The 115,343-nt window shown below is 38.4% G+C and carries 117 protein-coding genes, 1 pseudogene and 1 riboswitch (2 of these 119 only partly in view); of the genes and pseudogenes, 104 read left to right on the forward strand and 14 right to left on the reverse strand.

Features of this window, described 5'->3' with window-relative positions; translation table 11 throughout:
* Positions 1-1,244: the 5' portion of a MutS-related protein gene (locus tag I5677_RS02660; protein ID WP_197660023.1), read on the reverse strand. Its footprint begins 307 nt before the window's first position; 1,244 of the gene's 1,551 nt are visible here — the first part of the coding sequence; the start codon lies at positions 1,242-1,244; its stop codon lies off the left edge, out of view.
* Positions 1,235-2,770, reverse strand: coding sequence for a MutS-related protein (locus tag I5677_RS02665; protein ID WP_197660024.1), 1,536 nt, complete (start codon positions 2,768-2,770; stop codon positions 1,235-1,237). The genes I5677_RS02660 and I5677_RS02665 overlap by 10 nt, the downstream gene beginning before the upstream one ends.
* Before the next feature lie 180 nt (positions 2,771-2,950).
* On the opposite strand from I5677_RS02665, the gene I5677_RS02670 reads away from it, so the two are divergent.
* The gene (locus I5677_RS02670) at positions 2,951-3,946 is read left to right on the forward strand and encodes an ABC transporter substrate-binding protein (protein ID WP_197660025.1); all 996 of its coding nucleotides are present in this window, start codon (positions 2,951-2,953) and stop codon (positions 3,944-3,946) included.
* A gap of 228 nt (positions 3,947-4,174) precedes the next feature.
* Here I5677_RS02670 and I5677_RS02675 read toward each other — a convergent pair whose 3' ends face one another.
* Together I5677_RS02675 and pcrA are read right to left on the reverse strand one after the other, a co-directional pair.
* Positions 4,175-4,474: a DUF4366 domain-containing protein gene (locus I5677_RS02675; protein WP_197660026.1), complete on the reverse strand. Its 300-nt coding sequence runs from the start codon at positions 4,472-4,474 to the stop codon at positions 4,175-4,177.
* A 326-nt stretch (positions 4,475-4,800) separates the two neighbouring features.
* Positions 4,801-7,113 (reverse strand): DNA helicase PcrA, encoded by a 2,313-nt coding sequence (gene pcrA, locus I5677_RS02680; RefSeq protein ID WP_197660027.1) that lies wholly within the window; start codon positions 7,111-7,113, stop codon positions 4,801-4,803.
* 272 nt (positions 7,114-7,385) lie between these two features.
* On the opposite strand from pcrA, the gene I5677_RS02685 reads away from it, so the two are divergent.
* Positions 7,386-8,186 (forward strand): DUF1836 domain-containing protein, encoded by an 801-nt coding sequence (locus I5677_RS02685; RefSeq protein WP_197660189.1) that lies wholly within the window; start codon positions 7,386-7,388, stop codon positions 8,184-8,186.
* A gap of 288 nt (positions 8,187-8,474) precedes the next feature.
* Here I5677_RS02685 and I5677_RS02690 read toward each other — a convergent pair whose 3' ends face one another.
* Both I5677_RS02690 and I5677_RS02695 read right to left on the reverse strand, forming a co-directional pair.
* Positions 8,475-8,774, reverse strand: coding sequence for a YerC/YecD family TrpR-related protein (locus I5677_RS02690; protein ID WP_197660028.1), 300 nt, complete (start codon positions 8,772-8,774; stop codon positions 8,475-8,477).
* Positions 8,775-9,287: 513 nt separating this feature from the next.
* A complete protein-coding gene (locus I5677_RS02695) occupies positions 9,288-10,007 on the reverse strand; it encodes a DUF421 domain-containing protein (protein WP_197660029.1) in 720 nt (239 codons plus the stop codon).
* 134 nt (positions 10,008-10,141) lie between these two features.
* Between I5677_RS02695 and I5677_RS02700 the strand changes: the two genes are divergently transcribed.
* The 10 genes from I5677_RS02700 to I5677_RS02745 all read left to right on the forward strand — a co-directional run bounded on the left by I5677_RS02700 (position 10,142) and on the right by I5677_RS02745 (position 22,162).
* Positions 10,142-12,691, forward strand: coding sequence for a PEP/pyruvate-binding domain-containing protein (locus tag I5677_RS02700; protein WP_197660030.1), 2,550 nt, complete (start codon positions 10,142-10,144; stop codon positions 12,689-12,691).
* Between the two features lie 97 nt (positions 12,692-12,788).
* Positions 12,789-13,475, forward strand: coding sequence for a manganese catalase family protein (locus I5677_RS02705; RefSeq protein WP_197660031.1), 687 nt, complete (start codon positions 12,789-12,791; stop codon positions 13,473-13,475).
* Between the two features lie 305 nt (positions 13,476-13,780).
* On the forward strand, positions 13,781-15,424 hold the full coding sequence (locus I5677_RS02710; RefSeq protein WP_197660032.1) for a transglutaminase domain-containing protein: 1,644 nt from the start codon (positions 13,781-13,783) through the stop codon (positions 15,422-15,424).
* Between the two features lie 98 nt (positions 15,425-15,522).
* Positions 15,523-16,263, forward strand: a complete 741-nt coding sequence (cuyB, locus tag I5677_RS02715; RefSeq protein ID WP_197660033.1) for a cysteate racemase — start codon at positions 15,523-15,525, stop codon at positions 16,261-16,263.
* A 32-nt stretch (positions 16,264-16,295) separates the two neighbouring features.
* Positions 16,296-17,807 (forward strand): amino acid adenylation domain-containing protein, encoded by a 1,512-nt coding sequence (locus I5677_RS02720; RefSeq protein ID WP_197660034.1) that lies wholly within the window; start codon positions 16,296-16,298, stop codon positions 17,805-17,807.
* A 130-nt stretch (positions 17,808-17,937) separates the two neighbouring features.
* Positions 17,938-18,168 (forward strand): acyl carrier protein, encoded by a 231-nt coding sequence (locus tag I5677_RS02725; protein ID WP_197660035.1) that lies wholly within the window; start codon positions 17,938-17,940, stop codon positions 18,166-18,168.
* An 11-nt stretch (positions 18,169-18,179) separates the two neighbouring features.
* Complete coding sequence (locus I5677_RS02730; RefSeq protein ID WP_197660036.1) at positions 18,180-19,772, forward strand: MBOAT family O-acyltransferase; 1,593 nt, start codon at positions 18,180-18,182, stop codon at positions 19,770-19,772.
* 36 nt (positions 19,773-19,808) lie between these two features.
* The gene (locus I5677_RS02735; RefSeq protein ID WP_197660037.1) at positions 19,809-20,894 is read left to right on the forward strand and encodes an SGNH/GDSL hydrolase family protein; all 1,086 of its coding nucleotides are present in this window, start codon (positions 19,809-19,811) and stop codon (positions 20,892-20,894) included.
* Positions 20,895-20,911: 17 nt separating this feature from the next.
* A complete protein-coding gene (locus I5677_RS02740; protein WP_197660038.1) occupies positions 20,912-21,538 on the forward strand; it encodes a hypothetical protein in 627 nt (208 codons plus the stop codon).
* Between the two features lie 276 nt (positions 21,539-21,814).
* Positions 21,815-22,162 (forward strand): four-helix bundle copper-binding protein, encoded by a 348-nt coding sequence (locus I5677_RS02745; RefSeq protein ID WP_197660039.1) that lies wholly within the window; start codon positions 21,815-21,817, stop codon positions 22,160-22,162.
* A 227-nt stretch (positions 22,163-22,389) separates the two neighbouring features.
* Here I5677_RS02745 and I5677_RS02750 read toward each other — a convergent pair whose 3' ends face one another.
* On the reverse strand, positions 22,390-23,787 hold the full coding sequence (locus tag I5677_RS02750; protein ID WP_197660040.1) for a sensor histidine kinase: 1,398 nt from the start codon (positions 23,785-23,787) through the stop codon (positions 22,390-22,392).
* Entirely contained in the window at positions 23,784-24,473 is a 690-nt protein-coding gene (locus tag I5677_RS02755; RefSeq protein WP_197660041.1) for a response regulator transcription factor, read from the reverse strand. Before I5677_RS02755 ends, I5677_RS02750 begins: the two co-directional genes overlap by 4 nt.
* A 206-nt stretch (positions 24,474-24,679) precedes the next feature.
* Between I5677_RS02755 and I5677_RS02760 the strand changes: the two genes are divergently transcribed.
* From I5677_RS02760 to I5677_RS02830, 15 genes are all read left to right on the forward strand, one after another.
* Complete coding sequence (locus I5677_RS02760) at positions 24,680-25,276, forward strand: hypothetical protein (protein WP_197660042.1); 597 nt, start codon at positions 24,680-24,682, stop codon at positions 25,274-25,276.
* A gap of 48 nt (positions 25,277-25,324) precedes the next feature.
* The gene (locus I5677_RS02765; RefSeq protein ID WP_197660043.1) at positions 25,325-26,260 is read left to right on the forward strand and encodes an alpha/beta hydrolase; all 936 of its coding nucleotides are present in this window, start codon (positions 25,325-25,327) and stop codon (positions 26,258-26,260) included.
* A gap of 251 nt (positions 26,261-26,511) precedes the next feature.
* The gene (locus I5677_RS02770) at positions 26,512-27,642 is read left to right on the forward strand and encodes a zinc-dependent alcohol dehydrogenase (RefSeq protein WP_197660044.1); all 1,131 of its coding nucleotides are present in this window, start codon (positions 26,512-26,514) and stop codon (positions 27,640-27,642) included.
* A gap of 170 nt (positions 27,643-27,812) precedes the next feature.
* Entirely contained in the window at positions 27,813-28,625 is an 813-nt protein-coding gene (locus I5677_RS02775) for an MBL fold metallo-hydrolase (RefSeq protein ID WP_197660045.1), read from the forward strand.
* 52 nt (positions 28,626-28,677) lie between these two features.
* The gene (locus tag I5677_RS02780) at positions 28,678-29,283 is read left to right on the forward strand and encodes a DUF421 domain-containing protein (RefSeq protein ID WP_197660046.1); all 606 of its coding nucleotides are present in this window, start codon (positions 28,678-28,680) and stop codon (positions 29,281-29,283) included.
* Positions 29,284-29,513: 230 nt separating this feature from the next.
* Positions 29,514-29,615, forward strand: a riboswitch (TPP riboswitch).
* Between the two features lie 240 nt (positions 29,616-29,855).
* Entirely contained in the window at positions 29,856-30,362 is a 507-nt protein-coding gene (gene thiW / locus I5677_RS02785; RefSeq protein ID WP_197660047.1) for an energy coupling factor transporter S component ThiW, read from the forward strand.
* A gap of 64 nt (positions 30,363-30,426) precedes the next feature.
* On the forward strand, positions 30,427-31,728 hold the full coding sequence (gene thiC / locus I5677_RS02790; protein WP_197660048.1) for a phosphomethylpyrimidine synthase ThiC: 1,302 nt from the start codon (positions 30,427-30,429) through the stop codon (positions 31,726-31,728).
* Between the two features lie 208 nt (positions 31,729-31,936).
* Positions 31,937-32,770, forward strand: a complete 834-nt coding sequence (gene thiM, locus I5677_RS02795) for a hydroxyethylthiazole kinase (RefSeq protein ID WP_197660049.1) — start codon at positions 31,937-31,939, stop codon at positions 32,768-32,770.
* Between the two features lie 112 nt (positions 32,771-32,882).
* Positions 32,883-33,539: a thiamine phosphate synthase gene (gene thiE, locus I5677_RS02800; protein ID WP_197660050.1), complete on the forward strand. Its 657-nt coding sequence runs from the start codon at positions 32,883-32,885 to the stop codon at positions 33,537-33,539.
* A 289-nt stretch (positions 33,540-33,828) separates the two neighbouring features.
* Positions 33,829-34,617 (forward strand): bifunctional hydroxymethylpyrimidine kinase/phosphomethylpyrimidine kinase, encoded by a 789-nt coding sequence (thiD, locus tag I5677_RS02805; protein ID WP_197660051.1) that lies wholly within the window; start codon positions 33,829-33,831, stop codon positions 34,615-34,617.
* Between the two features lie 397 nt (positions 34,618-35,014).
* Positions 35,015-35,524 carry a lamin tail domain-containing protein gene (locus I5677_RS02810; protein WP_197660052.1) on the forward strand — a complete coding sequence of 170 codons (510 nt, stop codon included), beginning with the start codon at positions 35,015-35,017 and terminating at the stop codon, positions 35,522-35,524.
* Between the two features lie 33 nt (positions 35,525-35,557).
* Positions 35,558-37,291 (forward strand): phospholipase C/P1 nuclease family protein, encoded by a 1,734-nt coding sequence (locus I5677_RS02815; protein WP_197660053.1) that lies wholly within the window; start codon positions 35,558-35,560, stop codon positions 37,289-37,291.
* A 393-nt stretch (positions 37,292-37,684) separates the two neighbouring features.
* Complete coding sequence (locus tag I5677_RS02820) at positions 37,685-39,037, forward strand: amidase family protein (RefSeq protein ID WP_197660054.1); 1,353 nt, start codon at positions 37,685-37,687, stop codon at positions 39,035-39,037.
* A 353-nt stretch (positions 39,038-39,390) separates the two neighbouring features.
* Positions 39,391-40,431, forward strand: coding sequence for a GGDEF domain-containing protein (locus I5677_RS02825; RefSeq protein WP_197660055.1), 1,041 nt, complete (start codon positions 39,391-39,393; stop codon positions 40,429-40,431).
* 278 nt (positions 40,432-40,709) lie between these two features.
* Positions 40,710-41,393, forward strand: coding sequence for a DinB family protein (locus I5677_RS02830; protein WP_197660056.1), 684 nt, complete (start codon positions 40,710-40,712; stop codon positions 41,391-41,393).
* An 80-nt stretch (positions 41,394-41,473) separates the two neighbouring features.
* On the opposite strand, the gene I5677_RS02835 is transcribed toward I5677_RS02830, so the two are convergent.
* Positions 41,474-41,638: a CPC_1213 family protein gene (locus I5677_RS02835; RefSeq protein WP_197660057.1), complete on the reverse strand. Its 165-nt coding sequence runs from the start codon at positions 41,636-41,638 to the stop codon at positions 41,474-41,476.
* 430 nt (positions 41,639-42,068) lie between these two features.
* Here I5677_RS02835 and I5677_RS02840 point away from each other — a divergent pair, with 430 nt between their 5' ends.
* From I5677_RS02840 to I5677_RS02920, 17 genes are all read left to right on the forward strand, one after another.
* Positions 42,069-42,797 carry a PadR family transcriptional regulator gene (locus tag I5677_RS02840; RefSeq protein WP_197660058.1) on the forward strand — a complete coding sequence of 243 codons (729 nt, stop codon included), beginning with the start codon at positions 42,069-42,071 and terminating at the stop codon, positions 42,795-42,797.
* Positions 42,798-43,102: 305 nt separating this feature from the next.
* Positions 43,103-43,858 carry an ABC transporter ATP-binding protein gene (locus tag I5677_RS02845; protein ID WP_197660059.1) on the forward strand — a complete coding sequence of 252 codons (756 nt, stop codon included), beginning with the start codon at positions 43,103-43,105 and terminating at the stop codon, positions 43,856-43,858.
* 4 nt (positions 43,859-43,862) lie between these two features.
* Positions 43,863-44,630: an ABC transporter permease gene (locus tag I5677_RS02850; RefSeq protein WP_197660060.1), complete on the forward strand. Its 768-nt coding sequence runs from the start codon at positions 43,863-43,865 to the stop codon at positions 44,628-44,630.
* Positions 44,602-45,519 (forward strand): ABC transporter permease, encoded by a 918-nt coding sequence (locus I5677_RS02855; protein ID WP_197660061.1) that lies wholly within the window; start codon positions 44,602-44,604, stop codon positions 45,517-45,519. The genes I5677_RS02850 and I5677_RS02855 overlap by 29 nt, the downstream gene beginning before the upstream one ends.
* A gap of 241 nt (positions 45,520-45,760) precedes the next feature.
* A complete protein-coding gene (locus I5677_RS02860; protein ID WP_197660062.1) occupies positions 45,761-46,120 on the forward strand; it encodes a hypothetical protein in 360 nt (119 codons plus the stop codon).
* A 34-nt stretch (positions 46,121-46,154) separates the two neighbouring features.
* Positions 46,155-46,334 (forward strand): SHOCT domain-containing protein, encoded by a 180-nt coding sequence (locus I5677_RS02865; protein ID WP_197660063.1) that lies wholly within the window; start codon positions 46,155-46,157, stop codon positions 46,332-46,334.
* Between the two features lie 15 nt (positions 46,335-46,349).
* Positions 46,350-46,604: an SHOCT domain-containing protein gene (locus I5677_RS02870; RefSeq protein ID WP_197660064.1), complete on the forward strand. Its 255-nt coding sequence runs from the start codon at positions 46,350-46,352 to the stop codon at positions 46,602-46,604.
* 67 nt (positions 46,605-46,671) lie between these two features.
* Complete coding sequence (locus I5677_RS02875) at positions 46,672-47,358, forward strand: response regulator transcription factor (RefSeq protein ID WP_197660065.1); 687 nt, start codon at positions 46,672-46,674, stop codon at positions 47,356-47,358.
* Positions 47,355-48,734, forward strand: coding sequence for a sensor histidine kinase (locus I5677_RS17385; RefSeq protein WP_197660066.1), 1,380 nt, complete (start codon positions 47,355-47,357; stop codon positions 48,732-48,734). Before I5677_RS02875 ends, I5677_RS17385 begins: the two co-directional genes overlap by 4 nt.
* Positions 48,735-48,860: 126 nt before the next feature.
* Positions 48,861-49,181 (forward strand): hypothetical protein, encoded by a 321-nt coding sequence (locus tag I5677_RS02885; RefSeq protein ID WP_243456473.1) that lies wholly within the window; start codon positions 48,861-48,863, stop codon positions 49,179-49,181.
* Between the two features lie 247 nt (positions 49,182-49,428).
* Entirely contained in the window at positions 49,429-51,738 is a 2,310-nt protein-coding gene (locus I5677_RS17390; protein WP_197660067.1) for a spermidine synthase, read from the forward strand.
* 172 nt (positions 51,739-51,910) lie between these two features.
* Complete coding sequence (locus I5677_RS02895) at positions 51,911-53,140, forward strand: hypothetical protein (RefSeq protein ID WP_197660068.1); 1,230 nt, start codon at positions 51,911-51,913, stop codon at positions 53,138-53,140.
* 621 nt (positions 53,141-53,761) lie between these two features.
* Positions 53,762-55,141 (forward strand): 23S rRNA (uracil(1939)-C(5))-methyltransferase RlmD, encoded by a 1,380-nt coding sequence (rlmD, locus tag I5677_RS02900; RefSeq protein ID WP_197660069.1) that lies wholly within the window; start codon positions 53,762-53,764, stop codon positions 55,139-55,141.
* Between the two features lie 387 nt (positions 55,142-55,528).
* Complete coding sequence (locus tag I5677_RS02905) at positions 55,529-56,923, forward strand: DNA cytosine methyltransferase (RefSeq protein WP_197660070.1); 1,395 nt, start codon at positions 55,529-55,531, stop codon at positions 56,921-56,923.
* 9 nt (positions 56,924-56,932) lie between these two features.
* Positions 56,933-58,072 carry a DNA cytosine methyltransferase gene (locus tag I5677_RS02910; protein ID WP_197660071.1) on the forward strand — a complete coding sequence of 380 codons (1,140 nt, stop codon included), beginning with the start codon at positions 56,933-56,935 and terminating at the stop codon, positions 58,070-58,072.
* A 14-nt stretch (positions 58,073-58,086) separates the two neighbouring features.
* Positions 58,087-59,919, forward strand: a complete 1,833-nt coding sequence (locus I5677_RS02915) for an AAA family ATPase (protein WP_197660072.1) — start codon at positions 58,087-58,089, stop codon at positions 59,917-59,919.
* 38 nt (positions 59,920-59,957) lie between these two features.
* The gene (locus tag I5677_RS02920; RefSeq protein ID WP_197660073.1) at positions 59,958-61,211 is read left to right on the forward strand and encodes an LlaJI family restriction endonuclease; all 1,254 of its coding nucleotides are present in this window, start codon (positions 59,958-59,960) and stop codon (positions 61,209-61,211) included.
* 48 nt (positions 61,212-61,259) lie between these two features.
* Here I5677_RS02920 and I5677_RS02925 read toward each other — a convergent pair whose 3' ends face one another.
* The gene (locus tag I5677_RS02925; protein WP_197660074.1) at positions 61,260-62,444 is read right to left on the reverse strand and encodes a hypothetical protein; all 1,185 of its coding nucleotides are present in this window, start codon (positions 62,442-62,444) and stop codon (positions 61,260-61,262) included.
* A gap of 454 nt (positions 62,445-62,898) precedes the next feature.
* Here I5677_RS02925 and I5677_RS02930 point away from each other — a divergent pair, with 454 nt between their 5' ends.
* The 8 genes and pseudogenes from I5677_RS02930 to I5677_RS02965 all read left to right on the forward strand — a co-directional run bounded on the left by I5677_RS02930 (position 62,899) and on the right by I5677_RS02965 (position 69,577).
* A complete protein-coding gene (locus I5677_RS02930; RefSeq protein ID WP_197660075.1) occupies positions 62,899-63,447 on the forward strand; it encodes a sigma-70 family RNA polymerase sigma factor in 549 nt (182 codons plus the stop codon).
* A gap of 64 nt (positions 63,448-63,511) precedes the next feature.
* Positions 63,512-64,291: a phage antirepressor KilAC domain-containing protein gene (locus tag I5677_RS02935; RefSeq protein ID WP_197660076.1), complete on the forward strand. Its 780-nt coding sequence runs from the start codon at positions 63,512-63,514 to the stop codon at positions 64,289-64,291.
* Position 64,292: 1 nt separating this feature from the next.
* On the forward strand, positions 64,293-64,724 hold the full coding sequence (locus I5677_RS02940) for a DUF7768 domain-containing protein (RefSeq protein WP_197660077.1): 432 nt from the start codon (positions 64,293-64,295) through the stop codon (positions 64,722-64,724).
* Positions 64,721-67,078, forward strand: coding sequence for a virulence-associated E family protein (locus I5677_RS02945; protein ID WP_197660078.1), 2,358 nt, complete (start codon positions 64,721-64,723; stop codon positions 67,076-67,078). Before I5677_RS02940 ends, I5677_RS02945 begins: the two co-directional genes overlap by 4 nt.
* Before the next feature lie 214 nt (positions 67,079-67,292).
* Positions 67,293-67,580 (forward strand): VRR-NUC domain-containing protein, encoded by a 288-nt coding sequence (locus tag I5677_RS02950; protein ID WP_197660079.1) that lies wholly within the window; start codon positions 67,293-67,295, stop codon positions 67,578-67,580.
* Positions 67,577-68,934: pseudogene (locus I5677_RS02955) on the forward strand (SNF2-related protein). Before I5677_RS02950 ends, I5677_RS02955 begins: the two are co-directional and overlap by 4 nt.
* On the forward strand, positions 68,931-69,155 hold the full coding sequence (locus I5677_RS02960; protein WP_197660080.1) for a hypothetical protein: 225 nt from the start codon (positions 68,931-68,933) through the stop codon (positions 69,153-69,155). Before I5677_RS02955 ends, I5677_RS02960 begins: the two are co-directional and overlap by 4 nt.
* Positions 69,152-69,577 carry a DUF1492 domain-containing protein gene (locus I5677_RS02965; protein ID WP_197660081.1) on the forward strand — a complete coding sequence of 142 codons (426 nt, stop codon included), beginning with the start codon at positions 69,152-69,154 and terminating at the stop codon, positions 69,575-69,577. The genes I5677_RS02960 and I5677_RS02965 overlap by 4 nt, the downstream gene beginning before the upstream one ends.
* 45 nt (positions 69,578-69,622) lie before the next feature.
* Here the strand turns inward: I5677_RS02965 and I5677_RS17560 are convergent, their stop codons facing one another.
* Positions 69,623-69,958: a hypothetical protein gene (locus tag I5677_RS17560; protein WP_330617807.1), complete on the reverse strand. Its 336-nt coding sequence runs from the start codon at positions 69,956-69,958 to the stop codon at positions 69,623-69,625.
* Between the two features lie 3 nt (positions 69,959-69,961).
* Here I5677_RS17560 and I5677_RS17565 point away from each other — a divergent pair, with 3 nt between their 5' ends.
* The 27 genes from I5677_RS17565 to I5677_RS03100 all read left to right on the forward strand — a co-directional run bounded on the left by I5677_RS17565 (position 69,962) and on the right by I5677_RS03100 (position 91,874).
* Complete coding sequence (locus I5677_RS17565) at positions 69,962-70,072, forward strand: HNH endonuclease signature motif containing protein (protein ID WP_330617805.1); 111 nt, start codon at positions 69,962-69,964, stop codon at positions 70,070-70,072.
* Positions 70,073-70,176: 104 nt separating this feature from the next.
* Positions 70,177-70,728 carry a P27 family phage terminase small subunit gene (locus tag I5677_RS02975; protein WP_197660083.1) on the forward strand — a complete coding sequence of 184 codons (552 nt, stop codon included), beginning with the start codon at positions 70,177-70,179 and terminating at the stop codon, positions 70,726-70,728.
* Between the two features lie 18 nt (positions 70,729-70,746).
* Positions 70,747-71,925: a methionine adenosyltransferase gene (metK, locus tag I5677_RS02980; RefSeq protein ID WP_197660084.1), complete on the forward strand. Its 1,179-nt coding sequence runs from the start codon at positions 70,747-70,749 to the stop codon at positions 71,923-71,925.
* Positions 71,900-73,144 (forward strand): site-specific DNA-methyltransferase, encoded by a 1,245-nt coding sequence (locus I5677_RS02985; protein ID WP_197660085.1) that lies wholly within the window; start codon positions 71,900-71,902, stop codon positions 73,142-73,144. The genes metK and I5677_RS02985 overlap by 26 nt, the downstream gene beginning before the upstream one ends.
* Positions 73,134-74,999, forward strand: coding sequence for a DNA cytosine methyltransferase (locus I5677_RS02990; RefSeq protein ID WP_197660086.1), 1,866 nt, complete (start codon positions 73,134-73,136; stop codon positions 74,997-74,999). The genes I5677_RS02985 and I5677_RS02990 overlap by 11 nt, the downstream gene beginning before the upstream one ends.
* A gap of 99 nt (positions 75,000-75,098) precedes the next feature.
* Complete coding sequence (locus I5677_RS02995; RefSeq protein WP_197660087.1) at positions 75,099-75,902, forward strand: virulence protein; 804 nt, start codon at positions 75,099-75,101, stop codon at positions 75,900-75,902.
* Positions 75,895-76,122, forward strand: coding sequence for a DUF4314 domain-containing protein (locus I5677_RS03000; protein WP_197660088.1), 228 nt, complete (start codon positions 75,895-75,897; stop codon positions 76,120-76,122). The genes I5677_RS02995 and I5677_RS03000 overlap by 8 nt, the downstream gene beginning before the upstream one ends.
* A 147-nt stretch (positions 76,123-76,269) precedes the next feature.
* On the forward strand, positions 76,270-77,169 hold the full coding sequence (locus tag I5677_RS03005) for an amidoligase family protein (RefSeq protein ID WP_197660089.1): 900 nt from the start codon (positions 76,270-76,272) through the stop codon (positions 77,167-77,169).
* 35 nt (positions 77,170-77,204) lie between these two features.
* The gene (locus I5677_RS03010; protein WP_197660090.1) at positions 77,205-77,654 is read left to right on the forward strand and encodes a gamma-glutamylcyclotransferase family protein; all 450 of its coding nucleotides are present in this window, start codon (positions 77,205-77,207) and stop codon (positions 77,652-77,654) included.
* Positions 77,647-77,826 (forward strand): DUF5049 domain-containing protein, encoded by a 180-nt coding sequence (locus tag I5677_RS03015; RefSeq protein ID WP_197660091.1) that lies wholly within the window; start codon positions 77,647-77,649, stop codon positions 77,824-77,826. Before I5677_RS03010 ends, I5677_RS03015 begins: the two co-directional genes overlap by 8 nt.
* 75 nt (positions 77,827-77,901) lie before the next feature.
* Positions 77,902-79,542, forward strand: a complete 1,641-nt coding sequence (locus I5677_RS03020) for a terminase TerL endonuclease subunit (RefSeq protein ID WP_206762669.1) — start codon at positions 77,902-77,904, stop codon at positions 79,540-79,542.
* A gap of 85 nt (positions 79,543-79,627) precedes the next feature.
* Positions 79,628-79,993, forward strand: coding sequence for a hypothetical protein (locus I5677_RS03025; RefSeq protein WP_197660092.1), 366 nt, complete (start codon positions 79,628-79,630; stop codon positions 79,991-79,993).
* A 71-nt stretch (positions 79,994-80,064) separates the two neighbouring features.
* Positions 80,065-81,321 carry a phage portal protein gene (locus I5677_RS03030; RefSeq protein ID WP_197660093.1) on the forward strand — a complete coding sequence of 419 codons (1,257 nt, stop codon included), beginning with the start codon at positions 80,065-80,067 and terminating at the stop codon, positions 81,319-81,321.
* The gene (locus I5677_RS03035) at positions 81,318-82,016 is read left to right on the forward strand and encodes a head maturation protease, ClpP-related (RefSeq protein WP_197660094.1); all 699 of its coding nucleotides are present in this window, start codon (positions 81,318-81,320) and stop codon (positions 82,014-82,016) included. The genes I5677_RS03030 and I5677_RS03035 overlap by 4 nt, the downstream gene beginning before the upstream one ends.
* Before the next feature lie 15 nt (positions 82,017-82,031).
* On the forward strand, positions 82,032-83,240 hold the full coding sequence (locus I5677_RS03040) for a phage major capsid protein (protein ID WP_197660095.1): 1,209 nt from the start codon (positions 82,032-82,034) through the stop codon (positions 83,238-83,240).
* A 12-nt stretch (positions 83,241-83,252) separates the two neighbouring features.
* Positions 83,253-83,468 (forward strand): head fiber protein, encoded by a 216-nt coding sequence (locus I5677_RS03045; RefSeq protein WP_014315067.1) that lies wholly within the window; start codon positions 83,253-83,255, stop codon positions 83,466-83,468.
* 22 nt (positions 83,469-83,490) lie between these two features.
* Positions 83,491-83,808, forward strand: a complete 318-nt coding sequence (locus I5677_RS03050; RefSeq protein ID WP_014315066.1) for a head-tail connector protein — start codon at positions 83,491-83,493, stop codon at positions 83,806-83,808.
* A gap of 1 nt (position 83,809) precedes the next feature.
* Complete coding sequence (locus I5677_RS03055) at positions 83,810-84,148, forward strand: head-tail adaptor protein (RefSeq protein WP_197660096.1); 339 nt, start codon at positions 83,810-83,812, stop codon at positions 84,146-84,148.
* A complete protein-coding gene (locus tag I5677_RS03060) occupies positions 84,148-84,585 on the forward strand; it encodes an HK97 gp10 family phage protein (RefSeq protein ID WP_206762665.1) in 438 nt (145 codons plus the stop codon). The genes I5677_RS03055 and I5677_RS03060 overlap by 1 nt, the downstream gene beginning before the upstream one ends.
* A 47-nt stretch (positions 84,586-84,632) precedes the next feature.
* The gene (locus tag I5677_RS03065) at positions 84,633-84,923 is read left to right on the forward strand and encodes a hypothetical protein (protein WP_456299356.1); all 291 of its coding nucleotides are present in this window, start codon (positions 84,633-84,635) and stop codon (positions 84,921-84,923) included.
* A gap of 3 nt (positions 84,924-84,926) precedes the next feature.
* Positions 84,927-85,517, forward strand: a complete 591-nt coding sequence (locus tag I5677_RS03070) for a major tail protein (protein WP_014315062.1) — start codon at positions 84,927-84,929, stop codon at positions 85,515-85,517.
* Between the two features lie 11 nt (positions 85,518-85,528).
* Positions 85,529-85,915, forward strand: coding sequence for a hypothetical protein (locus I5677_RS03075; RefSeq protein ID WP_014315061.1), 387 nt, complete (start codon positions 85,529-85,531; stop codon positions 85,913-85,915).
* A gap of 47 nt (positions 85,916-85,962) precedes the next feature.
* The gene (locus tag I5677_RS03080; protein WP_014315060.1) at positions 85,963-86,103 is read left to right on the forward strand and encodes a hypothetical protein; all 141 of its coding nucleotides are present in this window, start codon (positions 85,963-85,965) and stop codon (positions 86,101-86,103) included.
* A gap of 14 nt (positions 86,104-86,117) precedes the next feature.
* A complete protein-coding gene (locus I5677_RS03085) occupies positions 86,118-88,538 on the forward strand; it encodes a phage tail protein (RefSeq protein ID WP_197660099.1) in 2,421 nt (806 codons plus the stop codon).
* Complete coding sequence (locus tag I5677_RS03090; RefSeq protein WP_243456474.1) at positions 88,528-89,403, forward strand: phage tail family protein; 876 nt, start codon at positions 88,528-88,530, stop codon at positions 89,401-89,403. Before I5677_RS03085 ends, I5677_RS03090 begins: the two co-directional genes overlap by 11 nt.
* A 2-nt stretch (positions 89,404-89,405) precedes the next feature.
* Positions 89,406-91,355: a siphovirus ReqiPepy6 Gp37-like family protein gene (locus I5677_RS03095; RefSeq protein ID WP_197660100.1), complete on the forward strand. Its 1,950-nt coding sequence runs from the start codon at positions 89,406-89,408 to the stop codon at positions 91,353-91,355.
* 15 nt (positions 91,356-91,370) lie between these two features.
* Entirely contained in the window at positions 91,371-91,874 is a 504-nt protein-coding gene (locus I5677_RS03100; RefSeq protein WP_197660101.1) for a hypothetical protein, read from the forward strand.
* Between the two features lie 171 nt (positions 91,875-92,045).
* Here I5677_RS03100 and I5677_RS03105 read toward each other — a convergent pair whose 3' ends face one another.
* Together I5677_RS03105 and I5677_RS17130 are read right to left on the reverse strand one after the other, a co-directional pair.
* Positions 92,046-92,255 (reverse strand): hypothetical protein, encoded by a 210-nt coding sequence (locus I5677_RS03105; protein ID WP_197660202.1) that lies wholly within the window; start codon positions 92,253-92,255, stop codon positions 92,046-92,048.
* Positions 92,256-92,576: 321 nt separating this feature from the next.
* Positions 92,577-92,768: a hypothetical protein gene (locus tag I5677_RS17130; RefSeq protein ID WP_243456475.1), complete on the reverse strand. Its 192-nt coding sequence runs from the start codon at positions 92,766-92,768 to the stop codon at positions 92,577-92,579.
* Between the two features lie 16 nt (positions 92,769-92,784).
* Between I5677_RS17130 and I5677_RS03110 the strand changes: the two genes are divergently transcribed.
* The 21 genes from I5677_RS03110 to dmpI all read left to right on the forward strand — a co-directional run bounded on the left by I5677_RS03110 (position 92,785) and on the right by dmpI (position 110,887).
* Positions 92,785-94,242, forward strand: coding sequence for a hypothetical protein (locus I5677_RS03110; protein ID WP_243456476.1), 1,458 nt, complete (start codon positions 92,785-92,787; stop codon positions 94,240-94,242).
* A gap of 86 nt (positions 94,243-94,328) precedes the next feature.
* Entirely contained in the window at positions 94,329-94,769 is a 441-nt protein-coding gene (locus tag I5677_RS03115; RefSeq protein ID WP_197660102.1) for a phage holin family protein, read from the forward strand.
* Positions 94,766-96,262, forward strand: a complete 1,497-nt coding sequence (locus I5677_RS03120; RefSeq protein WP_197660103.1) for a hypothetical protein — start codon at positions 94,766-94,768, stop codon at positions 96,260-96,262. The genes I5677_RS03115 and I5677_RS03120 overlap by 4 nt, the downstream gene beginning before the upstream one ends.
* 15 nt (positions 96,263-96,277) lie before the next feature.
* The gene (locus I5677_RS03125) at positions 96,278-97,000 is read left to right on the forward strand and encodes an N-acetylmuramoyl-L-alanine amidase (RefSeq protein WP_197660104.1); all 723 of its coding nucleotides are present in this window, start codon (positions 96,278-96,280) and stop codon (positions 96,998-97,000) included.
* A gap of 133 nt (positions 97,001-97,133) precedes the next feature.
* On the forward strand, positions 97,134-97,352 hold the full coding sequence (locus I5677_RS03130) for a hypothetical protein (protein WP_197660105.1): 219 nt from the start codon (positions 97,134-97,136) through the stop codon (positions 97,350-97,352).
* Positions 97,321-97,644 carry an rRNA biogenesis protein rrp5 gene (locus I5677_RS03135; protein ID WP_456299357.1) on the forward strand — a complete coding sequence of 108 codons (324 nt, stop codon included), beginning with the start codon at positions 97,321-97,323 and terminating at the stop codon, positions 97,642-97,644. Before I5677_RS03130 ends, I5677_RS03135 begins: the two co-directional genes overlap by 32 nt.
* Positions 97,637-98,773 (forward strand): DUF2800 domain-containing protein, encoded by a 1,137-nt coding sequence (locus I5677_RS03140; protein ID WP_197660107.1) that lies wholly within the window; start codon positions 97,637-97,639, stop codon positions 98,771-98,773. The genes I5677_RS03135 and I5677_RS03140 overlap by 8 nt, the downstream gene beginning before the upstream one ends.
* A 5-nt stretch (positions 98,774-98,778) precedes the next feature.
* A complete protein-coding gene (locus I5677_RS03145; RefSeq protein ID WP_197660108.1) occupies positions 98,779-99,330 on the forward strand; it encodes a DUF2815 family protein in 552 nt (183 codons plus the stop codon).
* 72 nt (positions 99,331-99,402) lie between these two features.
* Positions 99,403-101,343 (forward strand): DNA polymerase, encoded by a 1,941-nt coding sequence (locus I5677_RS03150; protein WP_197660109.1) that lies wholly within the window; start codon positions 99,403-99,405, stop codon positions 101,341-101,343.
* A gap of 55 nt (positions 101,344-101,398) precedes the next feature.
* On the forward strand, positions 101,399-101,614 hold the full coding sequence (locus tag I5677_RS03155; protein WP_197660110.1) for an SHOCT domain-containing protein: 216 nt from the start codon (positions 101,399-101,401) through the stop codon (positions 101,612-101,614).
* 61 nt (positions 101,615-101,675) lie between these two features.
* Positions 101,676-103,241 carry a recombinase family protein gene (locus I5677_RS03160; RefSeq protein ID WP_197660111.1) on the forward strand — a complete coding sequence of 522 codons (1,566 nt, stop codon included), beginning with the start codon at positions 101,676-101,678 and terminating at the stop codon, positions 103,239-103,241.
* Entirely contained in the window at positions 103,242-103,655 is a 414-nt protein-coding gene (locus tag I5677_RS03165; RefSeq protein ID WP_197660112.1) for a recombinase, read from the forward strand.
* Between the two features lie 4 nt (positions 103,656-103,659).
* Positions 103,660-105,222: a recombinase family protein gene (locus tag I5677_RS03170; protein WP_197660113.1), complete on the forward strand. Its 1,563-nt coding sequence runs from the start codon at positions 103,660-103,662 to the stop codon at positions 105,220-105,222.
* Positions 105,223-105,366: 144 nt separating this feature from the next.
* The gene (locus I5677_RS03175) at positions 105,367-105,591 is read left to right on the forward strand and encodes a helix-turn-helix domain-containing protein (RefSeq protein ID WP_197660114.1); all 225 of its coding nucleotides are present in this window, start codon (positions 105,367-105,369) and stop codon (positions 105,589-105,591) included.
* Between the two features lie 15 nt (positions 105,592-105,606).
* Positions 105,607-106,287, forward strand: a complete 681-nt coding sequence (locus tag I5677_RS03180) for a hypothetical protein (RefSeq protein WP_197660115.1) — start codon at positions 105,607-105,609, stop codon at positions 106,285-106,287.
* Positions 106,280-106,690, forward strand: a complete 411-nt coding sequence (locus I5677_RS03185; protein ID WP_197660116.1) for a DUF6508 domain-containing protein — start codon at positions 106,280-106,282, stop codon at positions 106,688-106,690. The genes I5677_RS03180 and I5677_RS03185 overlap by 8 nt, the downstream gene beginning before the upstream one ends.
* A gap of 13 nt (positions 106,691-106,703) precedes the next feature.
* On the forward strand, positions 106,704-108,311 hold the full coding sequence (locus tag I5677_RS03190; protein ID WP_243456477.1) for a PD-(D/E)XK nuclease family protein: 1,608 nt from the start codon (positions 106,704-106,706) through the stop codon (positions 108,309-108,311).
* 145 nt (positions 108,312-108,456) lie between these two features.
* Entirely contained in the window at positions 108,457-108,600 is a 144-nt protein-coding gene (locus I5677_RS03195; RefSeq protein WP_197660117.1) for a hypothetical protein, read from the forward strand.
* Positions 108,601-108,698: 98 nt separating this feature from the next.
* Positions 108,699-109,076, forward strand: coding sequence for a VOC family protein (locus I5677_RS03200; RefSeq protein WP_087678965.1), 378 nt, complete (start codon positions 108,699-108,701; stop codon positions 109,074-109,076).
* A 559-nt stretch (positions 109,077-109,635) separates the two neighbouring features.
* Positions 109,636-110,439, forward strand: coding sequence for a sulfite exporter TauE/SafE family protein (locus tag I5677_RS03205; RefSeq protein ID WP_197660118.1), 804 nt, complete (start codon positions 109,636-109,638; stop codon positions 110,437-110,439).
* Between the two features lie 259 nt (positions 110,440-110,698).
* Complete coding sequence (gene dmpI / locus I5677_RS03210) at positions 110,699-110,887, forward strand: 4-oxalocrotonate tautomerase DmpI (protein WP_197660119.1); 189 nt, start codon at positions 110,699-110,701, stop codon at positions 110,885-110,887.
* Between the two features lie 466 nt (positions 110,888-111,353).
* Here dmpI and I5677_RS03215 read toward each other — a convergent pair whose 3' ends face one another.
* The gene (locus I5677_RS03215; RefSeq protein ID WP_197660120.1) at positions 111,354-111,803 is read right to left on the reverse strand and encodes an Hsp20/alpha crystallin family protein; all 450 of its coding nucleotides are present in this window, start codon (positions 111,801-111,803) and stop codon (positions 111,354-111,356) included.
* Positions 111,804-112,437: 634 nt separating this feature from the next.
* Here I5677_RS03215 and I5677_RS03220 point away from each other — a divergent pair.
* From I5677_RS03220 to I5677_RS03235, 4 genes are all read left to right on the forward strand, one after another.
* Complete coding sequence (locus I5677_RS03220) at positions 112,438-112,704, forward strand: CD3324 family protein (RefSeq protein WP_197660121.1); 267 nt, start codon at positions 112,438-112,440, stop codon at positions 112,702-112,704.
* Between the two features lie 175 nt (positions 112,705-112,879).
* Entirely contained in the window at positions 112,880-113,764 is an 885-nt protein-coding gene (locus I5677_RS03225) for a GNAT family N-acetyltransferase (protein ID WP_197660122.1), read from the forward strand.
* Between the two features lie 486 nt (positions 113,765-114,250).
* On the forward strand, positions 114,251-114,841 hold the full coding sequence (locus tag I5677_RS03230) for an HD-GYP domain-containing protein (protein WP_197660123.1): 591 nt from the start codon (positions 114,251-114,253) through the stop codon (positions 114,839-114,841).
* Between the two features lie 11 nt (positions 114,842-114,852).
* Positions 114,853-115,343 carry the 5' end (the start) of a phosphotransferase family protein gene (locus I5677_RS03235; RefSeq protein WP_197660124.1) on the forward strand. The gene runs 493 nt beyond the window's last position, so only the first 491 of its 984 coding nucleotides appear in the window; its start codon is at positions 114,853-114,855; its stop codon lies off the right edge, out of view.

The raw sequence follows: 115,343 nt of genomic DNA on the forward strand, positions 1-115,343 counted from the left end.
GAATTCGGCGTAATATTGTCCAGTATACGACTAATTCGATTAAGCTCCTCATCCAGCTTACCGCTATTCATTGCAGTATCCTCTCTTCTGGTGAAGTGGGTGAATATACCGTCATAGATACAATTACAATAATACTCAGCCGGGACAAACATTCCGCTTTGCATTAAAATCTGTGCGATGCCGATACTGCGAAGATAAGTAGATTTTCCTCCCTGGTTTGCTCCGGTTATGATAAATAGATGTAAATCCTGCGTATCCAGATCATTACTTACCGGTCTGTGCCTTTGATAGATTGCCATACTAAGATCATAAAGTCCTCGGAAACGAAAGATTCCCATCTCTCTTTTTACAACTTTTGGCATACTGGTAGGAATATTCATCTGGGTGAGGCGGTTTTGAAGATTCGCTGCACCAACATAAAATGACAGTTGGTAATGCAAATTTTCAAAAAAGGTGGTTAATTCTTTAATAAAGTTTTGATACATTTTTAAGATATGGGATAGCCCGGCTGCTTCCATTTCCCGCACATCGTTGGAGATTCTGGAATCATCCAAAAGCACTACACTGCGCTTAAAAAGCTTATAATACATTATGGAAGCAACACTTAAGGGTTTTCTTCTTCTAAACTCAAGTTTTTTCAAGTGGTTAACGATAATATCTTTGGCTTTAAGTCCCTGACCGATGGTACCGCTGAAGGTGATTTCGCCACCCTCGATTAAAAAATTCATCTCTCCAAGAGAGGACTTGATTTTTTCAACAAATTCATAATTGTAATCACTGATTAGGCGGTCATAGAAGGCTCTCATTCCCGGTGAGGTCAAATTTGTCTCAATAGAATCGACATACATCTTAAATTTTTCAAGATTTCTAACTAAGATCCCTAGAATTTCAAGTGAAAAAAGTACATTTTGGGAGTTGGTCAGTTTAAGCACTGAAACTTTTTTAACCGATTCTTTGTATAGTTCGATTTCTTCAAAAGCTTTTGAGGTCATCTCATACATTTCTGAAAAACAATTATAGTTTTTTATACAATCTGTAAGAATAGCCTGTCGATAAAGTACAGTATTTATGTCCGTGGCACAGTTAGTTATAACAGAACGGACTGTATTATAGATGAATTTATCATTTCTCGCCATGAATTTAAATATTATATCCAGATTTAAATCCTGAATTATCTCGCTTCTATTCAACAAGGCATTTCTTGGTAGGTTCTCACAATCTTCATATAGTAATCTTACATGCATCTTTTTATCCGCTCCTTTATCTCCCGATATGTCATATGATGTTTTTCAACAATTGTATTGGCATAGCTTTTTCCGTCCGCAGGCCTACGTGCAATTTTAAAAGTGCGGATATTGCTGTCTTTTGAAAGAAGTGATGCCACCAGACTGACAATTCGTTCATCGTTTTTCGTAAGCTCATAGATATGGGTTACATAGATTCCAAAACAGTTCCTATCCATAAAATAATTCAGTGCTTTTCTTCCCATGATATGGGCATCGTAGGAGGTGGCAGAGGTAAAGATTTCGTTAATTATGATAAAGCTGTTATTTGATGCACTACCCATTAACTCTCTTAAGCGAAGCAGCTCTTCTTTTAGCTTACCGGCACCGGTATCCATATTCTCTTCAACTGCAAAATGTGTATAGATTCCATCAAAAAACGGTAGAGTAGCAGATCGGCTCGGTACCATAAGACCTAGGGACGTGAAAAATACAATTTGTCCCAAAGCTCTGGCAAAGGTTGTCTTCCCCCCTTGGTTAGGACCGGTTATTACATAAAATTGCTCTCCGGGGTTAAAATAGCAGTCGTTAAAAATTACCTCTTTCTTTAACAATGCATTTTTCTTAGCTAATGCCAGATCGTATCCTTCTGTTATATTAAGATATCCATCTTTATGAAGCTGCGGGTAACAAAAATGAAAGTTCATCTCCAACATTTTATTTCGGTACGAACAAAAGGCTATATAGAATTGAACCTCTAATTCAAAGGTTTCAAGAATAGGATGGATGAAATCATGGTGAGTCTTGTCGTAAAAATCTAGGGCCTCAAAGGTATGTTTATAGTTCTTTTTAAGAACATCCAATATAGCTGTTTCTAAGGCTGACAACATGACACTGCTGAAGGGGTTATTCTGATAAAAATGCTTTTGTTCGGATTCTTCCCGAAAGGTATCCTGTAACTGCTTGCAATAATCATCCTCCAGATACCCCTCATTAATAATAATTTTGTCTCTCTTTATCTGAATATGGAATTTCATCTCTTCAAATTGATTTATAAGCTGGCGGGTTTCTTTTTGTAATAACAGAAATTCCTCACTATTTATGTAGGATGTAAGCCATTGATGAAACAATTGAAAGCCCTCGGAGATAAACTTAATCTGTTCCAGTTCCTTATGAAGCGTTACGACATTGTTGATATAAGCGAAGGCTGCATCCAAATTCCACTTTTGCTTCTGAATATCATGATCTGTATGATTTATGTTATTCAGATATTCCTTGGATTTCCTCATGATAATACAGAAATTATTTACACTTTTAAATATCGTTTCATTGTCCATATCTTTTAGGACACTTAAGCGATAATTGATATCATTTTCCCGCTCTGCTCCAAAAAAGTAAAATCTGCGTAGATCATAAACCTTCTGTTCATCCAATATATCCTGTACGATCTGGTCCAGATTAAGATCATAAAAGTATTTTGGCATTCTTACTTTATCCGGTTCAATCTCAGACAGTTTATGATACCCAAGTATACTTTGAAATACCATGTAATTTACCTCCGTTGTACAATATTATGAATAGTTTACTCTATTTTGTAAATATTGGCAATCATTGAATGTTAATTATTAGTAAATCAAGAAAATGTCTGTATTTTCATACAGGCACGAATCCTTCCTGTCTATGAATATATTAATAGAAGAAAAACCATTTTATCTGGGAGGGTTTCAATGAAGAGAAGATTTATTTGTGTACTTGCTATCATTACCATGACAGCGACTATGTTAGTCGGCTGTAAAGGGAAAGATGAACTAACAGAAATTACGTTGAATGAAGTAGCTCACTCTATCTTTTATGCACCGATGTATGTTGCATTTGAAGAGGACTATTTTAAAGAGGAAGGATTAAAGGTTAATTTAGTAAACGGTTTGGGTGCTGATAAAACAATGACAGCTGTGTTATCCGGTGAATGTGAAATCGGATTCATGGGGGCGGAGGCTACAATTTATGTGTACAATGAAGGTGCAGAAGATTATGTTGTGAACTTTGCCCAGCTTACCCAACGGGCAGGTAACTTCCTTGTATCCAGAAACAAAGAGGAAGACTTCTCTTGGAATAATGTAAAGGGAAAAACGGTAATTGGCGGAAGGCCGGGTGGTATGCCTCAAATGGTATTTGAGTACATTTTAAAGAAAAACGGAATTGATCCAAAGAAAGATGTAACGATCATACAAAATATTGATTTTGGAATTACGGCACAGGCTTTTGCATCAGGGCAGGCGGATTATACCTGTGAATTTGAACCGGCAGCAACTTCCTTAGAATTAGAGGGAGCAGGTGCAGTAGTAGCATCCCTTGGTGTTGAAAGCGGTAAGGTTCCTTACACGTCTTTCTCAGCAAAGAAAAGTTATATTGAAAAAAATCCTGAGATTATTCAGGGTTTTACGAACGCTATCCAAAGAGGTATGGATTATGTAGCTACCCATTCACCGGAAGAGATTGCTAAGGTAATAGCACCACAGTTTGATGAAATTCCAATGGATAAACTTGTGTTGATAGTAACCAGATATTATGACCAGGATACCTGGAAAGATAATCTGATTTTTGAAGAGGCTAGTTTAGACCTGCTACAGGATATTCTTGAAGAAGCAGGAGAGCTTTCAAAACGGGTTGACTATGAGGATTTAATTATAACCGAGTATGCGAAGGAAGCGCTTAAAGACTAATAAAAATAGTCTCTAAGAAAAAAGAAGGGGCTACTTAAAAATAGTTAATCTGGGAATATGATTTTACCGTAATGCACTATTTGACGGACATGTTGCTGATTTTGATATACTGGTGCGAACAAAAATGTTCGAACAAGGCATACAAAATCAGAATATGTCCTTCAATCTATGTGTGAGGTAAATCAAATTCCCATTGTGCTATTTTTAAGTAGCCCCTTTACTAGAAATTTAGTCTTCTGCAATGGTGGTTGGACCGGATTGAACCAGATCTTCACTGGGATCCGTTGGATCATCGTTATAATCCTCAAAATCATCTTCATAATCATCGAAGTCATCTTCAAAATCCTCAAGATAATCAGGATTCATGTATCTGTATACTGCATAAGCAATTGCAGCAACAGCAGCAACAGCACCTATAATTGCTAGCATACACATAATCGTGTGTCTTCTTTTTTCCATTGGATCTCTTCTGTGGAGTAGTTCACCAAGTCTCATAGCCTCCCAAAAATCCTCCAATTTATTCATCATAATAACACATCCTTTCTAGAGTAATTATATTATAAATTCCACTTATTATGTTACGGAACCAGTGGTTAGTATCTCAGAGCAAAAGCCCTAAATAAATCGAATCAAATCTATATATATAGTTTCAAATCAAGGTGAGTTTTATACCAATTTATATTTTAAACAAATAAAATTATTAATGACATATAGGACTGTCGCATAGTAATGTTGTATAAGAAAGTGTAATGCTGTCAAACAATAGAAAAAATTAAAAGAAAAAAAGGTTTATTAATTAACATCCTGAGTGACAGGGTATCTTGATTTCGTTTAAACATATTACGACAGTTAATTTAAATCTTTACCAGTTTAGCAAAAGAGGATAATAATTTCTTGACTCCGAAATTAGGAAACTCCACGGTTACTTCATAATCTTTTCCACCCATGACTATGTCAATTACCTCACCGGTTCCGAATTTTATGTGCTTAACCGTATCCCCTACGCCATAATCTAATGTACCCATATTATTTCCTGCAAACTGTTTCGGTTCAGGAGTAGAATATGGCTTATAAGCGATTTGGGTTTGTTTATAGGATCCGGTACCGGAGGATTTCTCAAACTCAATGGACTTCTCAAACGGGGTGTGGTTATTAAAGTCATAATCCGATGTTTGATAGCCGGATTGTATTTTTTTTGGAGAAGACGCATTCATTTTAAGCAGATATCTGGGTATTTCATTGATGAAGCGGGAAGGTCGGTTAAACTGTGTTTCACCTCGAAGCATTCGTTGTTTTGCAGCACTTAAGGATAAACCTTTCATTGCCCTGGTGATGCCTACGTAACAAAGTCGACGTTCTTCTTCAATTTCTTCCTCCGGATTTTCTGCATGGATGGCCATATATCCCGGGAAAATACCTTCTTCCATACCACTTAAATATACATAAGGGAATTCTAAACCCTTAGCACTGTGTAGTGTCATTAATACGATATGTTCATTAGTTTCATCCAAACTATCAATATCCGATACCAAAGCTACTTCTTCTAAAAAACCGCTTAAGGTTGGCTCCTCCTCCGCATTTTCTTCATAGGATACCAGTTTATTCACAAGTTCATCAATATTGGCAATTCTGTCCTTAGCTTCCTCTGAATTATCCTCCTCCAGTTCTCTAAGATAACCGGTAGCATCCAGAATATCATCAATTAATTCATTTAAGCTATAACCCTCCTTTGTTAGTCTGGATTTTAAACCTTCAATCAGACTGACAAACGGAGTAATCTTGGAAGCTGTACGTTCCAAACCCGGAATTGACTGTGCCCTGGTTAGTGCTTCATAGAAGCTGATATCGTTTCTTATGGCATAATCATTTACCTTATCTATGGTGGTCAATCCTATTCCTCGCCTTGGCACGTTAATAATTCTTTTTACGGCAATACTATCCATTCCGTTATCAATGGTTTTAAGGTAAGCCAAGATATCCTTGATTTCCCTTCTGGAATAGAAGTTCACTCCACCGACAATCTTATAGGGTATATTTCTCAGTATCAGTTTTTCTTCAAAGAGACGGGACTGGGCATTGGTGCGATAAAGTATGGCAAAATCATTATAACCTGCTTCCCCTGCTTCCACGTATCTTTTGATTTCAGATGTAATCTGGTCAGCTTCTTCAAAATCAGTAGCAAACTGCGTAAAGCAAACCGGTTGTCCTTCTTCATTGTCCGTCCATAAAGACTTGTCCTTACGTCCTTTATTGTTACATATTACCTCATTGGCTGTGTTTAGAATACTCTTCGTAGAACGGTAATTCTGCTCCAATTTTATAACCTTCGTATTCGGAAAAGCCTGTTCAAAATTCAGGATATTATGAATATTTGCACCGCGGAATTTATAGATCGATTGATCGTCATCACCTACCACGCACAGATTGTATTCCCGTTCACCGTATTCATTAAGACCCATGGACAAAAGATGAATCAGCCGAAACTGTGCGGTATTCGTATCCTGGTATTCATCTACCATAATATAACGGAAGCGGTTCTGATAGTAGTTTAGGGCTTCTTTATTCGTTTGAAACAGTTCTACTGTTTTGACAATCAGATCATCAAAATCCAGAGCATTGTTTAGCTTTAATCTTTTTTGATATTCCGTATAAGCCTGGGCATATTTTGATTGTTGATAATCGCCCTGAGCTCTTAATGCAAACTCCTCCGGTGAAACCAGTTCATCTTTGGCCTTAGAAATAACAGATAGAATGCCGCGTTCATTCATCTTTTTTGTATCTATCTCTAAATACTTACATACCTCACGCATTAAACTTTTCTGATCATCGGTATCATAGATGGTAAAGCTACGATCGTAGCCGAGGGTATCGATATAACGGCGGAGAATACGGACGCAGGTGGAATGGAAGGTACTTACCCAGATACTTTCAGAACCATACCCAACGATTTTATCAACTCTTTCCCGCATTTCTTTTGCAGCTTTATTGGTAAAAGTAATCGCAAGAATATTCCAAGGATTAACCTCTCTTTCTTCTATGAGATAAGCAATTCGATGAGTTAGTACTCTGGTTTTACCGGAACCGGCTCCGGCTAATATCAGAAGAGGACCTTTATCGTGAAACACGGCTCTTTGTTGCTCGGGGTTTAATGTATCATATATACTCATGTTTTCTACCTGCCTATTATATGTATTTGTGTAACTGATTTTATTATAGCTCCAAAGCATATAAATTATAATGGGACAGTTCGTTAAAACCGTACTGATAAAACAGTTACTTTGTATGATTATAACATTATAGATGTAGGGTTTCAAGGTTAGTATTCGGAGAGAAGGATTCTGCCAAGGACTAGCAGACAATACCTATCATGTAATCATTTTTGTTTTGACATCTAGTATCGGGTACTATATAATGGGATTTAGAGGTGATTTTATTGGATATGACGAAAGAAGAGTATATCAAAGGCCTGATTGACAGTCTGAAAGATGTTAAATATATCATGCCAGATGATATTCCTAATATAGATTTATATATGGATCAGGTTACTACCTTTATGGACAAGCACCTAAAGTCATCAAAAAGGTACAGTGAAGATAAGCTTCTAACCAAGACCATGATTAACAACTATACAAAAAATGAGTTATTACCACCACCGAATCGTAAAAAGTACACGAAGGAGCATATGTTTCTCCTTATCTTTATATATTATTTTAAGAATATCTTATCAATTAATGATATTCAAAATATCTTCAATCCACTAACCAGTCGTTATTATGGTGATGGCTCCAATGTTAAGCTGGAAGATATTTACGAGGAGATTTTTAGATTACAAAAGGAACAAACAGATGCCCTTACAAAAGATATGATTCGTAAGATGACGAAAGCGAAGGAATCTTTTGAGGATATTGAAAATAAAGAGGATCATGATTTTCTAACCATGTTTTCTTTCATTAGCATGCTTTGCTTTGATGTATATATGAGAAAGCATATGATTGAAAAAATTATAGATAATTCTTTAATGGGTGATAGGATTAAACCTGTGAAGGAAACGGTAAGAAAACCAGAGGTAAAAGCGGATATAAAAAAACAGGGAAGTAAAGCGGAAGCAGTGAAAGCGAATGGGAGTAAAACCGAAGCTAAGAAGGAAGTCGTAAAAAAAGATATCAATAAAAAAGAAGCACCGAAAAGAGAAGTAAATAAAAAAGAAACCATAAATAAGCAATATGTAAAAAAACAATAAAATAAAGAATATGAAATAATGAATAATATTATAAATAAGTAAGTAGATACCATAAGAGAAAAATTATTTTTTGCAATACTAGATGTAATATAATATTTAAACAACGAGTATAAAGGATATGGTATACTATTAAAATGAATATGAAACAGGCACAAAGATGAATAAGCCCATAACATGCGCCACATGTTATGGGCTTAACGTTGTTATTTATACAGTTTTTAAATATACATAATAATCATTTTAATATTAGGATTGTTTATTGGCTTTGGTAATTTGTCTGGCCGATGATTACTCCGGTTTACCGTCTTTCATACGGGAAAATACCATATCATAACCGTCATTACCGTAGTTCAAAGATCTGTTAACACGACTGATTGTAGCAGTAGATGCACCGGTTTTTTCAGCTATTTCAAGATAGGTTTTATGGCTGCGAAGCATTCTTGCCACTTCGAATCTCTGTGATAAGGATAATAATTCGTTAACAGTACAAATATCTTCAAAAAATGTATAACATTCCTCAGAATCCTTTAAACTTAAAATAGCTTCAAATAGATGATCAACAGCTGCTGTTCTGATGTTCTTACTCATTAATAGGACTCCTCCCTTTTATCCAATGTGTTTCACACACAGCACAATTTTAACACTATAGAGTGTTAAAGTAAAGTATTTTTTTACCTTTCTATATAAGCAGTAGGATTACCTAGAGATTATCATATAATATTAGAAAAGTCTAGGGAATCTCGGGAATATACATCCACGTCTGCATCCTGGTCCATATAGAGGGCCATAAGGTCCATAACCGGGTCTACAAGGACCACAACCGGGTCTAAAAGGACCATAGGGGCGTGGACAGCAGGGTCTGCGATGATAATCATAATAATCATATCCCATAATATCAACTCCTTTCAATATTATTCTATGCAAAACAAGAAAAAAGGTGAATTCTGTAGAATATTATTAGAAATTTAACGATTTTCACGAAACGAAAGATAAAAAAGATAATTATGTATGAAATGGTTGATAATGATATTAGTTTATATCTAAAAAGACACGATCCCATTGGTTTTATTAAACCAATGTACCGAGTCTTTTAAGTGTTGATTATTCAATGCCATGCATTCCTGGCACTTCCTTATTGTTTTGCTTTTTTGATACATAAAAATTACCGGAAGTATCCATTCCTGCGTAAAATACATCCTTAAAATCGTGGACTCCATAACTGACTAACTGTTTCTTTAACCAATGCTCATCCTTATTAATATATTTTAAGTTGTTTTCCATAACTTTACCATCAATAATAACGTCTCTGGTAAGACCCTTATATGCTGGCGTAAGGTATATATCGGAGGGAGTTAAGGGTTGTTTTTCTGCTTTTGCTTGTACAGATAGCTTACCGTTTGCTTCCAGTATGGCACTTTCAACATCAGCATGGTTAAAATAATTTTTTTCCCGAAGCATCATATTAAGCTCATCTAAGGAAAGCTGTATTTTTTTCATGTTTTTATCAACTATTTTACCTTTTTCAATAACAACTATAGGCTCGGAATCTACCAATTTCCTTAATCGTATACTTTTTAGATGGATAATATCAATAATAAAGGTTAACAGGCAGATTACAATCAGAATTATAAATGCAGATAAGGATGGATTCTTTTGAACAGTAGCTGCTTGCACAGCAGCGGAACCGATCATAATACCCACAATATAATCAAAAAAGGTCATCTGTGATACCAGTTTTCTTCCTAAAATCCTTGATAATACTAGAGTTAAAAAATAAACAATTACGGTAAGGTATAAAGCTTTTATTATAACTTCATTCATATGAAAACTCCTTTCTGTCTATATTTTTTGAAGTATATTATAGAAATATACTTATAATTGATAAGGATTTAAAAAAGCTGACTGTCATGAATGGAAAATTAAATTATAAAATCATATTAGAACGGAGGTAAACTATGGATAGGCATGAAAAAATAAGTACAGGTTTAAAAGGGTTTGATCAGGCGATTGATCATCTACGGCTAGGAGATAATGTTGTCTGGCAGGTGGATTCGATTGCATGCTATAAAAGGCTGGTGGATCCCTATGTTATACAGGCAAAATCAGATCAAAGGAGGTTGATTTATGTCCGTTTTGGCAATCATGATCCTATACTGGAAGAAGGGCAAGAGCTAACAATATACAACATAGATGCAAGAAAAGGTTTTGAAAGCTTTGCAACGCAAATTCATAATCTGGTGAAGCAAGAAGGAAAAAGGGCGTTTTATGTATTTGACTGTCTGACGGATTTGCTGGAATATTGGTATTCAGACCTTATGATCGGAAATTTTTTTAAGGTGACATGTCCCTACCTGTATGAGTTGGATACCATAGCTTATTTTGCTATAAAAAGAAATGTACATACCTATAGTACGATTGCAGGCATTCGTGAGACGACGCAGCTACTTCTAGACTTATATTCTGTAAATGATAAAATTTATATTCATCCTTTAAAGGTATGGCAGCGTTATTCGCCTACGATGTTCTTTCCTCATCTGATCTTGGGGCAGGAAGCGGTTTGTATAACAGCCAGTTCTGAAGCGGCTGAACTATTTTCCAGTATTCATAGGGGTGAAGAACGTCTTGATTTTTGGGATGTTGTATTTAGCAATGCCAGAGAGGTTCTACAAAAACCACTTCAAAAGCAGGAAGAAGTAAAAAAGATTCTGATGACATTACTGATTGGTAACGATTCAAAGATGTATGATTTATGTAATAAGTATTTTTCTTTATATGATATTTTGGAAATAGCCTCAAGAGAAATTGGAACCGGTTTTATCGGCGGCAAAAGTGTCGGTATGCTGTTGGCTAGAAAGATTTTAGTTACAGAAGGGGATGAAAGATTCTCTGCTTATCTGGAGCCCCATGATTCCTATTATTTAGGCTCAGATATCTTTTATACCTATATAGTGCAGAATGGTTGGTGGAGACTACGGACAAAACAAAAGACAGAAGAAGGATATTACCAGTATGCCAAGGAGCTAAAGGAAAAACTACTTCATGGTAAATTTCCGGAAAATATTCAGGAACAGTTTATCCAAATGCTTGAATACTTCGGTCAGTCCCCGATTATTGTAAGGTCCAGCTCACTTTTGGAGGACAATTTTGGTAATGCATTTGCCGGTAAATATGAAAGTGTTTTCTGTGTTAATCAGGGTACTCCAAAAGAACGATACGAAGCCTTTGAACAAGCAGTAAGAATTGTATATGCCAGTACGATGAATGAGGATGCTTTAAATTACAGGAAAAACAGAGGGCTTTCAGAAAAGGATGAGCAGATGGCGGTACTGGTTCAAAGAGTATCGGGAGATTATTATGAAGAGAACTTTTATCCTCATGTTGCGGGTGTAGGTAATTCCTCTAATCTGTATGTCTGGGATCAAAGTGTGGATATGGATGCAGGAATGCTTCGTTTGGTTTTTGGCCTTGGTACCCGGGCAGTTGACCGAACAGAAGGAGATTATGTTCGTATCGTAAGTCTTAATGATCCCTTAAGGGTACCGTTAGTTAATTTTGAGGATCAGAAGAAATTCTCACAACATTATGTAGACGTACTTTCTCTGAAGGACAATACATTGACGAATAAGTCCTTAGAAGATGTTTTAACCGGTGATATTAAGGTAAAGAAGACTCTATTCGCCAGTATCGATTATCAGACAGCTGAGCGGTTAAGAGAACTTGGATATACGAATAAGAAAACTCCTTATATCTTGGATTTTGCGAAACTTCTTAAGGATACGTCATTTGCAGTCCTAATGAAAGATATCTTAGGGACACTTTCCAAGGTCTATGATTATCCGGTAGATATTGAGTTTACAGCAAATTTTAAAAAGGATGGAAGCTTTAAGGTTAATTTATTACAATGTCGTCCATTACAGACAAAAGGGTTGGGAAAATCGATAGAGATGCCTAAGTTAAACAGCCTTAAGGATTGCTTTTTCCGTTCCAAGGGTAATTTTATGGGTGGAAATATAAGATTACCGATTGATTATGTCGTTTTTGTAAAAATGGAAGATTATTTGTCCTTAAGTGAGCAGGAGAAATACACGATAGCAAGATTGATTGGTAGGATTAATTCTGAACTAAAAGGGAAAAAAGTTATGCTTATGGGCCCTGGAAGATGGGGAACCACGACGCCATCCCTTGGAATACCGGTGAGCTTCACAGAGATCTGTAATATGTCAGTGATTTGTGAGATGGCTTCCGGCGAATTAGGATTTATGCCGGAATTATCATATGGAAGTCATTTTTTTCAGGATCTTGTTGAAACAGATATCTTCTATGTAGCTTTATTTGACGGTAAGAAGGATGTAGAGCTATATCCTGAGAAAGTATTAAACCTTAATAATCAATTGGAAGTATTGTTGCCGGAAGCTTCAACTTACTCAAGCGTAATTCATATCGCAAAGACAAAAGGAATGGAGATATTCTCAGACATATTAACACAAACTCTTTTATGTAGATAAAAATTCAAATTTTACCTGCATACATAATCATGGTTTTTTTACTTAAATATGCACATACTAAGCTAGAAACATGAAAGAATAGTAAGGAGATGGTTATATGTTTAAACATGAAAAACAATTATTACAGGAAGTTAAAGTAGACGCAATCAATCCGAATTATGCAGCACTTTTGCAGGAACAGTTAGGTGGACCCAATGGTGAGTTAAAAGCAGCACTACAATATTTATCACAAAGCTTTCGTATCAAGGACCCGGCGATTAAGGATCTGTTTCTTGATATTGCTTCAGAAGAGCTCAGTCACATGGAGATGGTAGCTACTACGGTAAATCTACTCAATGGCCATGAACTGGCAGCGAATAATGCTACCATCGGTAATGTGGAAGCCCATGTATTATCTGGTTTAGCACCAATGCTGGCCAATGCCTCCGGTTATTTGTGGACAGCTGCTTATGTGAATGAAACCGGAGATCTGGCGGCGGATTTATTATCAAATATTGCAGCAGAGCAAAGAGCGAAAGTCGTATACGAATATCTTCACAGGCAGATTAATGATAAGGGAGTTAGGGACACAATTGATTTCCTGTTGAATCGTGAGGAAGCTCATAATGCATTATTTAGAGAAGCCTTTAACAAGATACAGGATACCGGATCCTTAAAGGACTTTGGTGTAACAGAAGATTCCAGACTATACTTTGATTTGTCATCCCCAGGAAAACATTTTGATCTGAATAACCCTGAGGCTCCAAGCTTTAACACACCGGATAGAGAGTTGGTTCACAAATAATATATTTTTTTATTAAATACCTATTCCTTATAACGTCTGAACATAGTAATTACGAAAAAGTATAAGCTTTTTGTATTATCATGATACAGGTGTAGGAGTAGGTTTTTCCTTAGAAATAATAAAATTTTGCATTAAAAAATTTATAGTGAAATCCATATATGGATTGAGAGGCATGTAGATCTAAGTCGAGTTGTATTGACATTTATGTTGATAGAGATTATCATATACATAAATGTTTAAATGGAATATTATGCACTAAAAGGATATTAATTCATAAAGGGATCAATGTGCATCAGGAGGATGACATGAGAAAGACTAAGAGAGTCATGCAAGGGCTTCTAATATTATTGTCTATCTGCTTATTGATTGTAGCAGCAGGTGTTATATATCAGGAATTTAAACCTATGGTTGTTAAGGCGGTTACTATGGAAGCAGGTAGTCCTATGGCCTCAGTGAAAGAATTTTTGTTGGATAAAAAAAATAATGGAAGTTTTATTACTGAGTTAAATGAGTTGGATTTAAATCGTCCGGGAGAATATGAAATACGAATTAAAGTAAAGAATAAAATTCATACTTCTTCTTTAGAAGTAATTGACACGACTGCGCCTAAGGCTACAGTTGTTAACCAGATGGCGTTAAAGGGTGATGAGATCAAAGCAGATGCATTTGTAACTGATGTTGTGGATGCTACCGAGGTCAAGATATACTTTAAAGAAGAACCGGATGTTACTAATCCCGGAGCTCAGGAGGTTGGTATTGTTTTAGAAGATACGAGCCAAAATATCACCGAACTAAAAGCTATGCTCACTGTATTGGATGTTAAAAATAACATTCAAGTGGAAGCCGGATCCCTTATTAATATTATACCAGCGGATTTTATTAATGAAGGTAATTATAATGTTACATTTCTATCGGATCTGACAAAACTAGATACAAGTAAACCGACTGTTCATGAGATACAGATGGAAGTGAACGGAAGGGTTTTAACTTCTAATATAGAGGTCATAGATACGACTCCCCCAATAGGAAAGACCGTAGATTTGGAGATTTGGAAGGATGAGAAGGTAGAAGCATATTCCTTTATGTCACAAATCAATGATGTATCAACGGTAAACATATCTTATAAAGAAACTCCGGATTTTACTCATCTCGGAACACAGGAGGTTACAATTCTTTTAACAGATGAGTATCAAAACATCTCAGAAGTAACAGCAAACCTTATGATTAAAGAAGATACACAGGCCCCGGTTTTCACAGGCATCAGGGATAAGACAGTATATGAAGGGGAAACGGTGTCTTATAAAAAAGGAATCAACGTCAGTGATAATAAAGATAAAGATATATCATATAAAGTAGATAGCAGTAAGGTTAATCTAAAAAAACCCGGTACCTATCAAGTGACTTATAGTGCTACGGATTCCTCCGGTAATAAAGCGATCGAAACAGCTACGATTACCGTAAATGAGTTTATCGTAACAGAGGAAATGGTATTTGATCTAGCGGATAGTATCCTGGCTAAGATTACGAATAATAATATGACAAAACTAGAGAAGGCTTGGGAGATTTTTCGGTGGGTGAAGGGCCATGTGGGTTATACCGGAAGCTCAGATAAAAGCAGTTGGTTAAAAGAAGCTTATCGTGGTATGAGTAAAGGATTAGGTGATTGCTTTACCTATTATGCAGTTGCAGAAGCCTTACTGACCAGAGCAGGTATAGATAACATGCGGGTAACCAGAGTGGGTGGAAGAACACAGCATTTCTGGAATTTGGTTAATTACGGAGAGGGATGGTATCATTTTGATACTTGTCCTACGAAAGATAAATTTAGAGCTTTTATGCTTACTGATGCAGAGGTAGAGGCTTATACTAAATCAAGAGGCAATAAATATTATAATTTTGATAAGTCCTTATACCCGGCGACACCGGATGAAAAGGTAAATTGGCCATAAGAATACTAGTTAAATTTATGAAAAGAGCATACAAAATTTAATCGAATGTAATAAAAGGAATTATTAAATATTATTACTAAAGTAGTAAAGGTACATTAATGAGTGGAGGGGGAGCAGTTATTACGAAAAGATTAGGAATTATCGGAGGACTGGGTCCATTGGCTACCGTGTATTTTTATGAATTAGTTACGAAGATGACGGATGCCGCAGTTGACCAGGAACACCTTGAAATGATCATATTAAGTAAACCTTCCATACCGGATCGGACCGAATATATCCTTGGAAGAAGCATGAAAAATCCAGCAATACCAATTATTGAAGCAGGTAAGACTTTAGTTTCATTAGGAGTGGATTGTATTGCGATACCATGCATCACTGCTCATTATTTTCATGATATATTAGCGAATGGGATCGAGGTTCCAATCATCCATATTATTCAGGAGACAGCAAAGCATCTAAAAGAACATGGGATAAGGTGTGCAGGTATTATGGCTACCGAAGGGACCATATACAGTAACATATTTCAGGTGGAATTAGAAGAGCAGGGAATAAATACCGTAATACCCTCCGGTGAAAAACAGGATTATGTTACTGATTTGATATATCGCAATGTGAAAGCCAGCAGGCCGGTTGAAATGGAGCTCTTCCATCAAGTGTCTGAAGAGTTAAGAACAAAAGGTGCACAGGTAATCATACTAGGTTGTACCGAACTATCCTTAATTAAGAGAGATTATTCGATTGGAGCCGGTTATTTGGATGCCATGGAAGTACTGGCAATGAATTCGATATTATTGTGTGATGGGAAACTTAAAAATGAATATAAATCCTTGATTACATAGCGGTAGGCAAGATAACATTAGGGAGGATTAGGATGCAAAAGAATGTATTGGAATATTTAGAACAGACGGTACATAGGGTGCCGGATAAAATAGCATATGCAAATGAAGAGATAGGATTAACATTCAAAGAAGTATATGAGCAATCAAGGGCAATCGGAACCTGCTTAAATGACAAGGAATTATATAAGGAACCGATTGTCGTATTTATGGGTAAGCATCCAGCAACAATTGTCACCTTCTATGGGGTGATTTATAGCGGGAATTATTATGTTCCGATTGATGAAGAGATGCCAAGACATAGGATTGAACTGATATTTCAGAGTTTAAATCCAAAGGCTGTGATATGTAATTCTGATACATTGGATGTGATCAAGACATTTGATTATAAGGGACTTGTCTTTTCTTATGAAGATATGATAAAGACCTCTGTCAGAGATGATATTATTAGGGATATACGTAATAAGCAGATTGATACGGATCCTATCTATATTGTGTTTACCTCCGGATCCACCGGGGTACCAAAGGGTGTGATTGCCTGCCACAGATCGGTTATTGATTATATTGAAAGTCTGTCTGAGGTATTAAAGTTTAACGAAGAAACCGTATTCGGAAATCAAACTCCACTTTATGTGGATGCATGTTTGAAGGAGCTTTATCCTACTTTAAAGTTTGGTGCGACAACCTACCTTATTCCTAAAAATTTATTTATGTTTCCACTTCAGCTGGTAGAGTTTCTAAATAAGTATCAGATTAATACAGTTTGTTGGGTGGTATCAGCACTTACCATGATATCTGCTTTTGGAGCTCTTGACAAGGAAACTCCAAAGTATCTGCATACCATAGCCTTCGGAAGTGAAGTGTTCCCAATCAAGCAGTTTAAATTGTGGAAAAAACATCTGCCAAATGCCCGCTTTGTTAACTTATACGGACCGACAGAAGCTACCGGCATGTCCTGTTACTACGAGGTGAACAGGGATTTTGAACCCAATGAAGCAATTCCAATTGGAAGACCATTTAATAATACGGAAATCATTCTTTTGGATGAAAACAGACAGATACCAAAGCAGGGGGAAGCCGGCGAAATATGCATTCGGGGTACCTCTTTAACATTAGGCTATTATAAGAACTTTGAAAAAACCAATGAAGTATTTATACAAAATCCTCTGAATAATAAATATCCTGAGCTGATTTATTGCACAGGAGATTTGGGCAAATACAATGACCGGGGTGAACTAATCTTTATATCCCGTAAGGATAATCAGATAAAGCATATGGGGCATCGCATAGAACTGGGTGAAATCGAGGCGGCGGTTCATACGATCTCTGAAGTAAAAAGTGCCTGTTGTATCTTTGACGAAATTAAGAAGAAGATTGTACTATATTATGTTGGCGATATCACGACTGCAAATATCGCGTTGAAATTAAAGGAAAAGCTACCCAGGTACATGGTACCCAATGTAATCGAAGCCTTAGACACAATGCCACTTACTTCTAACGGTAAGGTAAATCGGGTACTTCTTAAGGAAAAATATAATAATAAGTAGATGGTAAATAATATTTAAGAAATAAAAAAGATAATCATTTAGAGTGATAGTTTATATAAATGTAATTTAAATATGTAATGTATGATAATTGATACGATAATATTGAGAAAAATAAAAAGGAGTAGAAAAGATGGAACAGATAATAAAAATATTAAGTGAGCTGCATCCGGATGTGGATTTTGAGACATGTGATACTTTGATTGATGATAAGATTATTGATTCCTTCGATATTGTAACCATTATTTCAGAGCTTTGTGATGAGTTTGATATCACCATACCGGTAGAAGAAATTATTCCAAAGAACTTCAATTCTGCTAAAGCATTACACGCGATGGTAGAGCGTCTCATTGAAGAAGAATAATAGGGGGTAGTATGCTTTTTACATCCTATCGATTTATATTTTTACTAATCATATTATTCATAACCTATTACTTAATTCCAAAAAAATATCAATGGATTTTATTATTGATAGTCAGCTATTTGTTCTACAGCCTAGCCGGAATTAAGTCCCTTGTCTACATAATGGCAACTACAGTTTCCACTTATATCATTAGTTGGAAGCTTAATGTTTTACAGACGAGGCAGACGGATTATCTTAAGCAGCATAAACAGGAATTGAGTAGAGAAGAGCGTAAATCCTACAAAGCCATGATGAAAGGAAAACAGAGAAAGTGGCTGGTACTTTGTCTGTTATTTAATTTTGGTATATTAGCTGTATTAAAATATACGAATTTCACCTTTGATAATATCAATTCAGTTTTGGATTTGTTAAATACAGATCGCAAGCTCCCTGTTCTTGGTTTGGTTCTTCCTTTGGGAATCAGTTTTTATACCTTTCAGACCATGGGGTATATCATTGATGTATACCGCGAAAAATACTCTTATGAGAAAAATATATTTAGATTAGCACTATTTGTATCATTTTTTCCCCAGCTGGTCCAAGGACCGATCAGCCGTTTTGATGATCTGAAGGAAACATTATTTGAAAAACATCCTTATATCGCAGAGAATATATCCTTTGGTTTACAGCGTATTTTATGGGGATTTTTTAAAAAATTGGTCGTTGCAGACCGAATGCTAATAGCTGTGAATACGATAGTTCGAAATCCAGATGAATTTCAGGGTATTTATGTAGTGTTAGGTATATTTTTCTATGCTATCACGCTATACGCAGACTTTACCGGAGGTATTGATATTGCAATCGGTATTGCACAGGTTCTGGGGATTCGTCTGAAAGAGAACTTTGAACGTCCATATTTTTCAAAGTCCACGACTGAATATTGGAGAAGATGGCATATCACCCTGGGAACCTGGTTTAAGGATTATATGTTTTACCCTATCTCTGTGAGTAAATCCATGCTAAACCTATCGAAAAAATGCAGAGCCAAATTCGGTGATGAGGTTGGTAAAAGAATACCTGTTTATATTGCATCGATTGTTGTTTGGTTTACTACAGGCATCTGGCATGGAGCAGCATGGAATTTTATCGTATGGGGATTACTCAACTGCCTAGTGATATTGGTATCACAGGAATTAACGCCCCTCTATACCAAATTTCATGAACGGTTTCATGTTGGACATACTTTTTGGTATCGACTGTTTCAGGTAGGACGAACTTTCTGGCTTATGGGTCTCATCAGAATATTGGATTGTTACCGGGATGTGGGGACCACATTTCGAATGTATGGTACCATCATTACGAAGATGAATATCGGTGAATTATTCAACGGCGGCTTTATGAAACTGGGATTAATGTTATCAGATTACATGGTACTTATGGTTAGCGTTATATTATTACTGATTGTGAGCCTGCTACAAAGAAAAGGAAGTGTGCGAAGACAGTTGGCCAGGAAACCTCTGATGATACGTTATGCCACTTATTTTATCATCTTTTTAGCGATATTAATCTTTGGAGCTTATGGAGTTGGATACGATTCCGGTCAGTTTATCTATAGTCAGTTTTAATGTGAAAAAAATTATCAAGTTTTAGAAAGGTATTTTATGATACGTAAGATTTTAATCAATATATCTGTGATTACGTTAGCAATAATAATCCTTGCCCTTCTTCAAGAACTTTTCATGCCAAAGTATATGTCATCTATTCACGAAGGGAATTTGGTGGAAGAGTATTATGATGAAGTAAAAGAACATGATGTCATTTTTATTGGTGACTGTGAAGTGTTTTCCAATGTATCTCCCATTACACTATGGGAGAATTACGGTATTACCAGTTATATCAGAGGTAGCGCGCAGCAGTTAATCTGGCAGTCTTATTATCTGTTAGAAGAGACACTTAACTACGAAAAGCCTAAGGCTGTCGTATTCAATGTTTTATCAATGAAATATAATGAGCCTCAGAAGGAGGCATATAACCGTTTAACACTGGATGGAATGAAGCTTTCAAAATCTAAAATTAGTGCAGTCAAAGCCTCTATGATGGAAGATGAACAGCTTATCACTTATCTCTTTCCGATACTTCGGTATCATTCCAGATGGAACGAGCTTTCCGGTGAGGACTTCAAATATCTGTTCGATAAAGATAAGCTCTCCCATAACGGATATCTTATGCGAATTGATGTGAAGCCGGTTAATGTAATACCAAAGGGAAGAAAGCTGGCAGACTATAGCTTTGGAGATAACAGCTATGATTACCTTGATAAGATGACTAAGCTGTGTAAGGAAAATGATATTGAGCTAATACTTATAAAGTCACCCAGTGTATATCCTTATTGGTATGAAGAATGGGATGAACAGATGGTTAATTACGCCAAAGAAAATAACTTAACCTATATCAACTTTTTGGATGAGGCTGAGGAAATAGGTATAGACTACAGTAAAGATACTTATGACGGAGGTTTGCATCTTAATCTGTCCGGTGCAGAGAAATTCACGGATTATTTTGGAAGCATCTTAAGTAATGAGTTTCACTTACCGGATCATAGAGAAGATGCCAGATTAAAAGAAATCTGGGATAAGAAGATAACGTTTTATTATTCCATGGAAGAACATCAAAGATCAGAGCTTGAAAAGTATGGGTACTTAAAAAGCTATGGTGCTCAGGCACAGGAAAAAGAGGATGAAAGGTAATCAAAAGGGTGAGAATAATGAATAAGATGAATTATCAATTACTTAAATTTCTTATGCTGTGTATGCTATTTCTACTTTTAACCGGTTGCGGAAAGAAGGAAGAGAAAGATGACACAGCAAAGAATAATACAAATGTTGAAGAAGCAGCAGACAACAATCAGAAGAATGAGGAAACAGATAAGGAAACCGAAGCCGCATCAGATGCATCTGTTTCAGATAATGAAGAACAAGAAGTTGTTGGATATCCCTTTGAATTTGGTGATGTCACAATTCATATGAACACGAATGCAGCATCGGTAATTGAAGCCTTAGGTGAGCCGGTGGAGTACTTTGAGGCTGAAAGCTGTGCCTTTAAAGGATTAGATAAGATTTATTATTACAATGGGTTTGAGTTATCCACATATCCAATGGAAAGCGAAGATTTTATCTCCTCTGTCAATTTTCTTGACGATTCCGTCAGTACTACAGAAGGCATTTACCTTGGATCAACTTTAGAGGAAATGCTGGCAGCCTATGGTAATGACTATACACAAGAGATGGGAATGTATATCTATACCTTAGGAGAAACAGAACTTAATTTTCTTGTTGAAGATGGGGTGATAACTGCTATCACATATCTGGCTATAGTGGAAGGTTTAGAATAATTAATATTTATATTATAAAGACAGAATGGATAAGTAAGTCATAACTCTTACTTATCCATTTTTTAGCCTTTTTCCGACCGCGATCGGCGCGAGAGTTTGCCAAGGTAAACTCTTTGTTCTAGGAATCCTTAGGGTATAATCTTTATATGTTGTTTTATCAAAGTTATCATGTTGAGTTGTATGCATTGTTTGAAACAAGGATTTTTTATATTCAAAATAGAATAAGTTAACTGTATTTGGAAACCATAACACTATCAAAATATAAGGAGGTTTGTTATGGGAGTTGTAACAAATACAATGAGAAATATGCAGTCTTGTATTGATGCTTGTGCAAAATGTTCTCAGGCCTGCTATGAATGCTTTCATGCCTGTTTGAATGAACCGGATCTAAATGCCAGAAAAAATTGTGTTAGTTCTTTGGTGGAATGTGCTATGATGTGCCAGATGTCAGTATCCATGATGTCAATGAACAGCCAATATTCAAAAGAACATTGTGAGGTATGCGCGCGGATTTGTGACAGCTGTGCTAAGGAATGTGCAATGTTTCAGGATGAACACTGTGTTAAATGTGCAGAAGTATGTCGTATCTGCGCAGACGAATGCAGGAGTATGGCAAAGATGTAATTGGATATCGAAAGGAAATGTCGCATAGATTGATAAGATGGGAGTAGGACTTACCTCACACACAGGTTAAAGGACACATAATTAACAATGTTTACGTCAAACAGTGTATTATGGTAAGGCACACTCCCATGCTATCCACTATGCGATATTTTCTTTCTTGTTATGAATAGAATGTCTTATAGGATATCAATGTATCCTATCGAGTTGGATTTGAGCTTAGATACGTATTAATTATTTAGTTTGATTTCAAATACGGCACCGTTCGTATCGTTAAAAGCGTTAATGCTACCCCCCATGTATTCAACAGCACTTTTTGCTATAGCAAGGCCTAGGCCAAAGCTTCCTTTCTTACCTTTGTAGAAGCGATCAAATATAAATGGTAGATCATCTGCCGCGATACCTGCTCCATCATCAGAAATTCGAATTATGGCCTGATTCTCCTGTGTAAATACTGTTACCCTTACATCCTGTCTGGCATACTTAATACAGTTAGATAAAATGTTACTGACAGCCTGTAAAAGAAGTACTTCGTCTATATATGCATATACCGGACTTTCACTTAACGAGACTGTTATGGTTTTATCTTCTTTTAAAGCATATCCTTCCACCTTCTGAATGCAATCTTTCACCATGTCGCAGAGATTTTCTTTCACCAATTTATTGTTATAGGTCTGATTTTCTATTCGGGATAGAGTTAGTAATTCATCCACCAAATTATTTAAGCGGCGACTCTCATCACAGATGATGTTAGCGGCTTTTTGTGTATCGGAGAATACACCGCCGGCAATTCCCTCTGCATAACCCTGAATGCTCATCAACGGTGTTCTTAGTTCATGAGATGCATTTTGAAGAAAAGCTTTTTGTGCGTTATCATAATTTTTAAGACGTTCACTCATTTCGTTCATACTTTTGGTTAGAGTATGGATTTCACGACTGCTATTATTGTTCTCCAGGGATAAAAACTCACCGTTACCAATCTTCTTCGCGTGGGTCGATAATTTTGTTATGGGGTCGGATATACTCCTTGAAATACCAAGAGCAATCGCTATACTTATTGTGGCAGAGAGCATTAGAATTGCTAATAGGGACAGATAAATGGTTTTCATTAATACATCTGCGGATTTATTATGGGATATAAAAAAGAGTTTTAAGGAATTTAGCCTCCCGCTCAAAGCTTTATAGGTGACATAATAACTATCTCCATTAAGAGTTAATTTCGTAAGCTCATTCTCTTCTATATGATCCAATTGTTTTATCGCATCTTTCAATAAGTTTTCTGTAAGAAAGCTGTCTTCATATATGGTCGGAAATAATATTTCATCTTCTGATAGAAGCAAAAATTCTGTATTGGATGTTAGATTAGATACCCTTAAAGCGGAGCGCAATGTCATTAAATTATTGTTGGTAGTCTCATGATCCTTTCCAAACATTTTACCGGTATAACCTCGTAATACCTGTTGTTTCACAAGCTGTTCAATTCCCGATATCGTATTTTGGAGTTCCTCCTTTGCTGTCCGGTCCACATAAACTCTTAAGGTAATATGAAACAAAATCATAGTTATGATGGGAATTAATAAAATAATTGTTATAAATGGCAAAGCGATTTTTTTCTTTATCGTCTTCATTTGCTTTCTCCTATTCCCAGCTTAAAGCCAAAACCCCAAACGGATTCAATCTTTACGGTACTTTGGGCGATCTTTTTCCTTAGTCTTTTAATTACATCATCGGTAGCTCTGGTATCTGCATCAAAGTCAAACTTCCATACATTTTTTAAAAGTTCATCCCGTGAAATAGCCCGATTGCTATTTTCAAAAAAATAAGTCATGAGTGCAAATTCTGTGGGGGTTAATTCCAATTTATCTTCGTTTCGTTTACTTTCTCTAGTTGCAAGATTTAATGTAATATCACCATATTTTAGTATGGTATCCAAGGAAGGCTCTCTATCAAGCTGCATCCGTCGAAAGATAGCTTTTACCCTGGCTACCAGTTCAATCGGAGAGAAAGGCTTCACAAGATAATCATCTCCTCCAAGCGTGATGCCGGTAATCCGATCAAGCTCACTGTCTCTGGCAGATACAATAATAATCGGTACATTGTGCTGTTGTCGAATTTTTGAACAGATCGTTAATCCGTCCGTACCTTCCATCATAATATCCAGTATGACCATATCACAGGGTGAAATTAAGAATTCATGATATAAATCGTCTCCGTTATCAAAGGCTTTTACATAAAAACCTTCATTTGTTAAAAAGCCACTGATTAATTCCCGTATATTTTTTTCATCATCAGCTAAATATATCATCTTTGCCATATCTATAACCTTCCTTAGCCATAATAATCCTTTGATTATAACTTCCATATTACTACTATAACACTTGACTTGTCCTCATTATACAACACCTGTTGTAGAAGATAAACAGTTGCCACTATTTTGCCACAGCTTATCCTTTGTTTTTCGGATACACATCATTTTATAATAAGGCTGTAACAAAAAAATATTAAAAAAGGAGACTGTATATGAAGAAGATAGTTTTTGTATTGAGTACATTAATTCTTACGTTGATGTTAGGGTCAACTGCATTGGCTACAACTACTACAGATACCGAGACACCATTCATGGGCAGATATGAAAGAAGACAAAACAGAAGAGAAATGAGACTGGGAATGCGAAGACAGGCTGACAGAGGAAATTGGATGTCGGACAGAGGTTTAGGAAACGGATGTTTCTTATTATCAGATGTTGATTTAAGTGATGAACTGATAGCCTCCTGCGAAAAAAACAGAGAAGTAGCGGATGAAAATCGTCAGCTTACCAAATCTTTAGTAACAAGTTATATGGAGATGAGAGAAAACGGCAATAGCTTAGATCCACAGCTTCTGGAGAAGTTTCAGGTTTATCAAAGTGATTTATCAGAAATTAGAGATCGTTTACAAGCAGCAAAGTTAGATATGATAGAGCTGATGAATGACTATAGAACCAGTCAGAATACAGAAGAAGATAAGTTACAAACTTTATCTGAGGCTTTAGCAGAAATTCAGGATACCAGATATTCTATATTAGTTGAAAAAAATGAGATACTGAAAAAGATATTAGAATTACAGATGAATTATTGAAAAGTTATTTTGAGAATATTGATATGACACAAGAAGGCTGGAGGGAATATGGAAATCGCAGTGAGAATGACTCATAGATCTAAAAGAAATTATTTGATATTAGGAAGCTTAATTGTATTATGTTTTATTTTGTATATCGGACTGAAGGTTATAGTCATTGGTAAGGGTTCCTTATTCCAGCGAAAATTTAATTTCGATGATAATGCTCATATTCAAATGTTAGAGGAATTGAATAAAGAATGGGAATTACCAGAGGGATATACGATTGATGATATTGAATACAATGGTCTTAATATGAATTGGGTTTATCCTAAGGATAATAGTTCAGATAACGTAATACTTCAGCTTCATGGAGGAGCTTATCAACGTTCCCTTGCCGAGAATGGTACTAACTATCAGCGATTCGCCGTTAAGTATGCACAAATCAGCGAGGCTAGGGTTCTGACCATTGATTATAGGGTAGCGCCGAAACACCCATATCCGGCTGCCCTGGAAGATGCTGTAATGGCCTACCAGTGGCTTCTTGATCAAGGGTATAAAGCAGAGAAAATTATAATTGTAGGTGATTCTGCAGGGGGAGGACTGACTCTTGCCACTGCATTATACCTCCGGGATAATGATTTACCCTTACCTGCTGCTTTAATTACAATGTCAGCATGGACAAAACTTGATTATAAACGTATGGATGTACCATATGTTGGCAGTAGTGATCCTAAGGATCCTTATATTTCACCATTCTATGGGGAATATTCCAGGTTTCCACCCATTTTGATGCAGGTCGGTGGCGAAGAGGCTTTACTTGGGGATACGCTGGAGGTGGCTGATAAGGCTTTAATTGCCGGAGTAGATATTACTCAGACCACCTACAAAGATATGTTTCACGTATTTCAGCTTTTATATCCGCTTTTACCTGAAGCCAACAATGCCTGGGTTGAAGTAGAAGAGTTTATCGACAGAATTTTTAACCATACAGATAAACAATAGATAAAGAGCTTTAGTATAGTTAATGATTTTACCTAAATAAAACGTGATTAAATTATTAGGTTAACAAAACCTTTCTTAACCAACTCATAACATTATATATTTTTTATAAAATATAGCAGTCCTACACATTGTAAATTGGATGAAGCATTTGTGTAGGGCTGTTTTTTTTATACATAATTCATTCATAGCAGGGAAAGATAATTTTACATATAAAAGTTTTTTCTATGAATTGATTATGAAAGGTTGGTTTTATGAAAGCGTTGGTTTATGAGGGGATTAAAAATGTGAAGGTAGCTGAAGTACCGGATTCAAAAATAGAAAAACCGGATGATATTGTAATAAAGGTAACTTCTACTGCTATTTGTGGTTCAGATTTACATCTTATTCATGGTATGGTTCCGAATATGCCAAAGGGATTTGTATTGGGTCATGAGACCATGGGAGTGGTGGAGGAAATAGGTCCTGAAGTTAATAAAGTAAAAAAAGGAGACCGGATTATTATTCCGTTTCCGGTATCCTGCGGGCATTGTTGGTTTTGTAAGCATGATTTGTGGAGTCAATGTGACAATTCTAATCCAAATGGTGAATGCGGTGGAATATTTGGTTACAGTAATACCTATGGAGGATATGATGGTGGACAGGCACAGTATTTAAGAGTACCCTATGCCAATGTAGGACCAACCATTGTGCCGGAGGAGCTTACAGATGAGCAGGCATTGTTTCTAACCGATGTACTTCCTACCTCTTACTGGGGCGTAGACATCGGGGGAGTGAAAAAGGACGATACCGTTGTTGTTCTTGGTTGCGGACCGATCGGGTTAACCGCAATCAAGTGGGCAACATTAGTCGGTGCTAAGAGAATTATAGCGGTTGATAATATTAATTACCGCTTAGCCCACGCTAAAAAGAATTATGGGGTGGAAGTAATCGATTTTGAAGAGCACGAGGATACCGGCGAATATATTCACGAAATAACCCATGGGGGAGCAGATGTAGTACTGGATTGTGTCGGAGTTGACGGTAAAATGACAGCTCTAGAAAAGATTGAAACTGTATTAAAGCTACAGGGAGGATCAAAGTCAGCCATCGAAATGGCATCTCAGGCAGTCAGAAAGGGAGGGACAGTTGTCTTGGTAGGTGTTTACGGTACTAGATATAATATGTTTCCCTTAGGTGATTTTTTTGCTAAAAATATTACGTTAAAAATGGGGCAGTGTCCGGCTCATAAGTATGTGGATCCGATTCTTACAATGATTAAACAAGGGAAATTTGATCCAACCGATATTATTACCCATAAACTTCCTCTGGACCAGGGTTCTCATGGCTATGAGATATTTGATAAAAAAGAGGACAATTGTATTAAAGTAATATTAAATCCTTAATTTTATGATTATATTTTAAGAATTCAATATTTAATAATAAAAATAAAGATAAGTATTTATATCTTATGAAAGAATTATTAGGATTATCTAGTAATCCTATTGAGAATATTTGGAGCGAATTCATATAAATTTTTTGCTAACGTAAAAACAGAAAAAGGAGGGATGATGAAATGATATATCAAATAGTGAAAGGGTTATCAAAAATTACTACACATACACAAAAAATCTTACCGGACATTACGATAATGAAGTTTACGATTGTAAATGCATTTATCGTAGGAGATGCTTATGGATGGGTCATGGTCGATACGGGATTGGAGAATTCTTATGATTCCATAATAAAGACTACCGAAGATCTTTTTGGTAAGGAAAGTAGACCCAGATTTATTATTTTGACCCATGGGCACTTTGATCATATCGGCTGTGTAAAAAAACTGTCTGACCATTGGAACGTAAAGATTTATGCTCATGAAAATGAGATACCCTATGTAACCGGAGAAAAGAATTATCCGGAACCAGATCCGAAAGTGGATGAAGGTTTGGTGGCAAAAATGTCACCGACCTTTCCAAGTGAAGGGATCAACCTTGGGGACAAAATCCTTATACTTCCCCCGGAAGGCAGAATTCCTGATATGCCGGAATGGGAATGGATACACACGCCCGGTCATACAAATGGACATATCTCTCTGTATCGATTCCGAGATAAGGTCTTAATTGTTGGAGATGCTTTTACTACGACAAAGCAGGAGTCATTTCTTTCAGTTTTAACGGAACAGGACAAAGTGAAAGGCCCACCAGCCTATCTAACACGGGACTGGAAGGCAGCTTTTCACTCGATAAAAAAGCTTAGCAACCTTAATCCTAAGATTGTTTTGCCTAGTCATGGTGCACCGATGCAGGGTGATGAGGTAAAGAAGCATTTGATTATGCTGACGGAGCATTTTAATGAAATTGCTGTTCCTAAAGTAAAACAACGAAAATGAGAACAGTATTCCCAATTTATATTAATAGTAAATCAACGGCAGGGAGGTTCGTATGGATTATAGTTGGATATGGAAAACAATTACAATATTCATATTAGGTCAATTAATCCTAAGATTTGGTGGAAGAAAGTCTATCTCACAGATGACTATTACGCAGACCATCGTGATGATTGGTATTGGTTCTTTGCTAATTCAACCGATTGCGGGAAATAATGTATTGCGAACTTTAGCAGCTGCTTTCTTATTTACTATTTTAATGATATTGACTGAATATCTGGAGGTTAAGGTGGATGCTCTGGAGACCTTCTTTTCCGGAAAATCGATATTGGTGATCGAGAATGGAAATGTGAATATGAAACAGTTAAAGAAGCTTCGCTTAACGGTTGACAGGCTGGAGACACGGTTAAGACAATCCGGGATTAACTCCATTGAAGATGTTAAGACAGCAACAATAGAAGTAAGTGGTCAATTAGGTTATGAACTAAAGGATAACAAAAAACCCATTACTAAAGAAGATTTTCTCATTATAATGTCCGAGATTACCGAGATGAAAAAATTGATAGCGGGTAATCAGAAAACAAAGGAAGTAAAAAGGAAAAGTAACAATATCTTTCAGGAAATCAAAGAGGAAAGCCATGAAGGTGAAAACGAACCCTAAGATACCTGTAATAATTATACCATTATATGATAAAGTGTCATAAGTTTATGGTAAGTATATATACAATATATTAATGTTTCTTACTTCTATATCATGTTGTTACTGATGCATTCACTTACAAAGGTAATTATAAATTGCACTCGTATTATATGAACTAACACAATATATATTTATAGTAAAAGGGTTTCTTTTGATTGACAAGGAAGGTTATCAATTATATAATGATAAAAAATAAATAGTCCGGGAGCTTGTGTGCAGGCTGAGAGGAAACAATAGTTTCGACCGTACCTGATTTGGATAATGCCAACGTAGGGAATCACATTCATGAATGTTTATGGGATGTATCTCGCTGGGATACATCCTTTTTTCATATAGGATAATAATCCAATTATGCGATTAAATGTATGTTAGGATGTTCATCACGTGAAAAGGAAGCATTATTTTATAACACGTTCGACATGAAGAATGAAAGACGCATATACTTATATAACATGATAATCAGTTAAGGTCGGGACGCATTTTTTAGAGTTTGTGACATAAGCAGGACTAAGATTAAAGGAGAATATGTACATATGTCAGTAAGAAAATTATCACTCGCAGGTATTATGGTAGCAATGGGAGTAACTTTATCAACCTTTTATATTCCGATTGGAGTATCAAAAGTTTTCCCGGTACAACACTTTATCAACGTATTGGCAGGAGTTACTTTAGGACCGCTTTATGCTGTCTGCATGGCTTTTGTCACCTCCCTTATCAGAAATATGTTAGGAACCGGAAGCCTTCTGGCATTTCCGGGAAGTATGATTGGTGCTTTGCTCTGTGGATTACTATATCGTTATACGAGAAAGACCGGGTTTGCTTTTGTTGGTGAGGTGATAGGAACCGGTGTTATCGGAGCTTTGGTGGCATATCCGGTTGCAGCCATGTTATTATCCAGTAAAGCGGCCTTTTATGGTTTTATTTTACCATTTAGCATTAGCTCCTTTGCAGGTGCTGCCATTTCCGTAACGTTTTTATTTGCTATGAAAAAAACAGGGGTATTAAGTGAAAATACATATCAAAAGCTAGAAAGTAAATAAAATGAATTGCGAAAAAGTATATTATTTTAGTTATAAACTAATAAAAGAAAGGTAATATGTGAAAATGAATTATAAGACACAGATGGAAGCAGCGAAGTTAGGAATTATTACAAAGGAAATACAGGTGGTTTCTGAAAAGGAAAACATGGATATAAATAAGCTGATGGACCTAGTAGCCTCAGGTAGGGTGGTTATACCGGCTAATATTAATCATACATCTTTAAGTCCGGAAGGAATAGGAGAAGGTTTAAAGACGAAAATAAATGTAAACCTAGGGGTTTCAGGGGATTGTGCTTATTATGATAAGGAATTTGAGAAAGTGAAATTATCCATTGAATTTGGTGTTGAATCCATCATGGATTTAAGTAACTACGGGAAAACAAATACCTTTAGAAAACAATTAATTGACTATAGTCCGGCTATGATTGGAACTGTACCGATGTATGATGCCATCGGTTATCTGGAAAAGGATCTAATGGACATTAGTGCGAAAGATTTTTTGAAAGTAGTAGAGGCCCATGCAAAGCAGGGGGTTGATTTTATGACCATTCATGCAGGAATTAATAAAAGGGCAGTAGAAAGCTTTAAAAACTCAAAAAGATTAACTAATATCGTTTCCAGAGGCGGCTCCTTACTGTTTGCATGGATGGAGATGACAGGGAATGAGAATCCATTTTATGAGTATTATGATGAACTGCTGGATATTCTATATGAATATGATGTAACGATTAGTTTAGGAGATGCCCTGCGTCCCGGCAGCATTCATGATAGTACAGATGCTGGACAGATATCAGAATTAATTGAGCTGGGAGCATTGACAAAAAGAGCATGGGATAAGCATGTGCAGGTTCTGGTGGAAGGTCCCGGACATATGGCTTTGAATGAAATTGCAGCCAATATGACTCTCCAAAAACGTCTGTGCCACGGAGCCCCCTTCTATGTATTAGGTCCATTGGTTACGGATATTGCTCCCGGATATGACCATATAACCTCTGCCATTGGAGGAGCTATTGCTGCAGCAAATGGTGCTGATTTTCTCTGTTATGTAACACCAGCCGAACATTTGCGTCTTCCGGATTTAAACGATGTAAAAGAAGGAATTGTAGCATCAAAAATTGCTGCCCATGCTGCGGATATCGCCAAAGGAGTAGCCGGTGCAAGAGAAATTGATAATAAGATGAGCGATGCCAGAAGAAGAATTGATTGGGAAGAGATGTTTTCTTATGCTATTGATAGTAAGAAAGCCAGAGAATATTTTGAGAGCACACCTCCTACTGACAAGCACAGCTGTTCCATGTGCGGTAAAATGTGTGCGATGAGAACAACGAATAAGATCTTAAACGGCGAGAAGGTTGAGATATTATAGATAGGGTAATTATATACCGAACACATTTTCAATCCCATACTGTACATACTTAAAATAATCGCTTATTAAGTGAGTGTTTATAAACGCTAAAAGGATAGTGTAAAGTGACATAGGATAACTAAAAGCAAGAAAGACATAGGAATCACATAATATTCATTAGGTTTGATTAACGGCTGTATGAGAATTTAGGCTAAAAGAAGGAAATAGTATGATAAAGAAAATATATGATAGTATAGGATTAAAATCACCCTTGGTCCATAATATTACGAATTATGTAACCGTAAATGATCAAGCTAATATTTTGCTTGCCTGCGGTGCATCTCCGATTATGGCAGATGATATGAAAGAAGTGGAAGAGATTACGTCAATTTGTGATGCTTTGATTATTAATATCGGCACTCTAAATGAACGAACGGTATCGTCAATGATAAAGGCTGGCAGGAAAGCCAATGAATTAAGACATCCTGTTGTATTGGATCCGGTAGGAGTAGGGGCTTCCAAGTTACGTACAGAAACTGCGATATTACTTATGAAGGAAGTCCATTTCTCGGTTATTCGAGGAAATATTTCAGAGATTAAGACAATCTATTATGGAAGCGGCAGTACAAAGGGTGTGGATGCTAATATATCCGACCGGGTAACCGAAGATAATATGAAAGATGTAATCGGCCTTTTAAAGGAGCTAAGTGATAGAACAGATTCGGTGATCGCTGTAACCGGTGCCATTGATATCATTGTCTATAAGGAAAAGGCATATATTATCCGTAACGGACATCCTATGATGAGTAAGGTTACCGGTACCGGCTGCATGCTATCTTCACTCATAGGAGCTTTTTGCGGGGCTAATCCACAGTTAATACCGGAGGCGGCAGCCGTAGGCATATGTACCATGGGTATCTGTGGAGAGCTGGCTTATGAGAAGATGAAAGAAATGGATGGTGGAACCTCCTCCTATAAGATGTATCTGATTGATTATGTCAGTAAGATGAACGCGGACCTTGTGATGGCAAGAGCGAAAGTAGAGCAGCTGTTATTAAGGTAAATGAAAGAAGGTATTCATATTAGAAACAATATTTCACAATAATGTATGATTACGTTTCGCAGATATTCTAATGAAGCCTAATACGCGTTGTACCGGTAGAATGGAGTTAAATATGAGAATAAAGAAAGAGGATTTATTACTATACGTAGTTACAGACCGAAGCTGGTTGGGAACGGGTAATCTTTATGAACAGGTAGAAAGCGTCATAAAAGCAGGGGCGACTATGGTACAGCTTAGGGAAAAAAATCTGCCCAAGGATGAATTTATAAAAGAAGCAATGCAAATGAAGAAAATAACTAGCAAATACCAAATTCCACTTATTATTAATGATAATATTGATGTTACCCTTGCTTCCGGAGCTGACGGGGTTCATTTGGGACAGGAAGATGAACAGATAGCATTGGCCAGAGCTAAGCTTGGTGCTGATAGAATTATCGGTTTGTCCGCTCATAATGTGTATGAAGCTATGAAAGCCGAAGAATACGGAGCGGATTATATTGGTGTAGGTGCCGTTTTTGGCACCACAACGAAGTCTGATGCGAATCATATCTCCATGGATACCATAAAAAAGATACGCGGTGCTGTACAATTACCTATGGTAGCAATCGGAGGAATTACAAAGGAGAACATATTACAGCTTAACGGTAGTGGAGTGGATGGTGTTGCTGTAATATCCGCGATATTTGCTCAACCGGACCCAGCCTGCGCTGCTAGAGAAATGATAGAATTATCAAAAACTATGGTACGTTCTAATCATATATTTACATAATGAAACAAAGTAAAGTACGTGCTAAAAACCTCAACTGGATAATAACGTGACTTATGCTGCAAGCCTCATAATTTTTTGATATCCATGATTGTATAAAGTAAGCCTTGATAATATAGCAATAAGTAATTATTGATCATTAGTTTTATGTAATGCAGAGATGGAAGATATGATAGACCTTAGAAAACCATTAGATAACCTAGGTAAATGAATCAATACTATCTTAATCATATAGTACTTATCTGTAGATATGTTAAGAAAAAATATAAATATATAGGACGAGGAGATTACAATGAAAAAAGTACTGAGTATCGCCGGATCGGATTGTAGCGGAGGAGCAGGAATCCAGGCAGATATTAAAACAATTACCATGCATAACATGTATGCAATGACTGTAATTACTGCTTTAACAGCCCAGAATACCACCGGAGTAAGCGGTGTATTGGAAGTCACACCTAAATTCGTGGCTAATCAGATGGATATGGTGTTTACAGATATTGTTCCGGATACGATAAAAATCGGAATGGTTTCAAATGAAGATATCATTGCGGTGATTTCTGAGAAATTAATCGAATATAAAGCAAAAAACATTGTACTCGACCCTGTTATGGTATCAACCAGCGGTAGTAAACTGTTAGAGGATGGAGCCGTGAATAAGCTTGTTACCGATCTCATACCTTTGGCTACAGTTATCACTCCCAATATCCCTGAAGCAGAGATACTTACCGGTTTTTCAATTAAAACAAAGGAAGACATGGAAAAGGCTGTTATTAAGCTTTCAAAAAACTATTCCGGAGCAATATTAATTAAAGGCGGACATTTGGATGACAGCAGTGATGATCTATTGTTAGCAGAAGATAAAATTCACTGGTTCCCACAGATCAATATTGATAATCCCAATACCCACGGAACCGGATGTACCTTATCCTCTGCCATTGCATGTAATCTGGCTGCCGATAAAAATATAAAAGAAAGTATAGAAATAGCAAAAGCCTATATTACCGGTGCTTTAAAAGCGAATTTAAACCTGGGAAAAGGAAGTGGGCCGTTAAACCATTGTTGGAATTTTATTAGTAAGTAAGTTAATAATAAACGGTTTCCTTAATTACCTGTGATTATAAGATGGAATATAGGGGTTGCCTAAATGCACTACTTGTTAACAACCTTCTGTGATATGTTTGTTTTATGTAGATATATATACAAAAACAAACAATAAAAACATAGAAGATATACTTCAACAAGTGATGCGGTGACTCCTATGTTCTGTCTTTTTTATGCTTAATTAGGAAATAAAAATGAAGTGGTAAGAATATACTAAGGAAACACAAGGAGTAAGAATTGACAATGTATATTGGGCATGGTACATTTGTAATAGAAATGGAAATATATGTAAATGATTATGTTTAGCATACCATTTCTTGAGAATTACATAACTTATTTTAGCGTTATTCTTCTGTTTATAGAAAGGGTGTGGAGTCATGGAAGTTAAGATTTATGATGTCATATATAACCCAAAGGGAGTTGATTTACCCGGGGAATATGTCATTATTGGTTCAAAGGAAGAAAAACCTGTGTGCTTACATCATTGGGTTTTAAAAGATTTGGCAGGACATATATATGTGTTTCCTGATACTATGATTAATCCCGGACAAGAGATAAAGATTTGGACAAAAGTAGGTACCAACGATCAAAACAATTTATATTGGAACAGAAGACATCCGGTATGGAATAACTTAAGTGATATCGTTTTTCTAAAGGATGAAAATGGACAAACCGTTGATCAATACAAATACACAACTAAATTTTTTAATATTGAATTGTGTATGGGTACTGACTGGACAAAGTTTGGGGTAGCAACTGAAGATGGCAGGGTCTGGCTTACCAATACGGATAGTGTTGGATATCTAGGGGATGAGATTAATATGAATGGGAGCGAAGTCAGCTTTTGGTTTGATGAGCCTCATATACCACAATACCAACCGTTTTAAAGAATAGATGCTTAGCATGGAAGGGAGTTCAGGATGGATACTAATGTACATAAATCAATTGTGAATGCTGCAGCTAAGTTACTACCTGCCGAAGTAAAATCATATCTTACAGGAGCCATAAATAGTGGACCTTATGAAGGAAAAACCAGACTGGAGTTATTGCTGCTTGGATCAGTAATCGAGGATGATATTCATAACCCCGGGCCTTTGCCGAGTCCTGATTTGCAGAGGATACCCAGTGATATTTTACCCGGAGCTTATTGGCCTTGGATGGAGCATTTTTGGAATCCTCATCTGGAAGAAGGAAAGGGACTTACGATTACAACTAAGCTACTTGGAGAGCTTTTTAACATACCATTAAAAGCTTTGACCTCCTTAATCCATGGAGATTTTGATATGAATGAAGTTTTGGGTCAATTCCGTTCAGCGGTTGATAGGGCTTTGGATTATTGGAATGACCATGTTTTACCGAATTACATTCAAGGTAATGAAGCGGATACATTCCTTTGTCTGGGAAGGATATGCCATCTGTTAACCGATGTGGGAACCCCTTGTCATATACATAACGATCCTCATCTTAATATTTTTGATTTTTATGATGATGATGACTATGAAAAATATACGAGTGTAAAAACAGATCTGGTGGGAGATGGACATCTACCCAAAGAATGGGATGTTCCCTCTTATACGAATATCGTATATAATCCGAATTGGGATTTACCAATGTATTTTCGTGAGCTAGGTAAAATATCCCGTCTATATGATTCGGACGATGTGGATGGTTGGGGTGAAGGGCATCCCTATCATTGGGATCACTATGATGATTCTTTCATTAATATACTACCAATTGATAGAGATATCTCAGGAGATCTTACGGATTTGGCATGTGATGCGATTGCAGCAGACCTGATACCGATTAATATTATGTTCGTGGCAGGTGTAATCTGCCATTTCTTCAAAACTATTGATTTTAAAATGTCCTTGGATGTCCTTGAGGTAACGATCAAACGATTAAATGTACATGAGGATACGGATCCATTTGGTAAAGGGGAAATATACTTAAGTGCCAGTTTAAATAATCAGTATCTGTATCCGGTAGGAGGAAAATATAGTCTTCATTCAGGAACATCAAAGAATATTATTGGTGCCCGTTATCCGATCGCTATATGTGACAGAGATATTCCAGTACATTTTTATGCCAAAGCTTATGACGATGATTCTACTTATTTTTGGAATGATAGTGAAAGTTTAGGAAGTATTGACTATGAAATCAATTTGAATGACTTAACTGATGGGACACCTCAGCTGGTCACTGCCTTTTCAAAGGGAGGAGAAGGAAGCTTTAGTCTGGTTCTGGAGATTTGCATCCATTTATGCCAAGGGGAGGAAAGACAATTTGATTCCATGATAAATCTTACTCCCTATATGGTGGATCCACAGCCATTACATGCGACTAGATTTGATCGTTCCAGATACGTTCCTGCAATTCTTAATCTTAAGTCTCTGGCCCTTCATGAATATGCCGATAAAGGGAGAAGGATCTGTGACCGTTGGAACCATCTAAAGGATGAGAAGAAATTGGCAATTTACATGTATAAAGAGGAAATATTTAAAGAAACTGAAGGAAAGACAAAATTACAACTCATCGTAGAGAGAGTTTTTGGTGAAGACAGCAAACAGGTAACATGGGTGAAGGATGTCAAGGATTATAAAGGCTACTGTGCCTGTGTTAGAAAAGGTAAATCGGATAAGCTGATTCATGAGTAATCTTGGTGTGATCTACATGTAGTGCTTTAAAATCTATTAAGAAACAGAATATATTCGTTTTTTTGTAATGTCCGTTATGGGATTCATCTATAACGGACATTCTTTATCGTATAAGTTCACCCTATACGATAATAAAGTCGCAGCATAACAATCGGTCGAAGTAAACATGGTTCATATATTAAGCAAGACTCAGCACGAAGTCCCACCATATTTGACATGGGTTTGTATGCATGTTACAGTTATATGTAGAGGAGGTAATAAATGGATACAAATTTATATAAGAATGTAACTGTATAAGAAAAATTCACTATATTACATAAAATTTTATTTGTAGAAAAGACTATGTAGAGAGTTGTTTTTCGTATTGATATTTATATAAGAAAGGACGTAATAATGGCAAATATTAATGAGATTACCTTAAAGGAATTATCAACCATGTATAAGAATAAAACTGTTTCTGTAAAAGAAGTAGTTCAAGAATATATCAAAGAAATTGAAGCAATAGATTCAGGAACAAACGGTTTAAACAGTGTTCTGGAATTAAATCCCGACGCTATTACCATAGCAGAGGAACTGGATGATCGGCACACTGAGAGGGGAAGCATGCTGTACGGAGTACCTGTATTATTAAAGGATAATATATGTACTGCCGACAAGATGCATACTTCAGCCGGTTCTTTGGCTTTGGCAGATTCTATAGCATCAGCGGACGCAGAACTGGTAAAAACTTTAAGAAAGAAGGGTGCTGTGATACTTGGTAAAACCAATATGACGGAGTTTGCCAATTATATGACAACAGGTATGCCTGCCGGTTATAGCTCAAGAGGCGGACAGGTCAAATCCCCCTATAAACCTGGTGAGGATCCCTCCGGATCAAGTACCGGATCAGCAGTTGCCGTTACAGCTAATTTATGTACCATCTCAATTGGAACAGATACTTCTAATTCCATAGTATCACCAGCAATTAAAAATGGTATTGTAGGATTAAGACCGTCGATGGGGGCAATTAGCCAAAAGGGCATCATTCCAATCAGTTTTACCTGTGATACGGCAGGACCAATGACGAGAACCATTGATGATGCAGCAAGTTTTTTCTCTGAAGTAACCGGATTTTCAATGGAGGCAGAGGAGACCGAATTTAGTAACTATACCATTGGTATTAATGAATTATCTTTGAAGAATTTAAAACAAGAAGAAGTTAAGAAAGCTGAGATAGTCATTAAGGATTTAGAAAAAGCCGGAGTTACGATAAAACGCTTGAATATAGAACCAATACCAACGGAGAATATAAAGGCAATTCAAAAATACGAATTTAAATTCACGATGGGCCGATATCTTGCAGACTTACCAAAGGATTATCCGATGAAATCTGTGAAAGATATTATTAATTTTAATAACGAGCATCCTCAGGAAACGTTGCAATATGGTCAGACTCTTTTAATTGATGCGCAGGAAAATACAAGAGGGGATTTAAGTGAAGAGGAGTATATTACACTCCTCAAGGATCGTGAAACGAAGAAAAAAGAAATTTTTGAAACTTTAAGAGGCATCAATATGTGTCTTATGTTCCAAGAAAATCTATTGCTACAATATGTCGGATTGCCGATACTGGCAATCCCCCACGGCCTATATAATGACGGTATGCCCTTTGGTTATATAGCAACTTCTCTTACAGATGTAGATTTGTTAAAGACTGCGAAAAGTCTGAGTAAGATGATTGAGCGTAGAGTACCACCCAAACTGTAATAGGAATGAAGGGGTGTTTCAAAATGTAATTAATATGCTACCTTCTAGGTAGACAAGTTAAATATAAAAACTTGCTTACCTGGAAGAGAGCATTTTTGTGTTTTTTGATGATTTATGGCATGGGAAGTGGGCGTGCAATTTATCATATACAGATCGAGGTATGTTTTGAATGAATATGATAGACTACCAATTCAAGATAAATACTTGATATTTACTTAATTTATGGTATTGTTAAACTGTAGTTTCACTATATGTGACATAATGTATCATACATATGCTTTATAAAAAAAATACAGAATTACATAAGAGATGAGGGTGTTATGTGGCAGGAGTTATTTGTTAATGCATGTATATTGATAACAATTATTTTCATTGTAAGTCAGTTATTTAAAAACAGTGGTATTTATAACACATCCCCATTAAAAATCCGATTAAAACTTGGCATTTTAGGTGGGATTTCAGCTATTATTTTAATTCATTTCAGTATAGAGGTATCACCGAATGTTATCATGGATTTACGGGATTTTAGCATTATATTAACAGCGTTTTTTGGAGGAATGTTGCCTGTAGTTATCACCGGTGTTATAACTACAATATACCGTCTTTTGTATAAGGGGATCAGTGAAACCTCATTCTTAGTACCGATTGGTATTATGGCTATCAGTATTGGCTGTGGAGCCTTATCTTTAACAAAGCTTAATTATATATGGAAGAGTGTATTAATGTTTTTCTACAGTCTAATCATCCGAAGTATCATTTACTTTTTTGTTATAGAGGATAAGGAGGCTGCTCTTAAAGTCGTATTAGTCACTTGGATTGCTTCCATTATGATTGGTATTGGCGTATATTATCTAGTTCTTTATCTTGTTGCTTCTCATAAAGTTTTAAAAAATCTGAAGAAGGAATCGACCTATGACTATTTAACAGGTCTAAATAATACAAGATCATTTAGTAGGAAGTTTAGTGAGATTAAGCAGGAAACTAACTTAAATCACAGAAAATTAACCCTAATGATTATAGATATTGATCATTTTAAACATGTAAATGATACTTATGGCCATGAAACAGGAGACCTTGTATTAAAACAACTTGGTAGATTACTTAGAAGCTATCGTAAGGAATATAGTCTCATATCAAGAATTGGTGGAGAAGAGTTTGCGATTATATTGCAAAATACAAGTAGGGAAGAAGCATACGATAAGGCAGAAACGTTAAGGAAAACTGTGATGACCCACAAATTTTATAATAAGGATGGGAAGAAGATTAAAATAACAATCTCCATTGGACTGGCTGTATATCCTGAAACCTTAAGCGAAATATCAAAGTTAAAAGAAACAGCTGATTTAAAGCTTTATGAGGCAAAAAGAACGGGAAGAAACAAAGTGTGTATATAAGGGATAGAAAATGGAACTTTTGGGATATTCATTTTGTTTATCACTTTTTTGTCGTATGAGATTGCGTCCTATATGACAAAAATGCATTATTATATGGTGTAAAATAATTGTAATGAGTAACGAGTAACGTTGTACTAATTTGAAAATTTATGTTATTACATTTTGAGTTATGTATTTGCCAGTATTACCTATATTTATATAATATAAAAAGAAGCACATGTTAAAATATAGAGAGGAGAAAAGATCCGATTCATTAGAATGGACAATAATTGTATATTATGTTTGAAGTAAGTAAAGACTGGAATCCCCTTCAGAAAAAATTAAAAGAAACTATACTTAAGAAAGAAAGATTTAATGAAGTGAAAGAACTTCTTTATCAAATGCATTCTATCGTACATGCATCAGAGGTATATCAAAGAAATACAATTAACTTCATGGATGAGATTTGGCAGGATTTAAGTGACAAAGCATTTCGCACCATGCCTTCAATAAAGGATGACACAGTAGCTTGGCATGTCTGGCACATCTCAAGAATAGAAGACTTAACTTCAAATTGTCTAATTAAAAACCAAAGCCAGGTTCTAAATGAAAATTGGTTAAAAAGATTAAATATTAAAGTTACGGATACCGGTAATGCGATGACAGATGATGAAATTATTAGCCTGAGTTGTGAAATTAATAGAGAAGCATTGTTCGAATATCGTAATGCAGTTGGAATAAGAACAAAATCAATCATTGATGCGCTACAACCGGAAGATATGAAGCGAAAAGTTACCAAAGATGGTCTTAATCGTATCTTAGAAGAGGGAGGGGTTACAAATCACCCTGTTTCAGCCGGGCTATTAGATTTTTGGGGTAAGAAAAATGTAGCAGGTATTTTCTTTATGCCGATTACCAGGCATCAGATTGTACATTTAAGTGATTGCCGCAGACTGAAGGGTGTTTGTAATAGGATGAAATAATTGTAGCTAGTATATCCTCTGGCTTTTTTACCGAATTTGAATGCACGCATAAATTCACAGATACTTTTTAAAATACAATACTATCTGCTGGAATGGCTGCTTTTGTTTTTGGGATTATCGTCTTTCAGTCCAAATACAGCTCGAGCACTTTCTGCTTGAGGATCATGATTTACATGTTTTGAATGAAATTTTCCATCTTCCCTTTTATGATTTTTCGTGCTTCTCATTTTATTACTGTCTTTCATAACATCCTCCTAATGACTTATGTTATATTGTTATCCTACTCTAAAAGTATGTCTTTTATATTATTTTATATTCAGATATAATTATTGTGATCTCTATATCAACTATACTTCATAATACTGTTTTGGATAGCTTTTTTTAGAGATACTTTTAACAATGAATGAAAATATTGATTTAAAAAGGAAAAAAGAGTTAAACAAATGGAAGGACATATCCTTCAATATGGTTCAATTACAGACAGCTTTAATTATTAAGCCAGATCAAAATAGGTTTCAAATAGATAAGATATAGGATTAGATTATAGAGTTTAATACGACTATATGTTAAATAATAGAAAAAAATCACAAAGTGATAAAAGACCTGTTGACAATATCCAACGTTGGGTATAAAATATACTAAACGTTGGATATTGATTTATGAGAGGTGAAAAAAATGATCCGGGCATTTATTCTATATTATCTTAATATGAAACCAACCCATGGATATGAGATACAGAAGTTCCTTCAGATATCGGGAACGGAACAATGGGCAAAGATACAGTCGGGCTCCATCTATTACGCTTTGACGAAATTAGAGAAGGAAAAATATATTCAGGTATTGCGGGAGGAGAGAACCGGATCGAGAGTTCGAAAAATATATACAATTACAGATAATGGAAAAACAGAACTTCATAAAGAGATGGCACAGGAGCTAGATAAGCCGATTTCAACTATCGGTTCCATTAAGTTTTTTACAGATCCTATGTTAAGTACACTTAGTAAGGATGAAATTATAAAGATAGTAAGTAACCATATTAATAAACTGATGGAGCAAAAGGAATTTTGGGAAAGATGGTATGCAGTTAAGGTGGATGAAACTACCCTTGCTCTTTCCAGGATTAGTTTTGAGATGACAATACAGAATATAGACAGTCAGATATTATGGCATCAAGAGCTATTAGAACATCTAGACATATATATCAAAAATAGCAAGGATACTGAACAGATCATAAAAAGTTTTGATTTTGATTGGATGGAAGAGGGGACTACAGGAGCCGGTGATGAAGAGAAGCTTCAGTATGCGCTAAAGCTTAAGAATGAGATCCTTAAGGATCCCCAAAATGCAGTCGCCAACTTAGATAAAATAATTAAGGAATTACAAAACCATGTAAAAAAAGGTTAGAAGAATGATTATAGAAACGGTGACCTGTATTCAATGTTACGATTAAAGTATTTAGATTTTATAAAGTCAAACAGAGATTTTAATGGAACAGAATTAGTGTTTTCCTTCCTTATCGTTTCGAAGATATAATATGTGATACGAGTATTTAAGCATTCAGGGGGTGTCTATGTTGATACTCTATGAAGATAAATGAAGGTTATATAAGTATCAGAATAATATTTAGAAAAAAGAGGAGGAAAACATTATATATATCACGATATCCAATGTTGGATAAACAACATGGAATATAGTAAAGGAGAGTTTATATGAGTGCTTTATTGGAGGTTAAAGATTTATCGAAGTCTTTTAGTGACAAAAAGGTTGTTGAAAAGCTTACACTTACCGTTTTAGAAGGAGAAATTCTTGGTTTTCTTGGTCCTAACGGGGCAGGAAAAAGCACTACTGTAAAAATGATTATTGATGTAGAACAGAGGGATGACGGAGAGATTTATTTTAACGGAGAGAAGACGGAAGATAAAATGAAGGTGTTTAAGAAAGCCTTAGGTGTCGTCCCTCAGGATATCTCAATTTATGATGACCTTAGTGCATATGATAACGTAAGATTTTTCTGCTCCCTCTATGGTTACAAAGGGCAGGAACTAAAGAACAGAGTTAAGGAGGCCTTAGAGTTTGTCGGTCTATGGGATAGAAGAAAAGAAATACCGTCTAAATTCTCCGGTGGCATGAAACGGAGATTGAATATTGCTTGTTCTATCGCCCATTCCCCCAAGCTGCTTATCATGGATGAACCCACAGTTGGCATAGATCCTCAATCCAGAAATCATATACTGGAGACGATAAAAACGTTAAATAAGCGGGGAACTACAATTGTCTATGTATCTCATTATATGGAGGAAATAGATGCAATCTGTAACCGGATCGTCATCATGGATCACGGTATCATTGTTGAGGACATGGAAAAAGAGCGTTTAAAAGAAAAATATAGACAGCAGGGATTTACCTCACTGGAGGAGATATTTCTTCATTTAACCGGAACAGATCTTAGGGATCAGGAGGCTTAATGCTATGAGAGAGTTAGGCGTATTATTAAGTTATGATATGAAGCGTCGGTATAAGGATGGATTTTTAATCGGATACAATATTATCTTTCCAATTCTTCTGACCTTGTTACTGGGGTATCTATTGGCCGGCAGTTATGGGAAGGAGTTTACAAGCTATCACTATTATTCTTTGGTTATCTTACCGTTTTGTATCGCTATGGCTATGATAACCGCAGCTTATGTAGGAAAGGAAGAGGCTTATAAAAAAACTGCAATGAGATTTCTATATGCACCAATATTTAAAACACAGATTGTACTTTCGAAGCTTCTATCTTGTACAGTTATTATCAGTGTATGTAATATCATTGTATTACTGTTTGTTAAACTGGTTTTTCAATTGCCGATATACGGTGAGTTTTGGGCAATTATATTTTTATTAACAGCCGAGGCATACTGTTTTTGTGCTATAGGTATGTTTATCGGACTTGGGATGAAGAATTTTATAGTCATTAAGAATATTATCAATCTTCCCTTGTGTGCGGCAGCTATTCTTGGTGGTGCATTTTATCCCATTGGGACTATGAATGACAAGCTGGAATTATTGCTTAAACTTTCACCCTTAACCTGGATTAATCAGAGTATGTTTCGCTACCTTTATGACGGTGATAGAGATTACTTATATAAGATTAGCCTTATATTAATACTCATTGGCACTGGTTTTACCTTACTGGCAATCGTTCGGTTTCGAAAGGAGGAATTTATCCATGGGGATTTACCTGGTTATGAAAAATAATCTAAGAAGAAGCTTACATCATAAATTACTGTTCGGGATCACCTTTTTGTTACCGGTAATCCTATGTCTAATTGCCGGATCCATTAAGCTAGGAGGGCCTTCCTTTCGAATAGGAATACTGGTTGGCAATCCGAATATAAAAGAAACTCTAAATGAAAAAGTATACCCTATTATTGAGATATCAAAGGGTATGAAAATCGAAGATGTTAAAGAGGCTTCCTTAAATACTGATTTGATATCAGGAAAATATCATGTAGTGATGGATTATCGGGAGAGTGATGCACCGGAGAATTTTGAACTTCTTTCCTTTCAAAATGAGAGCAAAAAAGCACTGCTTCATACCTCAATACAGGAGGCGATTAGAAATCATAAAGAGATAAATCTTAGTGGCCTGTCTCAGAAAACACTGACTGCGACACAAAGGTCTGTTGCCTTGTTAATCACATTATTTATGATTATATCTACCATCCATGCTGCCCCTATGATCTTAGATCGTAATAACGGAACCTATACCAGGTACCGATTTGCAAGTATAAAGTCCGGTGGTTATGTAATAGGGTATGGATTATATAATTTCATTATTACCTTTATTCAGATTAGTGCAAGCATTCTTATATTATCCCTTGTACAAAGTGGTTTTAGACTCAACTTTATGGCCTCAATAATAATGGCTGTAGCCGTGGCTTTGATTTCAGTTGTTTTCTCTATTTTAGTCAGTTTATTTAGTAAGAGTGAAGTACAGGCGAATATAACGGCATCTTCTCTGGCAGCAGTATTATCTCTTCTGGGGGGAGCCTTTGTTGCAATCGAGAGTATGCCAAAACTCTTACAGATATTAAGTACTATTAGTCCTGTGAGGTGGATGATAGAATTAACAAAACTCTTATAGGTGTGAGGTACCAAAAAAAATTAAGATATCGGTCACATGGTTTTTCTGGATGATAAAATAGCGAATATGGCGCAGAGCTGTATGGAACAAACTATCATTCAAAGCTTCCTCCCAATTGATTACTTTCCTATTGTATCAATTGGGAGGTTTTATATTCACTTATCCATATTTCAGCCATAATCGTCTTGTACAATAAGACTATAGTAACAAAACAACTTTATTAAAAAAGGAGGTTAATAATATGATGTTAAGAAAACTGATAATTGGAGCCGCATTAGTGCTTGCCCTAGGTACAACAACAATTGCCTTTGCTAGGGAAAGGGGGAGTCAGAGACAAAATTATCGGCCCTCAGTTAATTCCATGTATGATATGATGGAGCAATATGGATATGGCGAATTAGCTAAGGAGATTAAGGACGGTAATTATTCTGCAATGGATGATTTTATGAACAATCTATCCGATGAAGATTATCAAAAGATGATTGATCTTATGAGGGAATACGGATATGGTAATATGGCGTCAATGATGGAGAGAATTGATAAAGAAGATATGATTTCAATGCACAATGCTATGGGTGGTGGAGCTGGATGCTTTCGGTAATATTAAATCACCCTTATGATAAGGAGGTATCTATATGATGATATTCTTTTGGATTTTATTAATTATAATCCTGTATTATATATTTAATGACAATGAAAGAATAAATATAACACGAAGACAGGATACTTCGGCAGTGGACGTATTAAAAATGCGTTATGTAAACGGTGAAATAGATGAAGAGACATTTATAAGAATGAAAAAAACAATTAGATGATAAGGAGGTATTCCTATGATGTATCGATATTTCAATGATAGTTATGGCAATGGTTTTTGCTCCGGTTTTGGATTCTTCAATAATGGATGGGGCATTACGATTGGAGTAGGCTTATTAATAATAATTGCTTTACTTTTCTATCTTTTCGTTCATAATAATAAGAAGAAGAGGGCATCTTCAGAAACTTTGGAAAACCTTAAATTACTATATGTTAAGGGAGATATTACAGAGGATGAATATCTCAGAAGAAAAAGCGTAATAGAACGTTAGTTATTAGATAACTGATTTATCTTACTATAGCGAGTAAAGATAGAAGTCAAAGGACGAGGTTAAGGGAATGGTTTATCAAATTTTAGTCGTGGAAGACCAAAAAGAAATAAGCGATGTTTTAAAAAAATATATCGCGAAGGAGGGCTATGGTGTAGCTGTAGCCAATCATGGGTTTGAAGCTCTGGAGTTATTTGGTGACCGGGAATTTCACCTTATTCTTCTTGATATTATGATGCCGGGTATTAACGGATATGAAGTTTTGAAGGAAATTAGAAAAACTTCCGATGTGCCTGTAATTATGTTAACAGCAAAACAGGATGAAGTTGACCGCTTAAAAGGATTTGAAATCGGAGCAGATGATTATGTAATCAAGCCATTTAGTCCCAGAGAATTGATGAAGCGGATTCAAGTATTCCTAAAACGCGTTTACCAAGAAGCTGACGAAATCATATATAGTTTCAAAAATTTGAAACTATATACAAAGAGTATGAAGCTTATAAAAAATGACAATCAGATAGCGCTGACCGCAGCTGAATATAAGCTGTTGTTTGTTTTATTTAAGAATAAAGGACAGGTTCTCACCAGGGAACAATTAATTGAACTGGCCTATGGTAACGATTATGAAGGCTATGACAGAAACATAGATAGTTTTATAAAGAGAATCCGTCAAAAGATAGAAGACGATCCTAAAAACCCTAAAATTCTTATAACAAAATATGGAGCAGGTTATATATTTGGGGGTGATGAGGGGTGACAGTAAAAAGACAGTGGCTTATCGTATTAATTTTAATAGCAATCATATCTGTTATCATTAATACTCTGGTATTAAGTACGTTGACAAATAGGTATTTTAAAGATTATATAAAAGACAATTACAACCAACATTTTAATCAAATTATTGAATACTTATCTAATTCGTTAAAGATTGACAGCTATTCCCCACGTCAAATATCGGTTGATTTAGAGACTCATTTGGTTGACCCCATTACCCGGATTAAAGTCTATGATATAGATGGAAATCTGATATCTGATGTCAGTGCTGATGTAAGATCTTATATTGGTAATTCTACAATGCATGGGATGATGAACCATATGATGGGTAGAATGATGGATAGCAGGTTTGAAGAAGTAGATTACTCCAAAATAACGGATAACGGCAGAGTAATTGGTCAGGTTAATATAACAAAATATAGCTCTGCTGAAAATTCTGTTGCTATTTGGATGTTTCAATCCTCACTCATAAAAAACAGTATTATATCTATAGGTATTGTACTTACTGTGGCAATTGTGATAGGGATTTTAGTCAGTCGTAAAATGAGCAGAGATTTGATTCATACTTCAGAAATAGCACAAAATCTTGATATCGGAGAGGATATACCGGTACGTTATTCAAAGGTTAAAGAAATTAATGTTATACAACAGAGTTTGAAATCACTCCAGTCAAGGTTAAAAATCAGACATAAAAGCAGGAAAACCCTGATTGATGAATTGGTACACCAGACCAGAACACCGCTTACGATATTAAGAACTCATCTGGAAGGAATTGAAGATGGGATTATCGAATTTGTTCCGGAAGAAATAAAAATATGTGAAAATCAGATCGATAATATCACAGCGATTATTACCAACATGAGTAATATGATCGATGCAGAAAAAATCGAAAACTCATTGACAATTGAAGAATTTGAGCTGAGCCAGCTGATTAGACAGATTATGAATGGTCTCAAAGCACAGTTTGAAAAGAAAAATATTGAACTGAAAGTAAATGCGAAAGAAAAAGTAATGCTTAAAACAGATAAATATCGCTTAAGTCAAACGGTTTATAATATCCTGACCAATGCTTATAAATTTACTAACTCAAAGGGAAAAGTATTGGTATCTTACCAGATAAATCAGGATAATATTGTCTTAGTTATTGAAGACAATGGATCAGGAATTAGTAAACAAGATTTGGACAAGATTTTTAATGCATATTATAAAAATGAAAAATCAATGGGGCAATCAGGAGATGGCTTGGGGCTTTATATAGCGAAAGAGAATATGAAAAGTATTCATGGAACAATTTCTGTTGTATCGGAAATTAATCAAGGTAGTAGATTTGTTTTATCGTTTCCTCGAGTTATTTCATAAGATATGCAATTATCAGAATTACATGCAGAAAGAAAGTATAGATAGAAGGACAATTCTCCATTATATCTTCACATAGAAGCCTTATAATATAGTTCGGAAATAAGTTTTTAAATTAGGAGGTTTCTTATGAATACGGAAAATACGGATAACACAGATGTTACAGATAACAATGCAAAAGGATGTCATAACCATAATCATAGTCCCAAAAAACATATACTTCATATGATAATATGCTGCGGATTACCTATTTTAATTATATTAGCATTGCCCTTAATTGCTAGTATTAATTCGGGAGTTGCAGCAATCTTAGGGGTTATAGCCCCATTTATATGTCCTGTAATGATGGGCGGTATGATGTTTATGATGTTTAAGGGAAATAAACATGGTAAAGAAACAAATACTCAGAAGGAAATGATGCTTAGCGAAAAAGAAAGTAGAAGATTTTAATATGATATCTAAAAATGGGATTGATTCTTGCAATGAAGAAACAATCCCATTTTTATGTAATAGGATATTGCCTCTGCTAAGTATGTTCACTCAAGCGTAAGGAAAATTATAACTTCGTGAACACTTTAGGCGCGGATAATGTTCTAAGGACAATTCTTTTTATCTGTTTTTGTCTAATCTCCATTAATTCTTCAGATAATTATAGTATATTACTAAGCAAGTATATCAGTTGAGAGGAGATTTTGTTGTGGTAATAACAAAAAAGGTTAAAACATTTATATTACTTAGTATTTTCTTTATATCAGTATCATTATTTTTATATCAGGTAATTTTAACAAGAATCTATTCAGCTATATTGTCTTATCATTATGTTTTTCTTATCACATCTTTAGCAGTGTTTGGGCTAGGTATTGGTAGTATTATAGCATACTTATTAAGAAAAAATAAAAGGTATGCATTTGATGCTATTAAAACAGAAGCGTGGAAAGATAGTATAGGTATGCTATCGATCTCTTTATCATTAAGCTTTATATCCTCATTTCTATTGATTTATTTTTTATCCTTTACGAATAGTGTGATTATTTATATCTTTTTAGGTATTGCTTCTTTTATAATAGGAGGTTTTTTATATTCAATCTTATTTACTTCATTTACAGATATTAGTGGAAAGCTTTACTTTGTAGACCTGATTGGATCCGGTATAGGAAGTATGGTAATAATATTACTGTTGAATCAAACAGGAATGATACGGACAGTTTTAACGTTAAGTATTATCGTAATCATACCTGCTTTAATTTTACCATCGCTTAAGAAATTAAAGACTGCTGGTTTTATATTACTTTTCATTATGATTACAGGATTACTATTACCCGGTCAATATATTTATTCAATTGAAAAAAACTTCATGGGTATTACAAAAAATGAGCATAAAACATATGGTAACCTAAAAAGGAACGGAATGTCACCGGAAATCGTTTATACAAAGTGGAATGAGTTCTCCCGCACGGATGTGATTAAATATGATGATGAAGATTCGATGGTTGTAACCATCGATGGTTCAGCCAATGCACCTATGCATAAGTTTGATGGCAATGTGGAGAATCTGGAAAAGTATAAAAGTGAAATCAGTTATTTACCCTTTGCAATTGGGGAAAATAATAAAACACTACTGATCGGAACCGGTGGTGGTAGTGACGTTTTATATGCTCTGGCAGGTGGCAGTCAAGATATTACGGCAGTTGAAATAAATACATCCAGTATAGATGCTGTAAAAGCCTTTAGCGAATTCAATGGAAATATATATAACAGACCGGAAGTTAAAGTATTTGGTGAAGATGGTAGAAACTTTGTAAGAAAATCAAAGGAAACGTATGACTTGATATTTATGTCACTTGTTATGACCAACACAACGCAAGGAATGGGATATTCATTATCAGAAAACTATATTTATACCATGGAAGCAATGAATGATTATCTAGACAGCTTAAATAATAACGGAAAAATAGCATTTTTGGCTCATGGTATTAATGACTTTAGTAAGATTATAGCAACAGCACTTCAGACATTGAGTGAGAGAGGCATTCCTATGAATGAAATACCAAACTATATGGCGTTAATATCGAATGTCTCGGTAAGACATGGAGGAGTTGAGCTTCATTCCCCGACAGTAATCATAAAAAACAAACCATTTAGTATGGAAGAGAGTAATGAAATTAATAAACTAGCGACTGAAAATGGTATTTTAACAATATTTGTACCAAACGTATATGAGGAAGGTCCCTTCAAAAAAATAAAGCAAGGGCAAATGTCATTAAATGAATATATTGAAAGTTTTGAAATTAATGTAATTCCTGCCACGGATGATAAACCATACTTTTATAATTATTACAAAGGGGTACCAGGGATTCTATTATTCATTTTAATCATATTAATCATAGGAAGCTTTGTTATGTTTACACCATTTGTTATAAAGAATAGAGCGACCACACAAACGACGTATTTTGGACTTCTAGGTATGGGTTTTATGATGATTGAGGTACCACTTATTCAAAAATTTATTCTATATCTGGGACACCCAACCTTAGCATTTACCTTTGTTCTGGCAGGACTATTAGTTGGAAGTGGAATTGGCGGATACTTTAGTCATAAGATAATATTTAATAAATTAAAAGCCTTTTATTTACCTGCTGCTATGGTCGCATTCATTAACATAATATTACTACTGACACTTAACCTTATCTTTGAGAGTACATCAAATCTGGCTTTAATCGCAAGAGTTCTAATTGCGGTTATCTTGGTAATGATACAAGGGTTCTTTATGGGAATGCCATTCCCCAGGGGCATTAAGTTAATTGGTGAAAGCGGAAAGAAAGAAATAGTCCCTGTTATGTGGGGTGTCAATGGAATAACATCGGTGATTGGATCTGTATTATCAACTGTGCTTTCAATGTTAATCGGTTTTACAGGAGCCATGACAGTAGGTATCGTGGTTTATGTATTGGTTAGCTTTTTTAATGAAGTTAAATTTGATAACAAAACAGCTATGATTAATTCTTAAGAAAATAAAATAATAGAAGTATAGTTAGCATTTATTCGAGCTATAAATTGGATAAATATTGAAACTACAACTCCTAAACCTGGATATATATAGAATTGTTGCAAAATATGTGCAAATATGGTATAAATAGATGTTCTATGGTTTACAAAAATTTTAGTATTCAGGAGGAGTTATGAAAAAGATTCTATTATTTTTGACATTAATTGGGCTAGTTTTTACAAGCTTTGCAGGATGTGGTTCGAATAAAAAAACAGAAGAAGAATTAAGAGATGAAATCAGAGCAGAATTAGAAAAGGAATTGGAAGCAGAAGAGACGACTACCGACTCCACTGAGGATGAAAAGAAGCAAGTAGATAATCAATCCTCCAATCAAGACGTTGAAGTGAAAGAAGAAGGTACTGCTGATATCAGGAATAAAGATGCGATATATGAATTTGTGAAAGATAATATCGTAGATATTTCAAGAGATAGCTTTGACACCTGGGAAATGTATCATTTTGATATTACCGGCGACGGCAAAGAGGAAGCATTGCTAGTAAGTACTTATGGTGCTGACTGGTACAATAAAATGGAAATAATAAGTGCTGATACAGGAGTATATGAAAGAATAGATTCAGATATTATATTGGCAAAGAACGGTAATACCCCATCCTATCAGGATGGATTGTTAGTAGTTCAAAAAGATACAAGCGGATCAGGTATTCAAGAAACCTCAATGGATATTTATGAGTATAATGGTGTGTCTGTAATACATACTTTAAACATGGTAACCTATTACAGATACGCCGGCCCCGGAGCTGATATCGAGGATATAGGGGAGATAAATGGTGATTTAACTGAATTTACTTATACACTGACCCGTCATAATCTAACAGAAGGTACACAGGAGCTGTTGCAAGAAATTGATTATACCAAATATGATAGCGAGTTAGGGTTTGTTACTAATGTTATCTATGATGTCAATACTAGTGGGAACCAATTTCCAGATTTAACGGTATATCAATCTGAAACAATAAGAGGAGATAAAATTAGTTACGGAGATTATGCAGCCGTAATTGTTCCTCAATATCCTGAAGATGGTTCTAATTATAGGATGCTGGATCATATGCCTTTTGTTGATAATCCTGAGGGCTTTCCTCTTAATTTTGCAGTATTCGGTTTGTTGCAGAATACGAAAATAACATTATATCAGGGAATGGATGATACAGGAGACACAAGAGATATTGGTAATTTAGAAAATACAGTATTAGAAATACATGCTGATTTACAGACTGATATGTCATACTATCATATATCAGGTGAAGTATTTATAGGTGATGATACCTATATTCCGGTAGAATTTACTTTGGATAATATGCGTGATGCTTCTGAATATTCTGTTTATAAAGTTACTCCGGAATAAGTAGTAGATTTTACATGTATTATGAGGATTGAATAATATATATGAATAATTACCAGCAAAATAAATTAGAACTTAACAATTTCATAAAATACTAATAACAATATCCAACGTTGATAATGATAATGTATCGACGTTGGATATATATTTTTTTGTCCTTTTACATTAAACGATATATTGATAAAAAAATAGGTAATAACTATGGTTCACCAGATAAGGATTAATATATCTATGGTCATTTAAGCATACTTATAGGTAATCGTGGAAGATAGTTTTAATACTAAGGTAGACAAAAACAAGGAGAGACTTTATAATGGTAGCGGTACATGAATAAGTAAATATTTCTATCATATTTACTTATAAATGGAATAGTAGATTTAGAGTGTCGCACCTATATAGGTAAATTAGAGAATGCGCTATATAAAAACCTTAAGAATTATATTTGCTTATAAGGTGAATAGGACTCTAATCATATTAATAATAAGGACTTGGAAGGAGGAATGGGTGTTTCTGTTTGATTATGACATCTGAAGGAGTTGCCTGATAAATTATGAGATGCTAGCAGTAATTAATATGCTCTTTGATTATCTGATCGTCATAAATACGTAACACTCAGTTTGATATATGAAAAAAGGACAGATTTATGAAGGAAGAGTAGAAAGAGTTGATTTTCCGAATAAGGGAATCGTTAAGATAGAAGAAGATAAAGTTATTGTAAAAAACAGTATTCCGGGACAAAAAGTAAGTTTTGCAATCAACAAAATTCGTAGCGGAAGGGCGGAAGGCAAATTATTTGAAGTTATAGAAAAATCACCACTTGAGACAAGAGGACAGGAATGTACCAGCTTTTTTGATGGTTGTGGAGGTTGCAGCTATCAGACTATGTCCTATGATGATCAGCTTACAATGAAGAAAGACCAGGTGAAGCGATTACTTGACCAGGTATGTGAAGATTATACCTTTGAGGGTATACTGGGAAGCCCTAAGGAATGGGGCTATCGTAATAAGATGGAATTTTCCTTTGGGGATGAGTATAAGGACGGTCCCTTAGCCCTCGGACTTCATAAGAAGGGTAGCTTTCATGATATCCTTACGGTTAATCATTGTGCAATAGTGGATAAGGACTATAATAAAATCCTTACCTGTGTATTAGATTATTGTTCGGAGCAGGGGCTTGGTTACTACCGTAAGCTACGCCACGAAGGATATCTTAGACATCTTTTGGTTAGAAAGGGAGCTAAAACAGGGGAGATATTGATTAATATCGTAACCTCTTCGCAGGAACCGGAACATCAAGTAGATGTATTTGAACCCATGGTTGGGTTGCTTCAAAAACTCTCCTTAGAGGGTGAGATAGTCGGTATTCTTCATACCTATAATGACAGTCAGGCAGATGTGATTAAGAGTGACCATATGAGAATTTTATATGGAAGAGAGTATCTGTATGAGGAATTATTGGATCTGAAATTCAAGATATCCATCTTTTCTTTCTTCCAGACCAATTCCTTAGGAGCGGAAGTACTTTATACTAAGGCAAGGGATTACGTTGGAGAAACCAAAGATAAGAATATATTTGACTTATACAGCGGTACCGGAACGATTGCTCAGCTTCTGGCTCCGGTTGCAGGCAAAGTAACCGGTGTGGAGATTGTCGAGGAAGCAGTCGAAGCAGCCAGAGATAACGCTGCAATGAACGGACTGACTAACTGTGAGTTTATCTCCGGGGATGTGTTAAAGGTAATTGATGAACTAAAGGAGAATAAACCGGATATCATTGTTCTTGATCCACCACGAGAAGGAATACATCCAAAGGCGTTGGATAAAATCATCAATTTTGGAGTGGATCGAATTGTATATATCTCCTGCAAGCCTACCTCCCTTGTACGTGATCTTGAGTTACTACAGGCAAGGGGATATAAGGTGGTAAAAGCATGTGCGGTGGATATGTTTCCGCAGACGGTTCACGTTGAGACGGTTGTATTGATGTCAAGGGTTGAGAAATAAGAGTGTAATAGTGCTTGATATAAAGGGATTTCCGTGATTTTGAACTCATATTCAAGCTGGGTTCTAGGTCACGGATTTTTTATTGTAAGAACATATCCAAAATTGAAAAATCGTAGGGTTGTGTGGATAAAATTACTTTTTGCCTTGTGAGTTGACGGAATTACTGTAAAAAATGTGGCGAGTGGATAAAATTACTGTAAAAAATGTGGCGAGTGGATAAAATTACTGTAAAAATGGGGTTAAGTTGACAAAATTGCTGTAGCAAAAAAATTAGAAACAAAAATTATTTTCAACAAAAGGCGTCAAGTACTTGACGCCGAAAACGGAACATGATATACTTAGTTATGTTAAATTTGCACTATTTATTTGATGAAATGAGGCTACCCCATGATAGATTTAAGTAATTTTAAACTATGGCTTACAGAAAACAAAGATTATTCTGTAAAAACCATTAGTAATCATGTATCAAGATTTAAAAGAGCTGATAATATACTTCCTTGGTTCAATGACACGGTATATCAATTTCGTTTGGAACAATCTGAAGCCTACCAGGCACTCTCTGTTGATGTGCGTTCCCAAATTAAGAAAGCCGTGAAATTATATTTTGAGTTTGTAAATTCTCATGAGACGCTTTGTACCGAAAGACAAAGTGGCATGAAATTATTGTCTTTATTCGCCAATATAGGTGTTGCTGAGGCTTATTTAAAAGAAATAGGAATTGATGTGGTTATAGCTAATGAGCTGGTAGAAAGACGAGCAATTCTGTACTCAAAGATTTACCCAGAAACACATATGATCTGTGGTGATATTACCAACAGAGAGATTTTTGATAAAATTGTTAGGGAATCTGTCGACAGAGGTGTAAATATTATTATGGCTACACCCCCCTGTCAAGGAATGAGTACTGTAGGACAAAAGGTTGTTGATGATGAAAGAAATAGACTTGTTTGTCAAGTTATCGATGCTATAAAAGAAATTAAGCCTAAATATGCTCTAATTGAAAATGTACCTATGTTTTTTAATACTGAAATTAAGGTTGGGGATAAGAAAATTCTCATTCCTGAACTTCTCGAAAGCGAGTTGGGCAACGACTATATAATTAATGGCTCAGTTATAGATACTAAAGACTATTCTGTTCCACAATCAAGAGAACGAGCCATTGTGTTATTGACGCGCAAAGCTAAAAATAAAGAATGGATTATTCCAGAAAAAGATGAGAAAGTAATCACCATGAGAGATGCAATAGGTGATCTGCCCAAGTTAGATCCTTTTGTTACAGATGTAGACGAAAAAGAACTATTAAAAATATTCCCTCATTATTATGAACGACGCGATAGAGCATTACAGATTTCTAAATGGCATAAACCACCTCACCATATAAAGCGTCAGGTTGTAGCTATGCAACACACTCCTTCTGGAAAAACAGCTTTTGACAACCCTGTATTTTACCCGGTGAAATCTAATGGAGAAGCCGTTAAAGGTTTTCGCAACACATATAAACGTCAAAATTGGGATACACCGGCATATACAGTGACTATGGATAATAGGAAAATTTCTTCTCAAGACAATGTTCACCCTGGAAGAGAGGAATACATTGATGAAAATGGGGATGTTATATATTCTGACGCAAGAGCATTAACATTGTATGAACTCATGAAAATCATGAGCATCCCAAGTGATTGGCCAGTACCAGAAAATACTTCAGAAGCTTTTTTAAGAAGGATAATTGGAGAGGGAATACCTCCTTTATTTGTAAAAAAGGTCTTTGAGAAATTAATATAGGAGGTTATTATGGAAAAATTAAGAGGTCTTTCTCTTTTTTCAAATGTAGGTGTCGCTGAAGCCTATTTTGAGGAATTAGGGATAGATATTCGCATAGCAAATGAGATAGATGTAGATAGAGCAAAATTTTATCAGGATGTCTATAAAAACACAAATATGATTTGTGGTGATATAACAGTTGATTCCATTAGGGATAAAATCGTCAAATTATCTATAGATCAAAACGTAAATTTCATTATTGCTACCCCGCCGTGCCAGGGAATGAGTGAAGCGGGGTTAAGGCTAGAATACGATTCAAGAAATCAACTTATATCGTATGCCATTGATGTAATAAAAAGGATAAAGCCCAAATTTGTATTATTAGAAAATGTTCCAAAGCAGCTTACAACAAAAATTAAATATGGAGATAAGATTGTTTTAATCCCTGAATACATAAAGTCAGAATTAGGACAAGAGTACAATTTTAACAAGGAAACACTTGTGATGGCAAAAGATTATGGTGTTCCTCAATTAAGGGAACGTAACATATTCCTCTTAGTACGAAAAGATCAGCCATATGTTTGGGAATTCCCTGATAAACAAAAGGAAATAACTTTAAAAGAAGCGATTGGAGATTTACCTTCTCTTGATCCTTTCTTGAGGGAAGGATTAAATGAAACACACTGTAGATTTCCTCAGTATGAAGAAAAAAAAGAAGCCGCTCTTGCCGTATCGAAATGGCATTATCCGCCAACTCATTCTTGGAAACAGGTTGAATGGATGATGCACACACCAACTGGTAAATCGGCTATTTATAACGAAAAGTTCTATCCGCAGAAGGCTGATGGAGTACCTGTAAAAGCACATCATAATCACTATAGACGTTTAAAGTGGGATATGCCATGTAGAACAATAACACAAAACAATGGTGTTATTTCCTCATTAGCTTGCGTTCACCCAGGCAGACCGTACGAGAATGTTTCTGGCGAGATTCTGTACTCTGATGCTCGAGTGTTGACAATATACGAATTGCTAATTGTAATGTCACTACCCGTTAACTGGGCAATACCAGAATGGGCAAAAGATACTTTTATACGCAAGTGTATTGGTGAAGGTATCCCTTCTCGACTTGTTCGAGAAATCATGAATGCCTTACTTGTACAATTATAAGGAGGATATACAATATGGGGAAAATAGTAATGCCTAAAAATAGTGCCTTGTTGAACGAAATAGAATCCGTTCTACAAATATATTATGAGGCAGACGGATGGTTAAGCAATGATATCTATAAAGAAAGATTAAAAGCAATGATAGGAGATGACCAGTACTCTTCTTCCTATACAAAAAAAGCACAAATTACATCCTATTTTGGGTTTACCGAATGGGAAAACATCAATAACCCTCAATCTATGAGAAGAATCACAGGTTCGGGTAAGGAAATGTACATTGCTATTAAATCAGAGGATACGGGCAAAGTGCAGTCGGTTTTAATGAATGCACTTGAAACTGTAAAATTCGGTAGAAATAATTTCGGTTGTCCTGAAAGCGATTCTGATGTAGAGCCACCTGCACTTTTTATCAGAGCGAGTATGGATCTGGGATATCTGACTTACAAAGAATTTGCTTATCTGTTGTGGAAACTAGAAGATATAGGTGGAAACTACACAGATTCGTTATCAGAATTAAGGCAATTTAGGAGTAGCGGCAACCTTACACTTGGTGAAGAGGCAACTAAATATGTAGATTGTAAGCCAATCATGATTTTGGTACGATGGGGATTTTTGGCTGAGGATGATGATACAACGGGTGGTAAACATATAATTGTTGCACCTGAAGTTCTTGAAAAGTATCGTTCTCGTTTGTGTAATCTAAAAATTTATAATATTGATATGGATTGTGATGAGCCACTTATAGACGATGATAGGGAAAATGTCAACTATGATAAGGTTGATAGAACTCCTGGGGGAACTAATATACTTCTATATGGTGTTCCTGGTTCTGGAAAGAGTTGGACTATTGAGCATGAGTATTGCAATGAAGATAGCATTGTTGATCGTTTGGTTTTCCATCCGGATTATACAAATTCAGATTTCGTTGGACAGATTCTGCCTGTGGTAGATGAAGATAAACAAGTTACATACGAATTTACACCTGGACCATTTACTACGATTCTTTCTAATGCATATCACAATCCGATGAGCAAATACATCCTTATAATTGAGGAAATTAACCGTGGTAATGCACCCGCAATTTTTGGAGAGGTATTTCAACTACTTGATCGAAAAGTTGAGATGCAGGATGGCGATGATGGTTTTCTGGTAGGAACGAGTGAGTACGGTATTACCCATAAATATATGGCAGAATTTATTTATGGAAATCCGGCACATAAGGTTCGTATCCCTTCCAACCTTTCTATAATTGGCACAATGAATACATCTGACCAGAATGTATTCACACTTGATACTGCTTTCCAACGTAGATGGCAGATGAGACTTATTGAAAATAACTTTGACAATGTACGTCCATCGCTGGCCGATGCAGAAATTTTAGATACTGATGTTACTTGGAAACGCTTCTGTGAAACTGTAAATAATATTATCGTTGGAAATAAAGCCAAGATGGCATCTGCTGAGGATAAGCGGCTTGGTGTATATTTCGTGCATGAAAATGATCTTACATTTGACTCAAGAGCACTCCCTTCTGAAGGTCATGCTACTCTTCTGGTTGAGTATAATTCGTTACTTGGTTCTGAACGATTAGGCACAATCACAGCTGAGCAGAAATCTCGTTTGAAGGAAATTCGAGAGGCAGTTATGCACAATCGTTTATTCCCTGAAAAGGTAATCAAGTATTTGTGGGACGATGCCTTCAAGTTTAATCCAGAGGCTCTTTTTGATACGGATGGTATGGACAACCTTGAAAAAGTTATCCGCACGTTTATTTATTCAACGGGACATGATCGTTTCAAAATATTCAAACAGACTGTCCGTGATACTCTCTATACTGCACAGCAATAGTAATTTTGAAAACAAGTAAAGAGAGGCGGTGATTACCCATGGACTTACAAAAGAATATTAGAGACCGTTGCCATGTCAATACAAATGATGATGGTGATAGTTTTGTTGGTGTTAAAGCGGACACAGATGATGCCATTATTTATTTTCCTATAGGATATCAGCTACCAGCAAACGATGATGATCTCCGTGTCGACATTAATAACTTACTTGGAGTTTTGGCTGCGTTTATGAAAGAAGACCGTGTAATTGAAGTTTCAAAGTTTGAGGCACCAAGAACAGTGGACTTTCCAATGCACGCATACCTTAAGGTAATAAGGAGCTTTCTGAGAATGGGGCGCTACTATATTGAAACAGACCCTCAGTTTCGGACAGATACCAAAGGCAAAACATCCTGGCCACGTACTGTAAGAGAGCAGAGGGCTTTAGTTCAGAAAAATGGCTCCTTGGTTTTTACGAACATGACAGTTCGCTCTGTAACCCCAAATGCAAATAAGCAGATTACTCAGATACACCGTTTCTGTGTGTATGAGGCTTTTGAGAAGATGGGGTGGTTGTATGTTCCTTTTATGCCTGACAAGCCAGGTCCCCACCCGGGTATAAAAGAGTCAATTTATATTCTTGATAAAAAGCTTGTAGCAACAAATGATGATGTTGAACAAGAGTTGTTTAATGCTATGCGTGATATGCTCGTTTACATTGATGAAAGAAGTTCTGATAAGCAATACTTCTTTGGCACAGATTTCTTTGAAAATGTATGGGAACGCATGATAGATAAAGCATTTGGTGTTGAGGATAAAGAGCAGTACTTTCCTCGTACTCGTTGGCTTTTGGATTATGGTAGGGATAAAGAGAAAAGACCTCTTCAACCGGATACAATAATGATTTATGGGGATAGGTGCTATGTGCTTGATGCAAAATTGTATCGGTATGGTTGGGACCCAAAGCCTGAACACCTACCAAATAGTGCGGATATCAATAAGCAAATTACATACGGAGAGTATATTGAACAAACAAGATGCCTGCCCAATGAGAAACTATATAATGCTTTCATAATGCCTTATAATAAGGAAAACAACCTGTTCATGTTGAATAGCAACTTCGGCAATATAGGAGAAGCCGTTAGTGATTGGAAACCGAATGTAAAGAATTATGAACGTATTCAAGGTATCGTAGTTGATACTCGTTATCTCATGTATAATTACATTGGTACTTCAGACCAACAGAAAAAAGAAATGGCTGGGTGCATTGAAAAGGTCTTGACCAGAGGACCTGTCCCAGCATCATCAATATAAAAATGAAACAAGGCGCTACCTTAATTGGTAGAGCCTTGTTTTTTTGTCTTATTTATCAAGCTTTCGATTACGGAATCGTTGTGCTGCTGCGGCGCGAGAACATTGAACACAACAGTACTCCTTATTTGTGCGCGTTGCTTCAACCAAAAAGAACTTGTCACGTTTGCAGTTTGGATTTTTGCATTCTTTATAAATTTCTACTCCTGGTTTCATATAAAAAATTGAAAAATAAAGGGCTTGGAGTAGATTGCTCACTTGCCATGTTGGTGCAAGTTTATCAGCTTCATATTTTGGATGAATGCCTGCAATGTTATGGTTGATTTCTTCAGAAATAACAATACGCGCAATTTTAAGAAGGGCGGTTTTCATTTCATCTGTGAAATTGTCTCTTGTTGGAGCTACAAAATATGTAATTTTTTTAAAATGGATTTCCTTAAAAATTCCTACCTCTACTTGGTAATGATAAAAGAAATCTATGATTGTTCGAAGATTCTCATCTTCGCACGATAAACCGGTGTACATAGCAAACAGATGTTTAAACCACACACTTTTACTTCCGACAAGGTCAGTATCAGCACCGCTGCGGACAGCATTAAAAAATTCTATTTCAATAGGGTTATTGCAACCTGTCATGGTATCTGGAACGGAGAATTTCCCACTATTAAAGACTTCTTGGTTTCTGTTTAAATCCACGAATAGATTATAGTTTTCTATCAATTCCGTGAATCTGTGCCTGCAAGTTGAATACTCCACTTCTGACAGATTTAATGTAATTTGTGGCTTATAAAGTAGATATGCGGTGTAGATCAAAATGCGTTTATAGTCTTTCTGACCTGCGATTGCATTCATAAGGTATAAAGTAGCCTTGATTCTGTTCACTATTTCAATTAATACATCGGCATCTATAGATTCATACTCATTACTTTGTATAGGTAGTAAAAATCCATATGTCTCAAAAAATTCTATATGCTTATCTATATCCCCATCTGGAATAGCCAGTAACTTGCCAAGAATGTTTTTCTCTATAACACCGCCAGCAACACCGGTAAGATTTAATCCCGCTCTAGGAGCATAAGAAAAAAGCAGAGGCTTATCCAACTCACAATACAATTTCAGTGTGGTCTTAGGAGGAATTCCTGGGGCCATATTTTCTATATCTTTTTCGCAATGGCAGGTATAGCCATCACACTCAAACATATTATTCAAAAAAATTTCCGATATTTTTCCTGCCATAAGCCGGTTCTCCTACCTTTTCTTCAATTATAATCACTCAAAAAATTACATAACCCATTACTTTCTGTTTTGATTCTCATAAAAACTATTCATTAATGACCATATTATTCCTTATTATACACTGAAATAATATGTTTTTCAATATGAAACCATTATTCATTGCAGGAAATGAATGGGTATTTATCTGGAATTTTATTACTATTAAATATTTCGTACAATAAAGATACTACCGAGATACATCGATAGAAAATAAATCTCAATGTCCGAGATGCGCATTAGGACGGCGGGATGCATAAGAGTTCAGAACACAGTGATAAAGACTGTGTTTGGAATGAAGATGCACCCACCGTGATTTCGTGCGCCCATTTTAAGGACAAGCGGAGTCTGTGGTCATCTTCACCGCAGGCTCTTTTTGTATTCCGCCGCCCAATGCCGGGACGGAAAGGAATACTTAATGAAGATTCGAGTTTTGTACGAAGAAAACATCAAAAACGGCCACAAGTTCTACACCACAATTGATATTCCGGATGATGATTACAGTATCATGCTGGATATCGACTATGAGCAACGTCTTGCAGAGGCAAAGCCAGAAAAGAAGGCAGAAGTAAAGCGTTGTGAGACTGTACAGGAAATGTTAGACCTTATGAACAGTAAGGAATACAACAACTGGCGCAGATTTCATAGGCATCTTGGTAAACCAGATACCCCTTATCGTAAAGATGATGAGGCTGAAGATGAAACGGATGTAATGGATACCATCGCTGATGATTCACAGGAGGTTGAGCGTAATCGCCTCTACGAGTATGAAGATATTTGCCAATGGATACATAAGGCACTTGGTAAAAAGAAAGATTGGGCGGATATGTTCATCGCAGTACGCATTGATGGCATACCAATCCGTGAATATGCTCGCTCTATCGATGCTGACGAAAATAACATCAGCCAAAAGTTAAAGCGTTCAGAGAAAAAACTTAAAGAATTTTTTGAAAATCATCAGATTTGACCTTCTCCTGTGGCTACCAGGTAGGAGGTCAAGGCCTCCAAAAAATTATAAGGAGGTAATTCTAATGGAATTACAAATTTACAGAAATGCAGAGTTTGGCTCTGTACGTACTACAACTATTGGTGGGCAGCCGTATTTTGTCGGTAAGGATGTGACGGATATCCTCGGGTACCAAAACGGTAGTCGAGATATAAACCGCCATGTTGATGAAGAGGACAGGCAGAAAGCAATGTTTTTCGATGGAACGCAGGATAAGGAAACTATCATTATAAACGAATCCGGTCTTTACAGTCTTATCCTCTCAAGCAAAATGCCAAATGCTAAAAAGTTCAAGCGTTGGGTTACAAATGAGGTACTCCCCGCTATTCGCAAGCATGGTATCTATGCAACAGACGATTTACTTGCAAATCCCGACCTTGCTATTGCCGCCTTTACTGCTCTTAAAGAAGAACGTGAAAGAAATAAAGCTCTTACGGCAGCAGTTGCAGTACAACAGCAGCAGATTGCTGAGATGAAACCGAAAGCCACCTATTATGATGTGGTTCTAAAATGTAAGGATGCTGTAAACATCTCTGTTATTGCCAAGGACTATGGCTGGAGCGGCATTCGCATGAATGAGTATCTCCATGACAAGGGCATTCAATTTAAGCAAAGTGATACCTGGCTTTTATATCAGAAACACGCAGACAAAGGTTATACAAGAACCAATACCCATGTTTATGAGGACAGTAATGGTTTTGAACATACCAAGGTTCACACAAAGTGGACGCAAAAAGGCAGGCTCTTTATCTATGAACAGCTAAAGGCTGACGGTATCTATCCGCAGATTGAGCTGGAGGTGTGATATGGGAATTGATATGAAAAACTCTGAAGGCTACATGGACTTAGTGCCATATCAAGCACTTACCAATATTGAAAGAAAGGATAAGGCGGTATCAAAACCCGCCTTCCGTCCTTTGGTTTATATATGCGCACCATTTAATGGGGCTGTTAAGGAAAATGTATTAAAGGCTACTCAGTTTGCAGGATTTGCTTTTAATTGTGGATGTATCCCACTGACCCCACACCTTCTATTTCCGTTCATGGATGACAGCAACGAGAAAGAGCGTGACCTCGCTATTTTCATGGATATCATCCTTATGGGTAAATGCCAGGAAGTGTGGGTGCTTGGTGATGTTATTTCAAGGGGGATGAGTATTGAAATTGAAAAGGCAAGAAAACGCAGACAGCTGGTCAGATATTTCAATAGAAATTTTGAGGAGGTAGATGCTCTATGAAGATAGCATACGGCAACAGCCGAATGGATAAAAGGTGGAAGAACAGTGATATCAGTTGGGAGGATTTCTGCTCCCGTGTTAAGACCACACAGCGTACCACTGAAACCGTGGAAGAATACCGAAAGATGAAAAAGGGTGGGCAGGATTCAATCAAAGATGTCGGCGGTTTTGTCGGTGGTCACTTAAAAGACGGCAGACGGAAAAAAGGCAACGTGCTGTCACGCTCCATGCTAACCCTTGATATGGACTATGGCACAAGCGGTATATGGGGTGAACTCTGCACATTCTTTCCATATCAGTGCTGTATTTATTCTACCCATAAGCATACCCCAGAAAATCCAAGGCTTAGGCTGATCATTCCCCTATCCCGCGATGTGGGAGAGGAAGAATATGCTGCAGTCAGCCGTATGGTCGCAAAGGAGGTAGGCATTGACCTTTTTGATGACACTACCTATGAACCGGAAAGACTGATGTATTGGCCATCTACATCAAGAAACGGTGAGTTTATATATGAAGAAAAAGACGGCTCACTCCTTGACCCGGAAGTGTTTCTTAATAAATATGATGATTGGCATGACACAAGTACCTGGCCTGTATCCTCAAGGCAATCAGAGGTAATAGAACGTTCATTAAAAGAACAAGCTGACCCGCTTTCCAAGGAAGGTGTGGTCGGCACTTTCTGCCGTACCTATTCAGTAACAGATGCGATTGAAAAGTTTCTGGAGGATGTATATGAACCTTCAGCAATGACAGGCAGATATGATTATATGCCGGCTGACTCAAGTGCAGGTGTCATTATCTATGATGATAAGTTTGCTTATTCCCACCACGCGACAGATCCAGCAAGCGGGAGACTTCTTAATGCTTTTGATCTTGTCCGTATTCATAAGTTTGGCAATTTGGATGACAGAGCATCGGAGGCTACATCTCCGAGTAAGCTGCCATCCTATGTTGCTATGTGTGAATTTGCTATTAAGGACGATGAAGTAAAGGCTCAGTTTGCCAAAGAGCGTATGGATCAGGCAACGGCTGAATTTACTGAGGACACTTGGCAGACGGCACTTGAACTTGATAAACAAGGTAAGATTAAGGACACCCTCGACAACATCGTCCTTATTATCCGAAATGACCCGGAGCTTCAGTCCCTTGCCTTTAACAAACATCGTGACGGTATTGATGCAAGAAACGGTCTACCTTGGAGCCAGATGAAGGAAGGGTGGAATGACTCGGACAATGCCGCCCTAAAAGTGTATATATCTAATAAATATGGGGTCTACTCCCCAACTAAGACGAAAGATGCGATTCTTGCTGTGGCAGCAGAGCGAGCCTATCATCCTATAAAAGAATACCTCGATAACCTTTCGGATTGGGATGGTATTGACAGAGTTGAAACTCTGCTTGTTGATTATTTCGGAGCAACGGACAATTCCTATACAAAAGCCGTTACAAGAAAGACAATGGTTGCTGCGGTAGCACGCATTTATCATCCAGGCACAAAGTTTGATAGTGTACTTATCCTTAATGGTCCACAGGGAATCGGCAAATCAACCTTCTTTGCGAAACTTGCAGGAGATTGGTTTTCTGATAGCTTGACCCTAACGGATATGAAGGATAAAGCCGGTCCCGAAAAACTGCAGGGATATTGGATGCTGGAACTTGGGGAACTTGCCGGAATGCGTAAGACCGATGTGGAAGTTGTGAAATCCTTTATATCAAGGTGTGATGACAAATACCGTGCCAGCTACGGTGTCAATGTAGAAAGCCATCCCCGTCAGTGTGTAATTGTAGGTTCTACCAATGCAGAGAGTGGATTTCTTCGAGATATTACGGGCAACAGACGGTTCTGGCCAGTTCGTATCAGTGGTAACGGTAAGAAGAAAGCCTGGCAGATGTCTGTTTATGATGTTGAGCAGATATGGGCAGAAACACTGGTGCTTTATGAGAAGGGCGAAAAACTCTACCTTGAAGGTGATGATGTGCATTTAGCTACCAGTGAGCAGGATGATGCCATGGAAAGTGATGAGCGTGAAGGGCTGGTCCGTACTTATCTCGATACGCTTTTGCCGGAGGATTGGGATACCATGTCAGCTTACGAGCGTAGAAACTTCCTAAACGGTAGTGAATTTGGTGGAGAATCTCATGTTGGTACGGTAGAACGTACCCTTGTTTGTAATATGGAAATCTGGTGCGAATGCTTCGGTAAAGAGGCGGCAGCCATGAAACCTGCAGACTCTTATGCCATCGCAGGCATTATGAAGAAGATCGGTGATTGGAACAAGTACACCGGGAACAAGAACGGAACAAGCAATTTTCCGATTTACGGCAAGCAACGTTGTTACGAGCGAAAAAGGTAAAGGTAGTTCCTTGTTCTTTAGTTGTTTCCTATAGTTGTTTTCTTAAAACCGTAGCAAATATCGATACTTCGGCTTAATGGGAATAACAGGAACAAGACTTTTACTACTTAGTAATAAATAAAAAAGTAATAGTAGAAATGTTGTGTGTGCGCGCATATAGGAAAAATCGTTCAAAGTTGTGCCTGTTGTTCCCCAATAAGAAATGGAGGACATTATGCAAGAAAAATATATAGAGCAAAAATTGATAGCAGCAGTTAAAAACATGGGAGGCATTGCCCCGAAGTTTGTAAGTCCAGGATTTAATGGTATGCCAGACCGCCTTGTGCTACTTCCTATGGGTAGAATCGCATTTATTGAATTAAAAGCACCGGGCAAAATGATGCGTCCTCTGCAAGTAAGGCGAAAAAGACAACTGGAAGCGTTAGGTTTTTCAGTTTACTGCATTGATAGCGTAGAGCAGATTGATGAAGTGTTACGAACGATGGGAGGTGATGCCGAATGAAGTTCATACCACATGATTATCAGCAGTATACAATTGATTTTATCGAGAGCAAGCCAATATCTGCAATATTCCTTGATATGGGCTTAGGTTAGGAAAAACGGCAATCACTCTTACTGCATTGTTTGACCTATGTCTTGATAAATTTGAAATAAGAAAGGTTCTTGTGATTGCGCCATTAAGAGTTGCATCTCAAACATGGCCTGCGGAAATAAAAAAGTGGAATCACCTCAAAGGCTTATCTTACTCTGTGGCTGTAGGAACGGAAAAAGATAGAATCAATGCCCTTTTGAAAAGAGCCACCATTTATATCATTAATCGTGAAAATGTAGACTGGCTTGTCAACAAAAGCGGTATTCCCTTTGACTTCGATATGGTTGTCATCGATGAGTTATCTTCTTTTAAGTCCTATGGTGCAAAGCGATTTAAAAGCCTTCTGAAAGTAAGACCATCTGTAAGAAGAATTGTAGGTTTGACGGGAACACCTTCAAGTAACGGACTTATGGATTTATGGGCAGAGTTTCGTGTCCTTGATTTAGGTCAAAGACTTGGAAGGTACATAACCCACTACCGTAGCGCCTACTTTGTACCAGATAAGCGAAATGCTGAGATTATCTTTTCATATAAGCCACTACCGGGTGCTGAAGAAAAGATATACAGCCAAATATCTGATATTACGATATCCATGAAGTCTGATGATTATCTTAAAATGCCTGAATGCGTCATAAATGAAGTACCTGTTTATCTCAGTGAAAAAGAATGGAGCATTTATTCGGATTTCCGAGATGAGATGGTTGCAAATTTAGGTAACGAGGAAATCGATGCAGTAAATGCTGCAGTGCTTTCCGGCAAACTCCTGCAGATGGCCAACGGTGCCGTCTATGATGATAAAAACAAGGCGCATTTGATTCATGACAGAAAGCTTGATGCACTGGAGGACTTGATTGAAGGAGCAAACGGAAAACCGGTGCTTGTTGCCTACTGGTATAAGCATGACCTGGAGCGAATCCAGAAGAGATTTCCCGTTAGGCAGATAAAGACATCGAAGGATATTGAAGATTGGAATAACGGCAGTATCCCTATCGCTGTTATTCACCCGGCAAGTGCAGGACACGGTCTCAATCTTCAAAGTGGCGGTTCTACCCTTATATGGTTTGGACTTACCTGGTCTTTAGAGTTGTATCAGCAAACCAATGCCCGCCTTTATAGGCAAGGTCAAAATGAAACGGTTGTGATTCACCACATTATTGCCAAAGACACCATAGATGAAGATGTTATGGCCGCACTTACAAGAAAAGAAAAAACACAAGCCTCTTTAATTGAAGCTGTAAAAGCAAAATTGGAGGTGTTGCGATGACCGACCCTTATGAGCAACTTGCAAATGCTATTATCCTGCAAGCTGTCAAGGATTATAGGGATGCACTAAAGAAACTGAAAAAACGTCGCCGCTATGATTCTGCGAAGGACATGATATCCGAGGTGGAGAGGTTCTTCCATTCTGATTGGTATAGAGAACTTACCTCTGTTGATGGGAATTTCCTAATCAAAAATTTAAGATTGGAGGTAAGTAAAGGATGAAAGTAAAGGAATATTTACACCAAGCATATCGGCTTGATAAAAGAATACAATCTGACATTGAGGAAATGGAGTGCCTTAGAGAAATGGCAACAAGTGTATCATCACCAAGCTGGGATGAGAAGGTGCAAACTTCACGAAGTACAGATGCAAAGTTTGTAAGATGTTTAGAGCGGATTATAGATTTAGAAAGTAAAATAAATGCTGAGGTGGATAACCTTGTAGCACTCAAAGAGCAGATAAGGTGTGTTATAAACGAGGTTGCAGACACGGATGAACGCATGGTCTTACGCTATCGGTATGTGCATAACTTCACCTGGGAGCAAATCGGTGATGAACTCAATGCCGATAGAACAACAGTTTATAGGTGGCACAATGCAGCACTTAACCATGTAACTCTTCCTGAAAATCCTATTAAAATATAGTTTGCACATTCTGCAACACTTTGCAACAAGATACCACTATTGCATCTATGTTATTATATAATCAGCAAAATAGATTCCAAGCCTTGTGGGTTCGCCCTGCAGGGCTTTTTCTATGCCCAAAAGCGAGGTGAAATGATGCCCTATAAACCAAAGCGTCCTTGTGCTTATCCCGGCTGCGGTCGGCTTGCTGAACGTGAGCAATACTGTGCCGAGCATCAAAAGGCAATGGACAAACATTACAACCAGTATGAACGTGACCCTTTCTCCAATAAAAGATACGGTCGTGCTTGGAAACGCATTCGTGACCGCTACATCAAATCGCATCCTCTTTGTGAGGAGTGCGAGAAACAAGGCAGTCTCACTCCAGCCGAAGAGGTACACCACATCCTCCCCTTATCCAAAGGCGGAGGTAATGAGAAGAGTAATCTCATGGCTCTTTGTAAATCCTGTCACTCTCGAATCACTGTCGAAAGCGGTGACCGGTGGGGGCGGTAAAATCTCTAAAACTTTTTAAAGCGGACAGCGGCGTGGGGCTTCGTGTGAAAAAATGCGGTTTCAAACGAGGGAATAGCCTGGGCCCTGCAAAGTGAGGTGATTATATGGCAAAAGACGGTACAAATCGAGGTGGCGCTCGTGTTGGTGCAGGTGCAAAAAAGAAACCACTGGCTGACAAAATCGCCGAAGGCAATCCGGGAGGCAGGAAACTGACCGTGATGGAATTTAATGATACTGCAGACCTTAAAGGCCTTGAGATGCCCGAGCCAAATAAAATGCTTGAAGCTATACAAAAAGATGGCAAGGCTCTGGTTGCAGGTGAAATATACAGAAATACATGGCAGTGGTTAAATGAACGTGGGTGTGCCGTTCTCGTCTCGCCACAGCTATTGGAGCGATATGCCATGAGCGTGGCACGTTGGATTCAATGTGAGGAAGCGGTAACTGAATATGGCTTTTTAGCAAAACACCCAACTACGGGTAATGCCATTCAAAGTCCTTATGTGGCGATGGGTCAAAATTACATGAACCAAACAAACCGGTTGTGGATGGAGATATTCCAGATCGTCAAAGAAAACTGCACCGGTGAATATAGCGGCACTAATCCACAGGACGATGTAATGGAGCGTCTGCTCACAGCAAGGCGAGGAAAATAAATAAGATAGGAGAAAAATATGATTACTTATAAAACAGCAGAAAGTGTTTGTGCTGGGCATCCGGATAAGCTTTGTGACCTCATTGCTGATAATATTCTGGATGCTTGTATGCGTAAAGATAAAGCTTCTCGTGTGGCCTGTGAGGTCATGGCTACTAAAGGAAAAATTATCGTGGCGGGCGAAATCACCTGCAGCGGTAAAGTGGATATCCGTTTCATCGCAAAAAATGTACTTCGAGAGGTCGGATATAATCCCTGGAAGTTCACAGTATTTGTGTTCGTACATCAGCAAAGTGCTGATATTGCAGCGGGTGTAGATACTGCACTTGAAGTGCGAAATGGTATTACTGACCCGTATGGTTCAATAGGAGCCGGTGATCAAGGTACGGTTTACGGTTATGCAACAAACGAAACCAATAAGAACCTTCCCCTCCCAGTTGTGCTTTCTCATCGTATCGTAAAGCGTATTGATGATTGCCGTAAAGGAAAACTCATTAAAGGAATTCTACCGGATGGCAAAGCGCAGGTTACTGTGGAATATGAGGACGGTAAGCCAAGACGTGTAAAAACGATTGTAGTTTCAGTCCAGCATGATAAAGACAAAACCCAGGAAGAACTGAGTTCGGATATCCGAAATAATGTACTTTGGCAGTGCTTTGAAGATTTTCCATTTGATAATGGTACCGAAATTCTTATTAACCCCTCCGGAAGATTTGTCGAGGGTGGTCCTGCTGCCGACACAGGATTGACTGGCAGAAAAATCATGGTCGATACCTATGGTGGCCTTGCATCCCACGGCGGAGGTGCCCTTTGTGGCAAGGACCCGACTAAGGTTGACCGAAGTGGTGCCTACATGGCACGGTATATTGCGAAGAATATTGTTTGGAGCGGTCTTGCAGAAAAATGTGAGGTCGCTCTTTCTTATGCCATAGGAAAGGCAAACCCTGTGGCTGTTGATGTGACTTCCTTTGGTACAGGTAAGATCACAGATGATCAGCTTTCTAATATTGTGCAGGAAGTGTTTAACCTCAGACCTGCTGCAATCATTGAAAAACTACACTTAAGAAATGCCGTCTATTCCGATACAGCGGTTTACGGACATTTTAACTCCAGTCTGTTCCCCTGGGAGAATGTCAATATGTACACAAATTTGAGAAAGGCGGCTGAATTATATGCAGATAGAAAAATTGAAAACTGAGCTATTGATTCCAGCCGACTATAATCCTCGTAAAGACTTGAAACCAGGTGACCCGGAATACGAAAAGCTAAAACGCTCCATCGAACAATTCGGTTATGTTGAACCCGTTATATGGAATAAAACCACATCTCATGTTGTCGGTGGACATCAGCGTTTGAAGGTGCTACTTGATATGGGTATCACTGAAGTTGAGTGTGTGGTTATCGAGATGAACGAGGAAAAAGAAAAGGCACTCAATATCGCCCTTAATAAAATAAGCGGTGACTGGGATAAAGACAAATTGATGCTTTTAATTGCTGACCTGCAAGGAGCCGACTTTGATGTTTCCCTTACCGGATTTGAGCCTGCTGAACTGGATGCGTTGTTTAAGGATTCGCTTAAGGATGGCATTCATGAAGATGACTTCGATGTAGATGCAGAACTGCAAAAGCCTGCAGTCACCAAGCAAGGTGATGTTTGGAGGCTCGGACAGCACAGGCTTGTTTGCGGTGATTCCACTAAGACTGACACTTTCAATCTTCTAATGGATGGCAAACTTGCAAACCTTGTTGTAACCGACCCTCCGTACAACGTCAACTATGAAGGATCAGCGGGCAAAATCAAAAACGATAACTTGGGCAATGAAGCGTTCTATACATTCCTGCTCTCAGCTTTTCAAAACACTGAAGTAGCAATGGCGAAGGATGCTTCTATTTATGTATTTCATGCGGATACTGAAGGTTTGAATTTCAGAAAGGCATTCTCAGATGCTGGTTTCTATCTTTCCGGTACTTGCATATGGAAAAAGCAGTCGCTTGTTCTTGGCCGCTCCCCTTATCAATGGCAGCATGAGCCTGTTCTTTTTGGTTGGAAGAAGTCCGGCAAGCACAACTGGTATGCCGATAGAAAGCAGACCACTATATGGGAATTTGAAAAGCCAAAGAAAAATGCTGACCATCCGACAATGAAACCGGTAGCATTGGTAGCGTATCCAATTTTAAATAGCAGTTTGTCTAATTGTATTGTACTCGATCCATTCGGCGGAAGTGGTTCTACCCTTATCGCTTGTGAGCAAACGGACAGGATATGCTATACCATCGAACTGGATGAAAAATACTGCGACGTCATTGTGAAGAGATATATTGAGCAAGTCGGAAACCCCGATGGTGTATTTCTTTTGAGAGATGGATCTGAAATCAGATATAGTGATCTGCCGGAGGTGAGTGCAGATGAGGCCTAAACTAACCCTCGGCTCGCTTTTCGATGGCAGTGGCGGTTTTCCCTTGGGCGGTTTGCTTTGTGGCATCGAGCCGTTATGGGCATCCGAAATTGAGCCGTTTCCTTTACGGGTTACAACAAAAAGGCTGCCTTTTATGAAACACTACGGTGATGTCTCTTGCCTGGATGGCAGCAATATAGAACCGGTTGATATAATTACATTTGGCTCACCTTGTCAGGATATGTCTGTGGCGGGTAAGCGTGATGGCTTGGACGGAGAGCGTTCAAGTCTTTTTTATGATGCCATTCGAATTGTAAAAGAAATGAGGTGTGCAACAGATGGTAAATATCCAAGATACATCGTCTGGGAAAACGTGCCGGGTGCTTTCTCCTCAAACAAAGGAGAGGACTTCAGATGTGTCCTTGAAAGCATCTGTCACATCAAAGATGAAACCTTATCAGTTCCTAAAGCTGATAAATGGAGGCAAGCAGGAAATGTCATGGGAGATGATTTCTCCATTGCCTGGCGAGTACTTGACGCTCAATACTGGGGAGTTCCCCAACGAAGAAAACGCATCTTCCTTGTCGCAGATTTTGCAGGTGGGAGTGCCGGAGAAATACTATTTAAGTCAGAAGGCTTGTCTGGGTATTCTAAGGAGAGCTTCCGCTCGTGGCAAGGAACTGCCGGTTGTTTTGAAAACGGCATTAGAGAAACAGGCACAAGCAGTGTGATCTTAAATGACCAAGGTGGCAATCGGATGGATATCACGGAAGATGTCACTTGCACTCTTCGAGCTGAGGCTCATCACCCACCTTGTGTTGTGGATGCGGCGGTATTTGATAATCACGGAAGAGATACTCGCTTTACGGGACCGATTGATGTGGCACCAACAATATCTGCTACTTATGGAACAGGCGGTAATAATCAGCCTTTTGTGGTAGGTGATACACCTAAAACTCTTAAAATCCGATGTGGCTGTGAGGGCGGTGGCAAAGGTGCTCTTATCCAGAATAATAAATCGGCAACACTATCCTGCAATAATGACCAGACGTTATTTGTCCCGAAAGCTTATGGTATCTGCTCTAAGGACAGCAATGCCATGAAATCATCCAATCCCAGCAGCGGAGTATATGAGGCCGATACTTCACGAACCATTGATGGAAATGGAGGAAATCCTTCCTGCAATCAAGGTGGTATTGCTATTGTAGAAAGTTATGCTCTGCAAGGCTCCATGATTGGAAGAAAAGATAAGAACGGCCCACAGGGTGACGGGGTTAATGAAAATATAAGTTTTACATTAAATACTGTAGATAAGCACGCTGTTGTTTTCGCTATTGATAGAGAATCTTTCAACTGTGGTCAAAATTATGCCAGAAATCTTGGGATTACAGAAGACGGAATATCATCGACACTAAATGCACAAGGGCCAAGTGCTGTGGCAACTCCTACCTACTCTTCAAGCAAGGCATCATTTTTTACTGCCGCTGAAGAAGAACTAGCAAATACGCTAGTTGCTACTGACTACAAAGACCCTCCGCTTATTAATGATACAGACGGCACCCTATACACGGTCAGAAGATTAACTCCGACCGAATGTGCAAGACTTCAAGGTTTCCCGGATTGGTGGTGCAGTAATCTTGCAACAGAAAATCCAACAATGGATGACTTACGCACTTGGTATAACATATTTGAAACTCACCGTAAGGTTACGGGAAGTTCAACTAAGCCAAAAACCTTAAAGCAGATATCTAAGTGGCTTAAAGACCCACATTCTGATTCTGCAGAATATAAGATGTGGGGCAATGGAGTGGCACTTCCGTGTGTATATTTTGTTTTATCGGGCATTGTGTTTTCCATACAAGATACCGCCGAATAAAAGAACGTTATTCTCTACATAAAATGCTCGAAATTACTTGCTATTTACAGCGTTCAGAGTGATATATGTAGTACCGAAAAATGAAAGGCGGTATGAAAAATGAAGATAAATTATAACATTACAGGTCCAAAACGAAAATCGCTGGTAGGAGCTATCAGCCTGGAACTAAATGCTCCGACGATATACCTTGGTGCACCTACCTTTGCTTACGAAGTAGGAGGCTACCACATCGATAAGAATGGAATGCTCGAGGGTGAGGACAATCCCAACTTGGTTGCTGACCTTCAGGGATTGCATGACTTCAAAGCAATTACAGAAGAATATGACACCCCACTTCCTGAACCAGAACCAGTGCCGGAGGATATCCAAATTCCTTACGAAGCAGCTCTTGGCGGAAGGGTCAGCCCTTGCCATGATTATGAGGAGCCACCCGTATATGTAGAACCTGAGCAAAGTGACGAGGTCGAAACTAACCGGTTGACCATTGATTTGCCAAGGTCGTCTTTCACAGATATGGCTCTTGAAAACCTCAAGCGATTAGTAGAAAGCAAAGCGTCCTTAATAAAAAAGGCTTTAGCTACTGATTGCATCCCTATAATGACAACCGAAGAAAGTATCAGTTTCCCTTGGTTTCAAGGAGAGCTTACCTCGGATGAGGTCAAAGCCTACACTCATTTTGTAACAGCACTATGTGAGACGGCAAAAACTCAGCAGAGAGTCAATGCTACCGAAAAGCAAGTAGAAAATGAAAAGTACGCTTTTCGCTGTTTCCTAATCCGTCTCGGTTTCGTAGGCTTCGAATACAAAGCGGAACGCAAAATCCTGCTAAAAAACTTGACCGGCAACAGTGCCTTTAAAAATGGTGCTCCGAGTAAAGCTGAGGAGGTAATGGCTGATGAATAACTTTCCTTCAAGAGAAACTGTTGAGCGCATCCGCAAGCAATACCCAGCGGGCTGCCGAGTAGAACTTGTTCGTATGGACGATTTTCAAGCACCTCCTATGGGAACGAAAGGAATTGTCACTGGAGTAGATGACACAGGTAGTATTATGGTTCGCTGGGAGAATGGTTCTTCTTTAAATGTGGTTTACGGAGAGGATTTGTGCAGGAGAATCGAAGATTAATATGCACACTTTTCGCTTGAAAAAGCGGAGTAAGATTGTGTAAAAAATGACTGTATTTATCGAATAATTGTCTTGATATATAAGCCTTTTAGAGTGATATATGTATATGCCGAAAGGACAAATACACTTTAAAAGGAGCAAGAATCAATGTTAAATAAGAATTTTGGAATTGAAATTGAGTTCACAGGAATAACAAGAAACGAAGCCGCCAAGGTTGCTGCCGAATACCTAAACGGAACGGTCACTGACACAGGCGACTATTACGATACCAAGAAGATTACTACTGCTGACGGGCGGGTTTGGAAGATTATGAGCGACGGAAGCATTTCTTGCCAGAAGAAACAAGGACGGCAGAAAGTTGCAGCAACAAGAGAATACAGCGTAGAGCTGGTAAGCCCCATCCTAACCTACCAGGGAGACATTGAAACACTGCAGGAATTGGTACGCAGGCTACGCAAGGTAGGAGCTTTCACCAACAACTCCTGCGGAATACACATCCACTTGGACGGAGCAGACCACACAGCAAGGAGTATACGAAACTTTGTAAACATCATCGCAAGCAAGAACGACCTTTTCTACAAGGCATTGCAGATTGAACCTTCACGAATAGGATATTGCAAAAAGATGGATGAGATTCTGGTGGAAAAAATCAACCGCAAGAAACCAAAAACGCTGGCACAGATTGAGAGCCTTTGGTATGAGGGTTATAGCGAAAGTACCAATCGACATTACCATTCAAGCCGATACCATTTTCTTAATCTGCACAGCTTTTTCAACGGAAACCACACGGTCGAACTCAGAGGATTTAACAGCGAACTTCATGCAGGCAAGATTAGAAGCTACATTGTTCTCGCCCTTGCACTGAACAACCAAGCACTGACACAAAAGTGTGCCTCTGCAAAGAAACCACAGGTCGAGAATGAAAAGTTTGCAATGCGAACCTACCTCAACCGCATCGGTTTTATCGGCGAGGAATTCGCAAACTGCCGTGAACATTTAACCACCCACTTGGACGGCTCAGCGGCTTGGCGATTTCGGGCAGCCTGAGCGGTTGCCTTGCAAAAATAAGGAGGACAAAGACTATGAATAAAACATTTTATCTTGCCTATGGCTCAAATCTTAATCTTGAGCAAATGGCGCACCGTTGCCCCACAGCTAAACCGGTTGGGCCGGTTGTTTTAAAGGACTACCAGTTATTGTTTCGAGGCGGACACGGCGGCTCTGTGGCGACCGTGGAGCCTTTAAAGGGCAAGACAGTGCCATGCCTTCTGTGGGAGATTACCCCCACTGATGAAGCGGCACTTGACCGCTATGAGGGTTTCCCGTTCCTATACCGAAAAGAAATAGTCAAAGTGAAACTTGGGAAAAGAAACGTAGAAACTATGGTGTACATCATGAACGATGGCAGACCACTTGGCACTCCCAGTTGCTATTACTACAGCGTTATCTTAGAGGGTTATAAGAGTGCAGATTTTGATATCGGCATTCTAAAACAGGCAGTAGAGGATTCAAAGGAGGTCGAAAATGGATAAGAAGATAAAGGAACAGATACTCGCCATTCGAGACACGGGCGAAACAAATATGTTTGATGTGCGGAAGGTGCAGGAAATTGCTCTGCGGGAAGGATATGATGAGCTGCTTGATTACCTTGCTGATAACACAAGTGCCTATTCCCGGTTCATTCTGACCGGTGAGGAGAATTAATTAACTAAACATTAACAAGGGAACAGTGCCAAAATGGCTCTGTTTCTCGTACAGATAGATTTGAAGGCTTGCGTGATGCAGGTCTATTTTTATGTGCAAAAGGAGGCGGCGGATATACGAAAACTTAAGAAATACACACCTACAATATTTAAAGCGGCAGATTCTGTCTACGATAAGTCCACCGCTGATTATGCCGTAGCCTTTATCGAGGCACTTTCTCATACCAAAGGGACATGGGCGGGTAAGCCATTTGAACTAATCGACTGGCAAGAGCGAATCATCCGTGATGTATTTGGAATTTTAAAGCCTAACGGTTATCGACAGTTCAATACTGCTTATGTGGAAATACCGAAAAAGATGGGAAAAAGTGAGCTTGCGGCGGCTGTTGCCCTGTTGCTCACCTGTGGAGATAACGAGGAACGTGCCGAGGTTTATGGTTGTGCTGCAGACCGAAACCAGGCATCTATCGTTTTTAATGTTGCGGCGGATATGGTGCGGATGTGTCCGGCTTTAGCAAAACGAGTGAAGATTCTTGACTCTACAAAGCGACTCATCTATCAACCGACGGGCAGTATTTATCAAGTGCTGTCAGCCGATGTCAGTAACAAGCATGGTTTCAATACCCACGGTGTGGTGTTTGACGAACTTCACACCCAACCGAACAGAAAGCTCTTCGATGTTATGACCAAAGGCAGTGGTGATGCAAGGATGCAGCCACTGTATTTCCTTATAACCACTGCTGGAGACAATCAGAATAGTATCTGCTGGGAAGTACATCAGAAGGCTTTGGATATCATAGATGGAAGAAAAAATGATCCTACTTTCTACCCTGTAATATACGGTGCTGCTTTAGAGGATGACTGGACTGATCCAAAGGTGTGGAAGAAAGCAAACCCATCGCTGGGAATCACGGTCAGCATGGATAAAGTTAAAGCTGCCTTTGAATCAGCAAGACAGAATCCTGCTGAAGAGAACAGTTTTAGGCAACTTAGGCTCAATCAATGGGTCAAACAGGCAGTGAGGTGGATGCCTATGGAAAAATGGGATGCTTGTGCATTTGCTGTTAACCCGGAATCACTACGTGGGCGAGTCTGCTACGGAGGTCTTGACCTATCGAGCAGTACGGATATTACGGCTTTCGTGCTGGTCTTTCCGCCATTGGATGAGGATGATAAATACACTGTTATGCCGTTCTTCTGGATACCGGAGGATAACATTGATTTACGTGTTCGGCATGACCATGTAAATTACGATGTATGGAAAAAGCAAGGGTTTCTTAAAACCACGGAAGGCAATGTGGTGCATTACGGTTTCATTGAAACTTTTATTGAGGAGCTTGGTACAAAATATAACATTAGAGAAATTGCCTTCGATCGATGGGGTGCTGTGCAAATGACGCAGAATCTTGAAAACCTTGGTTTCACTGTAGTTCCGTTCGGTCAAGGTTTTAAAGATATGTCTCCGCCGACCAAAGAACTGATGAAACTAACCTTGGAACAAAAGATTGCCCACGGTGGGCATCCAATTCTTCGTTGGATGATGGATAACATCTATATAAGAACTGATCCTGCTGGTAATATCAAGGCAGACAAGGAAAAATCAACTGAGAAAATTGACGGTGCCGTAGCAACTATTATGGCACTCGACCGCGCAATTCGTTGTGGCGGAGGTACGGGTTCTTCTGTTTATGATGAAAGGGGTTTATTAATATTTTGATTTGCAGCCATCCTTTGATTCTTTAAAATCATACGCCGGCTGCACTTTTCCATGCTATAATTAAGGAAAGGTGGAGGTGTAAAAGATGGAAAAAGAACATAGGAGCATTGAAAAAATTAATGATGATATAAAATCTGCGGGTCAGTCCTTTTTAGGATTAAACATGGCTGATTTGTTAACAAGGATTAAAGAACTTGATGATAAGATACTAAAAAGCAAGTTAATAGATGAATACCATTCAAACCAACACGGGTATTACGATAAAGACACAGGTGGCACAAGAACAAGGGTGAATTCAGCTATCCGAATTATAAAATCAGAAAAAGTAGTATACGCTATGGAGCAAATAGACGGATCGGACCCAAGAGTTCTACCGGAAGCAGTTGCTAAAGCAAAAGAAACAGTAGCAAAAATTAAGACGGGAGAACTAAAGCTGCCTAATCTTAATTAATAAGACACATAAGAGCATCTATTGCTGAATAGGTGCTTTTTTCTTGCCCATTTTTAAGGAGAGTGATGTCAATGGGAATATTACAAGGAATATTTAAGGCTCGTGATAAGCCTATGGATAGTCTGAGCGGTAGTCGGTATAGTTTCTTTTTCGGAGGAACTACTGCTGGAAAACCTGTCAATGAAAATACGGCAATGCAGATGACGGCGGTCTACTCATGCGTGAGAATACTGGCTGAAACATTAGCCGGACTACCGCTTCATGTTTATAAATACAACGATAGTGGTGGCAAAGAGAAACATTTACAACATCCGTTATATAGGTTGCTCCACGATGAGCCAAATCCAGAGATGACTTCCTTCACGTTCCGAGAAACGCTGATGAGTCATCTTTTATTATGGGGCAATGCTTATGCACAGATTATCCGAAATGCCCGTGGTGAGGTTATTGCTCTCTATCCGCTTATGCCAAACAAAATGACAGTCGACCGTGACAAAAGTGGACGGCTTTTTTATTTGTACCAGCGAAGTGTAGATGACGCACCCACTCTTGGAAAAGACAGCCTGGTCTATCTCGACCCATCCGATGTGCTTCATATCCCCGGTTTGGGTTTTGATGGATTGGTGGGATATTCACCGATTGCTATGGCCAAAAATGCTATTGGACTTGCGATGGCTACGGAAGAATATGGAGCGAAGTTCTTCGCTAATGGAGCGGCACCCGGTGGTGTGCTGGAGCATCCAGGAACAATCAAGGACCCACAAAAGGTAAAAGACAGCTGGAATGCTGCCTATCAAGGTTCAACAAACTCCCATAGGGTGGCAGTACTGGAAGAAGGCATGAAATATCAGCAAATAGGTATACCTCCGGAGCAAGCACAGTTTCTTGAAACACGGAAATTTCAGATTAATGAAATTGCCCGTATTTTTAGAGTGCCACCACATATGCTGGCTGACCTTGAGAAAAGTAGCTTTTCAAATATTGAGCAGCAGTCTTTAGAGTTTGTGAAATATACACTTGACCCATGGGTAGTTCGTTGGGAACAAAATATGTGCCGTTCTCTTCTCATGGCAAGTGAAAAACCTACGGTCTTCATCAAATTTAATGTGGACGGCTTACTTCGAGGTGATTATGTAAGCCGTATGAATGGTTACGCAACTGCTAGACAGAATGGTTGGATGAGTGCTAATGACATTCGTGAGCTTGAGAACCTTGACCGAATACCAGTGGAACTTGGAGGTGATCTCTACCTTATTAATGGAGCGATGACCAAGTTGCAGGACGCTGGTGCATTCGCAAATACAACAAGATTGGAGGAAACCCAATGAAAAAATTTTGGAACTGGGTCAAGGATGAAAAATCCGACACCCGAACGCTCTACCTCGACGGCGTGATTGCCGAGGAATCATGGTTTGATGATGATGTCACCCCTAAGGCATTCAAAGCAGATTTGTTTGCCAGTGAGGGTGACATTGTTATTTGGCTGAATTCACCGGGTGGTGATTGCATTGCAGCAAGCCAGATTTACACCATGCTTATGGACTACAAAGGAAAAGTGACCATCAAAATTGACGGCATCGCAGCATCTGCCGCCTCCGTAATCGCTATGGCAGGAACAACTGTGTTTATGGCACCTACTGCACTGATGATGGTGCATAACCCCTTGACCGTAGCAATCGGTGACAGCGAAGAAATGCAAAAAGCCATAGCCATGCTTTCAGAGGTAAAGGAAAGTATCATCAATGCCTATGAAATTAAGACTGGCTTATCAAGGACCAAGCTTTCTCATCTCATGGATGCGGAAACCTGGCTAAACGCTAATAAGGCAATTGAACTCGGCTTTGCAGATGAAATTTTGGAGGATGAGAAAAAGCATATTCAACAAGACGACTTCACCTATGCGTTTAGCCGAAGAGCAGTCACAAATTCGTTACTTGATAAAGTATGCCCCAAGAAAACACCTGCCCAAAAAGGTACACCCGCTGATTCACTGGAAAAGCGGCTCAACAACATCATTCATTAATAGGAGGAAGAGATTATGAACAAGATTTTAGAACTGCGCGAGAAACGCGCCAAAGCATGGGACGCTACCAAAGCGTTCTTAGATACCAAGCGTGGCACAGATGGTTTAATTTCTGCTGAGGATGAGGCAAATTACAACAAAATGGAAGCCGATGTAATTGCCCTTGGTAAGGAAATAGACCGTTTGGAAAAACAAGCTATATTGGATGCGGAACTTAACGCTCCTATGGCTAATCCATTGACAGGCAAGCCAGCTAATCCCAAACTGGAAGGCAAAACCGGCAGAGCAACCGATGAATACAGGAAAGCATTCTGGAATGCTATGCGTACACGTGCTGGTGAGGGCCTTGATCCCACCGTAAAAAATGCTCTTAAAATCGGCACAGATTCGGAAGGTGGATACTTAGTTCCTGACGAATTCGAGAGAACTCTTGTCGAGGCTTTAGAGGATGAGAACATCTTCCGTAGACTGGCTAAAGTTATCACAACCGCTTCCGGCGATAGAAAAATTCCGGTGGTTGCATCCAAGGGCACAGCCTCATGGATTGATGAGGAAGGTACAATTCCAGAAAGTGACGATAGCTTCGGTCAAGTATCTATTGGAGCCTATAAGCTGGGTACGATGATTAAGGTTTCTGAGGAACTTCTAAACGATAGTGTATTTCAGCTTGAACCTTATATTTCAAGGGAATTTGCAAGACGTATCGGTAACAAGGAAGAGGAGGCTTTCTTCATTGGCGATGGCTCTGGTAAACCGACCGGTATCCTGGCAGCCACAGGAGGAGCACAACTCGGTGTAACTACTGCGGGTGCAACAGCTATCACTCTCGATGAAGTGCTTGACCTTTTCTATTCACTAAAAGCACCTTATCGTAATAAGTCTGTATTTATCATGAACGATTCTACAGTAAAGGCAATTCGTAAGCTAAAAGACGGTCAAGGTCAGTACCTATGGCAGCCATCTATCCAGGCTGGAACTCCGGATACTATTCTTAACCGTCCGCTTTTTACATCTTCTTATGTGCCTGCTATTGCAGCTGGAGCGAAGACAATAGCATTCGGTGATTTCAGTTATTACTGGGTAGCCGACCGTCAAGGTAGAGTATTTAAAAGACTAAATGAACTCTTTGCTGTTACTGGCCAGGTAGGCTTTGTTGCTACTCAGCGTGTAGACGGAAAACTGATTCTGCCTGAAGCCATTAAGGTACTTCAGCAGAAAGCATAACGGAGGTGCATTATGAGCTATAACACAAAGAATTACACCGAACAGGGCGGCGATAAAACCGTCATCGGCGGTATTTTAGAAATTAAACAGGAGGCCTCGGTAACGGGGCTTCCTATTGCAGAGAATCAAGCAGATAGCACTGCTACAGATGTAGCAGGTCTTGTCACAGATTTCAATGATCTGCTTACCAAGCTAAAAGCGGCTGGTTTGATGGCGGCCGACGAATAATCATCGGAAGGAGGCAGTCAGTATGACAACGGATAATCTTCTGCCTAAAGTAAAAGCAAACTTAATTATGTCGCATGATGCAGATGACGGCCTTCTGTTACATTACATCAAAGCGGCTGTCTCCTATGCGGAGAGTTACCAACACGTCACTGAGGGATATTACACTGAAAACACTATGCCACCCACCACGGAACAGGCAGTAATCATGCTGTCGAGTCATTTCTTTGAGTCTAGAGATGGCTCGACGGCTGGTTTCTTTGCTGATAGTGTTCAGGCTGGTCAGCAGGTATGGAACACGGTGAACCTACTTCTACGGCTTGACCGGGATTGGAAGGTGTGACATGAGCTTTGGAAAAATGAATACTTTCATCGATATCATCAGTACAGTACCTGTTAAGGACACGGAAGGTTTCGTTAAAAAGGGTGACAACATACTCGCCAGTGTAAGAGCCTACAAGGAAGATAGGCATGGCAGTGAGCGATGGACGAATATGGCGTCATTTTCCAATGCATCGTCACTATTTCGGTTTAGGAAAATCTCGGGAATTAAGGTTACAACCAAAATGGTCATAGTATGCGAATATGGAAGATACCAGATTTTAAGTGTTGAAGATGTAAGAGGCCGTGGAATGTATATTGAGGTTTTGGCAGAAAAGCTGGAATCATCAACTGTGAGGTGATGGATGTGGCAAAAGTTAATATAAAGATGCCGGAGGAATTTCTTTTAAAGGTATCCCGGTTAGCTGACCAGACGGATGTAATTCTTCCTAAGGTATTGGAAGCCGGTGGTGAGGTTGTGTTGGATAAAGTCAAAGGAAACCTGAACGATGTGGTCGGTAAGGGTACGAAATACCCATCCAGAAGTACTGGTGAGCTTATATCTTCATTAGGACTTTCAGACGCAAAGCAGGATAGAGACGGTAACTTCAATGTGAAAGTCGGCTTTGTGGAGCCACGGTCTGATGGAGAGAGCAATGCTAAAATTGCTGGCATCATTGAATATGGAAAGCATGGCCAGCCTGCAAAACCTTTCTTGAAACCGGCGAGAACTGCATCCAGGAAATCTTGTGCCAATGCAATGATAGCCAAGCTGGAGGAGGAGATCAGTAAGATATGAATATTTTAGAAGAACTGAATACCCTCATAACCACTATATCGCTCCCCGTGGAAACCGGAGTTTTTTCTGATTTGGCACCGGATGAGTATGCCGTAATAATCCCACTTTCAGATATCTTTGAAGTCCATGCAGATAATCGCCCTGGGTTTGATGTACAAGAGGCACGGATATCGCTGTTCTCAAAGAATAATTACTTGGAGCGGAAAAGGCAGCTCACACAGACTTTATTGAATGCCGATTTTACAGTGACTGAGCGTCGGTATATCGGTCACGAGGACGATACTGGATATCATCATTACGCCATTGATGTGGCGAAAAACTATAGATTGGAGGAATAACACATGGCAACTATTGGTCTAGATAGACTGTACTACTCAAAAATAACTGAAGACGTTAACGGTGAAGAAACATACGCCGTGCCTTCGGTGCTCGCAAAAGCCATCACCGCCGAACTCTCAGTAGAGCTGGTGGAAGCAATTCTGTATGCGGATGACGGTGCTGCAGAAGTTGTGAAGGATTTTAACAGCGGCACACTAACCCTCGGCGTGGATGACATTGGCCCGACAGTCGCTGCGGATTTAACAGGTGCATCAACCGATGACAACGGTGTGCTGATCTCTGCAAGCGAGAATGTGGGTACACCTGTTGCGGTAGGCTTTCGTGCACAGAAGGCAAACGGAACATATCGATATTTTTGGCTGTACCGTGTAAAATTCGGACTACCCGCAACGAACCTACAGACAAAAGCTGACTCTATTACCTTTTCAACACCTACTATTGAAGGAACCGTTATGCGCAGAAATAAGCTGGATGGCATGGGTAAACACCCTTGGAAAGCAGAGGTCACAGAAGGCGATCCCGGTGTTTCATCGACCACCATCACCGGTTGGTTTACTGAAGTTTACGAACCGGTTTACACACCGGAACCATAGGAGGAAAAAAGATGGATAATGAGAGAAGCTCCGCTATCAACATTGGCGGCAAAGAGTATGAACTTGTTCTAACCACACGTGCGACAAAAGCGATTGCCGGTCGATATGGTGGTCTTGAAAACCTTGGAGAAAAACTGATGAAGTCAGAGAACTTCGAGATGGCACTGGACGAGATTGTTTGGCTAATCACGCTACTTGCAAATCAATCCATTTTGATTCGCAACCTTAAGAATAAGAACGCACCTGAGGAATTGCTTACCGAGGAAGAGGTAGAACTTCTCACTTCACCTCTTGACTTGGCTGCATATAAAAATGCAATTACCGAAGCAATGTTTAAAGGTACAAAGCGCGACGTTGAAAGTGAGGAAGAAACTCCAAAAAACGTGGAAGTCGGGTAACGGACTCAGAAGTCTTTACCCGGCTTTTTTACTATGGAACAGTTCAGATGGGCATGGATGCAGAGGATTTCTGGCTTATGCCTATCGGACTGTTTTTTGATTTATGGGCCTGCCATAAACAATGGCATGGAATTGAAAAGCCGAAGAAAACCCGGACTATTGACGATATTATCCCGCCAGGTATTTAGGAGGAGGTGAAGGCATGGCAGACAATTTTGGTTTAAAAATAGGTGTTGAGGGCGAGCGTGAATTTAAGAAAGCTCTTTCCGAAATCAATCAGTCCTTTAAGGTACTGGGCAGTGAAATGACCCTTGTAACCAGTCAGTTTGATAAAAACGATAAATCCATACAATCAGTTACCGCTCGAAATGCAGTTCTGAATAAAGAAATCGACGCACAGAAAGAGAAGATTTCCACACTCAAGGCTGCTCTTGACAATGCCTCCTCCTCTTTTGGTGAAAATGACCGCCGCACTCAAAACTGGCAGATCCAGCTGAATAAGGCACAAGCGGAACTTAATGGCATGGAACGTGAACTTGAGCAGTCAGCAGTGGAGGCAGATGATCTCGGTGATGAATTGGACGATTCCGGTAAAAGTGCCGAAGATGTTGGCGGCAGGTTTGAAAAACTTGGAGGTGTACTCAAGGGCATTGGTGTGGCGATGGGAGCTGTTGCCGTTGCTGCTGGAGCCGCTGCTATAAAGTTAGGCAAAGAGGTTGTTCAGCAGTTCGGGGAGTTGGAACAGAACCTTGGTGGCTCAGAGGCGGTTTTCGGTAAATACGCTGCGTCGATTCAGAAAACCGGTGAAGAGGCCTATAAAAATCTCGGAGTCTCCCAAAGCGAGTATCTCGCTACTGCCAACAAAATGGGTGCGTTGTTCCAAGGTTCAGGTATACAGCAACAGAAAAGCCTTGAACTTACCGAAAAAGCCATGCAACGTGCAGCAGACATGGCATCCGTTATGGGAATAGATATGTCTACTGCGATGGAGGCTGTCACAGGTGCTGCAAAGGGCAACTTCACCATGATGGATAACCTCGGTGTTGCTATGAACGCTACCAACATCCAAGCCTACGCTCTCGCAAAGGGTCTGGATTTCACCTGGAATACCGCTACACAAGCGGAAAAAGCCGAAGTTGCAATGCAGATGTTTTTCGAGAACACCGAGCAGTATGCTGGCAACTTTGCAAAAGAATCAACTCAGACCATTTCTGGTTCGATTGGATTGTTACAAGCTGCAGTTGGCTCTTTTACAGCAGGACTTGGTAATGCCAATGCGGATATGACAAATCTGACAGAGAATCTTGTTGATGCTTTCCAAGCGGTTGTCACTAATATCGTACCGGTTTTAGAGAATATAGTAGAAGCACTACCGACAGCGACGGGCGCAATTTTAGCAGCGGTGGCAGACTTGCTTCCAATGCTTCTTGAATTAGTGACAAATATATTCAAGCAGGTACTGGAGGCTATTTTGAACCTTTTACCTGAACTTATCCCGGCGGCGGTTAGTGCTCTAATGACAATTGTCGGAGCGCTGATTGATAATCTTCCATTGCTCATAAATGCAGCTATAGAACTGGTCACAGCACTTGTGGAGGGTATCGGCATAGCTTTACCTAAGCTCATACCAGCAGCAGTTTCAGCGGTCACGAAGATTGTTCAAGGTTTGATTGAAAACCTGCCAATGCTGCTGGATGCGGCTTTGCAGTTGATTATAGGGTTAGCACAAGGATTGGTTGATGCAATACCTCAACTTGTTTCTGCCTTGCCTGCCATCATCGAAGCCGTTGTGGATTTTCTTATTGAATCCATTCCAGAGATTATCGATGCGGGTATTCAATTGCTGACTTCACTGGTGACAGCACTGCCTACCATCATTACGGCAGTTGTAGAAGCAATTCCGCAAATTATCGACAGCATTATCAGTGCAGTCATTGGGTCGATTCCCCTGATTATTGATGCAGGCATCAGGCTTTTAATATCGCTGATTCAGGCACTTCCTCAGATTATTACTACTGTAGTAGCCGCGATTCCGAAGATTATAACCTCACTGGTAAACGCTATTGTAGGCAATATCGATAAAATCATCCTGGCCGGTGTTCAGCTGTTTGTGGCATTGATTGCAAACCTGCCAAGGATAATTGTGGAGGTTGTAAAAGCCGTTCCGCAGATTATTTCTGGATTGGTAAGAGCTTTTACCGGTTATATCGGTCAAATGGCTCAAGTTGGTGGAAATTTAATTAAAGGGTTGTGGAATGGTATCTCAGATGCAGGTGCATGGCTATGGAATAAGATTTCTGGTTTCTTTGGGAATGTAGTATCAAAGATTAAGAACTTCTTCGGTATCAATTCTCCATCAACTCTATTTGCCGGAATTGGCCGCAACATGGGCGAAGGTATCGGTGTAGGTTTTGAGGATGCAATGACGGCAGTTACAAGGGATATGCAAAATGCAGTACCCACAAACTTCGATTTGAATTACAGAGGTTCATCAGGACAAGGCAGTGCTACAGGCACAAGCATCACGCAAAATCTCTCAGTGGTGACACCAAAGGCTCTGTCTGAAAAAGAACTGGCAAGGGAGTTTAAAAACCTCTCCCGCAAGCTGGCACTTGAATATTAGAGGGGGTCTGACTATGGAACTTACTTATATTAATGCAAATGGCAGGAGCATCACACTCAAACAAAGCCGCCCGTATTTTATTACCAAGATTGATGGCACAGGCAACGTAAGTCAGACCGTTAACACCTTCAAAGCGCCAGACCAGGATGGCGCTTTTTATATTTCTTCTACTTTAGATATGCGAAACATCATACTGGAGGGTACGATCGTAGCTGATACACCTGACGATGCCTATGCACGGAGACAGCATTTCCTTCAAATATTTAGCCCTAAGCTGAATGGAACACTCGTATACCGTGAGCGGCAAATTGCCTGCGTTGTAGAGGAAGCGGGTTTTACCGTTTCCACCAGGCAGCGTGTACCCAACTTTTTTGTCAGTCTGCTTTGCCCGTCTCCCTTCTTCGAGACATTGGATGAGGTAAGAGAGGAACTGGCATCATGGATACCTCTGCTAGAATTCCAACTGGAGATACCTATGAGTGGTATGGAATTTGGAATGCGTCAGCCAAGTCAAATTATTACGGTGGAAAATATCGGTGATGTGTCCTGCGGATGTGAAATTGTATTTCGAGCTCTGGGTACGGTCACAAACCCTGAACTCCTAAAGATAGATACTGGTGAATACATTCGACTTCTCACAACAATGGATGCCGGAGATGAACTTCGTGTATATACTCATTTCGCCGGTAAGCGTGTCATAAGAGTGGAGGGTTCTTCGATTACAAATGCTTTTTCGTTATTAGATACCAATTCGGTGTTCTTTCAGCTTTCCGCAGGTCTTAACACACTGCGCTACGATGCTTCAGTCAATATGGATCTGTTGGAGGTTAGTATTTATTTTCGTCCGCAGTTTCTGGGGGTGTAAAGATGGAGTTATATATCTACAATTCAAATCGTGAGCTTGCGGGTATCGTGGAATCCTTCGAATACCTACGATGGACCAGGCGGTACTCACAGTATGGCTCATTTGAGTTAAAAGCCATAGCAACACAGGAGAATACAGCACTATTAAAAGAAGGAAACATCATTTGGAAGAACGATGATGAGGAAGCTGGGATTATTGAGCATCTGGAATTGTCTCAAACTGAGCAGGAAATCATCACTGCAAGCGGACGATTTGCTACATCATTTCTTGCCCGACGTATTGTATGGCAAACGGAGAAACTGTCCGGAGACATTTCAATTTGCGTGGAGCAACTGATTAATAATAATCTTATCAATCCTACTGATACAGCAAGGAAAATTAGTGGGATATCATTTTTATCTCCGAACTTAAATGTGCCCATCAGCACACAGGTATCGTATCGGAACTTGATGGATGTGATAACAGAATTATGTGAGGTTTCAGAGGTTGGAATTAAGACCGTATTTACACCTTCAAATGGAATTTTAACCGTAATGTTATATATGGGGATAGAGTCACAGGCAGTGTTCTCAAAGGAGTACGAGAACCTAACTGAACAAATTTACACTATAAGTGCTGCTGATTATGCTAATACCGCACTTGTCGGCGGCGAAGGTGAAGGTGCAGACCGGACATTTGTAGCCATTGCAAGTGGTTCTGGAGAGGCACGGCATGAAATCTTTATAGATGCAAAAGACCTGCGGAAGGATGATTTCGGAGCAGATTACATTGATACTCTGATTTTCCGAGGCCAAAGTAAGCTGAATGAGCAGGCGATTCGTTATTCGTTCGATACTTCCGTTAACCCTCACGGTAATTTGTCATATAAGACAGACTATGATCTTGGGCATACTGTCAAAGTCATTTCCAAGGCATGGGGTGTATCAATGACAACACGTATCACTGAAATAGTAGAAACTTATGATGCGAATGGCCAGAGTGTAAGCGTAGTATTTGGAAAAGCTGAATTAACAATAGCACAGAAAATTCGTTCCGATATGAGCCAAGTTAAAACAGCAATATCTGCTCCAACCGGTATTTCTGAGGTAGCTGAGGCAATAGGAAATGTGACAGAAACTATTGGTGATTTAAATGAATTAGACCCTAAAATCCAAGGAGATAGCGTTACCGATAGTATTAACAATCTGTTTGGAAAACTACCTGCACTCGAGAATTTTGTAGGTGCGGGTACAACATCGGTCGGCCAATATGCTTTGCATAACATGGTACCTGGAGATGCCTTTTACTTTACCTCGTACAGTGGTAACAAGTTCAGTGACCAGCCAAGTGAGAACGGACACATCTTTTTGATAAAGCATAATGGAAACAACACAGGAAACGGTTACCAAAGGGCGATGGGTTTCTTTATCAGTAGGGATACTATGACGTTCTATGTTATTTCTGTTTTCGTATTCAATAACCCATCCGGGCAGGCGAACTGGCTAAGCTTTCCGCTCGGTGCACTTACGGATATAGCTGCTGCCGTTCGAGGAAGCACCTTTGCATCCAGCATTAACAATGTCTATAATGCGCCTGTATCAGGGACCAGGATTGCGAATGGTGCTGTCACTACCGCAAAGATTGCTCAGGAAGCTGATACCTCAATAACCTACTCACTTGGAAGTGGTGTGACAATGGGTTTTAATATGTCATTTGTAAATAAGGGTGTTGTTTCAATCGGAATGCAGATTAACGTGGGGGCTTCAGGAGTTGCTTCCGGCGGCACGATTCTAACAATAACAAATGCGAATTTTTACCCTTACTCGACGGTACGCGCTGTAGCAACTACTGTGGGAGGTAGCGGAACAAGTATGCCAATTACAATTAACACAAGCGGTGTGGTAGCAAACGCGGCTTCTTCCACACTGCCTACGGGTTTTTACCTTATATCTTGCTCTTACGCGAGAGCTTAAAGGGAGGAGAGCAATATGGAGAAAAGCGGATTTTTCAACTCATCTGATGGAGATAGAGTCTATGATGCAACTGACTTTGCTGAATATTTCGGAAGTCTTGTATCTAACGGTGTATTTTATGCTACACCAACAAACCTACAAGTTTCTCCTGCAATTGGATTAGCAGTGAGTGTTGCAGCAGGAAGTGCATGGATTAAAGGATATAGATATGAAAACACGGATGCTCTGAATATGCCACTTACTACGGCAAATGGAAGCAATCCTCGTATTGACCGGATTGTGGTTCGTTTAAATCAAATCAACCGAAGCATTAAGATTGCAGTTGTTGACGGAACCCCTGCTGCAACACCAGTGGCTCCTGAATTGACAAGAACCAGCGATATCTATGAACTTGGAATCGCAGACGTGCTTGTACCGACGGCAGCCACATCGATAGTTACAAATAACATCATGGATACCCGTTTGAATACCAATCTTTGTGGTTTGGTGAATTCGTTAGTATCGGCAGTCTATGAATAGGAGGTGAGATTCGATGGCGGATATTAATGGCATAACACTGCAGGCGGGTTCTAGCCCGACCGTTTATTACACGATTACTTATACTAAAAGCCGGCCTAATAATAGCCAGATGACCTATAACTTCACTATATCCGCTGCATTGGGTTCATCTGGGTCTTTTATCCACAACGGTTATGCTTTACTTTGTACCATGACCGTAAATGGCTCTTCCTCGCAGGTACGAATAAAGGCAGAGGACGGCGATAACTGGGATGGAACCACACCAAGACTTAGGTACGTTTCAGTGACCTGTGCTTCAACTATTGGTAATACTGCACAGGGTGTGCGCTTTCGAGTAGTCTCAGATGGGAGACTTACGCTCTCTTCAGGTGTGATTGACAATTCAAGCTACACGGTGCTGAGTTCACCACTCCTAACGACAGCCTGCGGAGCACCGACTTCTTGTTCTGTCAGCTCTACACTCGCGGAAGGCAGTGTAACCCTTTCATGGAGCGGAGCATCTGGCGGTATAAATAACGCAATTTCGAGTTATGAGATACAATACAGTGATTCCTCTGATAACTTAACATGGGGAGCATGGACAGCACTGACCACAGTTACCACCACGGCCACAAGCGGTAGTGTGGATACATCGCCGCCAACCATAAGAGGCAATTACCGAAGATTTCAGGTACGGACTCGTGGTACAGCAGGAGCGAGTTATTACTCCGGATGGAAAGTATCAACTAACTCCGTTCGAAGAAATACAGCACCTAAGTCAGCTACAACAGCCGTTGCATCTCCTGCAGCATATAGCGATGAGATTATTACACTGACTTGGAGTGGTGCATCAAGCGGTACCAGTCCAATAAAGGGATACCAAATTGCCAGTCGTACATCCACGGATAATTTCACATGGAGTACATGGAATGTGCTGACCACTCTGATTATAGCGGCAAGTGGAGGTAGCTATAATCCAACTGTATCGAGAACACCTGGAACATATACTCAATTTGGCATTTGGACAATCGACACATTTGATGTTTACTCGGTGGAGAAGATAAGTAACAGTATCTATTGCAATATAACGGCTTGTGGAACACCTATATCGTGCTCAGTAAGTGCAACTTTAGCTGAAGGAAACGTCTCGCTCTCCTGGAGTGGTGCATCTGACGGTGCAGGTAATGTCATCACTTCTTATGAGATACAATATAGTGACTCAGTAGATAACAGTAACTGGGGTGCTTGGACGGCTCTGACGATTGTGAACACTTCTGCAACAAGCAGCATCTTAAGCGTCAGCCCACCAACTACGCGCGGAAATTATCGTCGATTCCGAGTAAGAACGCGAGGAACAGCCGGAGAAAGTTTCTATTCTGACTGGACGATATCTAGCAACAATGTCCGTAGAAATACATTGCCGATACCACCGACAACCTTTACTGCTTCTCCTCCGATATATGAGGTCACAAAAATAGCACTTTCATGGAGCGGAACAATACCTGGAACCAGTGCTATTAAGCAGTATGTTATTCAACAGGCAACATCGACAGACGGAGTAAATTGGTCGGCATATGAAGCACTGACTATTATCGTTTCAAGCGCTACTTCTGGTATCCTCGAGGTGAATGGTTCACAGATAGCTGGTATGTATACTCGTTATCGTATCAGTGTAACCGATACATTGGATGCAGTCTCTGCTTATGTAGTCAGCAGCACAGTAAAGAAAAATAGTCCGCCTGCCTCACCGACAATCTTCTGCCCGATATCTGGTAAGTTTACTTATAACACTACACCGCGTTTTATGATTATAACGGGCATAGAACCGGATGGTCAGACACAAATAGTGGAGGTCAAGATTGATTCTGGTCCATGGCATAACAGTGTGGATAATCCGGAGAGATTCTCCATGAGTGGTTATCTCGGTAACGGTATTAAGACAGTTTACCAAGCGGAATCTCTTTCTGTAGGAAATCATACAGCTACCTTCCGTTGCCTTGATAGTGATATCGAGTCAGCAAGCACAGAAGTTGTTCGTACCTTCACGGTATTGGAATTACCTTTTGAAACTATCACTGTTAATGTGTCACATGTAAAGGCAACACATATTCAGACGCTCAGAACCGCTGTAAATAGAGTGCGTAGCTATTACAATCTTTCCCCCGTAACTTGGAAAGAAGAGATCATTGCGGGAAAGACCACTATCAAGAATTGGCCGTCCCACATTACTGAAATTCGTAAAGCTATTGATATTGCTATTGCGGTAATAAATGATGTTGACTCTTCAACGACATTCGACATACCAGCCTTTACATGGCTACCTATTGGAATGGGGCGGCCAAAGGCAGATGTCATGGAACAAATACACAATCTTCTTCTGATGTTATAAGGGTTGATAAAATACAATTCAGCGCTCTTGCGATTTGCAGGGGCGCTTTTCAATACACAAATTCAACTTAACGGAGGTGTTTTTTAATGAAAGAAATATGGAACTGGGTACAGTTAGCCTTTGCAGCTGTTGGTGGATTTCTCGGATGGTTTCTCGGTGGCTATGACGGTTTTCTCTATGCACTGATAGCTTTTGTTGTTATAGATTATCTGACAGGTGTTCTATGTGCAATTATTGATAAAAAGCTGTCTAGTGAAATTGGGGCTAAAGGGATTTTCAAAAAGGTACTTATCTTTGTAATGGTGGGTGTTGCTCATATTCTTGATACACAGATAATAGGTAGCGCTGGTGAAAGTGGTGGTGTACTTCGCACGGCAGTAATCTTCTTCTATCTAAGTAATGAAGGTGTTTCCATTTTAGAGAATGCCGGACATATCGGACTACCCATCCCAGAAAAATTAAAAGAGGTACTAAAACAGCTACATGGGCATAATGACGAGCCTCCTAAGACAGGTGATGGAATATGATTGATTTAACAAAAGCAGCAACCGTGTTCATTGGCCGACGCGGGGAACACTACTTTCGTCACCTTGAGTTTGACGTTTCCAATTTATTGGAAGGCACTTATCCAGGAGCAGCACTTAATGCTATATACAAAAGACCAGATGGCATTGCTTATCCGGTGGTTACTACCTATGCTGATGACGTTCTAACATGGTCTCCCAGTGCAACGGACACACAGCTCGTCGGTGTCGGTCAGCTGGAAATAAGAGTTACTCATGGTGATGTGGTAGGTAAAAGCGTTCGGATACTAACCGTTGTCGAGGAGGCACTCGCAGATGGTATAGTCGAACCACCCGAACCCCCTGCCCAGGAATGGCTCAATCGGGTGCTTTCTACCTTAGCCGAACTGGATATTGAAGAAATAAATAGTCTGTTAAATCTCATTTATAACCTGCTAAATAACAACTATGATTTGCTAAACACCACACACAACCGGTTGAACGATACCTACGGCTTAGTCGGTGATAACCATGAATTGTTAAACACCACAAATAGCCTGTTAAATGATAACTACAATCTGCTAAACACCACGCACGATCTAATTGAAGACATGCGTGACACATTATACATGAGGACTGGAATTATTCTCAACCATTTGCATCCCATAGAAACGGCTACTGCTCCAGATATGGTAAGCCGAAGAGGGGCCATCACATTTACTGGCATAAATAGTGGCAATAACGTTATCCTCGGCCCGGTAACCTACACATTTGTTACATCCTTGGGCAGTCCGACCGCAAACAATGTGCAAGTGTTAATCCAAGGCACCCTTCGCAATTCTGTCAAGAAACTTGCAGAAGCTATAAGGGGTATTCAAGATGTAGCGAATATCGCTTATGGGGTAGGAACAACACCAAATCTGGTAAGCACAGCCTATTGGACGAGTCGGATTTTTTCCATTGGTGATGTTATCATTCCTTCCGGTGAGAGCCTATTCTTATTGGAAAGAGCCGAAAATGCTACAACACCATTGAATCTTACCTCTACAGCATCAGCTACTATCAACGCATTCACCAGAGCAAGCTATTTAAAATATGTCCTTAGCGGTAATGCTACCGGAGCAGGCGGTGTTAATAGTGTTCGAGGACCTTTGCAAACATTATTTCCTATAGGTAGTGTGGTCATAGGCGGACAGGGCGGATTACTTTATCCCACGGCTTATGATTGTCATTTGGTTACTCTTTGCCGTCAATCGGATACAAGTGAAAAAGAACTAGACCTATATATATCAAACGATGAAGTGAACTTTACCAGAATATCACGCAGTACGCCTATCGGTGCTGATAGTTCAAATGCGGGCTTGCATATTGATATTCAAATGCGTCAAAGCCGAGTGCCTTCTGGTTATGGGCTGTATATCAGCATGGGAAGTGATGGCACATCGGCGAGTGCTTTTTGTGATTTGAAGTTTACCTACCACTTATACCCTGTCAATCTTGCGACAAACAACATATAATTGGAGGTGATTATAATGAATTTACGCAAGTTAATACTTACGAATAATGCTTGCTTTAAAGCAGGTAAAACGATAACTCCCAAAGGCATCATGGTTCATTCTACCGGGGCAAATAATCCATGGCTGAAACGCTATATTGGCCCAGATGACGGTTTTCTCGGAAAGAACCAATACAATAATCATTGGAACCAAGATAAACCGGGTGGTCGACAAGTATGTGTTCATGCCTTTATCGGCAAACTTGTGGATGGAACAATTGCCACATACCAGACTCTTCCGTGGAACCATCGCGGTTGGCACGCTGGAGGAAAAGCAAATGACACCCATATAGGCTTTGAGGTTTGCGAGGACGGTCTTTCGGATAGCACCTATTTTGGCAAGGTGTACCGAGAGGCCGTTGACCTTTGCGTATATCTTTGCAAACTCTATGATTTAACCGAAAAAAACATCGTCTGCCACAGCGAAGGCTATAAACAAGGCATAGCCAGCAATCATGCCGATGTGATGCACTGGTTTCCCAAGCATGGAAAGTCAATGGATACTTTCCGTGCTGAGGTCAAAAAGGCGCTGACTCCCATTAACCCATATAAAATATACACCGTAGTTAAGGGTGACTCCCTTTGGAAGATTGCTAAAGAAAAGCTTGGTAATGGCGAAAGATATTCGGAGATTAAAGCGCTCAATGGTCTAACTACTAATATCATCTATACCGGACAGAAATTAAAAATTCCTAATTAAGCGCGATGCCCTTGGAGGTCAAAAAAACTTCCGAGGGCATTATTTTTTTCTAAACCGTCAGATTTCATTTCCTCCCGTGGCTACCAGGTAGAGGGCAACAAATTAAATCGCCCTTTGGAAAGAGGTGAAGGACATGAAACACAACCTTAAAATCAGTGTTTCAAAAGAGCCACAGAAAGGCGGAATCGTTACTTGTCGTAATGTCACCATAAGGGAGCGCATCCTACGTTTCCTCCTTGGAGATAAACAGCATGTAACCATTCTGATTCCAGGAGACAGTGTTGAGGAACTCTCCATCTGTGAGACTACGAAAGGAGGAAATGACCTTGAGCAAAGTAAAGTTACTGCTTGATGTGGCAAATGATATGCGAAGTCTTGCAGACAGCATACAGGCGGTTTGTAATGCAATGACAGAAAGTGATTCTGCTCCCAAAGAAGTGCCTGCCACAAAGACAGAAACAGCAAAAGAGCCGGATATCCCACTTGAGAAAGTGCGTATGGTGCTTGCCGAAAAGAGCCAGCTTGGATTTACCGCCGAAGTGCGAGGAATCATTCAAAAGTATGGTGCCGACAAGTTAAGTGCCGTTGACAAGGCTTACTATGCCGACATCTTGAAAGATGCGGAGGTTCTTGGCAATGGGTAATCATGCAATATTATCTGCATCATCTTCACACAGATGGCTTCATTGTTTACCATCAGCAAGGCTTGAACTTGAGTTTGCAGATATAAGTGGTACTGCAGCAGAGGAAGGATCAGCGGCACATGCACTCTCAGAACACAAACTAAAAAAGGCACTTCATATAAGGAGTAAGCGCCCTATATCAGACTATGACTCAGATGAGATGGAAGAATGCACGGATGCTTATGTTGATTTCGTTATGGAACAGGTGGAGCTTGCAAAGCAAATCTGCAACGATCCAATCGTCCTTATCGAAAAACGCCTTGATTTTTCATGCTATGTGCCAGACGGCTTTGGTACTGGAGATTGTTTAATCATCTCAGATGACAGACTTCACATAGTGGATTTTAAATATGGCATGGGTGTGCTTGTAGATGCAGTGGACAATCCTCAGATGAAACTTTATGCCTTGGGTGCTCTTGAAATCTATGACAGCCTTTATGATATCAACGAAGTATCGATGACGATTTTCCAGCCAAGAAGAGAAAATGTCAGCACATGGACTGTACCGGTAGATGAACTTAAAGTTTGGGCAGAAGAGGAACTGAGGCCAAAGGCAGTAAAAGCTTATAACGGCGAAGGTGAATATATTCCCGGTGAATGGTGTACTTTCTGCAAAGCCGCAGTCAGATGCCGTGCAAGAGCCCAAGAAAAATTAAAACTCGCACAGACAGAGTTTAAGATGCCACCGTTACTTACAGACAATGAGATAGAAGAGATTCTATTCATTCTTCCCGACCTTACTAAATGGGCAAACGAAATAACTGCCTACGCCACAGATGCCGCTGTGAATCACGGCAAAGAGTGGAACGGTTTTAAGGTTGTGGAAGGTCGCTCTGTTCGCAAATACAAAAATGAAGATGCCATAGCAGAAAAAGCTGTGGCAAGCGGATTTAAGGACATTTACCGTAAGAGCCTTATTCCTATGACAGAGATGCAGAAATTGATGGGTAAAACCAAATTTGAGGAAATTCTCGGTGGCCTCATATATAAACCACCGGGCAAGCCGATTCTTGTTCCAAGCTCGGATAAAAGACCGGCTATGAACGTAGCAGATGCAAAAAACGAATTTAACGAAATTATGGAGGATTAAATATTATGGCAAATAACACTAATAAAACTAAGGTTATCACAGGTGCAAACACAAGACTCTCTTACTTCCACGGTTGGGAGCCGGTATCTATTAACGGCGGTGCTGAGAAATACAGTGTGTCCGTTCTCATTCCAAAGGATGATAAGGAAACCATAGATGCAGTAAACGCTGCTATCGATGCAGCTATTGAAGAAGGAATTGCAAAGTTTGGTGGTAAGAAACCGAATAAAGCTACCATCAAACTTCCTCTCCGTGATGGAGATGTAGAGCGCGATGATGAGGCATATAAGGGGCATTATTTTATCAATGCCAACAGCGTAACCGCTCCACAGATTGTAGACAAAAGAGTTAAACCTATTATTGACCGCAGTGAAGTGTATAGCGGTTGTTACGGTAGAGTTTCTCTTAGCTTTTATGCTTTCAACTCCAACGGCAATAAGGGTGTAGCTTGTGGTCTTGGTAATATTCAAAAGATTAAGGACGGCGAACCTCTTGGTGGAAAAACCTCTGCAGCAGATGACTTTACTACTCTTGTGGATGATGACTTCCTTGCCTAATGGAAGCGGTGACTTTACGGTGGTGGAGGCTTTCCCTCTGCCACCTTTTTCTTTTAGGAATGGAGGCATGTTATGAAGAACTTGGAAATTGATATTGAAACATACTCATCTGTTAATTTGCAAAAGAGCGGAGTTTACCGTTATGTAGAGGCAGATGACTTTGAAATATTACTGTTTGGATATTCTGTCGATGGCGGAGAGGTTATGGTGGTTGACCTCGTGAGTGGAGAAAAGATACCGAAGAAGATACTCGATGCCTTAACCGATGAAAATATAACCAAATGGGCATTCAATGCTCAGTTTGAGCGTGTCTGCCTTTCCCGTTATCTTGGTTATCCCTTTGGATATTATTTAAATCCTTCATCATGGAAATGTTCAATGGTATGGTCGGCATATATGGGACTTCCCCTTTCCTTGGAAGGTGTGGGTGCCGTTCTTGGCCTTGAAAAGCAAAAGCTGACCGAAGGTAAAGACCTTATAAGATACTTCTGTGTTCCGTGTGCTCCTACCAAATCCAATGGTGGAAGAACTCGTAATATGCCAAGCGATGATGAAGAGAAATGGCAGAGGTTTAAGGCTTACAACAAGCGTGATGTTGAAACAGAAATACAGATACAGCAAAGGCTTATAAAGTTTCCTGTGCCAGAAGACATATGGGATGAATACCATCTCGACCAGGAAATTAATGACTGTGGCATAAAGGTAGATATGGAATTTGTAAAACAGGCTATTGCTGTGGATGAGGTTTCTCACCAAAAACTGATGTCAGCAATACAGCAAATGACAGAACTTGATAACCCTAATTCAGTACAGCAGATGAAAGGCTGGCTTTCTGAAAATGGTCTTGAAACAGAAACGCTCGGTAAAAAGGCTGTGGCGGAGCTATTGAAGGATGCACCGGAGCATTTGGCTGAAGTACTTAAGCTCCGTCAGCAGCTTGCAAAATCGTCTGTGAAAAAATATACGGCAATGGAAAATGCTATTTGTGCAGATTCTCGTGCCAGAGGTATGTTCCAATTTTATGGCGCAAACAGAACCGGCCGCTTTGCAGGTCGGCTTGTGCAATTACAGAACCTACCTCAAAATCATATGCCGGATTTAAAAGAGGCACGAGGTATAGTAAAAAGTGGTGATTATGAAACTCTTGAAATGCTCTATGACGATATACCGGACACCCTCTCACAGCTTATCCGCACAGCTTTTGTGCCAAAGGACGGCAATAAGTTTATTGTTGCAGACTTTTCTGCAATTGAGGCTCGTGTGCTTTCATGGCTTGCAGGTGAAGAATGGAGAACTGAAGTATTCACAAGCGGCGGTGATATTTATTGTGCATCTGCATCTCAGATGTTTAAAGTTCCTGTTGAAAAGCATGGTGTGAATGGTCATCTAAGGCAAAAAGGAAAAATAGCAGAATTAGCACTTGGATATGGCGGATCAGTCGGTGCATTAAAGGCTATGGGTGCATTGGAGATGGGACTTGCAGAGGAAGAATTGAAACCCCTTGTAAATGCCTGGAGAACATCCAATCCAAACATCGTAAAGTTCTGGTGGGATGTTGACTCTGTTGTTAAGAAATGCATCAAGGAAAATAAGTCACAGAAAACTGATAATATTGAGTTTCATTGCATGAGTGGAATGTTATTCATAGTTCTTCCTTCTGGCAGACAACTTGCCTATGTAAAACCTCGTATCGGTGAAAATATCTTCGGTGGTGAGTCTGTGACTTATGAAGGTGTAGGTGGAACGAAGAAATGGGAAAGAATCGAAAGTTATGGACCCAAATTTGTAGAGAATATTGTTCAAGCAATCTCCCGTGATATTTTGATGTACGCCATGAAAACACTCCGAACTTGTAGCATAGTGGCTCATGTGCATGATGAAGTAATTATTGAGGCAGACCCTCGAATGTCACTTGACGCAGTGTGTGAACAGATGGGCAGAGTCCCTCCCTGGGCAAAGGGGCTGCTCCTTAATGCCGATGGTTATGAATGCGATTTTTATAAAAAAGATTAGTTAAAACATCAGATTTCACCTCCCGCCGTGGCTACCAGGTAGGAGGTGTTTTTTTATGAATGTTATTGAAGTGAAAGATGGCTGCCCTATCAAGGGTGAGATTGAACAGATGACAGATGAGCAATTACAAAATGAATATGACTTTTATATAGCAGAGAGCATTGTCGCTATGCTGCATAGAGAAGGCAAAATTACAGATGATGAAATCCACAAAATATCAGCATTAAACCGTCAGAAGTTCTCTCCAAAGTTAGCTGGAATTATGCCATAAAACCCTTGATATTAGTGGCCTTTTGAGTGATATATGTAATGACAAAAAGTGAGGTGAGACGATGAAAAAGATAACAAGAATAAATGAATTGGAGAGACCGCTATTATCTAAAACGAAGCTTCGAGTTGCAGCCTATGCTAGAGTTTCAACGGATAGTGATGAACAGCTTGTAAGTCTTAAAGCACAGCGAGAGCACTATGAAACTTATATTAAATCCAACTCAGAATGGGAGTTTGCAGGTCTCTATTATGACGAAGGTATATCAGGAACCAAAAAGGAAAAACGACCAGAACTTCTTCGCATGATACGTGATTGTGAGAACGGGAAGATAGACTTTATTGTTACTAAATCAATTAGTCGATTTGCCCGTAACACAATGGACTGTCTAGAATTGGTAAGAAGTTTGATGGATATCGGTGTTTATATTTATTTTGAGAAAGAAAATTTAAACACAGGTGACATGGAGAGCGAACTAATGCTTTCTATCCTCTCTGGTTTTGCAGAAGAAGAGTCTGCTTCAATATCACAAAATACCTCATGGTCAATCAATAAGAAATTTCAAAATGGTAGTTACATTATTGGCAGTCCTCCTTATGGTTATGCCAATGTAAATGGTGAGATGGTTATTGTTCCAGAGGAAGCTGAAGTAATAAAACGCATTTTTGCAGAATGCCTTTCAGGTAAAGGTGGAAGTATCATAGCAAAAGGTCTAAACAGGGATAAGATTCCTGCAAGAAGAGGCAACCATTGGAGTCCGGGTACGGTGATTGAAATGCTCCGGAACGAAAAATACAAAGGTGATGTCCTTTTCCAGAAGACATATACGGACAGCAACTTCAACCGTCATATTAACAATGGCGAGAAGGATCAGTTTTACTGTAAGAATCACCACGAACCTATTATCAGTAGAGAAGTATTTTCTAAAGCTCAAAAGCTGATAGCAGAAAGAGCAAAGAATCGTAATAAATCCATTGCTAAGAATACTTATCAAAACAGATATGTATTGAGTGGAAGAATAATCTGTGGGGAGTGCGGTTCCAAGTTTAGGAGAAAAACAAATTACTCTGTTGGCAGAAGTTATGTAGCCTGGAGTTGCATAGGACACATTGAAGACAAAAACAGTTGCTCCATGTTATTTTTACGTGATGGAGAGATAAAAGCAACATTCGCAACGATGATGAATAAGCTCGCATTTAGCAGAAAGATAATACTGGAGCCACTTTACGAAGCAATAAACAAAATTGACGAAGAATGCGACCTTGAAAGAATTGATGCCATAGATAAGCGCATGGAACAATTAAACGAAGAACGCAATACTCTTATTGGTCTTATGACAAAAGGGTTTCTCGAACCAGCACTTTTTAACAAGGAACGAAATGTCCTGGATATAGAGATAAAAAATCTTACTGCTGAGAAGACGAACTTAGTAATGTCATTTACCAATGGCACTTCACAGTCAGACGAGGTAAAGGCTCTTCTTGATTATTTGTCAGTAGAAAAGTTTGATGGTAATTATACGGATGAAGCGTTTGAAACGTTTGTTGAAAATATAATTGTAGATTCAAGGGATGAACTGATATTTAAAATGAAATGCGGTTTTTCCCTTAAAGAAAAGGTGGTGAGATAAATGGCCTATGTACCATACGGATATACAATTACGGATGGAGTTGTTACTGTCGATGAAAAGGCAGCAGGTCAAGTAAAGGAGTTCTTTGAAAAATACATATCAGGACTTTCCCTTACAGTGGCTGGCGAACAGGCAGGTATTGAAAAGACTCATTCAGTAATGGGACGTATCTTGAAAAATGTCCTTTATCTCGGAGATGATGTATATCCAGCAATCATAGATAAGGAGACATTTGATAAGGCGGAGGAAGTTAGAAATAAACGTGCAAAAGACTTAGGAAGAATTGTGGAACTCGCAGCTTTTACCTCTCCCCCTCCTATGGAACGATTCAAGATGGGAAAAGTAGGAGGAAAACTTCCAGCGGAGCCTATCGCACGAGCAGAGTACTTATATAATCTGATAGAAAGCGAGTGATAAAGTGACTGAAAAAAGTATAACTGTAATTCCAGCACGAAAAAGATTTGGAAACACAGTTGCAAAAGAAAAAATAAAGAAACTGCGTGTCGCTGCCTATTGCCGTGTTTCTACAGAAACAGAAGAGCAGAATTCAAGCTATGAGGTGCAGGTAGCTCATTACACAGAGTTTATAAAGAAAAATAATGAATGGGAGTTTGCAGGTATATTTGCAGACGATGGCATTTCTGGTACTAACACTAAAAAACGAGAAGAGTTCAACCGAATGATAGACGAGTGCATGGAGGGCAAAATAGATTTGGTTATTACCAAGTCCATTAGTCGATTTGCTCGTAATACTCTAGATTGCCTAAAATACATTAGACAGCTCAAGGGAAAGAACATAGCAGTATTTTTTGAGAAAGAGAACATCAATACAATGGATGCTAAGGGTGAAGTATTGCTTACCATCATGGCATCCCTTGCACAGCAAGAAAGTCAGAGCCTTTCACAAAACGTTAAACTCGGACTTCAGTACCGATACCAACAAGGCAAAGTGCAGGTCAACCACAAGCGTTTTATGGGTTACACAAAAGATGAAGATGGCAACTTGATAATAGTTCCTGAAGAGGCTAAAATCATTAAGCGAATTTATAGAGAATACCTTGAGGGCAAGAGCCTGGCGGGTATTGGCAGGGATCTTGAAAAGGATGGGATTTTAACAGCTGCCGGAAAACCAAAATGGAGACCAGAAACCATAAAGAAGATTCTTAATAACGAGAAATACATCGGTGATGCACTTTTGCAGAAGACTACTACAGTTGATTTTCTTACAAAGAAAAGGGTCAAGAATGAAGGGCATCTACCGCAGTATTATGTTGAAAATAGCCATGAGGCTATCATTCCAAAAGAACTCTTTTTACAAGCACAGGAAGAACTTTATCGCCGGAATAACATTTACACAGGCACAGACAAGAATAAAAGAATTTACAGCAGTAAATACGCTTTGAGTACCATAACCTTCTGTGGTGATTGCGGTGATATTTATAGACGAACATATTGGAATGTTCACAGTAGAAAAGAAATTGTTTGGCGATGCGTAACAAGAATCGAGCAAGGCCCCGAAGTATGTAAGAGCCGAACAGTAAAGGAAGGCGATTTATATGATGCTGTTATGACTGCCATTAATAGATTACTTGCTGGCGGTGATAACATGATAAAAACACTGGAAGAAAACATCCATGCGGTAATCGGTGACACCACAGAGTATCAAATTTCAGAGATTAACATCTTGCTTGAAGAAAAGCAGAAAGAATTAATTAGCCTTGCGAATAAAGGGATAGACTATGAACCTCTTGCAGATGAGATTGATAACCTGCGTGAAAAACGTCAGACCCTTCTCGTGGAGGATGCATCATTAAGTGGTGAAAATGAGAGGATCAACGAGCTGATAGAATTTATCCACAACAATAAATACCGTACCCAAAGATATGATGGTGCACTTGTAAGAAAGTTAATACAGAATGTTACTGTTTACGATGACCACTTTGTAATATGCTTTAAATCTGGCATCGAAGTTGAAGTATGAAAAAAGGAACTTAGATGGCCCATGACTCAGGAGTAGAGTTGTGGGCTTTTCTTTTGGTTTATAATTGTGGCAATATTAAAAAAACTATTGTTATTATCAACCAAATGGTTTATAATGTAATTTAGTGTAAATTGGAGGTGCTGTATGACTACGGCAGATATGATAAAGCAACTATGTGAACAAATGAATATAAGCGTTGCGGAACTTGCTAGACGTATTGGTCAGACTCCGCAGAATTTCAATAAGAAATTAAAACGTGAAACGGTAACCTTGGATGAATTGAAAGCCATAGCTGATGTTCTGGATATTAAATTTGAGCAGACTTTCATTCTGCCCGATGGTAATGAAATAAAGACAGGAAATGAGTAAAGGAGGCGGCCTAACATGATGATTAGCCCGGAAGGATACTATGAAGAGCATCTTAAAGGAAAAAATAAAGAACAGATTATGACCGTTATACGTGGGCTTAAGCAAGAAATAGGTCGTCTTAAAAATGCAATGGAAAGCCCCGACTATGGCGTAAAACCTATTATGCATCCGAGTGAAGATACGCGCCTTCACTGGACTCGTGAATATTTGGAAAGAGCCAAGCAAGCCTTTGCTGAAGCTGGTGGAACTTATACCTTATCAAAGTCAGAAGAAAAGGTTGCTGACTTTGATGCAAATATGGATGCCATCTGCAAGATTACCTTTAGCATTGGCGGTTTCTTTGGTGGCTACCGTAGCTATGTTGTAGAGCTATCAGATAGATTGAAAGCCTATACAAAATTATGGGAGGATGAAGAACCACTCTCATTGTTGGATGGTGATAACGAGGAGCCATTTACAAAGGACACTTTTATAGCCGCACTTAGAGATCTTCGCATCGGTGAATGGCTCAGACGATATTCAACTAAGCGTTTTGGATACACAGTGTGTGATGGTACACAGTGGGAGTTGGAATTTGAATATAGCAATGGCCATAAACCGGTAAGATTTGATGGCGATAACTCATACCCGTATAACTTCGATAAGTTGCAGATGTTATTTGGTATTGATGAAACTGAGGAGGACGAGGATGAGTAGATTTGATATTTTGGTGAAATACATTCCCATGATCCAGGCAGATAGTATTGGCGAATGGGTTATTGATAAAGAAAACGATGGAACACCGGAACATCCGATACAGATGCCTTTTGTAGATTATTCCGAAATGGTACATAACTTTATCGATGATGTTTATACCTTTGAAGAAAGCAATAAAGATATGGAGCTTACCCGTTATGGAGATATTCTCAAAGATATCGGCCTTGACTGGGATACGGAATCTATGAAGAATGCTGACGTTTCAAATTTGAATGCACAGTGTTTGCTTGCGCTTATAATGGGTGCTGTTAGAGCCGAGCGTTTTTGCGATGGTAAGTTATTAGATTTCTTCAAAAGTGGCTGCATATTGAAGTGGCTTGAAAGATTAAAAAGTTTTGAATAAAGGGGGTTTGACTTTGGATATTAACAAAATGAAAGCTCTACCGTATGATGAGCTGCGTGCTTTATATATGAACTTCCTACATAGCCAAAACATTTCAAAAGCAACAATCAATACTGCTTATGCGGACACCTTCTACCTTTGGAGGAAAGGAAACAAAGATCTGTTCTGGAATGCGGTGAACGCTACTGATTTTGAGACTGAAGCAAAGAATGCATTGATAAAAGTTCTTTCTGAGAACTCGAACGGTAATGTCAATTCACTTTTTAGTGGTTACTTGTCTCATCTAAGAAGGTTCCGTTTGTTTCTATCGTCGGATGAAACCATAGCTCCGGTTGAATATAAACAAAAAACCACAGTAAAAGTAAAGCCAACACATATGAGCCGTGAAATAATAATTAACAAAATGTATGTTGGAGCATATTTGTCAGAGGGCGATAATATAGGACATGAAATTATTAATCTCTATAAGGCAGATGATGGGAAAAACTATATTTATCTCAATTCACAAGGAACAATAGAATTATCTCATGGAGAAAATAGAATAACTATTCTGTTGGTACGAAAATTTGCCTCGAAAACATATAAAGTACTGGCCAAAGCGGAGGGTGTTACGATTCTTGATTTTGCAGATAGCAAACTTCCACGAGAAGAGAGATATAGAGGACAAGTTGCATTAGGACTGACCTATGGCGGAATAAGTCTTGTAGATTTATTTAATGAAAACTTGTATCACGGCAGTCTTCAAGAAGAAAAGAATGCTTATACTACCTTTGTTGCAGATAAGGTTATCAAGCCCAAAAATCAGATATATATTACAGACGATGCATCTGTAAGTGGGGACAACACTTTTTTCATCCATACTAATAAAGGATTTGGCAAACAAACATTAAGGGAATTCTACAACGAAAATGAAAAGCCGGATTCTTTCGCTGATTTGAATCAGATAATTGAGAACAGAGAGTTATGGGAAGAGGCTAATACGACACAAGCAATTTCTGAATTGCCGGAACTTCAAAAAGATCCATATTTCAATTTCCTAAAAATAATCAGGCAGGAAGACAATGAACTCGCTTTTTCAAATATGTTTGCTTATTTTTTCGATATAAATAGAGAAGCTTTTTCTCGTTTTGCAAGAGAGGTTCTACATATCGAGGTACAAACAGATTTTACTATTGAGAGAGAAAAGAGAAACATTGACCTACTTATTTCTGACAAAAATAATGCCGTTGTAATAGAAAATAAAATCAAATCGAGCATCAACGGTATTGATGACCGACATGATATTTACAGCGGCCAAGTACAGTCACAGCTAAAAAAATACTATCAATTTGTTACATCTGATGATGAATATCGTAAGAAAACTCCGAGCTGTTTTATTTTTTCACCGAATTACAATCGCATTGACCTAAGTAAGTTTTCGTGCGGTGAAAAATATACTATTGTTTATTACAGAGAAATCTATAATTTCTTTGTTGAAAAAAGAAGCCTGTATGATGGGGTGCCTTACTTTGATGATTTTATTAATGCAATGTATAAGCACACTAAGGACTACGATAATGAGTTAGAGGAAGAAATGCAAAGAAGATTTCAAAATACTATTTACAAAGCAAAAATGCGTTAAGGATATGGAGTTAACTTAAGGAGGGAATGAATATGGATTTGGGTTCATTGGAAGACCGTCGAACTAGAGGCAATGAAATAAAACTTGTAACTGCTGCTTTTTGTATGAAGCAAAAGTTAAGGACGAAGAAATCCTGGGAGTATTGATGAAGGTATGTGATGCAGATAGAGAGGAAGCAACTAATGCTTTTCGTAATGAAAAACGACACTTGCAAATCGGCAGGAAAAGTTATATAATTAATATAATTTTTGGTGGAGAAATAAACGACTTACCTCACCGTGCTTTGTAGTGTATCCGCTCCAACGAAGACCATTATATAGCAGGATCAGGGGACGAGGTTGTTTCATCCTATTTGTATTGTAGCATTGTTGCGAGAAAGAGGTTAAAATGAAAAAATTTAGAATGACAATCATGTGCAGAGATATTGAAGCATCGAAGAAGTTTTATCAGGATTTCGTTGGGTTGAAACCATTCAGAGAATTTACGGCCGGCGAAGAGACTCTGGGAGGGGCATCACTCTGTTTCATGGAAGATGAGAGTGGTGAGATTGAAGTGGAACTTGTATGCGCATCCAGAGGTGACAAGTGCACATCAAAAGGTTTGGTAGCCTGTTTCTTCACAGATGAAGAAGGCATCGTTGCGAAACAGCAGCTGGCACTCGACATGGGATACAATGCTACAGAGATCAGGAAACCCGACGAGAACAGCACATATTTCTACGTATATGACCCAGACATGATATCAATTGAATTCAGAGTCAGGTAACAGCAGGCCAGGTCTTCATTAGATAATCAAAGTTTTTTGGAGTTTGCCGAAGTTTGTTGAGGTCTGAAATTGGGGTCTGACTTTGGGGTCAGTCGAAATAGAAGTAGCAGAGGCAGAATTTGATATTCTGTCTCTGCTTAATTGTAGCAAATTTTTAACAATCTTCTTCATCAAGATAGATTATTGGATATTCTTTTGCTCACACTGGGATTTGTAAATGCACGTACATTGTTCCAACAAGTCATCGAGGGATACCTAGATGCTGCTGTAGGTATTGAAGAATACTAAAAAAGCATAGATTTTTTATATAATCGTATTACACAGTTTGGATATACCTGTGTTAAGCCATAGGGTGCATTTTATCTTTTTCCGAAGGCTTTTATTAATGATGATGTCAAATTTGTAAAACTTGATTTAAAATATAACCTTCTTTTAGTGCCGAGCAGTGGATATGGGTTCCTGTGTTATTTTCGTATTTATTACTGTGTCGGCTTTAAAACCATTCAAAATTCGTTGCCAGCCTTTGAAAAATTAGCTGGCGATTTTAAGAGGTGATATTGTGCATTTACCGATTTATCTATTACCTGTGGCAGGACTTGTCATAGGGCTTTTAATTTCTTTAATGGGTGGAGGTGGAGGAATATTTTATGTTGGAATGCTGACAGGATTGTTTGCTGTTTCAATGGATCAGGCTGTGTCTGTATCTCTTGCAACAATTATCCCGACAACCCTGGCTGCTTCAATAAGTCACTACAGGGCAGGAAATGTAAAACCCAAAACAGGATTTCTACTTGTGGCAGGCGGAATTGTCGGAGTAGTCGCCGGTTCCTATCTTGTCACAATTATTCCTATAAAAGTTCTTAAAATAATATTTGGGATTTTTCTTCTAATCATGGGAAGCGGAATGGTGATTTCAAGAAAGAAAAAGCAAGTCAAAGAAGAAATATCAGAAAATAGACAACTCGAAGAACCTAATGCTAATGAAAGTAAGCCTATTTCAAAGCTCCTTATATTAAAAGGTTTGGTATTTGGGTTACTTGGCGGGCTAATGTCAGGTATGCTCGGTGCAAGCGGCACGCCTCCAATCCTTGCAGGACTGTACAGCATGGGGCTTTCCTCTTTGGAGGTAGTTGGTACATCAGTTATGGTGCTATTTTTTATAGCTATTACAGGAGTGGTAACCCATAGTGCATTTGGAACTCTGAATTGGCTACTGGTGATTCTGCTTGCAACCGGCACTATAACCGGTGCAATCCTCGGGCCTTTACTTGGTAAACGGATAAACAAAAAAGCTTTGGAAAAATTCTATGGTCCGTTTTTTATTGTATTTATTATATTAATGGCAATTTCAATGTTCTTCTAATATTTTTCACACCGGTAGGGAACGAATAACCTGACAATAGTATGTCAAGTTATTCATTAAATTTGCCAGCAGAAAAAATGTTTGTAGACTTAAAGAGATATTGGAAATATGAGTAAAGGAAAAATGCCAAAATGAGCAAAAGAAGGTGCATGAAGCTTTAGAAAACTAAGGCTGATTTATTTTTCAATGTTAGGTGTGATTAAGAAATAAAAGTTTTTTAATCTACTTATATAAAAAATCACGTAAGGGAGGTGTCTATATGCCATTTATTCAATTTGACGGTGGTCAGATGTCAAAAGAGAAAAAGGCTGAATTAGTAGCTAAATTAACTGAAACAGCACAAGAAGTTTTGGGAATACCTTCACAGGCTTTTTCCGTACTTATAAGAGAAAACAGTATGGATAATATAGGTCAAGGTGGAAAGCTTTTGTCAGAACTTCACAAGTAGAGTTTAAAAAGTACCTGCTTTTATTCAGGTACTTTTTAGTAAGCGTACATAGAATAAATACACATAGAACATAAGAAAAACACCTTTCTGCTATCTTCAATAAATGGAAAGAGCTTGTTAGAAATGAATTGAAACGTTGAAAATATAAAGGCGGTCAGCAAAACCCATTGATATATTCCCTCTTACCGATAATTACAAAAATTACCATGGATGTGTTTCCGAGAACTGACAGGTCGAAAGACATTAAATAATCTACTATACGTTTGATTAACTGAAAATGTATTAGTGATTGATTTGTTCCCCCATACGACGGTTTCTCAAAAATTAGCATAAATACGATTGATATGTTCCCTAAAACGACCCTTGATAAAAAACAAAATGAACATAAATAAGAAAAATAAAAAGTAATTGATAAAATAAAAAACTAAAGCACATGGGTAAATAACCCAATGTGCTTTAGTTTGCATTATTCAACATCAATCGTAATACTATTGTTTGGCTTTTCTTCTTTAGGAATTACAATTTTAAGTAAGCCATTTTCAAGTTTTGCTTTAATGCCATCTGACTTGGCATCTTCCAAATAAATTGAACGACTCATAGAACTATAACGTCTCTCTCTATGGATGAAATTCTTTTTCTTTGATTCATTACGTTCATCCATTGTAATAGAAATCATAAGCTTTCCATCGTTAAGTTCAACATTGATGTCTTTTTTGTCTATACCTGGCACTTCAGCCTCAACAAAGTATTCGTTGCCGTTATCTTCGACATCAACTTTGAAAGTGTCATGAGTGAGGGATCTTCTAAAAGGCCAGTCGTTGGAAAAAAAGTCATCAAGTACGTTGTAGAAGTCCTCAAAGCCAGTGTTTGTAGAGATTTCTTTGTTTTTTCTGTTAAAAGGTACTAATCCAGCCATAAATAACAACTCCTTTTCAATTTATTTTTGTTAGCACTCCGGCTTGTTGAGTGCTAATTATTATATAACATAAAACTCTTTATATGTCAATATTTTTTGAAAAATATTTCTAAATTTGCATTAAGAAACTTTGTGAAATGGATATGTTCCCTCCTTCCTTCCGACATCGCAAAAATGCTATGGATATATTCTTACAAACGAAAAGCAATACTGGATATGTTTCCAAATACGAGTGTGGATATCTTCCCGACAACAACAGGGGGTTGAAAACGCAGTTATGATAGCTATCCCCTCATCTCAAAACATGTTGAGACGGTAGTTTTGTTATCCCACAAAGATGCGGGCTTATTTTAGTAATCTATTTTATAATAATTGAATTATTATGGTAATTATGATATTATTGAATTAAATACAATATAAATACTAAAATTATTAGTAGTAGTTATTGGAGGTGTTTTTATGAAAGATATATTGAGGAAGAGAGAGTTACTCAGATTACTCTGTGCAAAGTCTGTAGTTATGACTTTAGGCGACGTTTTGCACAGAGGTTAATTTATTTGTCGCTTTAATAAAATATTCATAGGAATACAGGCTTTGCTTTCTTAGTTTATAAACAAATTAAGGAGCTGAGCTTATGAAGTATGTAAGAGTTGATACAATTCTACCAGAGAGATTAATAAAAGAAATTCAAAGTTATATTCAAGGAGAATATATATACATACCTTGTTCTCCTGAGACGAAGAAAAGATGGGGAGAAAAATCAAAAAATCGAGAAAAGATACAAAAGAGAAATGCAGAGATACACAAAAAATATTGGGATGGTCATTCAATTAGTAGTCTCGCAAAAGATTTTTTTCTTTCTGAAAGTAGTATTAAAAAAATTATTTATAAAAAACAATAAAAATTATATATTAAAGCTACTACTTTTTATTAAGTAGTAGCTTTTTTTATAAAGAACAATATAGAATTAAATATTATCTTGTTTATTGGTAAAAGCATCTTATAAAATAATATTGTCTGGACAATTAGAAATTTTATCTAAGATTTAACATTTAAGTGTAAGGAGAGAATGAAGTATGAAAATAAAATTAAGAAACTATGAAAATAATGATCGTTTTGGTACTGATTATCAAAACATATATGACTTTCTAAGAAGAATCAATCAAAATCAATATGATACACCTAATTTTTTATGGGCAAGATGGTCTTGGATGATCAGTAGACCAGTGGATAATGAAAATCTTAAAAATAAAATAGGAATATGGGAAGATGAAGGAAAAATCGTTGCATTGGTAACATTTGAACTGACCTTCGGAGAGGTTTTTATTTGTGTTGATCATAATTATGATTTCTTAAAAGAGGATATACTCAATTATGCAAAAGAATATCTTTCAAATGAAGGGAAATTAAAAGTTATTATATCTGATAGTGACAGACAACTTCAAGAATTAGCGTTAAATAGTGGTTTTAGGCCGACACAGTATAAGCAATATGTCTCAGTATTAGATATAAATGATAAACTAAAATACAATTTACCTAGCGGGTTTAAAGTTGTGAGTATGGCCGATAGTTGGGATTATTACAAATATAATAGAGTAATGTGGCGGGGGTCTAATCATGAAGGAGAACCTAGTCAAGAAGATGAGGATATTCAATGGAGAAAGACTATGTTAAGTAGCCCTCATATAAATCCTAAATTAATAATAGCAATCGCTGCGCCAGATGGTAACTATGCATCTCATTGTGGGTTGTGGTATATACCAGGAGATAAATATGCATACGTTGAGCCAGTAGCCACAGACCCTGAATATCGAAAAATGGGACTTGGTAAGGCTGCTGTTTATGAATCTATTTTAAGAGCAAAGGAATTAGGAGCAAAAGAGGCAATTGTTATTTCATCTCAGCAATTCTACTATAATTTGGGGTTTAAACCATTTAAAACAGAAACATGGTGGGAATAATAACATATAAGACGACAAGAATCATCTAACTCATGTTGAGGATTCACTGTTTAAAGCAATTTTAAGTGAAGATGTAGGTGTGTATAGAAGAGATTAAAGGTGGAATTCCTTACTTTCCTGGGATAGGGAGTAAGGAATTTTCTACGTTATTAATCCATCCGCTTATATGTTAATTGAAAATTCCTGCATCTTTTCTGTAATATAATTATGAATAACATTATGCATACATTTGCATAGGTAAACGAATTACAGGACTATTGGTTGGATAAGAGGTGTCCGCAGGTTTGATAAGAGGATTGAACAAATACGAAAAGTGTCATATATATTATATAGGAATATGAAGCTGAACCAGATAATTATGGGATGATGATATATTCGTAGCTGATTCTAATGAGCTACTCTAGGGTAAAATTAGTAGAAAATCTTGGATTCAAATGATATTGGAGCTAAAGATTGAATGATTGATAAGGGTGGTGAATTGAGATAATGGAAGTGGAAAGGACTTTGTTTAGAAAATATGTAGTTCATTCGCTAAACGACCTTAAGTCAAGGTGTAATTATTTGTTCTCTCATTGCTTAAATGTAAGTAATATTACAGTTTCAATTGGGAAAAGATTGGATAATGGTCAAGTGGAATTAAATGCTTTAGAGTTAGCTGGAATATTGCATGATATAGGTAAAACTCGAATATGTTCAGAAATTTTGAACAAAACAGGGGAGTTGACCTCTGACGAATGGCAGACTATAAAAAGACACCCAGAGATTGGATATGTGATGCTTGTAAATATAGAAGGAATGTCTAAGATTGCTGAGGGAATTCTTTTCCATCATGAGCAATATGATGGAAGTGGATATCCTTTAGGACTTAAGGGGGGACAAATTCCTTTGTTTTCTAGAATTATAGCAGTTGCTGATGCTTATGATGCGATGACAGCAAATAGGCCTTATAGAAAGAAGATGACGTCAAAAGCTGCTATTGAGGAACTAATCAGGTGTTCGGGTAGACAATTTGACCCTGAAATTGTAAAAGTTTTTTTACAGGCTTATAATAATCATGAAATCATGTATACAATGTAGGAGGAATGGATATGCGAAGTATAACAAAAAGAGTATTGAATGATAATCAAATACGGCAATTAGTGGCTGCAGGGTTTGGAGAACAAATTGAAGTGCGAGAGGTTAAGGAATTAACAGATGGCTATTTCAATAATAGCTACCTGATTGAGTTTTCAAATAGAAGGAAAGTTGTATTAAAAGTAGCGCCCAAAGATGATGTCCAAGTGTTAACGTACGAAAAGAATTTAATGAGTATCGAAGTGGTTGTACTAGATAAGCTTTCAAAAGTGGGAATTCCAGTGCCTGATATACTGTTCCATGATAATTCCAGATTAATTATAGATGGAGAATACTTTTTCATGTCTTATCTGCCCGGTGTACCAATGAATAAGGTAAAGGAGAAGATAACTAAGAGTCAACTTGACATGATTAGCAGTACACTGGGACAATATGCCAGAAAGATCGGAAAAATTGATAGCAATTATTTCGGAGTTATTGGCAATGATAGAAGACAATTTCAAAG

This window comes from Mobilitalea sibirica, from assembly GCF_015999265.1.
Lineage (GTDB): Bacteria > Bacillota > Clostridia > Lachnospirales > Lachnospiraceae > Mobilitalea > Mobilitalea sibirica.

Coding starts and splice junctions, on each gene's coding strand:
- I5677_RS03135 (WP_456299357.1), top strand. CDS start 97,321: ATGACCTTGAGCAAAGTAAAGTTACTGCTTGATGTGGCAAATGATATG.
- I5677_RS02845 (WP_197660059.1), top strand. CDS start 43,103: ATGAGTGCTTTATTGGAGGTTAAAGATTTATCGAAGTCTTTTAGTGAC.
- I5677_RS03055 (WP_197660096.1), top strand. CDS start 83,810: ATGAGCTTTGGAAAAATGAATACTTTCATCGATATCATCAGTACAGTA.
- I5677_RS02950 (WP_197660079.1), top strand. CDS start 67,293: ATGCAAGAAAAATATATAGAGCAAAAATTGATAGCAGCAGTTAAAAAC.
- I5677_RS02910 (WP_197660071.1), top strand. CDS start 56,933: ATGGAAAAATTAAGAGGTCTTTCTCTTTTTTCAAATGTAGGTGTCGCT.
- I5677_RS02820 (WP_197660054.1), top strand. CDS start 37,685: ATGGCAAATATTAATGAGATTACCTTAAAGGAATTATCAACCATGTAT.
- I5677_RS03200 (WP_087678965.1), top strand. CDS start 108,699: ATGAAAAAATTTAGAATGACAATCATGTGCAGAGATATTGAAGCATCG.
- I5677_RS02895 (WP_197660068.1), top strand. CDS start 51,911: ATGAAAAAGATTCTATTATTTTTGACATTAATTGGGCTAGTTTTTACA.
- I5677_RS02710 (WP_197660032.1), top strand. CDS start 13,781: ATGAGAAAGACTAAGAGAGTCATGCAAGGGCTTCTAATATTATTGTCT.
- I5677_RS03140 (WP_197660107.1), top strand. CDS start 97,637: ATGGGTAATCATGCAATATTATCTGCATCATCTTCACACAGATGGCTT.
- I5677_RS02990 (WP_197660086.1), top strand. CDS start 73,134: ATGAGGCCTAAACTAACCCTCGGCTCGCTTTTCGATGGCAGTGGCGGT.
- I5677_RS03010 (WP_197660090.1), top strand. CDS start 77,205: ATGAATAAAACATTTTATCTTGCCTATGGCTCAAATCTTAATCTTGAG.
- I5677_RS03145 (WP_197660108.1), top strand. CDS start 98,779: ATGGCAAATAACACTAATAAAACTAAGGTTATCACAGGTGCAAACACA.
- thiE (WP_197660050.1), top strand. CDS start 32,883: ATGAGAATAAAGAAAGAGGATTTATTACTATACGTAGTTACAGACCGA.
- I5677_RS03130 (WP_197660105.1), top strand. CDS start 97,134: ATGAAACACAACCTTAAAATCAGTGTTTCAAAAGAGCCACAGAAAGGC.
- I5677_RS02975 (WP_197660083.1), top strand. CDS start 70,177: ATGGCAAAAGACGGTACAAATCGAGGTGGCGCTCGTGTTGGTGCAGGT.
- I5677_RS03225 (WP_197660122.1), top strand. CDS start 112,880: ATGAAAATAAAATTAAGAAACTATGAAAATAATGATCGTTTTGGTACT.
- I5677_RS03045 (WP_014315067.1), top strand. CDS start 83,253: ATGAGCTATAACACAAAGAATTACACCGAACAGGGCGGCGATAAAACC.
- I5677_RS02770 (WP_197660044.1), top strand. CDS start 26,512: ATGAAAGCGTTGGTTTATGAGGGGATTAAAAATGTGAAGGTAGCTGAA.
- I5677_RS03050 (WP_014315066.1), top strand. CDS start 83,491: ATGACAACGGATAATCTTCTGCCTAAAGTAAAAGCAAACTTAATTATG.
- I5677_RS02830 (WP_197660056.1), top strand. CDS start 40,710: ATGTTTGAAGTAAGTAAAGACTGGAATCCCCTTCAGAAAAAATTAAAA.
- I5677_RS02675 (WP_197660026.1), bottom strand. CDS start 4,474: ATGATGAATAAATTGGAGGATTTTTGGGAGGCTATGAGACTTGGTGAA.
- I5677_RS02870 (WP_197660064.1), top strand. CDS start 46,350: ATGATGTATCGATATTTCAATGATAGTTATGGCAATGGTTTTTGCTCC.
- I5677_RS02960 (WP_197660080.1), top strand. CDS start 68,931: ATGACCGACCCTTATGAGCAACTTGCAAATGCTATTATCCTGCAAGCT.
- I5677_RS03035 (WP_197660094.1), top strand. CDS start 81,318: ATGAAAAAATTTTGGAACTGGGTCAAGGATGAAAAATCCGACACCCGA.
- I5677_RS03070 (WP_014315062.1), top strand. CDS start 84,927: ATGGCAACTATTGGTCTAGATAGACTGTACTACTCAAAAATAACTGAA.
- I5677_RS02965 (WP_197660081.1), top strand. CDS start 69,152: ATGAAAGTAAAGGAATATTTACACCAAGCATATCGGCTTGATAAAAGA.
- I5677_RS03085 (WP_197660099.1), top strand. CDS start 86,118: ATGGCAGACAATTTTGGTTTAAAAATAGGTGTTGAGGGCGAGCGTGAA.
- I5677_RS02925 (WP_197660074.1), bottom strand. CDS start 62,444: ATGGCAGGAAAAATATCGGAAATTTTTTTGAATAATATGTTTGAGTGT.
- I5677_RS02815 (WP_197660053.1), top strand. CDS start 35,558: ATGGATACTAATGTACATAAATCAATTGTGAATGCTGCAGCTAAGTTA.
- I5677_RS02760 (WP_197660042.1), top strand. CDS start 24,680: ATGAAGAAGATAGTTTTTGTATTGAGTACATTAATTCTTACGTTGATG.
- I5677_RS02885 (WP_243456473.1), top strand. CDS start 48,861: ATGAATACGGAAAATACGGATAACACAGATGTTACAGATAACAATGCA.
- I5677_RS03075 (WP_014315061.1), top strand. CDS start 85,529: ATGGATAATGAGAGAAGCTCCGCTATCAACATTGGCGGCAAAGAGTAT.
- I5677_RS03195 (WP_197660117.1), top strand. CDS start 108,457: ATGAAGGTATGTGATGCAGATAGAGAGGAAGCAACTAATGCTTTTCGT.
- I5677_RS02720 (WP_197660034.1), top strand. CDS start 16,296: ATGCAAAAGAATGTATTGGAATATTTAGAACAGACGGTACATAGGGTG.
- I5677_RS03160 (WP_197660111.1), top strand. CDS start 101,676: ATGAAAAAGATAACAAGAATAAATGAATTGGAGAGACCGCTATTATCT.
- I5677_RS02835 (WP_197660057.1), bottom strand. CDS start 41,638: ATGAAAGACAGTAATAAAATGAGAAGCACGAAAAATCATAAAAGGGAA.
- I5677_RS02855 (WP_197660061.1), top strand. CDS start 44,602: ATGGGGATTTACCTGGTTATGAAAAATAATCTAAGAAGAAGCTTACAT.
- I5677_RS03155 (WP_197660110.1), top strand. CDS start 101,399: ATGAATGTTATTGAAGTGAAAGATGGCTGCCCTATCAAGGGTGAGATT.
- I5677_RS02995 (WP_197660087.1), top strand. CDS start 75,099: ATGAAGATAAATTATAACATTACAGGTCCAAAACGAAAATCGCTGGTA.
- I5677_RS03040 (WP_197660095.1), top strand. CDS start 82,032: ATGAACAAGATTTTAGAACTGCGCGAGAAACGCGCCAAAGCATGGGAC.
- pcrA (WP_197660027.1), bottom strand. CDS start 7,113: ATGAGTATATATGATACATTAAACCCCGAGCAACAAAGAGCCGTGTTT.
- thiM (WP_197660049.1), top strand. CDS start 31,937: ATGATAAAGAAAATATATGATAGTATAGGATTAAAATCACCCTTGGTC.
- I5677_RS02750 (WP_197660040.1), bottom strand. CDS start 23,787: ATGAAGACGATAAAGAAAAAAATCGCTTTGCCATTTATAACAATTATT.
- I5677_RS02985 (WP_197660085.1), top strand. CDS start 71,900: ATGCAGATAGAAAAATTGAAAACTGAGCTATTGATTCCAGCCGACTAT.
- I5677_RS02740 (WP_197660038.1), top strand. CDS start 20,912: ATGAATAAGATGAATTATCAATTACTTAAATTTCTTATGCTGTGTATG.
- I5677_RS02905 (WP_197660070.1), top strand. CDS start 55,529: ATGATAGATTTAAGTAATTTTAAACTATGGCTTACAGAAAACAAAGAT.
- I5677_RS02725 (WP_197660035.1), top strand. CDS start 17,938: ATGGAACAGATAATAAAAATATTAAGTGAGCTGCATCCGGATGTGGAT.
- I5677_RS03220 (WP_197660121.1), top strand. CDS start 112,438: ATGAAGTATGTAAGAGTTGATACAATTCTACCAGAGAGATTAATAAAA.
- I5677_RS02705 (WP_197660031.1), top strand. CDS start 12,789: ATGTTTAAACATGAAAAACAATTATTACAGGAAGTTAAAGTAGACGCA.
- I5677_RS02875 (WP_197660065.1), top strand. CDS start 46,672: ATGGTTTATCAAATTTTAGTCGTGGAAGACCAAAAAGAAATAAGCGAT.
- I5677_RS02915 (WP_197660072.1), top strand. CDS start 58,087: ATGGGGAAAATAGTAATGCCTAAAAATAGTGCCTTGTTGAACGAAATA.
- thiC (WP_197660048.1), top strand. CDS start 30,427: ATGAATTATAAGACACAGATGGAAGCAGCGAAGTTAGGAATTATTACA.
- I5677_RS03230 (WP_197660123.1), top strand. CDS start 114,251: ATGGAAGTGGAAAGGACTTTGTTTAGAAAATATGTAGTTCATTCGCTA.
- I5677_RS02865 (WP_197660063.1), top strand. CDS start 46,155: ATGATGATATTCTTTTGGATTTTATTAATTATAATCCTGTATTATATA.
- I5677_RS02665 (WP_197660024.1), bottom strand. CDS start 2,770: ATGGTATTTCAAAGTATACTTGGGTATCATAAACTGTCTGAGATTGAA.
- rlmD (WP_197660069.1), top strand. CDS start 53,762: ATGAAAAAAGGACAGATTTATGAAGGAAGAGTAGAAAGAGTTGATTTT.
- I5677_RS03020 (WP_206762669.1), top strand. CDS start 77,902: ATGCAGGTCTATTTTTATGTGCAAAAGGAGGCGGCGGATATACGAAAA.
- I5677_RS02840 (WP_197660058.1), top strand. CDS start 42,069: ATGATCCGGGCATTTATTCTATATTATCTTAATATGAAACCAACCCAT.
- I5677_RS03000 (WP_197660088.1), top strand. CDS start 75,895: ATGAATAACTTTCCTTCAAGAGAAACTGTTGAGCGCATCCGCAAGCAA.
- I5677_RS03125 (WP_197660104.1), top strand. CDS start 96,278: ATGAATTTACGCAAGTTAATACTTACGAATAATGCTTGCTTTAAAGCA.
- I5677_RS03115 (WP_197660102.1), top strand. CDS start 94,329: ATGAAAGAAATATGGAACTGGGTACAGTTAGCCTTTGCAGCTGTTGGT.
- dmpI (WP_197660119.1), top strand. CDS start 110,699: ATGCCATTTATTCAATTTGACGGTGGTCAGATGTCAAAAGAGAAAAAG.
- I5677_RS02730 (WP_197660036.1), top strand. CDS start 18,180: ATGCTTTTTACATCCTATCGATTTATATTTTTACTAATCATATTATTC.
- I5677_RS03185 (WP_197660116.1), top strand. CDS start 106,280: ATGAGTAGATTTGATATTTTGGTGAAATACATTCCCATGATCCAGGCA.
- I5677_RS02860 (WP_197660062.1), top strand. CDS start 45,761: ATGATGTTAAGAAAACTGATAATTGGAGCCGCATTAGTGCTTGCCCTA.
- I5677_RS02685 (WP_197660189.1), top strand. CDS start 7,386: ATGACGAAAGAAGAGTATATCAAAGGCCTGATTGACAGTCTGAAAGAT.
- I5677_RS02930 (WP_197660075.1), top strand. CDS start 62,899: ATGAAGATTCGAGTTTTGTACGAAGAAAACATCAAAAACGGCCACAAG.
- I5677_RS03215 (WP_197660120.1), bottom strand. CDS start 111,803: ATGGCTGGATTAGTACCTTTTAACAGAAAAAACAAAGAAATCTCTACA.
- cuyB (WP_197660033.1), top strand. CDS start 15,523: ATGAGTGGAGGGGGAGCAGTTATTACGAAAAGATTAGGAATTATCGGA.
- I5677_RS03025 (WP_197660092.1), top strand. CDS start 79,628: ATGGAAAAAGAACATAGGAGCATTGAAAAAATTAATGATGATATAAAA.
- I5677_RS03030 (WP_197660093.1), top strand. CDS start 80,065: ATGGGAATATTACAAGGAATATTTAAGGCTCGTGATAAGCCTATGGAT.
- I5677_RS02775 (WP_197660045.1), top strand. CDS start 27,813: ATGATATATCAAATAGTGAAAGGGTTATCAAAAATTACTACACATACA.
- I5677_RS03150 (WP_197660109.1), top strand. CDS start 99,403: ATGAAGAACTTGGAAATTGATATTGAAACATACTCATCTGTTAATTTG.
- I5677_RS02755 (WP_197660041.1), bottom strand. CDS start 24,473: ATGGCAAAGATGATATATTTAGCTGATGATGAAAAAAATATACGGGAA.
- thiW (WP_197660047.1), top strand. CDS start 29,856: ATGTCAGTAAGAAAATTATCACTCGCAGGTATTATGGTAGCAATGGGA.
- I5677_RS03100 (WP_197660101.1), top strand. CDS start 91,371: ATGGAGAAAAGCGGATTTTTCAACTCATCTGATGGAGATAGAGTCTAT.
- I5677_RS02935 (WP_197660076.1), top strand. CDS start 63,512: ATGGAATTACAAATTTACAGAAATGCAGAGTTTGGCTCTGTACGTACT.
- I5677_RS03165 (WP_197660112.1), top strand. CDS start 103,242: ATGGCCTATGTACCATACGGATATACAATTACGGATGGAGTTGTTACT.
- I5677_RS02745 (WP_197660039.1), top strand. CDS start 21,815: ATGGGAGTTGTAACAAATACAATGAGAAATATGCAGTCTTGTATTGAT.
- I5677_RS03180 (WP_197660115.1), top strand. CDS start 105,607: ATGATGATTAGCCCGGAAGGATACTATGAAGAGCATCTTAAAGGAAAA.
- I5677_RS02700 (WP_197660030.1), top strand. CDS start 10,142: ATGGATAGGCATGAAAAAATAAGTACAGGTTTAAAAGGGTTTGATCAG.
- I5677_RS02690 (WP_197660028.1), bottom strand. CDS start 8,774: ATGAGTAAGAACATCAGAACAGCAGCTGTTGATCATCTATTTGAAGCT.
- I5677_RS03060 (WP_206762665.1), top strand. CDS start 84,148: ATGGATGTGGCAAAAGTTAATATAAAGATGCCGGAGGAATTTCTTTTA.
- metK (WP_197660084.1), top strand. CDS start 70,747: ATGATTACTTATAAAACAGCAGAAAGTGTTTGTGCTGGGCATCCGGAT.
- I5677_RS02945 (WP_197660078.1), top strand. CDS start 64,721: ATGAAGATAGCATACGGCAACAGCCGAATGGATAAAAGGTGGAAGAAC.
- I5677_RS03005 (WP_197660089.1), top strand. CDS start 76,270: ATGTTAAATAAGAATTTTGGAATTGAAATTGAGTTCACAGGAATAACA.
- I5677_RS02765 (WP_197660043.1), top strand. CDS start 25,325: ATGGAAATCGCAGTGAGAATGACTCATAGATCTAAAAGAAATTATTTG.
- I5677_RS02735 (WP_197660037.1), top strand. CDS start 19,809: ATGATACGTAAGATTTTAATCAATATATCTGTGATTACGTTAGCAATA.
- I5677_RS02940 (WP_197660077.1), top strand. CDS start 64,293: ATGGGAATTGATATGAAAAACTCTGAAGGCTACATGGACTTAGTGCCA.
- I5677_RS03080 (WP_014315060.1), top strand. CDS start 85,963: ATGGGCATGGATGCAGAGGATTTCTGGCTTATGCCTATCGGACTGTTT.
- thiD (WP_197660051.1), top strand. CDS start 33,829: ATGAAAAAAGTACTGAGTATCGCCGGATCGGATTGTAGCGGAGGAGCA.
- I5677_RS02780 (WP_197660046.1), top strand. CDS start 28,678: ATGGATTATAGTTGGATATGGAAAACAATTACAATATTCATATTAGGT.
- I5677_RS03175 (WP_197660114.1), top strand. CDS start 105,367: ATGACTACGGCAGATATGATAAAGCAACTATGTGAACAAATGAATATA.
- I5677_RS03015 (WP_197660091.1), top strand. CDS start 77,647: ATGGATAAGAAGATAAAGGAACAGATACTCGCCATTCGAGACACGGGC.
- I5677_RS03095 (WP_197660100.1), top strand. CDS start 89,406: ATGGAGTTATATATCTACAATTCAAATCGTGAGCTTGCGGGTATCGTG.
- I5677_RS02695 (WP_197660029.1), bottom strand. CDS start 10,007: ATGAATGAAGTTATAATAAAAGCTTTATACCTTACCGTAATTGTTTAT.
- I5677_RS02810 (WP_197660052.1), top strand. CDS start 35,015: ATGGAAGTTAAGATTTATGATGTCATATATAACCCAAAGGGAGTTGAT.
- I5677_RS02920 (WP_197660073.1), top strand. CDS start 59,958: ATGGACTTACAAAAGAATATTAGAGACCGTTGCCATGTCAATACAAAT.
- I5677_RS03120 (WP_197660103.1), top strand. CDS start 94,766: ATGATTGATTTAACAAAAGCAGCAACCGTGTTCATTGGCCGACGCGGG.
- I5677_RS02670 (WP_197660025.1), top strand. CDS start 2,951: ATGAAGAGAAGATTTATTTGTGTACTTGCTATCATTACCATGACAGCG.
- I5677_RS02850 (WP_197660060.1), top strand. CDS start 43,863: ATGAGAGAGTTAGGCGTATTATTAAGTTATGATATGAAGCGTCGGTAT.